The organism is Aeromicrobium phragmitis, assembly GCF_003674095.1.
GTDB lineage: Bacteria > Actinomycetota > Actinomycetes > Propionibacteriales > Nocardioidaceae > Aeromicrobium > Aeromicrobium phragmitis.
This window is the reverse complement of sequence record NZ_RDBF01000006.1, coordinates 1-111,592: the sequence shown is the minus strand read 5'-3', so window position 1 is coordinate 111,592 and position 111,592 is coordinate 1. Positions and strand designations below refer to the sequence as shown.

Genomic DNA, 111,592 nt, shown 5'->3' with positions numbered 1-111,592 from the left:
GGCCGCCCGTGCCCGGCGCCGCACCACCGGCCACGAACTCGTGGTCCGCGATTCGACGGGAGCCCCGCGTTCATGACCCACCGCCGACCGGCCGTCCTGCTCGCGCCCGACAAGTTCAAAGGGTCCCTCGACGCCGAGGGCGTCGCGGCGGCGCTGGAACGCGGGCTGCGTGAGGTCCGTCCCGGGGTCGACGTGGTCCGCCAGCCGATCGCCGACGGCGGGGACGGCACCGTCGACGCGCTCGTCGCCGCCGGATACGAGCGGCGCACGGTCAGCGCCACCGGGCCGACTGGCGAGGCCGTCACGGCGTCGTGGGCGCACCGCGACGGCACCGCCGTGGTCGAACTCGCTGACGCTTGCGGACTCAACCGCCTCAGCGGGCCGCTCGCCCCGCTCGACGCGTCCAGCCGAGGCCTCGGCGACGTCGTGCGCGACGCGCTGGACGCGAAAGCCGACCGGATCGTCATGGGGCTCGGCGGCAGCGCGAGCACCGACGGCGGGGCCGGCCTCCTCGTCGCGCTCGGCGCCGTCCTGCGGGACGCCGATGGGCATCCGCTCGAACCGAGCGGCAGGCACCTCGCCGACGTCGCCGCGGCCGACCTCACGGGCCTGCACCCGCGCTGCCGTGAGGTGGAGTTCGTGGTGGCGAGCGACGTCGACAACCCGCTCGTCGGCCCACGCGGAGCCGCGGCCGTGTTCGCACCGCAGAAGGGAGCTTCCCCCAGCGACGTGGCGTTCCTCGAGCGCGGACTCCGGCACTGGGCGGACGTCCTCGCCGTCACCGCCGGCAACGACGCCCGCGACGTGCCCGGGGCCGGTGCCGCCGGCGGCGTCGGTTTCGCCGCGCTCACGGTGCTCGGCGCCGTCGCTCGTTCGGGCATCGACCTCGTCCTGGAGATCGTCGATCTGGATCAGCATCTCGAACACGTCGACCTCGTGGTCACGGGCGAGGGCTCGCTCGACGAGCAGACGCTGGGCGGCAAGGCCCCCGCCGGGGTGGCAGCCGCCGCCCGCCGGTTCGGCGTCCCCACCGTCGCGGTGTGCGGGCGCTGCGAGGTCGACGAGACGCAGTGGGTCGCGGCCGGTTTCCACGACGTGCTGGCGCTCAGTTCGCTCGAGCCCGACCCGGCCCGCAGTATGCGCGACGCGGCCGCGCTGCTCGAACGCCTCGGCCAGCGGCTCGCCGCCCGCCTGTCCTGACACCCGCGCATTGTCAGTGGGCCGCGCGACAGTGAAGTCATGGACGCTCTGACCTTGCTGCTCGTCGCCGTTCTCGCCCTGCTGGCCGGCTTCGCGCTCGGCCACGTCGCCGGGGCACGCCGTCGTCCGGCCGCCACCGCGCAGGAGTTCGACGCGGCTCATCGCGCCGTCGAACCGGTCGCGGCCAGCTTGGACCGCTTCGACGCGCGCCTTCGTGACCTGGAGTCGCAGCGGGTGGCCTGGCAGGCGCAGCTGCGAGAGCAGGTGGAGTCCGTCCGGCTCACCAGCGACCAACTCCGGCGCGAGACGGCTTCACTTGCGTCGGCCCTGCGCCGACCGCAGGTCCGCGGTCGCTGGGGAGAGTTGCACCTCAAGCGCACGGCCGAACTCGCCGGCATGCTCGAGCACTGCGACTTCGACCTCCAGGTCTCCACCCGCCACGACGACACCGTCCTGCGTCCGGACATGGTCGTACGGCTCGCCGGCGGCAAGTCCGTGGTCGTCGACGCCAAGGTGCCCCTCGACGCGTACCTCGACGTCGCCCAGGCCGAGGACGACGACGAGGCTGCCGCGCACCTGCGGCGGCACACCCGGCAACTGCGCACCCATGTCGATCAGCTCGCCGCCAAGACCTATTGGCGGCAGTTCGACTCCGCACCGGAGTTCGTCGTGCTCTTCGTGCCCGGCGAGTCGTTCCTGTCCGCGGCATTGGAGACCGATCCGGCATTGCTGGAGTACGCGGCCGCCAAGCAGGTCGTACTGGCCACGCCCACCACGCTCATCGCCCTGCTGCGTACCGTCGCCTTCGCCTGGACCCAGGAGAAGCTCGCCGAGAACGCGCGCGAGATCCACCGAGCGGCGCGGGAGTTGTACGAGCGCATCGGTACCGTCTCGGGGCACGTCGACCGGCTCGGCGCTGCGCTGGAGCGGGCGGTAGGCGCCTACAACGACACCGTCGCGTCCGTCGAGTCCCGCGTCCTCGTCAGCGCTCGACGGCTCCAGGACCTGCAGGTCAGCGACCAGCCACTCGAGATGCCGCGGCTGGTCGACACGACACCCCGGGCGATGACGGCTCCCGAGCTCACGGATCGACTAACGTCATGATCATGTCCTCGGCGCTGTGGCGCGCACCACGCAACCTGGCGAGTCACGATCTGACCGCCCGGCAGGCCGTCGTGCTGGCCGTGGCCGCCATGCTCGTCGTCACGGCGCTCGATCTGGCCGACGGGCGGCTCGGCCTCGCCTTCAGCGTGGGCTTCGTCCTCGTCGTCGCCACGGTGCCCGTCGCGGTGCGGTCCGATGCCTTCTTCACCGCCGGCGTGTTCCCGCCGCTGTTGTTCGTCGCGGTCATGCTCGCGGTGTCGGCGTTCTTCGATTCGGCCCTGGTGATCGAGGGCCTGCCGGCCTCCGCCGGTGTCCTCGGTCGGACCCTCTCGGGAACGATCGAGTTCGGGGTCCCGCTGCTGATCGGCCACGCGCTCGCCCTCGGCGCGATCGTCGTGCGCGTGTTGAGGGAGCCGGCCTCGTCCCCACGGCGCTGACCGACGCAACACCCCGTCCCGTGACGGGGAGACCCGCGGTTACTGGCCGGCGGACTTGAGGTCGCGGCGAAGCTCCGGCGGCAGCGCGAACATCAGCGACTCCTCGGCGGTGCGGATGGCGCGGGCGTCGCCGATACCGCGCTCGGCGAGGTAGGCGAGGACGTCCTGCACGAGGTCGTCGGGAACCGAGGCGCCGGACGTGACGCCGACGACCGAGACGCCTTCGAGCCACGCGTCGTCGATCTCGCTGACGTCGTCGATCCGGTACGAGGCGCTGGCCCCGGCTTCGAGCGCGACCTCCACGAGGCGGACCGAGTTGGAGGAATTGGCCGATCCCACGACGATCACGAGGTCGGCGTCCTTGGCGATCTCCTTGACCGCGACCTGACGGTTCTGGGTGGCGTAGCAGATGTCGTCGCTCGGCGGGTCCTCCAGCTGCGGGAACTTCTCGCGCAGGCGGCGCACCGTCTCCATCGTCTCGTCGACGCTCAGCGTGGTCTGCGACAGCCAGGACAGGCGCGTGCCCTCGGGGAACTCGAGGGCGTCGACGTCGTCGGGGTGCTCGACGAGGGTGATGTGCTCGGGAGCCTCACCGGCGGTCCCCTCGACCTCCTCGTGGCCGGCGTGCCCGATCAGCAGGATGCGGTAGTCCTCCTTGGCGAAGCGCTTCGCCTCGTGGTGGACCTTGGTGACCAGCGGGCAGGTGGCGTCGATGGTCTTGAGCTGCCGCTCGGCGGCCTGGGCGTGCACCGCGGGCGAGACACCGTGCGCCGAGAACACGACGGTGGAGCCCTCGGGGACCTCGTCGAGCTCCTCGACGAAGATGGCGCCACGGGCCGCGAGGTTCTGCACGACGTGCTTGTTGTGCACGATCTGCTTGCGGACGTACACCGGAGCGCCGTACAGGTCGAGCGCCTTCTCGACGGTGATCACCGCGCGGTCGACGCCCGCGCAGTAGCCGCGTGGATCGGCCAGCAGCACCGAGCCGCCGACCGTGGGCATGCCGAGTTCGACCGAGGACGTCATGGTGGCCATCGTAACGAATCGGGAAACCCCCGTCGGGGTCCGATGCGAGAGGGCGGCGGCGCGGAGAAGCGCGCTCCACACGGCGTCCTGCTCTCTGCGGGAACGGGGGACCCTGCGCCTAGGGTGGACGCATGCCTCTCGAGACGAGCCCGGACTCTCCCGCGCCCCTGCGGCAGATCTCCGGACTGATCGGCGGCTACGTCGCCCGGCTCGGAGCCGTGTGGGTCGAAGCCGAGATCGCCCAGCTGAATCGGCGTCGCGGCGTGTGTTTTCTGACCCTGCGCGACCTCGAGGCCTCACTGAGCATCTCCGCCACGTGCCACGCATCGGTGCTCGATGCCTCGCCCTCCCCGGTCACCGAGGGCGCGCGGGTCGTCGTGCACGCCAAACCGGACTTCTACCAGCCCAGCGGACGCCTGTCTCTCGCCATCCGCGAGATCCGCCCGGCGGGCGAAGGCGAACTCCTCGCCCAGCTCGAGCGTCGTAAGCAGCTGCTCGCCGCAGAGGGCCTCTTCGATCCTCGGCTCAAACGCCCCTTGCCCGCACTCCCCCGCGGCATCGGGCTCATCACCGGCAAGGACTCCGCGGCCGAGCGCGATGTCATCGAGAACGTCCGGCTGCGCTGGCCCGGCGCCGCCCTGCACGTGCGCCACGCGCTCATGCAGGGCGGCCAGTGCGCCGGGCAGGTCATCACCGAGCTGCGCCTCCTCGACGATGACGACGAGGTCGACGTCATCGTCATCGCGCGCGGCGGCGGGAGTATCGAGGACCTTCTCCCGTTCTCCGACGAGGCGCTCATCCGGGCGGTCCACGCCGCCACCACCCCCGTGGTCAGCGCGATCGGACACGAGCCCGACACGCCGATCCTCGACCTCGTCGCCGACCTTCGCGCCTCCACGCCCACCGACGCGGCCAAACGCATCGTTCCCGACGTCCGCGAGGAGATCGCCGCCGTGGGACAGATGCGCTCTCGGGTGCGCCACGCCCTGCGTACGGCACTCGATCGCGAGCAACACGGACTCGATGCGCTGCGCAGCCGTCCCGTCCTCGCCACCCCCACCACCGTCGTGGAGATGCAGCAGGACCTCGTCGATCACCACCGTGATCGGGCGCGGCGAGCGCTCACCGCGCGGCTCGACCGTGCCCATGACGAGATCGGACACCACCTCGCGCGCGTCCGCGCGCTCTCGCCGCTCAACACCCTGCAACGCGGTTATGCGGTCGTCCTCGGCCCCGGCGGGCATCCTGTCGTCCGCACCGAGCAGGTCCGCAGCGGCGACGACCTTCAGATTCACCTGACCGACGGGCTACTCACCGCCCGCGTCGAGCACATCGAGGAGCACCACCATGACGACTGACGCGCTACCGGGCACGGGTCCGGAACTGAGCTACGAGCAGGCGCGCGACGAGTTGATCTCGATCGTGCAACGGCTCGAAACCGGCGGAACCTCGCTCGAGGAATCGCTGGCCTTGTGGGAGCGGGGCGAGGAGCTGGCCACGATCTGCCAGACCTGGCTCGACGGCGCCCGTCAGCGACTCGCGGCGGCCTCGGGCGACAGCGTGGAGAACGGCACGAGCGACGCCAGGTAGTCCTCGGTGACCTCCGGTGAGGCGGTCGAGCGCACCACGGTCGTGATGTCGCCGTCGGTCAGCGCGTACACGAGCTCGTCGCGCGTCTCGCCGGCGTGCCACTCGCGTCCTTGCACCGTGATCCGATCCGTGCCGTCCTCGACGGCGCGCCCGAAGGCCTCCCCGTCGCCGTCGCGCAACTGCCGGATGCCGATGAACTGATCGTCGTCGGTCACGACCCCCATCTCCCACGTACCCGCGTCGATACGTGCGGAATTGGAGATCCACCCGTCGGGAAGCCGCTCGGGCACGAAGGGGTCGAAGCCGGCCGCGGACTCGACCGCCGACGCCGCCTCCCGGTAATCGACCGCCGACACCGGGTGATCCGGCTCGACCGTGAAGAAGACCCGACCGAGAAAGAAGACGGCGAGCACTCCGGCCGCGAGCACCAGGACCGTACGCAGAACGTCGCTCATCTTGGCGTTCGCGCCGCCGTAGTTGCTCATACCGCCACGATAGGGGGCCGCCCCAGAGCCTCGGCGGCCAGCTCCGGACACCGCTAGGATGCCGGATGTGGAGAGCCTGAAGCCTGCAGCCGACGCCCCTGACCGTAACCTCGCGCTCGACCTGGTCCGTGTGACCGAGGCCGGCGCCCTGGCCGCCGGCCGATGGGTGGGCCGCGGCGACAAGAACGGCGCCGACGGTGTCGCCGTCAACGCCATGCGCTCCCTGATCAGCACCGTCGCGATGGACGGCATCGTCGTGATCGGCGAAGGCGAGAAGGACGCTGCCCCGATGCTGTACAACGGCGAGCGCGTCGGCGACGGCAGCGGCCCCGAGTGCGACGTCGCCGTCGACCCGATCGACGGCACCACGCTCACCGCCAAGAGCCTGCCGAACGCCATCTCGGTCATGGCGGTCGCTCCCCGCGGCGCGATGTACGACCCGTCGGCCGTCTTCTACATGGAGAAGCTCGTCGCCGGTCCCGAGGCGGCCGACCAGGTCGACATCCGTCTGCCGGTGGCCGAGAACATCTCGATCGTCGCGAAAGCCAAGGGCGTCTCGAACGCCGACGTCACGGTCTGCGTGCTCGACCGACCCCGGCATGAGCACCTCGTCGAGGAGATCCGGGCCACCGGCGCTCGCATCAAGTTCATCCTCGACGGCGACGTGGCGGGGGCGATCACCGCCGCCCGCCCCGGCACGGGCGTCGATCTGCTCGTGGGCACCGGCGGAACGCCCGAGGGCATCATCACCGCGTGCGCGATGAAGGCGATCGGCGGCGTCATCCAGGGCCGCCTCGCGCCCAAGGACGACGAAGAGCGCCAGCAGGCGCTCGACGCCGGGCACGATCTCGACCGCATCCTGCTCACCGACGACCTGGTGAGCGCCGACGACTGTTTCTTCGTAGCCACCGGCATCACCGACGGTGAACTCATGCGGGGTGTCCGATACGGCAGTGGCCTGGCGTTCACCGAGTCGATCGTCATGCGTTCGCGGTCGGGCACGATCCGCAAGATCTACAGCGAGCACCGACTGCACAAGCTGCGGGCGTACTCCGCCGTCGACTACGACGGGTGAGATGACCGCGCAGCTGCGCCGGCGCCCCGACGGCGCGCTGGAGCTGCGGGTCAACGGCGTGTTCGTGATGGACGACGCCGAGACGGAGTCAGAACGGCTCCTCGCCCGCGTCGTGCTCGGCCTCGGTGCCCGTGAGGTGCTGGTCGGCGGGCTCGGTCTCGGCTTCACCCTGCGCGAACTGCTCGACGGGGGCGCCGAACGGGTCGTCGTGGCGGAGATCGAACCCGCCCTGGTCACGTGGCTGTCCGACGGCACGGTTCCCGGCGGCCCCGCGCTGCTGGCCGACGAGCGGTCGCACGTCGTCATCGGCGATGTGCGCGAGATCGTCGCCGCGCAGCCACCTGGCTCGCTGGATGCGATCGTGCTGGACGTCGACAACGGGCCGGACTTTCTCGTCTACGAGCAGAACGCCGGCGTCTACGAGGAGGACTTCGTGGCGACGTGCGCCGCGCGGCTGCGCCCCGAGGGACACCTGTGCGTGTGGTCGATGGCCGACTCTCCCGGTGTCCGCAACGTCCTGGCGGCGAGCTTCCACGAGGTGGAGGCCTACGAGGTGCCGGTCAGGCTGCAGGAGCGCCGGGAGTCGTACTGGGTGCTTCGAGGCTCGCGGCCACGCTGACCAGCGTCTCGCGGCAGGCGACGATGGCCGGGCTCTGGGCGATCGACGGACGCGTCGCGGTGAACACCTGCCGCCGCGGGTTGCCCTCGAGATCGTGCAGCTTCACGTCGGCGCGGCGGCCGAGCCACAGCAGGTCCGGGATGAGGGCGACCGCCAGCCCAGACTCCACGAGATCGATCTGGGCTTGCAGGTCCGGTGTCTCGTAGCGCACGTCGGGTTCGAATCCGGACTGACGGCAGGCCTGCTCCGCCCAGTGCCGGGAGGCGACGTCGTCGGGCTCCATGGTCCACGGTGCGGTGGCGGCATCGGCGATCGAGCGGATCTGCGACAGCGGGCCGCGGAGCGGCGTCGCCAACCGGATGCGATCGGCGATGAGTCCGACGCGATCCAGCTCGGCGTGCCAGGGGGCGGCATGGCCCGGATACTGCTCGGCGACCACGAGGTCGAAGTCGCCGATCGACGTGGCGCCGAGCGCCGTCTCGGGTTCGCGTTGGTGCATCTCGACCCGGATGAGCGGGTGGCTGGTCCGCAGCGAGAGCAGCGTCCGGGGCATCAGGGCGAGCGCGGCAGACTGGAAGATGCCGATCCGCACCGTGCCGATCGCGGCGTCGAGCGACTCCTCCAGCTCCGTCTCCGCCTGCTCGAGCCGGGCGAGGATCGCCGCCGTATGACCGACGAGGATCTCCGCCTGCGGAGTCAGTTGGAGGCGTCGGCCGGCTTTGCGCAGCAGGGGCACGCCGACGTCGCGCTCCAGCTGGCTCAGCTGCTGGGACACCGACGACGGGCTCTGGTGGAGCGCCGCCGCAACCCGGGCGATCGTGCCGCGGTGGTGGAGTTCGCGCAGGAGGCTGAGGCGACGCACTTCGAGCATGGGAAACCTTCAAGAACACCGAACGATAAGCGTAAGAAAACGTCACTTTACCCGAACGTTCGGCGTTTCCATACTGGTGTCATGTCCGCCCCGCTTCCGATCCCCGAATCCCTAGCCGACGACGCCGTCGCACTCGTGCGCCGCTGGCTGCGCGACGCCGAGTCCGAACCGGTCGACCGCTCCGCCGCCCAGCTCGCCGGGCTGCTCAAGGACCCCCAGGGTCTCGACTTCACGGTCGGCTTCATCGACGGCGTCATCCGTCCCGAGGATCCGCGGATCGCGGCTCGGCGCTTCGCCGAGCTCGCCCGCGACGTACCCGACTTCCTGCCCTGGTACCTCAAGGTCGCCGTCAAGCTCGGCGCTATCGGTGGACGCGTCGCCCCGCGCCTCGTCATCCCGATCGTCCGGCGCGTGCTGCGGCAGATGCTCGGCCACCTCATCATCGACGCCCGCGACGACCAGCTCGGGGCTGCGATCGCCAAGATCCGCAAGCCCGGGACGCGACTGAACATGAACCTGCTCGGCGAGGCCGTGCTCGGTGAGCAGGAGGCCGCCAAGCGACTCGAGGGCACGCACCGCCTGCTGGCCCGCGAGGATGTCGACTACGTCTCCATCAAGGTCTCCTCGACGGTCGCTCCGCACAACCGCTGGGCCTTCGACGAGGCCGTCGAGCACATCGTCGAGAGCCTGGTGCCGCTGTACCGGCGCGCCGCCCAGTCGCCGCACCCCAAGTTCATCAACCTGGACATGGAGGAGTACCACGATCTCGACCTGACGATCGCGGTCTTCACCCGCATCCTGGACCTTCCCGAGTTCGAGAACCTGGAGGCCGGCATCGTCCTCCAGGCGTATCTGCCCGACGCGCTCGGTGCCATGCAGCACCTGCAGGAGTGGTCGGCCAAGCGCGTCGCCCGCGGCGGCGCGCCGATCAAGGTGCGCGTCGTCAAGGGCGCCAACCTCCCGATGGAGCGCGTCGAGGCCACCGTGCACGGTTGGCCCCTCGCCACCTGGTCGAGCAAGGCCGAGTCCGACGCCAGCTACAAGAGCGTCATCGACTACGCCCTGCACCCGGACCGCATCGACAACGTACGCATCGGCGTGGCCGGACACAACCTGTTCGATCTGGCCTGGGCCTGGTTGCTCGCCGGCGAGCGCGACGTCCGCCGCGGCGTCGAGTTCGAGATGTTGCTCGGCATGGCTCCCGGGCAAGCCGCGGCGGTGCGCCGGGAGGTCGGCGAACTGCTGCTGTACACGCCGGTCGTGCACCCCGACGAGTTCGACGTCGCGATCGCCTACCTGATCCGCCGCCTCGAGGAGGGGGCGAGCCAGGACAACTTCATGTCGGCGGTGTTCGAGCTCTCGGCCAACGAGGACCTGTTCCGCCGTGAGGAGGAGCGGTTCCGCACCTCGCTGGGCCTCATGTTCACCGACGCTCCGCAGCCCAACCGCGGTCAGGACCGTCGTGCCGAGCCCGAGCCGTACCCCTCCGAGTTCGCCAACGCGGCCGACACCGACCCGGCACTGCCGGGCAACCGCGAGTGGGCCCGGGCCATCCTCGCCCGCGTCCCCGACTCGACGCTGGGCGACGATCTCGTCGAGCGGCACACCGTCGCGCACCCGCGCGATCTGGAGGACCAGATCGCCGGCGCGGTCGCCGCCGCCCCGTCCTGGGGCGCGTTGACGGGAGCCGACCGCGCCGAGATCCTCGTCCGCGCGGCGCACAGCCTGGAGAAGCACCGCGGTGAATTGCTCGAGGTCATGGCCTCCGAGTGCGGCAAGACGCTGGACCAGGCCGACCCCGAGGTCACCGAGGCGATCGACTTCGCCCTGCACTACGCCGAACTCGCCCGTGAGCTCGACGAGGTCGACGGCGCTCGCTTCCAGCCGGTCAAACTGACGCTCGCGGTGCCGCCGTGGAACTTCCCGGTCGCCATCCCGGCGGGCTCCACGCTCGCCGCGCTCGCCGCCGGGTCCTCGGTGATCATCAAGCCCGCCCCGCAGGCTCGCCGCTGCGGCGCGATCATGGTCAAGGCGCTGTGGGAGGCCGGGGTTCCCGAGGACGTGCTGCGCCTCGTGAACGTCGGCGAGGACCAGCTCGGCCGTCAGCTCATCGCCGACGAGCGCGTCGACCGGCTCATCTTGACCGGCGCGTTCGAGACCGCCGAGCTGTTCCGCAGCTTCCGCCCCGACCTGCCGCTGTTCGCCGAGACAAGTGGCAAGAACGCCATCATCGTCACCCCGAGCGCGGACCTCGACCTCGCCGTCAAGGACGTCGTTTACTCGGCCTTCGGCCACGCCGGGCAGAAGTGCTCCGCCGCATCACTGGTGATCCTCGTCGGTTCCGTGGCGACCTCGCCGCGCTTCCGCCGCCAGCTCCTCGACGCGGTCCGCTCGCTCAAGGTCGCCTGGCCGTCGGACCCGACGGCGCAGATGGGTCCGATCATCGAGCCCGCTCAGGGCAAGCTCCTGCGCGGCCTCACCAAGCTCGGCCCGGACGAGACGTGGCTGGTGCGTCCAGAACAGCTGGACGAGACCGGCCGGCTCTGGAGCCCCGGTGTGCGCGACGGCGTTCAGCCCGGTTCGGAGTACCACCTGACGGAGTACTTCGGCCCGATCCTGGGCATCATGACCGCCGAGACCCTCGAGGAGGCCATCGAGCTGCAGAACGCGGTCGACTACGGCCTGACGGCCGGCCTGCACTCGCTCGACCCTGCCGACATCGACCTGTGGCTGCACAAGGTCCAGGCCGGCAACGCGTACGTCAACCGCGGCATCACCGGCGCCATCGTGCGTCGTCAGCCGTTCGGCGGATGGAAGAAGTCGGCCGTGGGTGCCGGCGCGAAGGCCGGCGGCCCGAACTACCTGGTCGCCCTGGGTGACTGGGAGCGCGCCGAGGCGGCTGTCGAGGACCGCCCGGCCGCCGCCGTGACCCGGTTCGTCGACGAGGCCGCACGCATCCTCGCGCTCGACGAGGACGCCCGCGGGCGGCTCACGCGCGCCACCCAGAGCGACGCGGCGAACCTGCGGACCGAGTTCGGCGTGCGCAAGGACGTCAGCGGCCTGTGGGCGGAGCGCAACGTGTTCCGTTACGTTCCCTGCCCCGCGGTCATCCGGCTCGAGGAAGACGGCGACGTGGCCGACCTGGTGCGCGTGGCTGCCGCCGCCGTGGCCGTGGGCGCGCCCGTCACGGTTTCGCTGCCGACCAGCCGCTACAGCGCCCTCTTCGAGGGTGCGGGGCTCTCGCTCGAGGTGCTGACCGAGGACGCGTGGCGACGCGCCCTCGCCGCAGGTCCGGCCCAGCGCGTCCGCCTCGTCGGCGGCTCGGCCTCCGACGTGCTGCGCGCCGTGGACGGCCGGCCGGACATCGCGGTCTACGACCACCCGGTGACCGAGGCGGGCCGGCTCGAGCTGCTCCCGTTCGTGCTCGAGCAGGCGATCAGCATCACCGCCCACCGGTTCGGCACGCCGAACCACCTCACCGACGCGATCGTGTGACCCGCGGCCGGCGGCGGCAGCCGGTCAACCTCTCGCGACCTGTCGCCGCCACGCCGCCTCCGAGTGCGCCGCCGACCTGCTCACCGCGGGCCGGCGGCGCACTGCTGTTTCAGGGATACGCTGCGCCCCGTTGCAGCCACCACCGGAAACGATGAGACGGTCCGACAACGATAGGGTGCGAGACATGACCGAATACCGCATCGAGCACGACACCATGGGCGAGGTCCGGGTCCCGGCCGACGCCTTGTGGCGCGCGCAGACGCAGCGCGCCGTCGAGAACTTCCCGATCTCGGGAACGCCGATCGAGTCCGCCCAGATCCGTGCCCTCGCGCAGATCAAGGCGGCCTGTGCCCGCGCCAATGCCGAGCTCGGCATCCTCGAGCAGGACGAGGCCGATGCCATCGTGGCCGCCGCCGCCGAGGTCGCGGCCGGCCAGCACGACGACCAGTTCCCGATCGACGTCTTCCAGACCGGCTCGGGCACGTCGAGCAACATGAACACGAACGAGGTCATCGCCACGATCGCCTCGAAGTCGCTGGGCCGTGAGGTGCACCCGAACGACAAGGTCAACGCCTCGCAGTCGAGCAACGACGTCTTTCCGACGTCGATCCACGTCGCCGCGACGGAGTCGGCCCTGCGCCGGCTCGTCCCAGCTCTCGATCACCTGGCAGGCAGCCTGGAGCGCAAGGCCGAGGAGTTCGCGACCGTCGTGAAGTCCGGCCGGACCCACCTCATGGACGCCACCCCCGTCACCCTCGGTCAGGAGTTCGCCGGCTACGCGGCCCAGATCCGCAAGGGCATCCGCCGCGTCGAAGCCGCTCTCCCGGCCACCGCCGAGGTGCCGCTCGGCGGTACGGCCGTCGGCACCGGCATCAACACGCCGCAGGGCTTCCCGCAGCGGGTCATCGCGATCCTCGCCGAGGACACCGGCCTGCCGATCACCGAGGCCACCGACCACTTCGAGGCGCAGGGGGCCCGCGACGGCCTCGTCGAGATGAGCGGTGCGTTGAAGACCATCGCGGTGAGTCTCACCAAGGTCTGCAACGACCTGCGCTGGATGGGTTCGGGCCCGCGCACCGGCCTGGCCGAGATCAACCTGCCGGACCTTCAGCCGGGCTCGAGCATCATGCCCGGCAAGGTCAACCCGGTGCTCCCCGAGGCGACCCTCATGGTGGCCGCGCAGGTCATCGGCAACGACGCGACGATCGCCTTCGCGGGCGCATCCGGCTCGTTCGAGCTGAACGTGATGCTCCCGGTCATCGGCCGCAACCTGCTGGAGTCGATGCGCCTGCTCGCCAACTCCTCGGTCAAGTTGGCGGACCGCTGCATCGACGGCATCACCGCCAACGTCGACCGCTGCAAGGAGTACGCCGAGTCGAGCCCTTCGGTCGTCACGCCGCTCAACCGCTACATCGGATACGAGAACGCGGCCGCGATCGCCAAGAAGTCGGTCAAGGAGCGCAAGACGATCCGTCAGGTCGTGCTCGAGGAGGGATACGTCGAGCGCGGCGAGATCAGCGAGGCCGACCTCGACACCGCTCTGGACGTCATGAGCATGACGCACCCGTGAGCTGATCCGCACGCAACGTGAGGAGGGGCGCCGTCCAGCCGGGCGGCGCCCCTCCTCGCGTCTATCGCAGGATCAGCACCGATCGGCTGCTGCCGTCGCTCCGACGGGGCGGACCCGGGACGGCGTCAGCAGGGAGACCACCACCAACGTCACAATCGCCGCCGGCAGGGAGATGATCACCGAGTTCACGTCGGCCGACCGTCCGGTGGCCTCCCAGAACACGGTCACCGCGCCACCGACGAGGATGGTCGCGATGGCGCCGGCCGCGGTCGCGCGCTTCCAGAACAGCGCGGCCAGGATCACCGGCGTCAACGCGGCGCCGTACATCGTGTAGGCGTACATCTGCAGTTCCAGCACCGACGGGAAGAACTGCACCATGATGTACGCGAATACAGCGATGGCGAGCACCGACGTCCGTCCCACCATGACGCCTGCCCGCTCATTGGCGCGTTCGGGCCGGTTGACGAAGATGAGGTCGTAGACGAAGTTGCCCGAGCAGGTGAGCAAGTACGACGAGCCGGTCGTGATGATCAGCGCGAGGGCCGCCACCAGGACGACGCCACCGATCAGTTCCGGCGTCGTCTCCGCCCCAGCGAGCCCGAGGATCGCCATGTCCGCTTCGATGTCGGGCAGCAGGAAGCTCGACGACGACGCGAGCAAGATGATGGGCCCGATGATGAAGATCGCACCCACGAAGAACATGATCGTCGCCTTGGTCGCGGTGCCGCTGTCCTTCGCCGCCGCCAGCCGTTGGTGCATGTTCTGGTCACCGAGGATGAGCAGGAACAACGGCAGGAAGTAGCCCAGCATCTGCACAGGGCTCAGGCTCCCGGTGAACGTGCGCAGCGTCGGATCGAGGCGGTCGACGTAGGTGCCGATGCCGCCGACATCCTGCGTGAAGACGTAGACCAGGCACACCAGAAGACCGAGAACGATCAGCGCCGCGGAGTAGAAGTCCGTCCACGCGACGGACTTCAAGCCGCCGGCCAGCGTCAGGAGCGTGATCAGCACCGCGGCGATCACCGTCCCCTGGGCGGCGGAGACGGGCAAGATAAGCGAGAGGATGTTCCCCGCGCCGGTGAACTGGTACGCGGTGATACCGACGAACGCCAGCAGGACCATGGCCGTCCCCACCACGCGGGTCGCTCGACCGAAGCGGGCCTGAAACAGCTCGGGGACGGTGCGGAATCCGTTCGCTCGCACCTTGGGCGCGAGGGCCAGGAGGCACAGGATGCCGACGAACGTGCCGAGGAAGAAGAAGATGCCGGGGATCGGCCCGTACGAGTAGACGAAGTTGGCACCGCCGATGATCGATCCGCTGCCGACGAACGTCGCGAGCATCGTGCCGGCGAGGATGGGGGCGGGCAGGGACTTTCCGGCAAGGACGAAGTCCTCTCCGTCTTTCATGACCGCCGCGCGGGAGAACCACAGCGCGATAGCGATCATCAGGGCGCCGTAGAGCACCATGAGCGTGAGGTAGGTCGCAGACATGACCCCCACCCTAAACGCAATGAACGTTGCAGTGGGTCACAATTGTGTTACGCCTTACTCGTCGTCGACGATGCCGAGCCGCTCCCACAGGTCATCCAGCTCACGTAGGCGGGACCGGGTCGCGGCTCGGTCCGCATCGGCGAGCAGGCGCAGAATCGACTGACTGACGCTCACCGCGCAGGTGATTGAGGGAACGAAGCTACGGCCCTCACTCGGCACGGCGATGAACACATCGGCCAGTTCCGCGACGGCCGAGCGGCGATCCGCGATGGCAACCACGGTGGCGCCGCGCTGCTTGGCCACTTCCGCCAACTCCCGCACCAAGGACGTCGTCTTCCAGATGCTGTAGGTGAAGAAGCAGTCGCCCTCCCCCAGCAGCCGCGCGCTGTTGAGCATTGCGGTGGACGCGCCCGATTGGAGCATCACGTCGTATCCCAGCATCTGGCCGACGTGAGCCAGCTGTTGTGCCGGCGCGGCATACGTACCCGTCGTGAAAACGACGGTTCGCCGGGAGGTGCGGATGACATCACTGGCCGCTCGCACGGCCGCGGTGTCCAGGCTCGTCACCATCGTCTCCAGCAACCGCAGATCCTGACCGATGGTCTGCCCGACAGGGTCCGCGTCGTCAGCGGAGTACAGGTCATAGACCCGCTCGACGGTGAGCGACGACAGGTACCGGTTGCGGACTTCGGTCGACAGGTCGGGCCAACCGGTGAAGCCCAGGAGCTGCGCCGCGCGCACCACGGTCGCAGCGTTCACTCCGGCTCGTCTGGCGAGTTCCTGGGCGGACGCGTACGCGCTGTCCTCCGGGTCGGCGATGATCGCGGCGATCACCGCTTGGGTGCCGCGGCTGACCCTGCGTTCGCCGACCAGATCGGCCAACCATTGCCTGATGTCGCCCATCGCGAGCCCTCCCACCTTCTTGCAATAAACGTTGCACCAGCGCTACGGTGACCGCAACCCATCCCACATCGCCAGGAGGCCCTGTGTACCTGTCCCGCGAGTTCCGTGCTGTCACCCAGGCGAGGATCCTCGACCCCGAGGACGGGACACTGAGCGATCCTCGCGACATCATCCTCCATGAGGGGCGCATCGCGGCCATCGCCGCGCCCGGCGAGGTGGACGCCCGCGATGACGAGGTACTCGACGCCGGCGGCCGGGTCGTGATGCCCGGCCTCATCGACGCCCACGTGCACGTCACCGCATCGACGGCCGATCTCGCTCGCCTCGGCGAGACGTCTCCCTTCCTCGTCGCGGCTCAGGCTCAGCAGTTGATGGGCCAGATGCTGCTGCGCGGCTTCACCTCGGTCCGCGACGCGGCCGGGGCGGACTACGGTCTCGCCGAAGCCGTCGAGCGTGACCTGTTCGTGGCGCCGCGGCTCTTCTTCGGCGGTAAGGCGCTCTCGCAGACCGGCGGTCACGGCGACGTCCGCGGGCCCGGCTCCCAGGTGATCGACGACCATGCGTGCTGCCCGCACATCGGCATCGTGTGCGACGGCGTGAGCGAAGTGCGCCGCGCGGCCCGGGCGCAGTTGCGCACTGGCGCGCACCACGTGAAGGTCATGCTGTCCGGCGGGGTGGCGTCCCCGACCGACCGCGTGGACTCCACGCAGTTCTCCGACGAGGAGATCCTCGCCATCGTCGAGGAGGCGACCGGCGCCAACCGGTACGTGCTCGGCCACGCGTACACGGCCCGCGCGGTCAACCGCGGACTGCGGCTGGGCGTGCGCTCGATCGAGCACGGCAACCTCATCGACGAGACGAGCATCCCGCTGTTCCGCGAGTACGACGCCTTCCTCGTGCCCACGCTGGTGACCTACGACCGGCTCAAGGCCGAGGGCTCCGAGCACGGTCTCCCGCCAGCCAGCCAGCGCAAGGTCGACGACGTGCTGTCCTACGGCCTGGGCGCCCTGAAACTCGCTACCGACGGCGGCGTGAACGTCGTCTTCGGCACGGACCTGCTCGGCGGGATGCAGCAGCACCAGTCGCGCGAGTTCCTCATCCGCGCCGAGGTCGCTTCCCCGCAGCAGATCGTCCGCTCCGCCACGACCACGGCTGCCCGGCTCCTGCAGGCTGAGGGCGAGCTCGGTGTCGTGGCCCCCGGGGCGCACGCTGATCTCCTGGTCGTCGAGGGCAACCCGCTCGAGGACATCACGCTTCTCGCGGACCCCGCCACCACCCTCGCCGCCGTGCTCAAGGGTGGCCGCCAGGCGGTCGCCCCTGCCGCTTAGCCCGCACCGCCGCGCCGCGCCACGACATAGCCGCCCTCGTCGAAGATGACGGTGTAGGTCGTGCCGTGGGTGCGTCGGCCGTACTCGACGACGTCGTCCTCGGAGTACATCGCGTCGAACACGATGTAGTCCGGGACAGCGTCGCCGACCGTACCCCGCCAGTACACATGGTGGTCGGTGACCAGGTGCGTGAGCAGGCCCAGGTCGGATTCCACGTAGGCACCGTCCGGTACGTGCTCCATCGCCCCCTCGGCCGCCCCCGCGCGAGGCGATTCCTGCCAAGTCTCGGCCTTCGCGAGCGTGGTCAGCGGGGAATCCACGAAGGTCACCGCGGTGACCACCACCGCGGCCACGGTGGCCGGCCAGATGAGTCGGCGGCGGCGAGCCAACACGTCGATCATCGCGACGAAGGCGATGGGCATGAGCACGAGCGAGTAGTGCCACTCGGTGCCCCAGTAGTACGGGTTGTCCCCGACGAAGCGCCAGGCGAAGGTCGGCACCGTCACGACTGCCCACGGTGAGAGCAGCGCCGCGACCCCGGTGATGGCGAAGGTGAGGGCGAGCGTCAGCAGCTTGCGCTGCGGCTCGGCGGCGAGCGTCGCGAGCACGCCGGACTCGCCGCCCAGAGCGCCGGTGTAGTCGTAGGTGTCGCCGGAGTTGAAGTGGGGGATGACGAGTCCCACGACGACGCCGACGGCCACCACGCCGGCGATCGCAAGCGCGAGGCCGCGGCGCCGCTCCCCTGCCAGCCACAGGGCGACACCGATCGCCGCGACGGTGAACCCCATGTCCTCCTTGACCAGCAGCAGCGGCAGGGACCACAGGAGCACCCGGGAGTAGCGCGCCTCCACAAACGCGGCTCCCGCCAGCGCGAGGAAGGGCAAAGCGAAGGCCACCTCGTGGAAATCGGCCACGACGGCCGATTGCACGCCGAAGGACCCGGCGTAGAGCAGGCCCACGATCGACCCCACCACGCCTCCGAGATAACGCGTGCCGAGCGCCGTGATGAGGCCCGCGGAGATCGCGATGAGTACGGCCTGGGCGACCAGCAGCGTCTGCGCGTAGGGAAATACGCGGTACACCGGGCCGAGCACCGCATAGATGGGCGAGAAGTGGTCGCCCAGGATGTGGTACCCCGGGCCCTTGACCGGGACGATCGGTGCCTCGAAGCGCGAGTAGGCGGCGACCGCCTGCTCGAAGATCGCGTTGTCCCAGGAGGTGACGGTGAACCGGCGGAAACGCAGGATCGACAACGCCGCGTACACGACGGCGGTGAGGATCCCGACGACCCAGGGCATCCGGCGTTCCATAGCGCCCCAACCGTAGCGGCCGAGAACGACAAGACCGGTGGGTGGTCGCACGAGTCCGCCTGGACCCGGAATCGGCCCCAAAGGCTGTGCGATGCCCCCAGTCGTTCGCCATCGAGCGCCGTACCGACAGGAGACGACCACTAGGTAGCCACGCTATCTAGATCACGGTACGATGCAGTGGTGGACAGTGCGAGAGCGTGGCCGGCGGAATGGTTGCGGGCCGTTCTCTCGATCGCTGTGCTACGTGCCATCGACGCAGGCGCCAGCTACGGCTACGCGATCGCCGTCCGCCTCGAGGAGGCTGGACTCGGGGCGGTCAAGGGCGGCACGCTGTACCCGCTCCTGGGTCGCCTGGAGGACGGCGGTCTCGTCGAGGCCGAGTGGCGCGCGGGCGAGGGCGGCCCGGGCCGCAAGCACTACGAGCTGACCGCAGAGGGCCGTCGGTCCCTGCACGATCAGGCCGAGCGGTGGGAGCGGTTCGCCTCGCTGATGCGGTCGCATCTGCTCGAGACGACGACGGAGGAACGCGATGACTGACGGACTTGAAGCCCGACTGGCACCTGACATGGAGCCCGCCTGGGTGGAGCAGTTCATCCTCGAGGCACGGCTTCGCGATGTGCCGGGCGACCGGATCGGCGACGCCCTGACCGAGGCCAACGCCCACTGCCGCGACGCCCGCGAGACGGCCAGACAAGCGTTCGGAGACCCCATCGCGTACGCGCGCGCGTTCGCGGCTGATCGCCCAGCGGAGAAAACGTCCTGGGTGCGTCTTCTGGGACCGAGCGCGGTGCAGCTCGTCGGCGTCGTGCTCACTTTGAATGGTGTGGGTGCGTGGGCAGCCGGCGACGCCGTGACCGTAACGTGGGGCATGGCCGGGATGCTCGTGCTGCTCTGCCTCAACCTTGTGGCACTGGCGCTGGTGCTCGATCGTGCCATCGGTGTGGTCGTGCGGCGGCCCGTCCTCTCGGCGGTCGTGGCCGGCGGTGCCGCCGCGATGGCTGCAGGTGCGGTCGCCGCGGTGCTCCTCATCGAGATTCCGCTCGTCGTGCTTCCGTTCGGTGCTGTGCTCGGCGTTGGTTTGCTGGTGCTTGCTGCCGGCATCGCCGCGGAGCAGGCCAGCACGCGGTCGGCCGTCTCGTACGACCCCATCACGGCGCCCGAAATGCCCGAGGGACGAGCGATGCCACGCCGCCGTATTCCCTGGACGTCGCTCTCCTCGGTCGCCTGGCTCGCTATCGGCGCGGTCGTGATCGCCGTGCTCAATTGGCGTTGAACCGGACGCGGGCCCACCAGCACGCCGCGGCTCGACGCGCCACGGACGTCGCTAGGGTGGCAGCGTGACCCGCTCGCGCAGCCTGCTCGTCGCGCTCGCGGCCGTGGTTGCCGTCCTGATCCGCATCCCGCGCCTTCGCTATCCGCTCTCCCCCGACGAAGCCGGCTTCCTCACTGTCGGTGGTGGCTGGAACTCCGCGGGCCCCTACCTGTACGGCGAGCACTGGGTGGACCGGCCCCCACTCCTCATCACCATCTTCCGGATCGCGGAGTTGGCGGGCGGGATGGTGCCGCTGCGCATCATCGGTCTCCTGGTGACCGCCCTGTCGGTATGGCTCGCGAGCCGCGCCGCCCGCTCCCTCGCCGGGCCCGCCGCGGCTGTGCCGACCGCATGGATCGCGGCGCTGTTGCTCAGCACCCCGATCGTCTCGTTCGGTCGGGTGGACGGCGAACTGCTCGCGACGCCTTTCGTCCTCGCCGGCATCTGGGCCTCGATCAGCGCGTTGTCGCCCGGCCTGAGCGCACGGGCATCAGCCCTCCGGGCCGCGCTCTCCGGTGCGGCGGCGGTGAGCGCGATCCTCGTCAAGCAGAACTTCGTCGACGTGGTGCTCTTCGTGGGAGTGGCCGGACTAGCCGCGCTGGTGCTAGGCAGGCTGAGCTGGGCACGTGCCGGAGCGCTGATCGGCAGCTTTCTGGTCGGGGCGCTGGGCCTCGGCGTCGTCATGCTGCTCTGGTCCTGGAATCGCGGCACCTCGCCGCTGGAACTCTACGAGGCCCTGTACCCGTTCCGGATCGAAGCCGCACAAGCCATCAACGACGACAGCCCGACTGTGAGCGAGCGGCGGGTGACCTTGCGCTGGGCGGCTCTGCTCGGTGGGGCGATCCCGCTGACCGCGGTGGCGCTGCCGCTGCTGTGGCGACGCCCGCGACCGACGACCTGGGCGTTGTTCGCCGTCATCGCCTACGGGGGCGTCTCCGTGGTGGCCGGGGGCAGCGCCTGGCTCCACTACCTCATCCAGTGGTGCGGCCCGGTCGCGGTGGCTGCCGGTGTCGCCTTCGCCCAGTACGGCAAGGTCGGCCGGCACATCGAACGGCTGGTGCTGGCCGCCGTCCTCGCCGTCGCGATCGGCAGTTACTCCGTCGACCGCGACGAGGCGCATCCGAACACGCGGGCCCGCACCGGCGAAGCGATCGCGGCGGTGGCCGGGCCCGGCGACCGGATCACGGTGTTTCCCTTCGGGGTCAACATCTCCTACGCCACCGGCCTCGAGACGCCGTACCCGTACTTGTGGCTGCTGCCCGCACTCGTCCGGGACACCGACCTCGACCTGTTCGCCGAGATGATCGAGTCCGAGCACGCGCCCACCTGGATCGTGCTCAGTGCCCGGCCCTCGAGCTGGCCCGGCTACGGTTTCACCGGTCCGACCGACCTGCTCGACGAGCGCTACGCCGAAGTCGCCGAGCTGTGCGGCCGGCCGACCTATCTGCTGCGCGACGCCGACCGCGACATCCCGGTCGATCCGTGCGGTACCCGTTGAGTGTGACGTTCGGCAGGAGATCACGGCCGTTTCACTGGCCGAACGTCACACTCAGCGAGTTCAGAGGGTGACGTCCTCCAGCATCTCGGTCACGAGCGCCGCGACCGGTGAGCGCTCGGACCGCGTGAGGGTGACGTGCGCGAACAGCGGGTGCCCCTTGAGCTTCTCCACCACCGCGACGACGCCGTCGTGCCGCCCGACCCGGAGGTTGTCGCGCTGAGCGACGTCGTGCGTGAGGACGACCTTGGAGTTGGCGCCGACGCGCGAGAGCACCGTCAGCAGGACGTTGCGCTCCAGCGACTGCGCCTCGTCCACGATGACGAAGGAGTCGTGCAAGGACCGTCCGCGGATGTGGGTCAACGGCAGCACCTCGAGCATGTCGCGATCGAGGATCTCCTCGACCACGGCCGGGGAGGTGACGGCGCTGAGCGTGTCGAACACCGCCTGCGCCCACGGCCCCATCTTCTCGGACTCGCTGCCCGGCAGGTACCCGAGTTCCTGGCCCCCGACCGCGTACAGCGGCCGGAACACCACGACCTTCTGGTGCTGGCCGCGCTCCAGCACGGCCTCCAGGCCTGCGCAGATCGCCATCGCCGACTTACCGGTGCCCGCCCGGCCGCCCAGCGAGACGATGCCGACACTCGGGTCGAGGAGGAGATCGAGCGCGACCCGCTGCTCGGCGGAACGGCCGTGGATACCGAAGGCGTCGCGGTCACCGCGCACCAGCTGGACCCGCTTGTCCGCCGTGACCCGGCCCAGGCCACTGCCGGTGGCCGACAACAGCACCAGCCCGGTGTGACACGGCAGTTCGCGCGCCTCATCCAGATCGACGACGCCGTGCTCATAGAGGGCGTCGAGGTCGGTGGTCTGCACCTCGAGCTCCCGCATGCCGGTCCATCCGGTCTCCAGCGCCCACTCCGCGCGGTACTCCTCGGCCTTGAGACCGACCGCGGACGCCTTGACCCGCATCGGCAGGTCCTTGGACACGAGCGTGACCGCGCGACCCTCGTTGGCGAGGTTGCGCGCCACCGCGAGGATGCGGGTGTCGTTGTCACCGAGCCGGAAGCCGGCCGGGAGAGACTCCGGATCGGTGTGGTTCAGCTCGACCCGCAGCGACCCGCCCTCGGTGCCGATCGGCAGGGGCTCGGCCAAGGTGCCGTGCGCGAGGCGCAGGTCGTCGAGGAAACGCAGCGCGTTGCGGGCGAAGTAGCCGAGCTCGGGATGGTGTCGCTTGGCTTCGAGTTCGCTGATCACGACGACCGGAATGACGACCTCGTGCTCGTGGAAGCGCTGCATGGCTGCCGGGTCCGCGAGCAGGACGCTCGTGTCCAGGACGTACGTGCGGCGCGGGGCATCGGCAGGGGCGTTGCTCTGTGTCACAGCCACGGCTGTCTCCTCGAGAGCCTCGTGCGCACCCTGCACCCGGCCCTCAGCTAGTGATCGAGTCTGACCAAGGGCACCGTTGTCTCAGGGGCGAGCGTCGGCACATTCCGAACGTACGACCGGCGAGCTCCCCGGGCGCGGCGACACGCGGTGACCCACATGACGACGAGGTCAATTTCCGGTGACGCGGCGACGACTCACGCGCCGAAGCGACGCTCGCGCGAAGCGTACGAGCGCATCGCCCGCAGGAAATCGACGCGCCGGAACGCGGGCCACAGCGCATCGGAGAAGTAGAACTCCGAGTGCACGCTCTGCCACAACAGGAAACCGCTCAGCCGCTGCTCGCCGGACGTGCGGATGACGAGGTCCGGGTCGGGCTGCCCTTTGGTGTAGAGGTGCTCGGCGATGTCGTCCACGTCGAGCGTGCGGGCCACCTCCTCGAGCGACTTGCCCTTGGCGGCTTGGTCGAGCAGCAGGGAGCGCATGGCGTCGGTCAACTCCTGGCGGCCGCCGTAACCGACGCAGATGTTGACGTTGAGTCCGGCGATGCCTTCGGTGCTCTCAGCAGCTCGCTTGAGCCGGGCGGCGGACTCCGGCGGCAGCATGTCGAGGTTGCCGATGAGCTGAAGCCGCCAGCGCCCGAGTGCCGCGAGCGATTCGACCATCTGCTCGATGACCGACAGCAGGGCGGCGAGCTCGTCGGGCGGGCGCCGCAGATTGTCGGTGCTCAGCACCCACAGGGTGACGATCTTGACGTCGAGCTCATCGCACCAGCCGAGGAACTCGGTGATCTTCTCTGCGCCCGCCTGGTATCCGAAATCGACGCCCGCGCCGGCGCCTCGCGCCCAGCGGCGGTTGCCGTCGACGATGGCGCCGACGTGGTGCGGCAGCCGGTCGGGGTCGAGCATCTTGGACAGCCGGCGTTCGTACACGCCGTACAGCAGGTCGCTCATCCCCATGCGGCTCAGCCTACGCGCTGCCGACTCCTCCATCAGCCACTATCCTCGACACGTGACACGCCGGCCCTCCGAACGACTCTTCGATGACGTCTCTGACCGTCTTCAGGCGAGGGCCGCTGACATGAAGCCCAGACTTCGCGGTTGGCTGCATCTGGCCACGGCGCCGCTCGCGTTCTTCTCGTTCATCGTCATGCTGGTGCTCGCCGACAAGCCCGAGGCGCGCGCGGGGGCAGCGGTTTTCATGGTGAGCTCACTCGCACTGTTCGTCGTCTCGGCGGTCTATCACACCGGAACGTGGCGCGGCAGCGTCATGCTCACGCTCAAACGCGTCGACCACTCGAACATCTTCATCATGATCGCGGGCTCGTACACGCCCTTCTCGTTGCTGCTGCTCAACGGACGGCACGCGGCGATCATGCTGACGCTCGTGTGGGGCGGCGCGCTGTTGGGCGTGGTCTTCAAGGTCTTCTGGCTGCACGCGCCGCGGTGGGTCTATGTCCCGCTGTACTTGATGCTGGGCTGGGCCGCGGTGCTCTACTGGCCGGAGTTCGCCGAGACCGGGCCTCCCAGCGTGCTCGCGCTGATGGTGGTCGGGGGCGTCCTCTACACCCTGGGCGCGCTCGTCTACGCCTTCAAATGGCCCGACCCGTTCCCCCGCTGGTTCGGCTTCCACGAGGTCTTCCACGCCTTCACGATCGCCGCGTTCGTCGTTCACTACATCGGCGTCAGCCTCCTCGTCTACGGCTGACGGAGGATTACCAGGTTACGTAGGTTTTCTTCACGCCTCCGCGTGAGTTCACCGGGAGAAGTGACAGGAAATCTACTGAACCTGGTCATCCGCGACCAACTCGGCCGGGTCGGTGATCGGCCGCTGGCAGGTGTGGTTGCGGCAGACGTAGACGGCCGTGCGTCCGTCGATACGGGTCTTGGCCTCGAACAGCGGAATGGCCGCCCCCTCGTCGCCGCGCACCACGATCGCGCCCGGCGTCGTCAGCCCGAGCGCGGCGCGGTGAAGCGTCGCATCGTCGCCCACGACCGCCACCTCGGCAGGTCCGGCCAGGACCGCTTCGGCCGCAGCGAGTGTCCATCCGGCGTACCGCGGCACCTGCTGCGCCAGCGGGGCCGCCGCGGCGATCGAGTCCTCGGCCGCTTCGCGGTAGCGCGGTTCCCCCGTCACCGCGGCCATCGCGAGCATGGCGTGCGCGACCGACGAAGTGCCCGAGGGCGTGACGTTGTCCGACGGGTCCTGCGGGCGGACGAGCAATTGCTCGGCATCGTCGGCGGTGTCGAACCAGCCGCCGTCGGGGTCGGCGAAATGCTCCAGCACGCGATCCAGCAGACCGCGGGCCCGGTCCAGCCACGCCGGATCACCGGTGACGCCGAGAACGGCGATGAACGCCTCCGCCATCGTGCCGTGATCTTCGAGGACCCCGGCGTTGCGCGACGCCTCCCCGTCACGCGACGTGCGGACCACGCCGTCGCGCACGTGAACGCGCCACAGTAGCTGTGCCGCTTCGACGCCGGCCTCGAGGAACGCCGGCTCCTCCAGGAGAACACCGGCCTCGACGAGTGCCGAGACGGCCAGGGCGTTCCACGCCGCGACGACCTTGTCGTCGCGCGCCGGCCGCGTGCGGGTTTCGCGGGCGTCGAGCAGCGCTGCGCGCACGCGCTCCCAGCGCTCCGGATCGTCCGGCTCCTCGAGCAGTTGCAGCGTGGACAAGCCGCGCTCGAAAGTCCCGGCCGCCGTGACCCCGAGTAACGAGGCCGCCCAGGCTCCGTCATCGGCACCCAGCGCGCGCATCAGCTGATTGGGGTTCCAGACGTAGAACGTCCCCTCGTGTCCGTCGCTGTCGGCGTCGAGCGCCGAGGCGAAACCGCCCTCGGCGGTGCGCAGCTCCCGCAACAGGAACCACGCCGTCTCCCGCGCGATGCGTTCGCCGAGCGGCGACCCGGTCTGCCGCCACCAGTGCAGGTAAACCCGCAGCAGCAACGCGTTGTCGTAGAGCATCTTCTCGAAGTGCGGCACGCGCCAGGACCGGTCGACGCTGTACCGGGCGAAGCCTCCGCCGAGCTGGTCGTACATCCCGCCGCGCGCCATCGCCTCGCACGTGCGGTCGACCATGGACAGCGAGGCCTCGTCGCCGGTGCGCGCCTGGTGACGCAGGAGGAACTCCAGCACCATCGACGGTGGGAACTTCGGGGCACTGCCGAATCCCCCGGCGTCGCTGTCGAACTCGCCGACGAGCGCCTCGACGGCGCCGGCGAGGTGGTCCGGCGACAGCGCTCCCCCGCCGCCGGCTCCGCGCTCGGCGAGGAAGGCGCGCACCTGCGCTCCGACCTGGACGATCTCCTCGCGGCGATCCTGCCACGCCTCGGCGAGGGCTTGGAGGACCTGGGTGAACGCCGGGTGCTGCCCGGCCGGTTCGGGCGGGAAGTACGTCCCGCCGAAGAACGGTTCGCCCTCAGGAGTCAGCACGCAGGTCATCGGCCAGCCGCCCTGCCCGGTCATCGCCTGGGTGGCTTGCATGTAGATCGCGTCGACGTCCGGGCGTTCCTCGCGATCGACCTTGATGTTGACGAAGTGCTCGTTCATGAACGCCGCCGTGGCGGGGTCCTCGAACGACTCGTGCGCCATCACGTGGCACCAGTGGCACGCCGCGTAGCCGACGCTCAGGAGGATCGGCCGGTCGGTGCGCCGGGCCTCCTCCATCGCCTCGGGTCCCCACTCCCACCAGTCGACCGGGTTGTCGGCGTGCTGCCGCAGATAGGGCGACTGGGCCTGGGCGAGGCGGTTCGTCATACCTCCACGCTGGCACACCCGGCCCGAGGACGCATGTAGCCGGTGCGGCGGTGGCGCTCCCTCAAGAAGCGCCACCGCTCGCTCAATGTGCCTCGTGCTCGGCGTCGCGCGGCGGCTGGGCCGCGGCCGGATCGCTCTCCCAGAAGTCGGCACCCGTGATGCCGAGCTCGGACGGCCGGAAGACCGGATCCAGGCCGGCCCGACGCTGCCGATCGTAATCGCGGGTCACCTTGATGACCGTGCCGGACAACGCCAGGACGCAGAGCATGTTCACCCAGCCGAGCGTGCCGTAGCCGATATCGCCGATGCCCCACATCGCGTCCGCGCTGATGATCGCGCCGATGAACGTGATGACGAGCATGCCGGCCTTCAGCGCCGGATCGCCGACCCGGCTCGATTCCGTCCCGGTGAGGTACACGAGGTTCGTCTTGGCGATGTAGAAGAACGCCACCAGCGTCGTGAAGGCGAAGAAGAACAGCGCGATCGCGACGAAGGCCGGACCGAAGCCGGGCATGACCGTACTGATCGCCTCCTGCGTGTACGCCGGCCCCGCCTGGAGGCCGGGGACGTGCTCGACGAGGGGCTCACCGTCGGCGGCGAACACGTTGTACGAGCCGGTCATGACGATCATGAGGCCGGTCGCGAAGCAGACGACCACGGTGTCGATGAAGATCGAGAACGACTGCACGAGCCCCTGCTTGACCGGGTGCGAGACCGAGGCCGCGGCCGACCCGTACGTGCCCTCGCCGACACCCGCGACGTTGGAGAACACGGCGCGACGCACGCCCCACGCCACGGCGGCACCGACGATGCCACCGAACACCTGATCGGTGCCGAAGGCCGAGCCGAAGATCAACTGCAGGGTGGGAACGAGTTGGTCGACGTTCACCAGCGTGATCACCAGGGCCGCGAGTACATAGCCGAGCGCCATGACCGGCACCATGATCTGCGCGACCGCCACGATGCGCTTGGTGCCGCCGACGATGACGAACGCCATGAGCCCGGTGATCAGCACGGCCGTGAGCCACGTGGGGATGCTGAAGGCGCCCTCCATGCTCGCGGCGATGTTGTTGGACTGGACGCCCGGGAACACGAAGCCGTACCCGAGCATCGCGAGGGTGGAGACCACGACGGCCAGCCACTTCAGTTTGAGTCCGTGCTCGATGTAGAACGGCATACCGCCGCGGTGCTCGTCGTTGACCTTGCGCTTGAAGACCTGCGCGAGCGTCGACTCCGCGAACGAACTGGCCGCCCCGAGCAGTGCGCAGATGACCATCCAGACGAGTGCTCCCGGCCCGCCTGCGGCGATCGCCGTCGCAACGCCGGCGATGTTGCCGACGCCGACCCGGCTTGCCAACGTCAGCAGGAGCGCCTGCAACGAGGAGATGCCGTCAGCGGATTCACGCTTGTTCGTGATGAGCCGCACGGTGTCGGGAATGCGGCGAAACTGCACGAAGCCGGTGATGAGCGTGAAGACCAAGCCCGTCGCCAGCGCGAAGTACGCCATGGGATTCCAGATGGAATCGTTGATGAAGGTGATCGTGTCCATGCCTTCCCTCACGATGAGATCGGAAGACGGGGGGGTGCCCGCCTCGGATGCACGACTCGTCGCCAGCGAGAACACGCTGTGGTTGCCGTCACACCGAGGTAGCATATTACACAGCACACATCACACCGCGCTAGAGCTGCTCGTGCTTTTTCGCGATGGGACGGGGCCGGCGCGCGCTGCTCGCGGTCGAGCCGGAAGGGGTCGCTACCGGTCGGTCGGCGGCCAGACCAGCTCGAAGCGCTCGAACACGACGGAGACCGCGTCGAGGTCGTCGTCGCTCATCGCCGGATCGATGACCCGACGGAAATATCGACGATGGGATGCGAGCCAATCGTCGCGGCTGCGGTCACCTTCGCCCTCGTCCCACGCGAACTGGTCGTCGACGCTGTCCAGCCGGCCGACGCGGACCTCGGTGGTGCGAAGGACGGCGCGTTCGCGCCCCGCGCCATCGGTCATCACCCAATGCGTCCCGACCGCAGGGACCCCGTCGGTCGCCAGCCCGGCGGTCGCGCGCTTCGGGCCGGTGAGGACGAGTTCGAGCAACGCATCGGCGAGTTCGGGCGAGTCACCGAACTGGTCGACCACGGGCGATTCGCTCGCGTAGTCGGGATGGGCCGCGAGGTAATCGCGCCAGAGGCTCACGGGGTGGTGTCGTCGCTGTCGTCGCTGTCGTCGCTGTCGTCGGACGAGTTCGGGCCCTGTTCCTCCTCGCCCTGCCACGGCTGACGAGCGCGGCGCGCCATGCGCACGAACGACCACAGCAACAGCGCGACCACGATGAACAGGAGCAGGGTGAAACCACCGGCGAGCCAGCCGATCGACTGGTTGCCGTCGGGGTCGATCTCCTCCGCGGCGATCATCACCGACGGCAGATAGCTGAAGTCCACGCCTTCAGCCTAGGCCGTGATCCGTCCCAGGGCCCGCGTGACCCCGGGCGTCAACGCAAGCCGGCGAACAGATCGTCCTCGGGCAGGGTCGTCTCGACGACGCTCTTGACGAGCTCGTAATCCTCCGTCGGCCATGCTTCCTTCTCGATCTCGCGCGGGACGGCGAACCAGAAGCCGTTCGGATCGATCTGCGTCGCGTGGGCGATAAGCGCCTCGTCGCGCACGTGGAAGAAGTCGGCGCATGGCACGTGCGTGGTGACGCGCTTCTCCCGCTCGGGATCGAACGGGCGGTTCCTCCACCCGGTGTAGGGCGACTCCAGGCCGTGGCGGCGCATGGCCTCCTCGATCGCGTCCATCCGACGTCGCGACCAGCCGAAGTGGTAGTAGAGCTTGCTGACCTGCCACGGCTCGCCGAGGTCGGGGTAACGCTCGGGATCGGCCGCCGCCTCGAAGGCGTAGACGCTGATCTCGTGGCATTTGATGTGATCCGGGTGCGGGTAGCCTCCGTTCTCGTCATAGGTCGTCATGACGTGCGGGCGGAACGATCGGATGAGCCGGACGAGCGGAGCCGCCGCCTCCTCCAACGGCACGAGCGCGAAGCAGCCCTCCGGCAGCGGGGGCTTGGGGTCGCCCTCGGGCCAGCCGGAGTCGACGAATCCCAGCCAGTCCTGCGTGATGCCCAGGATGTCGCGCGCCCGCTCCATCTCCTCGCGCCGGATCTCGCTGATCAGGTCGGGATTCTCGAGGATGCCGGGATGTTCGAAGCCGGGGTTGAGGATCGATCCACGCTCGCCGCCGGTACACGTAGCGACGTGCACGTCCACTCCCTCGGCCACGTACTTGGCCGTCGTGGCCGCTCCCTTGCTGGACTCGTCGTCCGGGTGGGCATGCACGTGCATCAATCGAAGTCGTTCGTCCACGGGCTCCATCTTTTCACGGCGATGGTGCAGACCCGACGTCACGACCGGTTTGAGACACTGAAGTCATGACCGATCTGTCCCAGCGCTACGGGCGCCGCACGACCCCGCGCTGGGTGTGGCCGCTCGTGGCCGTGCTCGGCGTCTCCGTCGGAGTCGCGTGGGCCGCGTGGATCGCCTGGGACGACGTTCCGCCGTACCAGGCCGAAGTGTTCGGGTACGAGGTCCAGTCCGAAGAACTCACCTCGATCACCGTGAACGTGTACCGCAACGAGGACAACCTTCCGCTCGAATGCGAGGTCTACGCGCAGGCGGAGAACAAGGCCATCGTCGGCGAAACCGTGATCGAGGTGCCGGCGAGCCCGCGCCACACGCGCGTGCGCGCCGAGATCGTGACCGAGCAGCGTGCCACCACGGCCACGCTTCGGGCCTGTGAGCCGGCCTGATCCCTGGTAGGCTTGGAGTTTCAACCCCGGGTGGTGACCCGGGGTTCCGTACGTGGAGGAGGCATCATGACGTCTACCGGATCTGACACCATCTGGGTCACTCAGGAGGCTTACGACCGCTTGGCGGCTGAGCTCGAGCACCTCAAGGGCGAGGTGCGTGCCGACATCACGGCCAAGATCGCCGCAGCCCGCGAGGAGGGCGACCTCCGCGAAAACGGCGGCTACCACGCGGCTCGTGAGGAGCAGGGCAAGACCGAGGCCCGCATCCGCCAGCTCGAGGACATGCTGCGTCGCGCTGAGGTCGGCGAAGCTCCTGCCGACGACGGACTCGTGGAGCCGGGCATGAAGGTCACCATCCGCTTCGCCGGCGACAGCGACACCGAGACGTTCCTCCTCGGCTCGCGCGAGCTGCTGAGCATGGACTCCAGCGTCGACCTCGACGTCTACTCGCCCACTTCGCCGCTCGGCGCAGCGATCTCGGGCAAGAAGGTCGGCGACGAGGCGACCTATGAGGCCCCCAACGGCAAGAGCATCACCGTCGAGATCCTCGACGCGACCCCGTTCTGATCTGCCAGATCACGAAACGCCCCCGGCACGATGCCGGGGGCGTCTCGCTTTGCGCCACCGGCCGTTCCGAGCCCGAACCCGGCGGTCAGAGCAGGTCGTAGCCGAGATGGGTGAGATGGTCGCGCAGTTCCTCGCGATGCTCCGGCCCACGGGTCGCGACCTGCAGCGCCACCTCCACCTGCCGCACGCCCAGCGCCTCGGAGGCGCGGTCGTGATTGACGTTGAGGACGTTGACGTCGGTGCGCGCCAGCTCGGTCAAGAGGCGCATGAGTTCGCCAGGACGGTCTGAGATCCGCACACGGAACATCATGAAACGCCCCGCGGAGGCCAGGCCGTGGCGGATGACCTCCAGCAGCAGAAGGGCGTCGATGTTGCCGCCGGACAGCACGGAGACGACAGGGCCCTCGAAGGCCTCAGGACGTTCCAGCAGCGCCGCGACGCCGGCCGCGCCCGCGGGCTCGACCAGCAGTTTCGCGCGCTCCAGCAGCCCGATGAGCGCGGTGCTCAAGGTGTCCTCGCCGACCGTGACGACGTCGTCGAGGTAATCGCGGATCACGCGGAACGGAACGTCGCCGGGCCGAGCGACCGCGATGCCGTCAGCCATCGTCGGCTCCATGGTCGCCAGCCGCGGCGCGCCCTCGGCCAGCGACGTCGGGTACGCCGCAGCGGCCTCGGCCTGGACGCCGATGACACGCACGTGCGGGTGCTCCTGCTTGAGCAGCGCGATGCCGGCAGCGAGCCCGCCCCCGCCGAGCGGGACGAGGATCGTGCGGACGTCAGGAGCCTGCTCGATGATCTCCAGACCGACCGTGCCTTGTCCGACGAGGATGTCCTCGTGGTCGAACGGGTGGATGAGCACTGCTCCGGTGCGTTCGCTGAACTCCTGCGCGGCCTCCAACGCCTCGGTGACGCCGGTGCCGTGGAAGCGGACGTCCGCGCCGTAGCCGAGCGTCGCCTGCACCTTGGGCAGCGCCGCTCCCTCGGGCATGAAGATCGTGGCGGTGGTTCCGAGCTGGCGCGCGGCGAGGGCGACGCCCTGGGCGTGGTTGCCGGCGCTCGCCGCCACGACGCCGCGGGCGCGCTCCTCCTCCGCGAGCCGCGCGATGCGGACATAGGCACCGCGCACCTTGAACGAGCCGGCTCGCTGCAGGTTCTCGCACTTCAGATAGACCGGCGTGCCGACGTGCTCGGCCAGCCAGCGCGAGTGAGCCACCGGGGTCAGTTCGGTGACGCCGTCGAGCAGGGCACGGGCAGCGCGTACGTCGTCGAGATCCACCGGCCCAGAATAGGACGTCGATGGCCGCGGACATGCCGACGCCCGGCCACCCCTGCCGCAGCAGGTGATGACCGGGCGTCGCGATGACCGCGCGATCAGCCCTTGAGGCTGTCGATGAAGTCCGGGTTCTCCTCGAGCCAGGCCTCGATGGCCTCCTCTTCCTGACCCTCGCCGTACTCGTTGACGACCATGTCCTCGAGCTGGCCGTACTCCTCGTCGCTGAGCTTGAAGTTGGCGAACATGTCGGCAACCTCCGGGAACTCCTCGGAGAAGTCCATATTGGCGATGGCGTTCAGCGTCTCGGGCTCACCGAACGCGCCCTCGGGATCCTCCAGGTCCTTGATCGGGAACTCCGAGTTGGCCCAGAACGGACGCCACAGCGTGACGACGATGTCCTCCTCGGCCTCGACGGCATCCTGGAGCGCGGTCAGCATCGACGTCGTGGACGACTCGACCAGCGTGTACTCGTCCTCGAGCTCGTACGCCGGCATGACGCTGTTCTTGGTCGCATCGGTGAGACCGGCGCCCGGCTCGATGCCGATGATCTGGCCGCCGAACCGGTCGGCGTTGCCCTTGAGGTCGGCGATCGAGTCGATGTCGGTGTACTCGGGAACGGCCATGGTCAGCACGGCGCCCTCGTAGTACGCGCCGAGGTCCTCGAGGTCGTCCCCGTACTCCTCCATGTAGGCGGCGTGGGTGACCTCGGGCCAGGCGGAGGGGTAGACGTCGATGTCGCCGTTGGCGACGCCGGTGTAGAGCGGGGCCGCGTCCGGGATCTCCTCGATCTCGACCTCGTAGCCTTCCGACTCCAGGACGTTCTTCCACAGGTAGCCGACGCTCAGGCCGTCAGTCCACGAGGGGATGATGCCCAGGGTGATGGTCTCACCGCCGCCCTCGCCGTTGCCCGAGTCGTTGTCCTCGCCTGAGCCGCAGGCGGCGGTGGCACCCAGGGCGAGTGCGGTGACGGCGACGCCGACACCCTTCAGGAATCCATGACGCTTCATACAGTTGCTCTCCTCATCGGTTGATGTCTGGTCTTCGTTCTCATTCGGGAGTTCTTGCGATCAGGCGCGGGTGCCTGAGGTGACCGCGGCGCCGGCCTGCTGGTCGCCGGCCTCCGGCGACGACTGCGGAGTCGCGTCACGGCGTGTCACCCGCCGGCGCAACCGGCCGAGGCTGCCCGAGCCCACGGCCGCGGTGATGCGGTCCAGGAAGATCGCCAGAGCGACGACCGACAGGCCCGCCTCGAAGCCGAGTCCCACGTCGAGACGCGAGATCGACGTCACGACCGCGTTGCCGAGGCCGCCGGCCCCCACGAAGCCGGCGATGACGGCCATGGACAACGCGAGCATGATCACCTGATTGACGCCGGCCATGATCGTCGGCATCGCGAGTGGCAGCTGGATGCCGCCCAGGATCTGCCGCGGATTGCCGCCGAAGGCCTGACCGGCCTCGACGACTTCCGCGTCGACTTGCCGAATACCCAACTCGGTCAGCCGCACGCCCGGCGGCAGCGCGAAGATCACCGTCGCGACGAGCGCCGCGGGCATTCCGAGGCTGAACAGTGTCACCGTCGGAACCAGCCAGACGAAGGCCGGCATGGTCTGCATGAGATCCATCAGTGGACGCACGACGCGACTCACCTTGTCCGACCGTGCCGCGAGGATCCCGAGGGGAACCGCGATCAGCAACGCCACGATGGTCGCGACGAGCACCAGCGAGAGCGTCGCCATCGCGTTGTCCCACTGGTCCACGCTCACGACGAAGAGCAGCCCGAGCAGGGAGCCGAGGGCCAGCTTCCAGTCGCGCACCAGCCACGCGAGCAGTGCAAGGACGACGACCAGCACCAGGGCTGGCGGCCACTGCAGCAGATCGGTCAAGCCGTCGGTGACCGCACGGATCGCCGAGGAGACTGCGTCGAAGAACCCCTCCAGATGCTCCTTGACCCAGTCGAAGCCGGTCTTGACCCAGTCCCCGACGGGAATTCGGGGAATACCCGAGTCGACCGTCTCGATGGCCTGCAACGTGCTCATGAGGTCACCTCCTCGAGGGGACTGGTGGTACCGATGCCGTTCGATCCGTCGCCGTTGTCCTGCGGACCACCCACGGCACCGAGCGCGCTGAGCAGCGTGACACGCGGGATCACTCCCACCAACCGCTGGCCGTCGACGACCGCGAGCGCCGTCGGGCTCTCAGCGGAAGCGCCGAACAGATCCGCGACCGCGACGTCCGGGTCCACCGTCACCACGGGAAGGATCAGGCCGTCCAGGGTGTCCCGGCCACGTTCGACGGCAGCGGCGACATCCTTCTCGGCGACCGCTCCGCGCACGTTGCGCTGGCGGTCGACCACCATGAGCGAGGAGACCTGGTGCTCGCGCATGAGCTTGTGCGCCGTGCGCGGGCCCTGATCGGGACCGATCACCGCGACCGGCCGCTCCATCACCGACGACGCGGTGAGCACCCGCGTGCGGTCGACGTCCTGGATGAACTGCGCCACGTAGTCGTTGGCGGGGTCGTTGAGGATCTGTTCGGAGGAGCCGATCTGCTCGATCTGACCGTCGCGCATCATCGCGATCCGGTCCCCGAGGCGCATGGACTCGTTGAGATCGTGCGTGATGAAGACGATCGTCTTGTCCAGCTTGGTCTGCAGCTCCAGCAGCTGGTCCTGCATCTCGCGTCGGATCAGCGGATCGAGCGCGCTGAAGGCCTCGTCCATCAGCAGGATCTCGGTGCCGGCAGCCAGCGCGCGGGCCAGTCCCACACGCTGGCGCATGCCTCCGGAGAGCTCACCGGGCATCGAACCGCCCCAGCCGCCGAGCCCGACCATGCTCAGCGCCTCTTCGGCACGCCGTTCGCGTTCCGCACGGTTCATGCCGCGCAATTTGAGCCCGTAGGCGGCATTCTCACCGACCGTCCGGTGCGGCAGCAGGGCGAAGTGCTGGAAGACCATGCTGACCTTGTCGCGCCGCACGCGCCGCAGTCCTTGACCATCGAGGTCATTGATGTCTTCACCGTCGATCCGGATGCTGCCGCTCGTCGGCGTCAGCAAGCCGTTGATCATCCGGATCAGGGTGGACTTGCCCGAGCCCGACAGGCCCATCGCGACGAAGATCTCTCCGCGCTCGACCGCGAAGCTGGCATCGATCACGGCGGCGGTGAGTCCTTCGGCCCGGAGATCGTTGCGGGACTCGCCACGTTGCAGTCGTCCGACCGCGCGCTTAGCGCCACGGCCGAACACTTTGTAGAGGTGTTCGGCTTCGATCAGTGCCACGTCAGTTGCCTCGTCTTCCGGCCCGCGGTGTTGAACCCCCCGGTACTACAGGCCTCTGCCGTTCTTCACGTTGTTGTCTCGTCTCGGTCAGCGGCAGGTGACTTTACCAGCGTTTCTCAGCAGGTGTTCAGGGGGGCTTCAGGAACGCTGAAAGCGGAGGCGTGGCGGCGCTAGGTGTCGCGCGACTCGTCGCCCACCATCCCGTCGGTCACCGGAGGGTCGCCCTCGGCCAGATGGCGCACGATGCTGTTAACGCAGGCGGCGAAGGGGACGGCGAGCAGCGCCCCGACGATGCCGGCGATGACGATGCCGGCAGCGATCGCGACGATGATGGCGAGCGGGTGGATCGCGACGATGTGCCCCATGAGAAACGGCTGCAGGACGTGCGACTCGATCTGCTGCACCGCGACGACCCCGGCGAGCATCAACAGTGCGGTGATCGGTCCGTGAGCCACCAACGCCACCAGCACCGCGACGAGGCCCGAAATCAGCGCTCCCACGATCGGGACGAAAGCGCCGAGGAACACCAGCACCCCGATGGCCAGGGCGAGGGGTACCTGTAAGATCACGGCTACGAGCGCGATGCCGACCGCATCGGCGAGGGCGACCAGTACGGTGGCCCGCACGAACGCGGTGAGTGAGCCCCAGGCAGCGCGTCCCGACGACCGCACCTTGTCTCGCGAGGCACGGGGAAAGAACTGCACGATCCAGTTCCAGATCCTGGCACCGTCGTAGAGGAAGAAGAACGCTGCGAAGATCGCGATGAAGAAGCCCGCGACGAAGTGGGTGACCCGGGTGCCCACCTCGGTGGCCTGACTGACGACGGAGCTGTCGCTCGAGGCGATCGCGGCTTGGACCCGGTCGATCCATTGGGCCAGCTGGGCGTCGCTGAGGTTGAGCGGACCCTGCTTGGCCCAGTCCTGCAGCTGGCTGATGCCCTCGACGACGGCGTCGCGGAGGTCGTTGAACTGGGTCGACAGCTGTGCGCCGACGACCGTCACCAGCCCGCCGACCGCCACCAGCATCCCGATGACCACGATAAAGGTGGCGAGCACGCGAGGGACCCGCCGCCGGTGCATCCCATCGACGGCACCGGCGGTCAACGCGGTGAGCAGGAGCCCGACCGCGAGCGGCACTGTGACCTCGGAGAGGAACCCGAGCAACCAGGCCAGGGCGTATCCGGCCACTGCGATGACGATGAGACGCCAGGACCACGCCGCAGCGATCTCGATGCCGATCGGAACCTCGTAACGTCGACCGTCCGGACGCGGACTTCCACTGCTCACTCTTCGAGACTAAGGGAACACTCCGACGCCGCCGCGCGTTGTGCGAGTTGTCCCCGCATTCTCCAGTAGTGATGAGGCGAACCATGATCTTCGGTCGCGACAAGACCCAGCTTCCCACCCGCGAGACGGCGCTGCCGGGCCGAGCGACGCGCCCGTTCGCGGTGGGCGATCGGCACCTGGTGACCGGGAACCCGATCGAGACCGATGGCCCCGAGGGCTTCGAGGTCGCCGTTTTCGGTCTCGGTTGCTTCTGGGGCGAAGAGAAGACGTTCTGGGAGCAGCCCGGCGTGTGGTCGACCTCGGTCGGTTACGCCGGCGGCGTGACCCCCCATCCCACCTATGACGAGGTGTGCACCGGGATGACCGGGCATGCCGAAGTCGTGCGCGTGATCTTCGATCCCGCCGTGACCAGCTACGACCAGCTGCTCAAGGTGTTCTGGGAGAACCACGACCCGACGCAGGGCATGCGCCAGGGCAACGACCGCGGCAGCCAGTACCGCTCGATCCTGCTCACCACGAGTGAGGAGCAGCAGCGCAAGGCCGAGGCGTCGCGCGAGGCGTACCAGCGGCAGATGACCGCGCACGGCTACGGACAGATCACCACCGAGATCCGCCCGCTGGACGCGTACTTCTATGCCGAGGAGTTCCACCAGCAGTACCTGGTGAAGAACCCGTTCGGCTACTGCCCCCTCCACGCGACCGGCGTGCAGTACGCCGACGCCTGAGCACGCCCGAGCAGCGGTGCCTCAGCAACTCGACCCGTCGAACAGCGGTGCCCTGTCAACGCATCAAGCACTCGATCAGGTTGACCACGCACCGCCCACCGCGGGGGCGAGCGGCTTAGGCTGACCGGGTGAGTACGCGGGGCCGGTGGACGCGCGCGGAGTTGGAGTCGTTTGCCGGGCGCACGATCCCCGACTTGCTTCCCGATGGCGAGTTGCGACTGCTGTTCGTCGGCATCAATCCCGGGCTCATCAGCGCGGCCACCGGGCTGCACTTCGCGCGGCGCGGCAACCGCTTCTACCCCGCGCTGCGTGACGCCGGCCTGATCGACACGATCGATCCCAAGGAGGCGCGCCCGCAGCTCGCGGCCCGCGGCATCGGCATCACCAACCTCGTCGCCCGCGCCTCGGCCCGCGCCGACGAACTCGATCGCGTCGAGCTGGTGGACGGGCGGCGACGGCTCGCTGGCCTTGTCGAGGAACGCCAGCCCCGCGTCGTCGCCGTGCTCGGTGTCACGGCGTATCGCACCGCCTTCGCAGAGCCTCGCGCCGCCACGGGACGGCAGCCCCAGAATCTGGGCGGAGCACAGCTGTGGGTCGCGCCCAACCCCAGCGGGTTGAACGCGCACGCCACGCCGGCGACGCTGGCCGCCGACTACGCGGAGATCGCCCGCGCCGCAAATCTGCTGGACGCCTAGGCGCCGGCACTCCGGGGCGCCAACAGCGTCGGCATCACCTCGTAGAGCGCGTCGATGAGATGGCGCGTCGCGTCGGCGATCCGCTCCCCCTCGGGCGTCAGTGCGTACTCGACCCGCTGCCCGCCGGGCTGCTCATCGCGGACGACCAGCCCGTCGCCCTCCAGCGTCTTCAAGGTCTGCGAGAGCATCCGGTCACTGATACCCCCGATGGCGCGCGCGACGTCGTTGAAGCGGCGGGGTCCTGGCCGCAGCGCAGCGAGCGTCAACGCTCCCCAGCGGCTCGTCACGTGATCGAGTACCGAGCGCGACGGGCAGTCGGTCGCGAACACGTCGAAGGGTCGTGGATCGACCATGGCCACCTCCCGGCTCTTGAACTTACTCGAGTATAGTGCTTACGAAACGTAAGTATCTCGACAGGAGAATGTCATGACCATCGCCGTGACCGGATCGACGGGCGCCCTCGGCACCCTCGTCGTCGATGCGCTCGCCGAGCACGTCAGCCTCGACCAGGTCGTCGCCCTCGCGCGCGACCCCCAGCGCGCCGCCCACCTCGGCGAGCGCGGAGCTCAGGTGCGCACCTTCGACTACGACCGGCCCGAGGACTTGGCGGCAGCCCTTCACGACGTCACCGACCTGCTGTTGATCTCGAGCAACGCCGTCGGCCAGCGGGTCGAGCAGCACCGCGCTGTCATCGAGGCCGCCCGCGCCACCGGCGTCGGGCGAATCGTGTACACCAGCGCGCTCGGAGCCAGCGACACCTCCCTCAACCCCGTCGCTCCCGATCACGTCGAGACCGAACGCCTCCTCGCGGACTCGGGTCTCGATCACGTCATCCTTCGCAACGGCTGGTACAGCGAGAACTACCTGAGCGAGCTCGAGAACGCCCGCCAGTACGGTGCCGTGGTGACCAGCGCCGGTGACGGCACCGTCGCCTCGGCCGATCGCGCTGACTACGCCGCGGCTGCCGCTGCCGTGCTCACCACACCTCACGCGAAGCCGGTCTACGAGCTGTCGGGCGACACCGCCTGGACCTTCGAGGAGTTGGCGAAGACGCTGAGCGCCGTCACCGGAGCCGACGCGGAGGTGCGTCACGTGTCCCCGGACGAGCATCGCGAGGCACTCCGCCAGGCGGGCCTGCCCGAAGCGGCGATCGAGTTCGTCGTCGGCATCGACGCGGCCATCGCCAGGGGTGAACTGGGCGCGACCACAGGCGAGCTCAGCGCGCTGATCGGGCGACCCACCACACCGCTGCACGACACCCTTGCGGCGGCGGAGCAGGGCTGAAAACGCAGGGATTTCGCCCTCAGCGAAATTTGGGATGCGCGGCCTTGAAGCACGAAAGTTGAGCGCGTTAGACTCAACTTACCGGTCGACGGGACCGGGAACGTGAAAGAAGGAGGACTGCCACCATGTCGACCACTCTTTCCCTGTTCACTCGCCGCGACCCCTTCGACGCCCTCATGCGCTCCGCGTTCGGTCCCGGCACGTGGCCCGAACCGATGCGCACGGACTTCATGCCCGCCGCGGAGGCGGTGCGTGACGGCGACGACGTCATCGTCCGGCTCGAGGTTCCCGGCATCGACATCGAGTCCGACGTGACCGTCGAGGTCGTCCAGGATCGTCTCGTCGTCCGCGGCGAGCGCCGTGACGAGCGCGCGGAGGATCACGAGGGGCGCAGCATCCGCGAGATCCGCTACGGCCAGTTCGAGCGCACGTTCACGCTGCCGTCGCACATCGGCGCTGAGGCCGTCAGTGCCTCGTACGACAAGGGAGTGCTGAACATCCGGGTCAGCGGCGTGTACGCCGGCACCGAGCCGACCCGCATCTCGATCAGCGAGGGCGGCACCACCAAGGCGATCACCGCCGAGGACGACTCCGAGCAGCGGTGATCGTCAGCGGTCGGCACTAGCGTGACGAGCATGGACCAACGTCTCAGTCTCATCACGCTCGGAGTCGCCGATCTTGCCCGTGCGCGGGCCTTCTACGAGAACGGCCTCGGGTTCGTCAAGGCCAACGACGAACCCGAGGTCGCCTTCTATCAACTCCCCGGGATCGTCCTCGCCCTGTGGTCTCGCGCCGAGCTCGCCGCCGACGCCGGCGTCACCGATACCGGTGCCCGGTTCTGCGGCATCGCCCTCGCGCACAACGCGCGGACCCGCGAGGAGGTCGATGCCATCCTCGCCCGCGCGGTGGGCGCCGGCGCCGTCCTCACCCGGGCCGGGGAGTCGACGCCGTGGGGCGGGTACTCCGGCTATTTCGCCGATCCGGACGGGCACCTCTGGGAGGTCGCTCATAACCCGTTCTGGACGATCCACGCCGACGGCCGCACCAGCATCCGCTGAACGTCAGTGCGTGACGGGGCATCGGCCGGCGAGGTCGTCTCCCCCGCCGGAGCGCTTTGGACCGTCGTTGTCCGACGGGGTACGCGGGCGCAGTTCGAGCGTGAAGCCCTTGGGAACAATGGTCAGACGCTCGTCGATCCGCAACTCGTAACCCGGGTCGCCGGTGATCTCGTACCGGTGCAGGATACGGGCGAGCACGAGGATCGCCTCGTGAAGAGCGAACTGCCGACCGATGCAGGCGCGCTCGCCCGTGCCGAAGGGCTTGTAGATGTTCTTGGCCCGCCCCCGACTGTTCTGCGCGAGGAAGCGGTCGGGGTTGAACTGATCGGCGTCCTCACCCCAGACCCGCGCGTCCCGGTGAGTCAGCGGCAGGATGATCAGCGCCCAGTCGTCCGGTGTCATGCGGTACTTCCCCGCGAGCAACGTCTCCTCGCGCGGGCTGCGCGAGAATGCCGGAGCGGTCGGCCACAGGCGCAGCGCCTCGTCGAGGATACGCCGCAGATACCGGAACTTCGGCACCTGCTCGAAGGTCGGCTCCGCCTCGGGGTCAGCACCTAGGATCGCGTCGGTCTCCGCATGCGCCTGCGCCAGCACCTCCGGATGCCGCGACAGGTAGTAGAGCGAGAAGCTCAGCGCCCCCGACGTGGTCTCGTGCCCGGCGACGAGAAACGTCAGGATCTGGTGCCGGATGTTGACGTCGTCGAGCCGCTCGCCCGTCTGCGGATGCGCGGTCTTGAGCATGAGGTCGAGCAGATCGCCGCGATCCTCTCCCCCGGCCCGTCGCTGCGTGATCAGGTCGTCGACGAGCTGGTCCACGTAGGCGAGGTGGTCGGCGTTCTCCGCGTCGATCTTGCGGGCGATCCGCTTGCCGCCGGGGATCGTGTCGAGCGACGACTTGCGCATTCCCGTGGTGAGGGCGGCGATCATGGCCGGCACGAACGGATGCACTTCTCGGGAGGTGAAGGAACCGAAGTCGCGACTGAAGGCCGTGCGGCTGATCGTCTCCATCGTCAGTTTGGTCATGTCCGCAGTGACGTCGATCGGCCCGCGCACCGCGTCCCACACGTCGAACATCTCGCGCGCGGTCTCCAACATCGTGGCGTGGTAGCCGCGCATGGACTCTTTGGTGAAGGCCGGCATGAGGAGGTCGTGCGCCCGCTGCCAGTTCGGCTCCCCGTCGTAGGCGGTGAACAGCGCATCGCCGACGAACTCTCGCAGCGCCTCCAACGCCGGCGACAGCGCCTTGCGGAACCGGCTCTCGTCGCACAGCTCGGCCGCGAGCTCCGCGCTCTGCACGAACACGAACTTCTGTCCGAACACCCGGACCTCGAAGATGTCGCCCATCGTCGGAGCGAGGCGCATCACGTTCGACAGCGGGGTGCCGGTGCGCAGGTGCAGCGCATCACCGGCGATCGGGACGCGTCCAGGCGGATGCTCGAAGCTGTGGCCCGACCAGTCGTTGCGCACCGCCATCAGAGCTTCGTCCTCGAGGCGACCAGGGCGAGCATCCGCTGGTATCCCGGACCCACCACGCGGATGAGGAGGTCGAGCGCCACGGCGTCCGGGCCGATGAGCACGCGGGGCTTCCGCTTCTCCACGCCTCGCAGGATGATCTCGGCCGCGCGCTCGGGCGAGGTGCGAGCGATCCGGTCGAAGACTCCCTCGATCGTCTCGCGATCGCGCCCCTCGGTCTTTCCCGCGTTGCGTGCGATGTCCGTGCGGATGCCGCCGGGATGGACCGAGGTGACGGCGACGGGCCGCTTGCGGAGCAGCATCTCGATGCGCAGCGTCTCGGTGAAGCCGCGCACCGCGAACTTGGCGGCGTTATAGGCCCCTTGCGTCGGCGAGGCCATGATGCCGAAGACGCTCGAGATGTTGACGACGTGGCCGTCGCGCGAGGCGATGAGATGGGGCAGGAAGGCCTTCGTGCCGTTCACCACCCCCCAGTAGTCCACATCGGTGACGCGCTCGAGGTCGGCGAAGTCGAGCTCCTCGATGTCGCCGACGAACGTGATGCCGGCGTTGTTGATCACCAGGTGCACGACGCCGAACTGCTCGACGACCTGTGCGGCGTAGGCGAACATGGCTTCTCGGTCGGCGACGTCGAAGTGGTCTGCCCGCACCTCGGTGCCGTACTGCGCGGCCAGCGCCTCGGTTTCTTTCAGCCCCTCTGCATCGATATCGCAGACGGCGATCCGGGCTCCCCGCTTGGCCAGTTCGAGAGCCAGTGCGCGACCGATTCCCGAGGCCGCCCCCGTGACGACCGCGACGCGGCCGGTGAAGTACGTCATCCCTGCTCACCCCTTCTACTTCAGATACCGACAGTATCTGCTTTCGCCGGGATGTGCGACGGCTCACATGAGACGGCGGCGGGGCCGGAGCCGCACATCAGGCATCGGCGGTGCCGGAATGACGGCGCCGTCATGCCCGTCCACGTGACCGAAGCGCGCGGCCTGGGCCTGCCAGTCCTCACGTGCTCGGGCGACCTCCTCATGTGTACGGCCGATGAAGTTCCACCACATGACGAGCTCTTCCTCGAACGGTTCACCGCCGAGGAGCATGACGATGGCCGCTTGCTCGACCTCGATCCGGATCGTGTCCCTGCCCGGCGCGAGGTACCGCAGATCACGATGCGCGAGCGTCTCCCCCGCCACGATGAGCTCGGCATCCACGGCGAGCACCCCGTGCTCGAACGCGGGAGCCACCGGCAGGTCATGAGTGCCGGGCTGGAGCCGCAGTTCCACCCCCAGCGCCGGGGAGTGGACGGTGGCGCCCGACCGGACTCCCCCGAAGTCTCCGACGAGCACCGTGGCTCGCCACCCCTGCCCTTCGGCGCGGGGCAGGTCGGGGTGATGCTCGAACGCCGCCGGTCCGTGTCGGGCGGCGTCCGGCAGCGCCACCCAGAGCTGAATGCCGTGCATGTCGGCCGGGAGGTCGTCGTCGACCACGGAGAACTCCGAATGGGACACGCCGTCTCCGGAGGTCATGAGGTTGAGTTCGCCCGGTTCGAGGATCACGTCGCTGCCGAGATTGTCGCGGTGTCGGATACGACCGGTGATCGGCCACGTCACCGTCTGCAGTCCGGTATGTGGGTGCGGCAGGACCGTCATCGTCGACGAGGTAGGCCCGAAGTGATCGACGAAGCACCACGGCCCGATGGTGGGCAGTCCCCGGCTCGGCAGCGTGCGGTGCACCGTGAGCTGGCGGATGCCACCGAGCGGTACCTCGCGCGCCGGGATGGTGTGGTCGCCGATCATGCGAGGAGCTGCTCGTGGAGGCGCTTGACCGTCTCGGCGTCGCCGCCGGCGGCACGGAACCAGCCGTGGACGCCGTCCTCGTGCTGGTCCCAGACGTCGAGAACGGCGACGATCGCGTCGACCGGGGTCGTGAAGTAGGCCGTGGGAAGCTCGGCGCGGCGTGGACCGAAGACCCGGCGGAACCGCGCCTCGATCTCCTCCTTGTTCTTCGCGGTGACGAGATAGTCGTCGACGATGTCGTCACGGCCGACGCCGAGCAGCGACAGCGTGAGCGCGACCGACACCCCGGTGCGGTCCTTGCCCGCCGCGCAGTGCACCAGCGTGGGCCCCTCGGCGCGGGCGATCTCGTCGACGACGTCGACTAGGTAAGGCGCCGATGTCTGCAACATGAGCAGGTACAGGTCGCCGAGGCTCTCCGGCGGCGCCACCCCCGGTCGCAACGCGCTCAGCAGCGGGAAGTTGCGGATACGAGCGCCGGTGGCCGAGAGCGGGTGCTCCGGCTCGACCTCGTGATGGGACCGCAGATCGAGCACGACACGGGGCGGCCAGACGATGTGCTCGGGGGCGCGATCGTCCGACAGGGGTAACGCACTGCGCAGCAGTCGGCCCGGCTGGACCGCGCCATCGCCGGCCTGAAGACCGCCGACGTCACGCAGATTGGGCACGAACTCGCTCACAGCACCCATCGTAGGTGAGCGAACCCACAGTCTCGCGAATCCGTTCCGGCCTCGGCCGGTGCCCGGATGTCGCACGACGGAACTAGAATCGCGGTATGCCCCCTCTCCCCAAGAGCACCGCGAAAGCCGCCGCCGGCGCAGTCGCCGCGATCTCGGGGACCTACGGGCTACTCATGGGCGAGGTCCTGCTGGCCCGCCGGCGCATCGGAACCACGGACGAGGTTCCGCCCGTGGCCGACGGCGTCTACGGAGTCGATTTCCCCGGTACTCCGGTCAAGGTGCTGGTGCTGGGCGACTCGACCGCCGTGGGCTACGGCATGAAGCGCGCCGATCAGACGCCGCCGGCGCTCATCGGGCTCGGGCTGTCACACCTGTTCGATGCACCGGTCGACGTCCGCTCCGTCGCCAAGGTGGGGGCGCGCTCGTCCCACCTCGCCGAGCAGATCGAGTCGGCCATCGATCACGCGCCCGATCTGGTGTTCATCCTCGTCGGCGCCAATGACGTGACGCATCAGGTCTCACCCGGTCGGGCGTCGCGCTTCCTGAGCGAGGCGATCGGCCGGCTGCGCGCCGAGGGTGCCGAGGTCGTCGTCGGAACGTGCCCGGATCTGGGCACAGTCAAGCAACTGCCGCAGCCCCTGCGCGCGGTCGCCCGCCTGCTCAGCCGTCAGATGGCCCGCGCGCAGACGGTCGCCAGCGTCAAGGCCGGGGCGCGCGTCGTCTCGCTGGCCGACCTGCTCGGGCCGCTGTTCGTGTCCAAGGGCGAGGCGCTGTTCGGCGAGGACCGCTTCCACCCGTCCGCGATGGGCTACGCGACGATGGTGTCGTTCCTCAACGCGGCGGCGGCCGCGGCGTGGCGTGAGCGGGCGCATCAGGCGTACGCGGGCGCTCCGCGCGACTACATGACGGTCGGTGAGGCGGCGCTGGAAGCTGCCGAGCACGGCGGCACCCAGGTCGTGCCGGACGGCCGGTGGGCGAGCGTCCTACGCCGTCGCCGCTGACCGCCGCGAGCGGTGCGTCATCACGCACGCTTCCGATCGGCGGTGCGCCATCACGCACGCTTCCGATCCGCGGTGCGTCATCACGCACGCAGAGCGCTCCAGCGCGTGAGAGGTCACCGCTCGGAGCACGGAGGATGCACGAAGGGCCGGTACCCGCGGGTACCGGCCCTTCGTCGCGCTGCGGCGATCAGTCGTTGTTGGCGAAGATCGCGAGAATGCGCAGGATCTCGATGTACAGCCAGATCAGCGTCACGGTCAGGCCGAACGCGGCGCGCCAGGACTCACGCTGCGGCAGACCCGCGGCGACTCCCTGCTCGACGTAGTCGAAGTCGAGGATCAGCATGAACACCGCGAGCACCACGGCGATCGCCGAGACGATCAGGCCGAGCGTGTTGAAGCCGCGCAGGCCGCCGGACTCGAAGACGCCGAACATGCTGAGCACGAAGTTGACGAGCACGACGCCGACGAAGGCGAACACCGAGATCGTCACGACACGGCGGAACTTGTCCGTGACCTGGATGTTGAAGAACTTGTACGCCGCGAGGGTTCCGGCGAACGCGATGATCGTGCCGAGGACGGCCTGGAAGACGATCGACGGCTGCCCGACCCAGGTCGAGATGATCTTGGAGAAGGCACCGACGAAGACGCCCTCGACCAGCGCGTACGCCATGACGAACGCGGGGTTGACGACCTTCTTGAACGAGTTGACGAGCGACAGGCCGAGGCCGATGATCGCACCGCCCATCGCGAAGGCGTAGGCGCGCGCGACCGCGCCCTCGTCGACCGCGAGGTCGCCGAGCAGGAACCAGGTGACGGCCGCGGCCGCCGCCACGAGACCGAGCGTGATGCCGGTCTTCTCGACGACGGTGTCGATCGTCATCCGGTCGGTACGGGTGGGGGTTTCGCTCGTGGTCGAGCCGGCGTCGCCACTCAGATCGATCGTCCACTGGGACGGATCGGAGTACGGCGTCGTGGCGCGGTTGAACTCCTCGCTTCGGGCGAAGACGGGGTTGTTGCTGCGCATCGTTCCTCCGGTGGAATGTGGCCTCTGTAGTCCCATCGTAGTAGAACGGTCCAACGACGTCTGCACCTCTCCCAGATGGGGCGGCGATAGGGTTCGGGGGTGTCCGAGAGCCCCGTCGACCCGCGCCACCACCGCGACGTCGTGTCGTTCATCCGCCGCGGTGGACGGTTGACCGAGCGTCAGCAGCACGCGTGGGACGACCTCGCCGCCAGCTACGTCCTCGACGTGCCCCGAGCGGTGTCGAGCACCTCGGTGGATCCGGACTTCCGGGTGGATCTCGCGGCGGTCTTCGGCCGTCAGGCGCCGGTGGTCATGGAGATCGGCAGCGGGCGCGGCGAGTCGCTCGTGCACGCGGCGGCTGAGCATCCCGACATCGACTTCCTCGGCCTCGAGGTCTACGTGCCGGGCGTGGCGCAGACACTGGTCACGATGCGGCACGAGAACGTCACGAACGTGCGACTCGCGGTGGTGGACGCCGTGCCCGCGCTCTCGACCATGCTGCCGGCTGCCGGCCTCGAGGAGCTGCGCGTGTGGTTCCCCGATCCGTGGCACAAGAAGCGGCACCACAAGCGGCGGCTGGTCACCGACCACTTCGTGCCGCTCGCGGCCCGGGTCCTGCGTCCGGGCGGAGTGTGGCGCCTCGCGACGGACTGGGAGGACTACGCCGAGCAGATGCGTGAGGTCCTCGACCGCGCCGAGCCCTTCGAGTTCTCCGGCACGTGGTCCGAGCGCTTCTCCGGGCGTCCGATCACGAAGTTCGAGGCGAAGGGCCTCGCCAAGGGTCGCACCATCCGCGACCTCTCAGCGGTCCGCCGCTGATCCGGCGGCGACCAGAGTCGTCTCCCACGGGACGTCAGATCATCGCCTGGGTCGCGGCCCAATCCGCCACCCGGCGACGACTCTCCTCAGGTGACAGATCCTCGACACGCGTCATGATCGACCAGCGCACGCCGAACGGGTCGAGCACCGAGCCGAACCGGTCGCCGGACACGAAGGACTCGACGGACTCGCGCAACGTCGCCCCGCACTGCAGCGCCCGCGCGACCACGTCGTCGACATCGGGGACGTACAGCGCCAGGGAGTAGCTGGCCCCGCGCTCGGGATCGCCCGGCACGAGCCCGTACTCCTCGAGCGGATCGCTGAGCGTCAGCCGGCCGTGCCCGAAGTCGAGTTCGGCGTGGGCGACGTCATCGCCGAGATGGGTCACGTCGTTGATCATCGCGGCGAAGACCTCGCGGTAGAAATGCAACGCCTTCGTTGCGGGCGAGACGACGATGTGCGGAGTCAACGAGGTGCTGCCGTGCGGTACTCCATGGGTCGTGTGAGCACCCGTGACAGCCGTAGTCTTTTCGGTCATGGGCCCATCGTCGTCGGAGCCGACGGCGCGATCTTGAAGAAACCGGACAGGGGGCGCGGTGGTCACCTCGCGAGGGCATCTCAATCCCGGCGATGCCGAAATCCGGTTCGACCGCTTCGACCCGGCCCTTCACCCGCTCGTTCGCCATGTCTGGCTCGCCCGATGGGACGTCCCGGAGGGCCAGAGCAGACCGCAACGCGTCCTCACCTATCCCGCCGGCAACGTCGTCGTCGGTCCCGACGAGGCGTCGCTCCACGGCACCAACCCCCGCGTCCAGGTCCGCGAACTGACCGGGCGTTCGTGGGTGGTCGGCATCCTGTTGCGCCCGGCCGCGATACGCATGCTGACCGCGACACCACCGGTGTCCCTGGTCGCTTCCAGCGAGCCGCTGCCGTCGGCGCCGAGCGAGGAGATGGTCGCTGCGATGTCCGCGGACGATCCTCGCGCCACCATCACGACGATCCTCCAGCGCTGGCTGCGTCCGCTCGCGCGACGCGTCGACGATGCGGGACTCCTCGCCAACGAAGCATGCCGCATCGCCGAAGAGGATGCCGAGCTCCTGCGGGTCGTCGATCTCGCGGCCCGGCTGGGTGTCGGCGAGCGGCACCTTCGGCGGATCGTGCACGATCACGTCGGCCTCACGCCGAAATGGCTCATCGAGTGCCGGCGGCTCCAAGCCGCCGCGACGACACTGTTCGGTACCCCCGCCACTGACCTCGCCGCGCTAGCCGCGGACCTCGGGTACGCCGATCAGGCCCATTTCACCCGGTCGTACCGCGCCGTGCTCGGAGAGACGCCGGACCAGACGCGCCGCGCCGGTGCGAAAGCGGCATGAAGCGAGCACTCGTGTCGAGCTCGAGCCTGCGGTCGGTGGGCTACGACGACACCACGCACACCCTCGAGGTCGAGTTCCACAAGGGTGCGATCTACCGTTTCGACGCGGTTCCTCGCGAGGTGCACGATGAGCTCGTCTCCGCCGAGAGCATCGGCCGCTACTTCAACGAGAACGTCCGCGACGCCTACCCCTACCGACGATTGAAAGGGCACCGATGAGCGACAGTTGCACGGAGTGCGGCGCTGTCCTGCCGCCGTCCGGCGACTGCTGGACCCGCGTCCACGAGCTGCTGGAAATCGAGAACCGCGTCCTGCCTCGGATCGACGCCGAGACCGCCAAACGCGCCCACTACTTCGCCATCGCGAGCTACCAGCTGCAGCATCCGTCGCGGCTCACACCGTCGGCAGCCGACGGGCTGCTCAACGGGCTTCGTGACATGCTCAGCGCCGGCGCTCCCCCCATCGACGCGTTCCGCCGCGCTGTCGGACGTCAGATGGCGGGCACCAAGGTCGGCCGGGACGCCGCGGTCGGCGATCGTCACCACGTCCACCCGGACTGGCCGCGACGCTGGGGGGTCACGGCCGTCGACGTCCTGGCACGGCCTGACGACGCGTATCCGCAGGCCGTGACCGAATGGGCATCCGCATGCCTACGCGAACTCGACGTGGCGCTCGGCTAGGTCGTAGGGATTCGGGGGCACCGCGCAGCCCTCACTGACGCGTCGTTCGCCTCGTCATGACGAAGTCCGCGTGGTACAGCACGTCGCCGGATCGTTCCCCGAAGGCCCAGAAGCCGCTGTCGTCGAGATAGACGATATGCGCGCCGCACGTCCAGTAGCTGCCCGTGTAGGCGTCGGCCCGACCGTGCCGCGTCTCGCTGTATCTGCCGCCGGGCAAGAGGTGCTGCTCGAGGGCATGGGAGTCGTCGGCCCATGTGCCGCACCAGGACGGCGCCTCGGGACCGCTAGCGGCCGTCGGCTCGCCGCGCCATGCCATCACGTGCCCGGCCACCACGACCATGACGAGGTCCGCGGGCCGGATGATCATCCACGTCTCGAAGGCGCGGGGGCCGACCCGAGATGTCGTGACCGCAAACGTTCCTGGGGCACCCGGCACGAGTTCGTTAGTGGTCGGAGGCACTTCCCGCCCGCGCCGATCCGCACTGCCGACGACGAGCGGGACGATGGATGCACCCTGCGCATCCACCAGGCACGACCCGGCCGGCCGGACCTCCCGGTCCCGGCCGACGTATGTGATGACGCCGTCCTGCACCCACAACTCCGCACGTGCGGGGCGCGACGAGGAGACGGGGATCGTGGCCCCGGCGACGACGAGAGGCGACGCCTGCTCGGGCTCGTTCCTCGGCAGCATCGGGGTTTCCTCCCTTGGCTGGGTCGACGCGTCGGACGCTGCTCTCCGAACCACGGCTGGAGAGATCCCATGAGTGCTCCCGGTGGGATTCGAACCCACACTGCGACGGGTTTAAGCCGTCTGCCTCTGCCGTTGGGCTACGGGAGCGATCGCGGTCAGGTGCGGACGGCGACGTTGATCGGGTCCTGACCTGCCCGCAGTGCGTCGATCTGCCGGCGCACGACTCGCTCGATGCGCGGTCGCATCGCCGACGTCATCCCGCCGACGTGCGGCGTGATGATGACGTTGGGTGCCGACCAGAGCGGGTGCTCGTCCGACAGCGGCTCCGGATCGAAGACGTCGCTGGCGAACCGGATGCGGGGCACCGCACGCAGCACCGCTTCGGTGTCGGCGACCTTACCCCGGGCGACGTTGACGACGATGGCGTCGTCGGGCAGCGCTGACAGGAAATCGTCGTCGATCAGGCCCGTGGTCTCCTCGGTCAGCGGCACCGCGACGATGACGACCTCGGCCTGCGGGAGCAGCTGAGGCAGCTCGTCGGTGCCGTGCACGTAGCCGTGCTCGTCGTCGCGCGCCGTGGTGCCGACGCGGATGAGCTCGCACCCGAAACCGCTCAACCGCGCGGCCACCTCCCGGCCGATGCCCCCGACGCCGAGCAGCATGACGCGCTTGTCGACCAGGCTCGACGTCCACACCTTCGACCACGTCGACGCCGCCTGCTGCCGCCCGAACTGATCGAGGCGTCGCGCCGCGGCGAGCGCCAGCGTGACCGCGAGCTCGGCGGTCGACTCCTCGTGGACGCCGACGGCGTTGCAGAAGACGCCGCCGGGCGGAAGATGATCGGCGACGCCGTCGTACCCGAGGGACTGGCCCTGGATCACGCCGACGCGGTTCGTGTCGACGTTCGCCATGGCGCTCGGCTCGAGCGTGTACGGCCACACCACGAGGTCGAGGTGCCCGTCGGGTTGGGCACCTTGGGTGTCCCACACGAGCAGATCCAGGCCGAGGTCGCTGAGGCTGTCGAGCCAATCGGCGTCGGGCACGCTCACGCGCATGCGGGTCACACTCCCTTCGTCGCGGCGGCACCCCATGCGATGCCGTCCAGGATGTCGTGCTCGCTGACCACCATCGTGTCGGTCTCCAGCGGCAGATGTTCGATGAGCCGGTCGAGGATCAGCGCGCCGCCGCCGATGACGTCGGCGCGACCCGGATGCATGAACGGCAGCGCCCGGCGGTCCGCCACGGCCATCGACGCGAGCGACAGGCAGGCCTCCCGCACGTCGTCGAGGTGCAGTCGCGCCTGATGGATCGCCTCCGAGTCGTAGGACGGCAACCCGAGCGAGTGCGCGGCGATCGTGGTGATCGTGCCAGCGACGCCGACGAACGCGTCGGCACCGTCGAGCCCGGCCACCGCAGGAACGATCGCCTGGTCGACGTACTCCATGCAGGCGGTCATCTCGGCGACCGACGGCGGGTCGCCCGGGAGGAACCGCTCGGTCAGGCGGACGCTGCCGATGTCGAGGGAGGTCGCGGCATCGACTCCGCCCTGGTCGCCGACGACGATCTCGGTCGAGCCGCCGCCGAGGTCGACGAGCAGAGTACGCCCGCCCGCCAGCTCGCGCGTGGCGCCGTCGAAGGAGGCACGCGCCTCCTCGTCACCGCTGAGGACTTCGGGACGGACTCCGAGGATCTGCTCGACCCCGTCGGCGAATCGGCCGGCGTTCGCAGCGTCACGGACGGCCGAGGTCGCGCAGAACCGGACGGTCGCGGCATCGAGTCCCCGGATGAACTCGGCATACTCGGCGGTCGCCGACAGAGTGCGCTCGATCGCCTCGTCGGCCAGGCGCCCGGTCTCATCGACTCCCTGCCCCAGGCGCACGATGCGCATCTCGCGCAGCAGGTCGGTCTTGGCATCCCCCGCGACGTCGGTGACGAGCAGGCGGATGGAGTTGGTCCCACAGTCGATGGCAGCGACGCGCTCGGGCATGCACCTCACCCTAGCGAGCGCCTGGGCCGACCGACGCTCCGCCGACCTTAGAGTGTGCTCGTGACCTCACCTCAGCGCCGCATCGTGACCGTCTTGTCACTCGTCCAGGTGATCGGCGGCATCGGCAACGGAGCGGGGCTGGCGATCGGCGCCTTGCTGATCGAGGACATCAGCGGATCCGAGGGCTGGGCGGGTCTCGCCACCGTCGCGCTGACGCTCGGCGCCGCCCTGTTCACGGTTCCGTTGTCGACGCTGGCGGCACGGTGCGGACGCCGACCCGCACTCACCGCCGGCTGGTGGCTAGGTTCCCTCGGGGCCGGATTCGCCGTGGCGGCCGCGAGCCTCGAGTCCCTCCCCTTGGCACTCGGCGGACTGCTGCTGTTCGGCGCGAGTACCGCGGCCAACCTCCAGTCACGGTTCGCCGCGGCGGACCGTGCCGAACCGGCCCGGATCGGCCGCGCGATCTCGATCGTCGTCTGGTCCACGACCGTCGGCGCGGTCATCGGCCCGAATCTGACCGGCCCGGGTGCCGCCGTCGCCGATCGCGTCGGGGTGCCTCAGCTCGCCGGACCGATGCTGTTCTCCGTTCTCGCCTTCGCCGGCGCCGGACTCGTGACGTGGCTGTTCCTGCGACCGGACCCGCTGAGGTTGATCGGGCGCGCCGCCGACGGTTCCTCCCGCGGCGCGATCCGTCGTGCTCTCCCGCACATCCGCGGACGCGCCGCGGTCGCCGTCTTCGCGGTCGCCTCCTCGCACGCGGTGATGGTGGCGGTCATGGCGTTGACGCCGGTCCACATGCAGGGGCACGGTTCGGCGCTTCACGTCATCGGTCTCACCATCAGCCTGCACATCGCCGGCATGTACGCCCTGTCGCCGGTGCTCGGATGGCTCGCCGACCGGGTCGGGCCGGAGAGCACCATCCTGCTCGGCCAAGCGATCCTGGTGGCGGCCACGGTCCTGGCCGGGACTGCCGGCCACTCCGAGACCCGCATCACCGCGGGCCTGATCCTCCTCGGCCTCGGGTGGTCCGCCTCGGTGATCGCCGGCGCCGCGCTGCTCACTCGCACCGTAGAACCCGAGGTCCGCCCGTTGGTCCAGGGGTTCAGCGATCTGGCGATGAATCTGGCGGGCGCGGCCGGCGGACTGATCGCCGGGCTCGTGGTAGCGGCCTTCGGGTTCGGCGCGCTCAACGCAGCGGCGGCGCTGCTCACCATTCCCGTGGCCGTGGCCGTCCTCAGTGCGCGGCGGTCCCTGCGCCCGGTGGGGTGACGACGAGCAGGTCGCCGACCTCGCACTGGAGCACGTCGCAGATCGCCGTCAGCGTCGAGAAGCGGATCGCCTTCGCCCGGTCGTTCTTGAGCACCGACAGGTTGACCACCGTGACGCCGACCAGCTCGCTCAATCGGGTGAGCGTCATCTGTCGCGCGGCGAGCAGTTCGTCCAACCGGCAGTGCACGCGGCCGAGATCGTCCTCGGGAGGCATCAGACCAGGCCTTCGGTGTCGCGCTGCATCCGCTCGCCCGCATGAAAGGCCGATGCGAGCGCGCCGACGCCCATCGCGGCGAGCACCGCGACCCAATCGACCCGGAACTGCACGGACTCCAGCAGCTCACGGTCGGCGACCAAGGCGAGGGCGCCGTTGCTGGCCATCGTGGAGAACAGGAAGGAGATCAGCCAACCGAGCGCGATGAGCACGGACACCGCGCTCACCAGCCGGGTGTTGGCGCGGCTGAAGAACCGTCCGGCCATGAGGTTGCGGCACAGCACCATGACGCACACGACCACCCCGATCGTGGCGAGGGCGGGAACGATCGCCGCGCCGAGGGCGGAGACGTACGTGGCGACCGGCATGTCCGAGACCTGGATCGTGGCGGTGGAGACCTCGCCGGACAACGGCTCGCCGTTCGGCCCCAGTGGAAGGGCGAGGCGCTCCCCCATCAGCTGCACCGTGACCGGCACGTCCCGGTTGGGCACGATCTCGACCAACCGCACCACGAGACCGACCAGCGTCGAGACGACGATCACCCCGCCGACGATGAGCACCGCCCACAGGTCCGACCGCGACGCACCGAATGGGGACTTCTCCGACATGACACCCTCCTGCTATATCGACTTTCGATATTATCGAAACACGATATGGCCGGTCGGTCAAATCCCGCCCGCTCCCCTCACCCTCGAGGCGTGCGGGTGACCAGCCGCGGCACGACCCCGATCGCGAGCGCGACCAGCACCGCGGCCACCAGCGCCACCGTCGTGCTGGGGACCACGGCGCCGCCGAGCAGGCCGATGCCGACGTACAGCACCGCCCAGGCGCCCGCGGAGGCGACGGCCGTGAGCGCGAAGCGGTGCCACGGGTATCCGCTGACCGCAGCGGCAGCCAGCACCGGCAGGCGACCAGCGGGAATCAGGCGCGACGTCGTCATCGTGGCCAGGTCGTTGGCCTCGATCCGCCGCCCCATGGCCGCCATCGCGGGGCGATCGGCGTGCAACCACGGAACGCGCTGCGCGATCCGTCCGCCGGTGAAGGAGAACAACGCGAAGACCACGAGATCCCCCAGGTAGGCGCCGAGCCACCCCACCGCCAGCACCAGCACGATCTCCCACGGCGCCTCGTCATGGGCCAGGACCGCCGCAGCCGCCAGCGCGGGACCGGTCGGGACCACCGGCACGACCGCCCCGAACGCGACCGCAGCCAGGAGGACAGCCAGATGCACCCAGCCGAGATCCTCAGCCACCGAGCTCCTCCCAGCGCAGCCGGGCGCCGTGCGGCGCGAGCGAGACGTCGGCGCCGGCGTCCACGGCCTCGACGAACCGGCGGCCGGGCATGCGGAACAACCGGTGATACGTCGACGCCCAGCGGCGCATCCCGATCGGCCAGAAGGTCCCCCAATGCACCGGCACGGCCCAGCGAGCTCCGACGCGCCTCACCGCCTCGGCGGCCGCGGCCGGGTCCATGTGCCCCTTCCCCAGCGTCGGCCCCCACCCACCGACGGGCACGAGCGCGAGGTCGATGTCGCGCACGTCGTCGATGTGATCGGCGAGCGCCGTATCTCCCGGATACCAGACGGAACTGCGGCGCCCTCGCACCACGAAACCGAGCGGCTCGCCGCGCAACCGCGAGCCGTGGTGCCGTTGATCCGAGTGCGCCGCGGGCGTGACCTCGATCCGCAACCCGGTGGACGTAGCGACCGTCCCCGAGGTGACCTCGTCGACGTCGAGGCCCGCCCCGCGGAGCAGACGCCCGCCGTTGCGGGGGACGAGCACCGTGGTCCCCCGCCGGAGCCGCCGCAGCGACGGCACGTGGAAGTGGTCCGGGTGGAGGTGGGATACGACCACGAGGTCCGCTTCCAGAGCCTCGGGCGCGGGGGTCGGAGTGCGCCGGCGCAGGTGCATCAGCCGGTCGGCGAACACCGGGTCGGTGAGCACCCGCCGACCGTCCAGCTCGACCGTACTCGTCGCGTGGCCCCACCACACGGCTGCTACGTCACTCACGGCGATCCTCCGTTCGGAGCCCGAGTTGGTGCAGCCGCCCGACGAGCACCTCGTGGACCGCCCTGCCGTCGAGTGCGGTCTCGGGGACGTCCCAGTCGGCGGGATGCACCAGCATCGCCTCCGTCTGGCCACCGCCCAACCCTCCGTGTGACCCGACGAGTTCCTCGAACGCGACGACCTCGTCGAGGCGCGCGTCGTACCGCCCCATGACGATGAGGTCACCGGCGTGAGCACGTCCGGCCGCGTCCAGCACATCGCCGGCGGCGAAGGGTCCGTAGTCCAGCAGCGGGTCCGTGCCTTCGCCGTCGACCACGCCGCCCGCGGCGTCCAGGCTCCGCCAGCCGTCCGCACCGTCGACGCGCAACCGCCCCTCGGCGGTCCGGGTGAGAACGAGACCGATGTGCGGGTGTCGCACCAACCCCGTCACCAGCATGGGGTATCGCTCGTCGATGAGCTCGCGAGAGGCGACACCCGGCACGTCGCGGAGATACACCTGGGCCAAACTGCCCGATGCCATCACGACCAGGGGGTCGCTCTCGTCCGGTTCGGGCTCCTCGGGCGACCCGGACCCTCCGCTGCCCACCGCGACGGTGCGGGTGGCCGCGCCGATCAACCGGCTCGCACCGGGAGCGGCCTCGGTCAGCACGTTGGCCGGCCCCCACGTCTCCGCCGGCCGGTCGTCGTGGTGCGCGGCGCGGGCCGGAAGCGCGGCGAGCGCATCGACGACCTCAGCCAGGGTCGCGCCGCTGAGCTGGCGGAAGGTCGGGCCCTGCGACTGTCCGTGATCGGAGACGACGGCGATCTCGTAGTCCCGGCCCGTGTCCTCGGCCACCTCGGCGAAGAACTCGAGAACGCGGTCGAGGCCCTCGATCGCCCGCAGCGATTCCGGGCGCGCCGGGCCCGCATGGTGAGCGACCTCGTCGAAATCGACGAAGTCGACGAAGATGACCGGCGCTCCGATCGCCATGTGCTCGGCGACCAGGGCGACGTTGAGGTCGCGCAACACCACGGTGGTGAGACCGCGCAGCAACACGAAGTTTCCGCCTCGGGCCACCCGCGGAACGACGTCGCGGCGACGCTGCCGACGAGCCTGGTGCACCTCGGTGATCATCTGCCCGACCATCAGCACAAGCGAGCGGGCGAACCCGGCCGAGGTGGCCATGAACGCCGCGGCCCCACGGTCGCGTGGCACGCGGGCAGCGCTCATCGTCAGCAGTCGTACGGGCGCATCGCCGGAGTACTGATTGGAGATGCTCACGCCGCCGTCGGCCAGCAGTCCCCGGCCATCGGAGATCCGCTGCTGGACGAGGGCGACGTCATCGGGGCGGCTGCTCACGACGGTGCGGCCACGTTCCTTGTCGAACCAGCGGAACGCCGGAACGTGGTGCGTGTCGCCGTGCAGGAGCGCCGCCTGGCCCGCGGGGGTGGTGGCGGGAACGCCGGTGTGCCACGTGCGGAGCCGATGGCCACCCGAGCGCAACCAGCGTCCGATCGTCGGCGCGGACCCCGCCGTGACCGCATGCCGGAGCGTGTCGACGCCGACTCCGTCCAGTTGGACGATGACCAGACCCGGACCGCGTACGTCGCTGCCCCGGCCCCGGCGCAGCGCGCGTCCGAGCACCTGATTGAAGAAGGCTTCGTCGGAGGACGAGTCGAAGAACCAGTTGAGCACCGCCGCCACGACCACCGCGCCCCAGGCGGCCAGCACGATCTCGCTCACGCCGAAGGGGTCGACGCCGGGCAGCACCGCGAGGGCGATGCCGAGGATCACCGAGTCGGCCAGCAGACCGACGAGCAGGAGGCCGAGCGGACCGGTGAAGACCGCCAACTGCGTCAGGAACGGCCGCAACAACGCCCCCACGGCGAGCACGAGGGCGGCCACCGACAGCACCGCCAGCGCGTCGTTACCGATCTGCTCACCGGGCAGGAGCCACAGGCTGACGGCGAGGGCGGCGGCCGAGGTCATGAAGAGCCGCACCACGCCGACGAACCACCGGCCACTCGGGGTCCACCGGCGCAGCCGCCGAACCACCACGGCACCGTAGCGCCGTCTCATCCTCGCCACGTCGTCGACTCTAGGCCCCGGGTCGCCGCGGGGAGCCCGGGGCATCGCTGGGCAAATGTGACGCTGATCTCATAGGGTGAGCGCTGTCCGGTATCGTCCCACCGGTTCATCGAACGAAAGGGAGCAGAGCAGTGGCAGAGGTGAAGCGCGAGGCCTGGGGTGGCCGAACGGCGTTCATCGTGGCGGCAGTGAGCTCGGCGATCGGACTCGGCAACATCTGGCGCTTCCCCGGCGTCGCCTACGAGAACGGCGGAGGCGCGTTCCTCATCCCCTATCTGGTCGCCTTCCTCACGGCGGGTGTCCCGATCCTGTATCTCGACTACGCGCTCGGCCATCGTTACAAGGCCGCCCCGCCGCTGGCGTTCCGCCGCGCCGACAAGCGTCTCGAGCCGCTCGGCTGGTGGCAGGTCGCGGTCTGCTACGTTATCGCGATCTACTACGCGGTCGTCGTCGCGTGGGCGCTGGCGTACACGGTGTACTCCGCCACGCTCGCGTGGGGCGACGACGCCAACGCTTTCTTCTTCGGCGACTACCTCTCGGCAGCGGATCCGGGCTTCTCGCTCGACTTCGTGTCCACCGTCCTCGTGCCGCTGCTCGTCGTGTGGGTGCTGACGATCCTCGTGATGAGCCTGGGCATCCGCCGTGGCCTCGAACGCGTCAACCGCGTGACGCTGCCGCTCCTCGTGGTGCTGTTCGTCGCCATCGTCCTCTACGCGCTCACGCTCGACGGCGCCGCCGAGGGCGTCAACGCGTTCTTCACGCCGAGCTGGTCCGCGTTGGCTGATCCGACCGTGTGGATCGCCGCGTACGGGCACATCTTCTTCTCGTTCTCGATCGCCTTCGGCATCATGCTCACGTACTCGTCGTACCTCAGCCGCAAGGCCGACCTGACCGGGTCGGGCACCGTGGTCGCCTTCGGCAACTGCAGCTTCGAGATCCTCGCCGGCATCGGCGTCTTCGCGACGCTGGGCTTCCTCGCCGCGCAGCAGGCGACGACGGTGGGTGAACTCGAGGGCATCACCGGAGTCGGCCTGGCATTCGTCACGTTCCCGACGCTGCTGTCCCAGATGCCTGGCGGCGCCGTGATCGGTGTCCTCTTCTTCCTGAGCCTCGTGTTCGCCGGCTTCACGTCCCTGCTCTCGATTCTGCAGGTCGTCTCGGGCGCGGTTCAGGACAAGACGGGATGGAGCCCGGCCAAGACGGGCTTGATCGTCGGCATCGCCGCCGCCGTCCCGTCGGTCGTCCTGTTCTCGACCACGACCGGCATCAACACGCTCGACGTCGTCGACGCCTTCATCAACAACATCGGCGTCGTCACCTCGGCGGTCCTCACCCTGGTCCTCGTCGCCTGGGTGGCACGGGCCGTCCCCCGCCTCGCCGAGCACCTCAACGCCGGCGCGAGCTTGCGGGTGGGTCCGCTGTGGAAGGCGATGGTGATGTACGTCAGCCCGCTGATCCTCGTGGCGGTCCTGGTGACCGGCACCTGGGCCTACATCGCCGACGGCTACGGCGGATTCCCGCAGTGGTTCCTGCTCGTGGCGGGCTGGGGGGTCATCGCCCTGGTCGCGGTCGTGTCCGTGGGGCTCAGCTTCCAGCGGTATCGACGGCCCGACGCGGAGAACTTCACCCCCGACGACGTGGACGTCCTCGCCCGTGACGTCTCCACCGCACGCGACCGCGCCACGGGCAGCGGCAACGGAAGGAGCAGCTGATGACCCCCACCGCCATCGCCGTGATGATCCTCGCGATGTTGATCTTCTGGGGCGGGCTCGCGTGGAGCATCGCCCGCCTGCGTCATCATCCCGAACTCGACGACTGAACGGCGTCGGGGTCGGTACGGTCGGCGGCGATAGGCGCCCTGTACCGACCCACGCCGCTCATCGCCTCCGCGCCCATCAGCGCCGCCCCGGCTGTGAGATCGAGCTGAAACTCGAGGCCTTGCAACCGAGCGGTTCGTTCGAGAACCGAAACGTCGGTGCGGCTTGTGCCGCCCGCGTCGCCGGCGGCGCGCAGAGTCATGCAGCGTCGCCCGAAGCGGCTCGCAGCTGTCAGGCCCGATCTGCTTCGATCAGCCACCTGGCGTCTGTCGCTCCACCTCGGCCCGGTAGGCCTCGTCGAGGCGCTCCAGCACGGAAGGGCCAGCAGGCTGCTTCGCTCCCAGGTGGATCGCGCGCAGCTCCTCCATGAAGGCCTCCCACAACGCGGGTCCCCCCTCCTCGAGCACCTGGGCGCGGATGCTGAGTTCAGCGCTGACCGGCAGGAACCGCCGCCCCCAGGAGCCCAGGTGCGCCAGCACCGGAACCAACTGGATCGACTGCTCGGTGAGGCTGTAGATCTGCTTCTGCCGGTGCTGGGGGTCGGCGGCTCGCGTCACGAGACCCGCCTCGGTGAGCCGCTTCAAGCGATCACTGAGGATGTTGGATGCGATGCCCTCCTCGGACTCCGTGAGCAGCTCCCGGAAATGGCGGCGACCGCCGAACATGATGTCGCGGATGACCAGGAGCGACCAGTGATCTCCGATCACCTCCAGCGAGAGATTGATCGGGCACCCCGACCGCAGCGTTGCGGATCTCGCCATACGACCTCCTCGAGACTGGTTGCAGTTTACCACCGGGTGTGGTGGAGTAGCACCAGATGCATACTGCAACCAGTTTGGAAGGAGTGCCATGAGCCGCGTCGTCTGCGATGTCGCCGTGTCGCTCGACGGATTCGTCGCGGGGCCGGACCAGAGCCGCGAGCATCCGTTGGGTCGAGGCGGGGAGCAGCTGCACCGCTGGCAGTTCGAGACACCCGAGGAGAACGCGGACGAACGCGCCGCCATCGTCGCCGCCGGAGCTTTCATCATGGGCCGCAACATGTTCGGCCCGGTCCGGGGACCGTGGCCCGACGAGAGCTGGAACGGCTGGTGGGGTCCGGAGCCTCCCTATCACGCACCGGTGTTCGTCCTCACCCACCATCGGCGGCCGCCCGTCACGATGGACGGCGGCACGACCTTCACCTTCGTCACCGGGGGCCCTGATCACGCGCTCCAGCTAGCCCGGGAGGCTGCCGGTGATGCCGACGTGGCGATCGCCGGCGGCGCATCCACCATCGGGCAGTACCTCGATGCCGGACGCATCGACGAGCTACGCCTCCACGTTGCGCCCGTGACCCTCGGCGCCGGCGAGCGCCTCTTCGACGGCACGAAGCCGCTCTCCCTTCTCCCCGTGACGAGTCGGACCGAGCGCCTCGTCACACACCTGACCTATCGCCGCGACACCGCAGAGGAGAACTGACATGCCCACCCCCACTCACGTACTGCTCCACCGGTACACCCCGGGTTCAGGCCCGGCGGAGGGAACGGCGGAACACGACGCCGAGATGCGTCAGTGGGCGCAGGTCGATGAGGACCTGCTCACGAAGGGAGCGCTCGTCGCCGGGTTCGCTCTCGACGGGCCGGGAAAGCAGCTGGGCGCCACGCAGACCCCCGGCGACGACATGGTGTTCGCCGTCCACGTGATCGCCGCCGCCTCTGACGCCGAGGCTGAGCAGATCGCGAGCCGGATGCCGCACGTAGGCTACGGCTCAGTCGAGGTGCGACCGCTGATGGCACGATGACGACCTTCCTGTACTCGGCCACGATGTCGGTCGACGGATACATCGCGGGCGCGGCCGGCGACATGAGCTGGCTGAAGCCTCACCTGGCACCGGACCCGCTCGTCGACGAACTCGTGCCCCAGGTCAGCGTCATCCTGTCGGGCCGCCGCACCTACGACGGCGACGATCCGAACGCCGGGGACCCCAAGCGCGAAGGAGCATTCGAAGGCCGGTGGCACGGCACGCAAGTCGTGCTCACCCACCGCCCCCTGGCGGACCCGCCCGCGGACGTCGTCGTCGCCGGCGACCTCTCCGACGCCGTCGCGGCCGCGCGGGCGGCCGCCGGATCGAACGGCCTCGTGAACATCCTCGGCGCCGACGTCGCCCGGCAGTGTCTCGACCACGGAATCCTCGACGAGGTCCTCGTGTTCATCGCGCCCGTACTGCTCGGCGGCGGGACGCGATTGCTCGAGGGGACGCAGCGCACCTACTCCTTGCGACGCATCCGCGAAGCGGTGAGTTCGGACGCGGCGGCGCTCTGGTTCCGCGTCACGTCCTGACCCGGCCGCAGGGGCGCCGAGGGTAGGGTGCGCACGTGCCCTCGCTGAGCCAGCTCCCGTCCGCGACGGTGCCGTCGCCGAACGAGACGGGCCGCCGCCGATGAGGGCGTGGCTTCTGCTCGGCGGTGCGATCGCGGCCGAGGTCGCGGGCACCATGGCGCTGCGCGCCAGCATCGACCACCAGGCGTGGATCGCGCTCGTCGTCGCCGGCTATGTCACGGCGTTCGCCCTGCTGGCCCTCGTTCTGCGCGAGAAGTTGCCGATCGGCGTCGCGTACGGGATCTGGGGCGCGTCCGGCGTCGCACTCACCGCTCTGCTCGGCGCGGTGATCTTCGACGAACTCCTCAGCCCGCTCGCCGTCGCCGGCATCGTGCTGATCATCGTCGGAGTGGTCCTGGTGGAGACCGGCTCCCGGCGCCCCGAGGACGTGACGACGTGAGCTGGGTGTGGCTGACCCTCGCGATCGTCGCCGAGATCGCCGCGACCTTGAGCCTGCGGGCGAGCGACGGCCTGCGCCGCCGCCGCTGGGTGGTCGTGATCGTCGCCGGATACGGCATCGCGTTCACCTTCCTGGCCCGCGCGCTCGACGAAGGCATGAAGGTCGGCGTGGCCTACGGGGTCTGGACCGCGACCGGCATCGCCGCGGTCGCGGTGCTCGCCCGCGCCTTCTGGGACGATCCTCTGACCCGGCGGATGCTGCTCGGCATCGCGGTGATCGCCACCGGCGTCCTGCTCGTCGAACTGGGCTGATCCGAGCGCAAGACGCCGCAACGGCCCGTTCGAATGGTCTCGGCGCTGGCCCCTAAACAGGGCACGTGGTCCGTTCGGATGATTCACGACGTTTCCGTTCGCCCCGACGCCAGACCGCTGATATTACCGGGATGAGGGGGTAGATCCTAAGGGGCCCGAATGCTGCAGCGGAGCATGCTGAGGGGGGACACGCCGGGGCACGATGTGCCGCGACTCAGCGCCGCTGCCGCGCTGCCCTATCTGTCGCGCTACCTCGGGTCCGGGGCGGACACGACCCTTCTCGTCGTCGGCGCATCGGGATTGGGCAAGACCCACGTCCTCGAACAACTCGCCCGCCGGGAGGACGCCCCGATCCTTCGAGGCCAGGAGGACGAGCAGCAGTTCGACCTCTCCGGGCTCTCGTCCTTTCTCGGCCTGCTCCATCCGGCGATGATGCACGAGCTGGGCCGTCATCTGCAGGTGTGCCGGGACGACGACGCGGGACTCTACGCCGCCGCCCACGACCTGCGCGAACTGATCGGCGGGTTGGGTCTTCCACCGACCTTGGTCCTGATCGACGACATCGACCTCTTCGACCGTCAGAGCGCCGCCATTCTCGCGACGCTGCTCCCGCGGCTGTCCGGCACGAACGTCCGGGTCGTCGCGACCGCGACCACGCCGCCACGCGGATTCGGCTCGCTTCGCCAACTGCACTTGGCCGAGTTCAGCGGAGCCGAGGCCGAGCGGTTGGCCAAGGAGCGGTTCCCCGGCGCCGATTCCACGACCCTTCGCCTCCTCCTCGAGTACGCCGGCCGTGAGCCGGCGACATGGCTGCGCGCCGTGGGCGAGCTGTGCGAACAGCAGCGCAGCGGCGCCACTCCCCTCGCCCTTCCCTTGACCACCACCGGATCGCATCCGGGCATGCCCGCAGCAGAGCCCGAACAGTCGCTGCTGCTCGACGTCGCGTTGAGCCCGCTCACCCATGGCGAGACCCTGGCCGCGCTCCACGACGATGCGGACGCGTCGATCGCCGAGCTGCTCGACACGGGGACTCTGCGCGCGCACGGGCCCTACGTCTACCTGCACGATCAGCGATTGCGGTCCGCGATCCTCCGTCAGGCCACCAAACGGCGCTGGCGCGAGCGGCGTGCCGCACTCGCGGACGCCGTGAGCGAGGAGTTTTCCGAGCTCGGCGCCTGGTACCGCAGTTTCCTCACCGCCGACACCGCCGTGGCCGAGGAACTGTTCCGCGCCGCGAAGCGTGCGGCGGCGGAGGGGCACCTGCAGGCAGCGGCGGAGATGGCCGAGCGAGCCTTCGCGCGATGGCCGTCGACCGTCCCGCATCCCCCGGCCGTGGTCGACGTGTGCTGGGCGTTCCAGTGGGCAGGTGAGACCGCCCTCGCCACGCGGTACGGCAGGTGGGCGCTCACCGTCCGCAACGGCGCCGAGAATCAACTCCGCCTCGCGGCGGTGCAGTCTGTCGGCGCACTCAGCACGGGTGAGCGGCTCTTCGATGCCGCGGACGAGGCCCTGGTGACCCTGCATGGGGCGCGCCACCGGAACGAGGTCAAGAAGCTGGAAGGGATCGTCGCCGCGGCACATCTGGAGCGGTGGGAACCGGTCGCCGCTCGCGAGGCCCTCGATCGCGCCCGCTCCTTCGGGCGGTCCACCGGAGGCCTCGGCGACCGACTGCTCGCCGAACTCGCCCGGATCGCGGATGCGATCGAAGGCAAGCCCGGGCCGTCTCCGCTCCCGTTGACCACCTCAGACTGCGCGGTCGAGGAACTCATCGTGCGCGCACGCTTGCTCTCGCTTCGCGAGAACCACGCCGATGCACGCCGGCTCTTCGAAGTGGCGCTGCACCATCCGTCGATGCAGGACCGAGCATGGATCGCCTTCGCGCACTATGCGGCACTGCTGAACGAGATCGCCGGCGGAGATTTCCATGCGGCCCGCCGCACGTTGGACCTCTGGTCGGGTGACGCCCCCTGGATCTCGCGAGAGACGGCGACGAGCACCTGGGCCGACGCGTGGCGGCACTACTCGCTCGGGGAGATCGAGGAGGCGGTCGCCATGGCCGACCGCTCGATCGACATCGCGTCGCGCGGCGGCGCACCGGCCCATCACGCGCGCGCACTGGCACTTCGCGGTGTCGTGCAGCTGATGACCGACGACGTCGACGCGGCCCTCTCGGATCTTCGAGCGGTCTCGGTGCTCACTCGCGATTTCCCGTATCCCGGGCTGTTGCGCCAGTGGGGGGACTACGTCGAGGCATGTGTCCGGGCCGACTGCCCGGCAGAGGCGCGCCGCGCCGTGGAGAACTTCGCCGCACGGATGCGCGGGCGGTCGAGCCGCTGGGCGGCACTCGTCCTCTCGCGTAGTCGCGCCCTGGTCGCGCCCGTCCCCGAGTCGGTACGACAGCTGACCACGCTCGTGCGTTCACTCGACGAAGGTGAGCTCATCAGTTACGAGGGTGCCCGGACCCTCCGGTGTCTCTCCGCCCGGCAGGACGCGGCAGGCCAGCCCGCCGAGGCGCACCGGACGGCCACGACCGCCGCCACCATCTTCGACACTCTCGGTGCCGTGGGCTGGGCCGCTCAGACCAGGCTGGACTCGGGCCGGCTTCCGACTCGCGCTTCGCCGCCGAACGCTCTCGAGAAGCTGAGCCCGCGCGAACAGGAGATCGCCCGGATGGTCCAGTCCGGCCTGCGGAACCGGGAGATCGCCGAACGCCTGTACCTCTCGCTGCGGACGGTCGAACTCCGGCTGACGCAGATCTACCGCCGATTGGACATCGCGTCGCGGGCTCAGCTGATCGCGTTGTTGGGCGAGGACGCCGCCTGACCGACGGTCTCGGCGCGCCGGGTGGGGCTGCTCCAGACTCCCGAGGAGTGACGGGTGACGGCGTGCGCGAGGGCACGCAGGCAGAGCACCGCGTCGAGGACGCGGACGAGCGTGAACGCCGGAGCCAGGATCAGCATGCCCGGGCGACGGACGAGGACGGCGACGTAGATCGTGGCCACGAGATCGACCACCACGACCCCGATCAGGGCCGCCGCGACGGGCAGCCCGCCCGGCGACATCTCCCAGGACCACGGCTCCCCGGCAGCGATGCGCACCGTCGTGACGACCGCCAGTGCCGCCGTGGACGCGGCGAGGACGACCACGAGCAGACTGCTGAGGACGACCTCCGCAGCGAACAGCGACACGGCCGCCCAGAAGAGACTCCGGCGAGGCCGGTGCCGACGCAGGGTCTGCCAGAACCCCAGGTTCCACCGCCCCACCTGACGCACGTAATCCCCGAGCGTGTCGGGGTCCTGTGTCATGGCGCGTGCGGCCGTCGGGTCGAAGGCGACTCGACCGAGCCCCTTGGCGTGGATCTCGAACGTCATGTTGTAGTCCTCGATCGCCAGGCCGGGCGCTGCGATGTCCAATCGCTCGAGCACGTCCGTCCGGTACATGCTGGCGAAGCCGGGAACGATCGCCACGGCGTTCGCTCGTGCCGCGGCTTGGCCGTACTTCAGCAGGGTTTGGAAGAGGACGTAGACCCGCTCGCGATGGGCGATCAGGACGCGGCTCACCCACCCGCGCGACGACGTGGACCAGCGCGTGCTCGCCCGGCCGGCGACGGCCGCGACCTCGGGATCGTCGAACAACGGCAAGCCGGTCGTGAGGTAGTCCGCTGCCGGCAAGGTGTCGGCGTCGAGGATCATGACGACCTCGAAACGCCGGGTCAGGGCGAACTCCTCGAGCCCCGCTACGAGGGCACCCGCTTTCCCGCGGCCGACCTGAAGGTCGAGCACTCGGGCTCCGCGCGCGCGGACGAGGTCGACCGTGCGATCCGACGAGGCATCCGACACGACGAAGACCTGCTCGGGCGGCACCAACTGCTCGACCGCCGCCAACGTCGTGTCGATCACGGCTTCCTCGTTGTGCGCGGCCATCAGAACCGCGACATCGCGCTCACTGACGCGGTGAGGCGACGAGGGCGGGGGTCGCAGGATCCGTAGCAGGCGACGGCCGCCCCCGACGCCGGCCCAACACGCCGTGCTGAGGCCGAGCAGGAGCAACGCCGCCGCCAGCGTGGTGACCAGGTCGCTCATCTGTCGTCCGTCCGTCGAGGAACCGGGCCGTGCCACCCCGGGCGCCCGTCAGGTTACGCACGTCCCGGCGACGAGCGGACCGTAGCGCACCGCACCACGAATACGCCGTCATTGCGGGGTTTTGCGGTCGCGATGCGGAGCTCCGCAGTGTTGTGCCGATCCCGTTGACCGGGCCCTGCAGCGCGCCCGATGGTGACGAACAGGCGGCGTCCGGTTCCCTCCCTCACGGTCACCGGCGCACCGCCACTCCACCTCGAACGACCCGACGATGGGAGTCCCCCATGAGCACCCTCGACCTACCCGATCCCCGTCCCGAACGGAGCGTGCCGTCCCCGGTCGGCCGCATCGAACACCCGCGCGCCACCGAGCCGGCGGTGACCGCCGACGTCGCGATCGCCGGCTTGGGATACGTCGGGCTGCCGACCGCGCTGGCTTACCACCATGCGGGCCAGCGCGTCGTGGCCTTCGACATCTCGCCGCACCGGCGGGCCGCGATCGAACGCAACGACGTCGACCTGCTTCCCAGCGATCGCCAGCGCTTGCACCGCGCGCTGGACGATGCGCAGTTCCGGCTCGTCGACGACCCCGCTCAACTGCGCTGTGCTCGGGCGGTCATCGTGTGCGTCCCGACTCCCGTCGACCGTCACCTCGTTCCCGACCTCACCGCCTTGCGCGCCGCCTGCGAGACCCTCGTCGAGTACGCCGTGCCGGGCCAACTGCTCATGCTCACGTCGACCACCTACGTCGGCTGCACCGAGGACCTGCTCGTCCGGCCGTTGCGCCGTCGCGGGCTCGTCGCCGGCGAGGACATCCACGTCGCCTTCAGCGCCGAACGGATCGACCCCGGCAGCGCCGCCGTCCGGACCGAACAGGTGCCCCGGGTCGTCGCCGGCGCGACCTCGGCGTGCACGGGCGTCGCCCGGCGGGTGCTCGCCGCCTACGCCGAGCGGGTGCACCCGGTGCCGTCGCTTGCGGTCGCCGAGATGACCAAGCTGCTGGAGAACACCTTTCGTGCCGTCAACATCGCCCTGGTCAACGAGTTCGCCGACATCTGTGGCTCCCTCGGACTCGAGGTCACCGACGTGATCGACGCCGCCGCCACGAAGCCCTACGGGTTCATGCCGTTCCGGCCCGGACCGGGCGTCGGCGGGCACTGCATTCCGTGCGACCCGCACTATCTGCTGTGGCAGTTGCGCAAGGACCGTGTGGACGCCCCGATGATCAGCACGGCGATGCAGCAGATCGCCGCTCGGCCCACGCGCGTCGTCGAACGACTCCGCGACGTCTTGTCGCGCCACGGCCTGGGAATGCCCGGCGCCCGGGTGCTGGTCTCCGGCGTCACCTACAAGCCGGACGTCGCCGACCTTCGGGAGTCACCCGCCCTGGAGATCCTCCAGCGGCTGATCGAGGCGGGAGCCGTGGTCGGCTTCACCGATCCCTACGTGTCGACCGCCACGCTTCCCAACGGGATCGACCTGCTGCGCGTCGACGACCCCGCGGCCTTCGCGCCCGATCTCGTGCTCCTGCACACGGCACACTCGGGCACCGACGCGACGTGGATCCCCGACGCGACACTCGTCGTCGACGGGACCTACGGGGCGCAGGCCCTCCCGAATCGGGTGACACTGTGAACGCGGCGATCCCGACCGGACGGCGCAGCGTCGTCACGGGCGGAGCCGGCTTCATCGGCAGTCACCTCGTCGAAGCACTCCTGGCAAACGGCGACACCGTCGTCGCCCTGGACGACCTGTCCACCGGCGATCGCGGCAATCTCGCCGCCGCGTCGTCGCACCCGGCCTTCGAGTTCGTGGAGGGTTCGGTCTTGGACCGCGACGTGCTCCGCCAGGTGATGTCCGGCGCCGACCGGGTCTTCCACCTCGCGGCCGCCGTCGGGGTGCACGTGATCATCGACGAGCCGCTGCAGAGCCTGCGGACGAACATTCACGGCACCGAGAACGTCGTGGACCTCGCCCATGAACTCGGGTTGACGATGCTCTTGGTCTCCACGAGCGAGGTGTACGGCAAGAACACCGCCGACCGCCTGGGCGAGGACGCCGATCGCGTGCTCGGCTCACCGCTGCTGTCGCGATGGACGTATGCCGCGGCGAAGGGGATCGACGAGGCCTACGCGCATGCGTACTGGTCCGCGTACGGATTCCCGGTCGCCATCGTGCGGCTGTTCAACACCGTCGGGCCTCGCCAGAAGGGCCGCTACGGCATGGTCCTCCCCCGCCTCGTGCGCCAGGCGCTCGCGGGAGAACCGATGACCGTCTACGGCGACGGCCGGCAGACCCGCTGCTTCTCGTACGTCGGCGACGTCGTCCCCGCGTTGATCGAGCTGTCGCAGTCGCCGGCCGCGCTCGGCCGCGCGGTCAACCTGGGCGGTGCCGAAGAGGTGTCCATCCTCGATCTCGCGCTGCGCATCGCGACGACGGTGGGCTCGGACAGCCCGGTCACGCTGGTCGACTACACCGAGGCCTATGCGCCCGGGTACGAGGACATGCGCCGCCGAGTCCCCGACAACACCCTCGCCGGTGACCTGGTCGGCTACCACCCGACGACGAGCATCGAGACCATGATCATGCGGGTGGCCGACGATCTCGCCGGTCGCCCCCTCACCCCCGCCGGTCGGCTCTGATGTGCGGGATCGTCGCGTGCACCGGGGCGCCCGAGGTCGGGCGGGTCCTGCTCGACGCCTTGAGCCGGCTCGAGTACCGCGGCTACGACTCCGCCGGAATCGCCGTCACCGGGGCGGCTGACGGTCGTTCCGCGGTGCTGCGGACGACGTTCCGGGTGGACGACCTGCAGCGCCGCCTCGACCATTGGCAGCCGGGACTGCCGGCCACGACCGGCGTCGCTCACACGCGCTGGGCGACGCACGGGGAGGTGAGCGTCGACAACGCCCACCCCCACACTGACTGCTCCGGCCGACTGGCCGTCGTGCACAACGGCGTGCTCGACAACGTCCTCGAGTTGCGGGCCGAACTCGGACGCGCGGGGCACGTCCTGACCTCTCAGACCGACACCGAACTCATCGCGCATCTCATCGAGGGCCGTCTCGGCGGGTTCCCGTTGCGGCGAGCGGTCGAGGAGACGATCGGGTGCCTGCGGGGCTCCTGGGCCCTTGCCGTGCTGGACGGGGCGACCGGCGAGCTGGTCGTGACCTGCCACGGCTCCCCGCTCGTCGTCGCGGAGTCCGAACGAGGCGTCTTCGCCGCCAGCGACCTCGCGGCGATCGCTCCGTGGGTCGAGCGCTACCGTATCGTCGAGGACGGTGACGTCCTCGACCTCGCGCCAGGGTTGCCGTGGTGGCGGCACGGTATGGCGGTCCGCCCGCCGGCGTCGATCGCGTCCACGCTGCGCGGGACGGACCTCACGCGCGGCGTGCACCCGGATTTCATGGCGAAGGAGATCGAGCAGCAGCCCGAGGTCGTCGCCGAGGTGATGACGACGTGGGGCCCTTCCGTCGCCGGCGACCTGTGGCCGTCCTTCGGCCTTCAGGTCCCTCGGCACCTCACCATCGTCGGATGCGGCACGTCGTTGCACGCCGGCCGCGCGGTGGCCCAGGTGACGGCCCGCCTCGGCGGCATCCCCTACTCGGCCATCGAGGCGAGCGAGGTGGCGACAACCACGACGGTGCCGGGCAGCCTCGCCGTCGTGCTCAGTCAGTCGGGGGAGACGGCCGACGTGTTGCGGGCCGTCGACGTCCTGCACCAACGCGGTCATCCGATCCTCGCACTCACCAACAACCCCCATTCGGCGCTGGCGCGGCAGGCTCAGGCGGTCATGCTGTGCCAGGCCGGTCCCGAGATCGGCGTCGCCGCAACCAAGACCTTCACCGCCCAGGTGATCGGGGGCACCGCGATGGGCCTGTCGCTGCTCGCAGCCGCCCGGCTCGTCGATCGCTCGGCGGTCCGCCGACGGGTCGCCGAACTCAGCGGCGTCCCGGACCTGCTCGCGTACGCCATCGGCGCGGCCCGCCGGAGCGTGCCCGATCTCGTTCCGGCACTCCTCGACTCGCCCGGGTTCGTCTTCCTCGGCCGCGGCTCCTCGCGCGTCTTCGCCGACGAGGGCGCGCTGAAACTCAAGGAGCTGACCTACCGCTGGGCCGAGAGTCATGCGGCGGGCGAGCTGAAGCACGGCCCGCTCGCGCTCATCGAGACAGGAACTCCCGTCGTCGTGCTCGACGACGGGTCCGAACGTCTCGCCGCGAACATCGCGGAGGTCCGAGCTCGCGGTGCCCGCGTCATCAGCGTCGGCCCCGAACAAGCCACGATCCCGGCCCGCACCTCGACCACCGCGCTCGCCCGCGGACTGGACTGGCTCGGGCCCCTGGAGACCGTGGTCGGGCTTCAGGTGCTCGCCCGCGAACTCGCGGTCGCACTGGGCCGGGACGTCGACAAACCTCGCAACCTCGCGAAATCCGTCACCGTCGAATAGGAGCACTGAGGACCATGGTCACGAGAACACGACAACGGACGGCGGCGGCGGTCGCCGCCGCGATCGCCGCCATCGGAGTCGGTGCAGCCCTCATCGGCCTGGGCCCCGAGACCTCCCCGGCCGACGCCGCACCGCGCACGATCGTCAGTCTCACCTTCGACGATGCCAACGCGAACCAGGCCGCGGCCGTCGAACTCCTGGACCAGTACGACATGGACGGCACGTTCTTCGTGCCCTCCGGTTACGTCGGGGCGCCCGGTCACCTGACGCTCCAGGAACTCGAGGCCATGGCGGCGAGCGGGCACGAGATCGGCGGGCACACGGTCTCGCATGCCGACCTGACCGCCATCTCGGCCGACGAAGCGGCGCGTCAGGTCTGTTACGACCGCGCGCAACTCACGACGTGGGGCTTCACGGTGCGCAGCTTCGCGTACCCCTTCGCCCGGGTGAACGGAACGGCGAAGGACGCGGTGGCCGGATGCGGCTACTCCAGTGCGCGGGGCCTCGGTGATATCGATCTGGAACGGTGCCGTTCGTGCCGCAACGCCGAGTCGCTACCGCCCGCAGACCCGTTCGAGACGAAGGCTCCGCCCCAGGTGGAGACGGGCTGGACACTCGGCGATCTCCAAGGCGTCGTCAGGAGGGCCGAGCACAAGGGCGGCTGGGCACAGTTGACCTTCCACAACGTGTGCGTGTCCGGCTGCGATATCGCCGTGTCGCCGCAGGTCTTCGAGCAGTTCCTCGCCTGGCTGCAATCGCGACGCGACATCGGCACCGTCGTCCGGACGGTCGGCGACGCCATCGGCGGTCCGGCGAAGCCCATCGTCGACGCACCCGCACCGGCGATGACCGGGCCGGGAGAGAACGCGATCGCCAACGCCGGCTATGAGGACATCGGCCCCGACGGAGCGCCGCGATGCTGGATGCGGGGCGGCTACGGAACCAACGCGCCGCAGCTCGACGCCACGGCGGAGGGCCGCGGTGGATCGATGGCCGCGCGGGTGCACATGGGCGGCTACGTCGACGGTGATGCCAAGTGGCTGTCGACGTTCGACCTCGGTGAATGCGCACCCACGGTGGGAGAGGGACGGCAGTACTCCCTCCGCAGCTGGTACACGGCGACGACGGTGACCCAGTTCGCGGTGTACCTGCGCGACACCGCGGGTCGCTGGCACTACTGGACGTCGAGCCCGTGGTTCGGTGCGTCGGCGACGTTCCAGCAGGCGGTCTGGACCACCCCGCAGATCCCCGAGGGCATGACCGGCATCAGTTTCGGCCTGAACCTCTTCGGCGACGGCACCCTGGTGACCGACGACGTGGAGATGTTCGACGCGGAGGCGGCTCCGGAGCCGGCGGCCCGGGCAGCTGCCACTCCCGCCGTCGCGCCCGCGGTGGCCCCGGCGGTCGAGCCGCAGGGGCACCCTGCTGCGGGCGATTGACCATGTCCCGGGCGCGAGCGCTCGTTCTCGCGCTCGCGCTCGGGATCCTGCCCCTGAGTTGCTCGGCGATCCCCGGAGGAGATGAGACGATGCGACCTCCCGGAACCTTCGCGTCCCCGTCGCCGTTGCCTCGCACCTACCCCTGGCACACCGACATCCTCGCCGCGACCTTCTGGGTCGGCGAGGTGCTCGACCCCGACGCGCCGGACGGGTCGCAACGGGTCTCGACCTACGACTCGCGGTGGATGGAACGCTACGGCGGCTGCGACGGGGTGTGGATCGACCAGCAGTGCCAGACCGAGCAGCGGTACGAGGAGGACGGGTGGTGGCCCCGCCACGTGGAGCCGCGGATGAACCCGTTCTACCTCGACCTGCCGTTCGACGACGTCAACGACGACAGCGCGTTCGCGATGCGCGGGGACGTGATCCCCTGGGCCGTCGACCCGGGATACGCCGAGCACGTCGGCGACCGCTCGTTCAGCCTGATGAAGAACCGCTGGGTGCAGCTGCGCCACTCCGGGCGTACCTGCTACGGCCAGATCGCCGATGCCGGCCCGGGGGTCTACGACGACGCCGGCTACGTCTTCGGCATCGACGACCGCCGGCCGGTTAGCCGGGCATTTCGAGGAGCCGGACTGGACGTCTCACCAGCGCTCAATGGTTGCCTCGATCTGGCCGGGCTCGACCAGCTGATCTCCCGCGTCGACTGGCGGTTCGTGGAGGCCGAGGACGTGCCCGACGGACCCTGGACGCGCATCGTCGACGACGACCCCTGGGTGCGATGACGAGGCCACCGCCGCGCTCGGCGCGCCGACGAGGGCAGGCGGTCCTAGGCTGCAAGGGCACTCTCGGGAAGGACATCATGCCCGCACACGACACCATCGCCCGCGCCCGCGAGCTGGCCGCCGAGGCGTTCGGCTGGGAGGAGCTTCGCGGTGGGCAAGAGGACGCCATCGAGGCGCTCGCGGACGGAACAGACGTCCTGTGCGTGATGCCGACCGCCTACGGGAAATCGGCGATCTACCAAGTGGCCGGCATGCTCGTCGACGGGGCGACCGTCGTCGTGTCGCCGCTGCTCGCGTTGCAAGCCGATCAGATGGCGGGGCTCGAGGACGCCCCGAACGCGCCGGAGGCGGTCGCAATCAACTCGGCACAGAGCGAGGGCCGCAACGAGGACGCGTGGCGCTCCCTGGCGGTCGGCGAGTCCGAATTCATTTTCCTCTCGCCCGAGCAGTTGGCCAAGCAGGACGTGGTGGACCGGCTGCGGGAGCAGAACGTCTCGTTGTTCGTCGTCGACGAGGCGCACTGCGTGTCTGCCTGGGGGCACGACTTCCGCCCCGATTATCTACGGCTCGGTGCCGTCATCGAGCGGCTCGGCCATCCGGTCACGCTCGCCCTCACCGCGACCGGCGCAGCGCCGGTGCGGGAGGAGATCGTCGAGCGGCTCGCCATGCGGGACGCCCGGATCATGACCCGCGGCTTCGACCGCCCGAACCTCTGGTTCGGCGTCACCCGCCACGAGTCGGAGGACCGGAAGCGTGAGGCCGTGCTCCACCACGTCGTCGAGCTGAGGAAGCCGGGGCTGGTCTATGTCGCCACCCGGCGAGCGGCCGAGGAGTACACGGAGGCGTTGACCGGACGCGGGATACGAGCCGCGACGTACCACGCCGGACTTCGTGCCGGCGAACGCCGGCGAGTCCACAAAGCCTTTCTCGACGACGACATCGACGTCGTGGCGGCGACGAGCGCCTTCGGCATGGGCATCGACAAGCCGAATGTGCGGTTCGTCATCCACGCGGCCATCACCGAATCGCTCGACAGCTACTACCAGGAGGCCGGCCGAGCGGGCCGGGACGGCGAGCCGGCGCACGTGGAGCTGCACTACCGGCAGGAGGACTTGGGTCTTCGGCGTTTCTTCGCCGCCCGGCATCCCGACGCTGAGCTCGTCCAGAACATCGTCGGCGTGCTGACCACGACCGGCTCATCCCTCTCGAACGCCGAGCTCGCCCGGCGCCTCGACGTCAGCCCCCGCAAGGTGAGTGGCCACATCGCGCTGTTGCACGACGCCGTCGTCGTCGAGCGCGTACGCACCCGAATCCGGTTGTCGCCGCAGTTCGACGGCACGCCGGACGACGCCGCCGCGAGGGCCGAGGAGCAAGCTGCGATGCGAGAGCGCATTGACGAATCGCGGCTGGAGATGATGCGGGGTTACGCCGACACGACCGGTTGCCGGCGGCAGTACCTGCTGCGGTACTTCGGCGAGAGCCTCGACGAAGCGTGCGGCAACTGCGACAGCTGCGATGCCGGCACCTCCGAGTCCGTCGAACCGATCGCGGACGACCCGTTTCCCGTGCAGACGCGCGTTCAGCACGTGGAGTGGGGCGACGGCGTGGTGATGAGTACGGAGGACGATCGCATCACGGTCTTCTTCGAGAGCGAGGGTTACAAGGTGCTGTCCCGCGAAGCGATCGACGAGAACGACCTGCTCGAGCAGCACTGAACCTCCGCGGAAGTGTTCACTCCCGGCCGTTCGGGGTACGTCCTCGTCACGCACATGACATCGCGAGGAAGGGGCACACCATGGCACACCACACGAGGGTTCCTCGGCTGGTGCGATGGACGCAGAAGCTGGAGGAGGACGCCGGGCTCGACCCGTACGTCGCGCGGCTCGGCGCGGTGGCTGATCGCCTCGTGGCCTCCCCGAGGCGGCGCGAGCTGCTGCACGGGACCCGGATCGGCCACGGCATCCACCCACTCATGACGGATCTGCCCCTGGGCCTGTGGACGTCCGCGATCGTCCTTGACTTCCTGGGCGGCCCGCCTGCGCGTCCGGCCGCGCGGCGTCTCATCGGGCTCGGCGTGCTCGCTGCCGTCCCGACCGCCACCACCGGGCTCGCCGAATGGGCAGTCACCGGAAAGCGGGAGCAGCGTGTCGGCGTGGTCCACGCGGCCGCCAACAGCGCCTCCCTCACGTGCTTCGCCGGCTCGTTCCTCGCCCGGCGCCGCGGCCACCACGCACGCGGCGTCGTCTACGCGGTGGCCGGCGGACTCGCGGCCGGCGTCGGCGGCTACCTCGGTGGGCACCTCACCGAGGTCCGCAAAGTTTCCACCTGGCATCCCGCATTCGGGGACGAGGACCCGGCCCAGCAGTAGTGCCCACTCCCGAAAGCCCCTCGCGAAGGAGCGTTTCATGCACGTCATTCCCAGCAGGATTCACACCTACATCGGACTCGTCGTCGGCGTCGTCCTCGTCGCGGCGCCGTGGATCTTCGGATTCAGTGACGAGTCGGCACCGACCTGGACCGCGGTCGTCATCGGCCTGTTCCTCCTCGCGAACGAGCTGACCACCACCAGTCCCGCCAGTCCCGCCAAGGTCGTCCCGATGCGCTTCCACATCATCGTCGAGATCATCACGGGCTTCATCCTCGCGATCTCGCCGTGGGCGTTCGGGTTTGCCGACCTGGACGCCAACGCCTGGGTCCCGCATCTCGTCGTCGGCATCCTGGTGGCCGGTTACGCCTTCCTCACCGACCCGTCCGACGATCCGACGGCCGCGAAGCGGACGTCGACCGGACGCCGGCCCGGCTCGGCGGCGTGACGACGATGCGCGCCATGGTCTACCGCGGTCCGTACAAGGTCCGCGTCGAGGAGAAGGACAAGCCGCGCATCGAGCATCCCAACGACGCCATCGTCAGGGTGACCCGCGCGGCGATCTGCGGCTCGGATCTGCACCTGTACCACGGGATGATGCCGGACACGCGAGTCGGCATGACCTTCGGACACGAGTTCATCGGCGTCGTGGACGAGGTCGGATCGTCCGTGCAGAACCTGAAGCCCGGCGATCGCGTCATGGTCCCGTTCAACGTCTACTGCGGCTCCTGCTATTTCTGCGCACGGGGCCTGTACTCCAACTGTCACAACGTCAATCCGAACGCCACCGCGGTCGGCGGGATTTACGGCTACTCCCATACCTGCGGTGGTTACGACGGCGGGCAGGCCGAGTACGTTCGAGTACCGTTCGCCGACGTGGGCCCGAGCGTCATCCCCGACTGGCTCGACGAAGACGACGCGCTGCTGATGACCGACGCCCTCGCAACGGGATACTTCGGAGCCCAGTTGGGCGAGATCACCGAGGGCGACACGGTCGTGGTGCTCGGTGCCGGGCCGGTCGGGCTGTTCGCGGCCGCCTCATCGTGGCTGATGGGAGCGGCGCGCGTCATTGTCATCGACCACCTGGACTACCGACTCGAAAAGGCGCGAACGTTCGCGCACGCGGAGGTCATCAACTTCGCCGAGCAGGACGACATCGTCGTCACCGTGAAGAAGACGACCGACTATCTGGGCGCCGACGTGGTCATCGACGCCGTGGGTGCCGAGGCGGACGGCAACTTCCTCCAGCACGTGACGTCGGCGAAGCTGAAGCTGCAGGGCGGATCGCCGATCGCGCTCAACTGGGCGATCGACGCCGCCCGCAAGGGCGGCACGATCTCGGTAATGGGCGCGTACGGGCCGATGTTCAGCGCGGTGAAGTTCGGCGACGCGATGAACAAGGGGCTGACGCTGCGGATGAATCAGTGCCCCGTCAAGCGTCAGTGGCCGCGGCTGCTCGAACACATTCGCGACGGATACCTGCGGCCCCGCGAGATCATCACTCACCGCATTCCGCTCGAGCACATCGCGGAGGGGTATCACCTGTTCTCCGCGAAACTGGACGGCTGCATCAAACCAGTCATCGTGCCGAGCGCCTGAGGAGACACGCCATGCCGTACACCCCCGACCAGCCTCCTACCGCGAGTCCGGAGGAGTTGCGCGCCCGCATCCCAGGGTGGGGAGTCGACCTCGATCCTGCCGATCGTCCGGCCGTGCCCAAGGAACGCTTCGCCCCCGACGAGGCGGGTGCCCACTGGCACTTCCCCGAACGCCAGGAGGAGAGGTGGCCGCGAGAGCGCTCGATCGAGCACGCCCAGCTGACCCCGGTCTTCGGCACCAGCTGCCCGCCGAAGGGGCTGTCAGGCGTCATCCGCAAGCACGCGTACCGGACGTACAGCGAGGGCCGAGCGGCACACTGGCTCCTGCTGCTGGGAGCCGACCGCGTCGATGCCTGGGAGAGCCACCTGCGGTCCTTTTTCACCACGCGCCCCGACAATCCGATCACGCAGACCGGTCTGCGTGCGGAGTTCACCGGCCACGGCCTGGCCTCACGGCTCGGCCGCAACCGCGCGGACCTGAACCACCAGTGGCTGGACCCGATCATCGTCGGCGGACCGTGGATCGCGGCTGGGGGCGTCGTCGTGTCGGTGGTTCGCCGCGCCCGACGCCGACGCGCTCGTCGAGCCGCTACCGTCGAAGGTTGAGTTCGTCCTGCCGAGCTGCGATCACTGTCCGGCGGCAGCGCGGAGATCAGCGACGAGCGCCTGAAAGGCCTCGTCGTACCCGTCGCGCCCGCGCAGGCGGATCACCGAGGACGGGTGGGCGGTCACCAGCACTGCGGGGTCCTCGGACAGCACGTGACCGCGCTCCTCGCCGATGCGCACATCGCGCCCCAGCACGGCCCGGCCAGCCGTCGCACCCATCGCCACCACGACCGGCGGCTGCACGGTCTCCATCTCGGCCTGGAGCCAGGGCCAGCAGGCTTTGATATGAGCGATGGCCGGCTTCTTGTGCAGGCGCCGATTGCCCCGCTCCTGGAATCGGAAGTGCTTGACGGCGTTCGTGACGTATACCCGGTCCCGATCGATACCCGCCGCTTCGAGGGCTTCGTCGAGCAGTCGCCCGGCCGGCCCGACGAACGGCTCACCCTCGCGGTCCTCCTGGTCACCGGGCTTCTCCCCCACCAGCATCACCGTGGCATCGGGCGGGCCGGCCGACACCACCACCTGGGTCGCGTCGGCCCAGAGCTCGCAGCCTCGACAGTCCGCAGCTGCGGCGCGGATGCTGTCCAGATCGCGATCCTCGGGCACCCACTGCTCCGCACCGGGACGTTCCACGCTCACAGGCGCCTCCTCGTCGCTCCGTCTGCTCCGCGACGATACGACGATTCACCGGCCCTCGCTCGGCGCTGGGCGTTCGCGCGCCTCGAGCGCCAGGTAGCGTCCGGAACAATGGGCGCATGACGTCACGAGTCACCTCTCGCACGGCCCGCACGCTGCTCACCGGCGTGGCGACCTCCGCCTATTACGCGACGCCGGACTTCATCGCCTCCCGGCGGCGCCGAGGCCTCGCGAAGGCCGCGCTCGCGGCCGTCATCACCACCGCCGCCCTTCCCGACGCGTTCGCTGCGAAGTCGGAGGAGACCACCGCCGAGACGTCTCTTGCAGCCGACGTCGCGTCGTTACCCACCTCCCGCAAGCTGGCGCTCGTCGGTGGAGCGGCGGCGTTCCTGGCCGGATCGATCGCCCTCACCGTCGGCGCGGAACGCTGGATCTTCCGTCGTGGCGAGGCGCGCGCAGCCGCTGGCGTCCGCCTCCCCCATACCCGCACGGCCGTCATGTACGGCGCGCTGAGCACTGTGCTCTCGCTGATCCCGACTCCGGACGAACGCCGCTAACCGACCCGCTCGTCGGCGCTGCGGACGAGGTCGGCGATGAGCGGGAACAGCAATACCGTGACCGCCCCCGCCGCGACGAGCACCGACGCGGTGGTCTCGTCGATGAGATCGGTGCGGCGGGCGACCTCGGTGACCGCGACGATCATCGGCAGGCCGGTGGCGGAGTACAGCCCGAGGGCGATCTGATCGCGGTGGGTCTCGAACGCCGATCCGCGGCGGTCGAATCGTTCGCGCAACCACACCGGTACGCCCCGAACGACGACGATAACCGCGACGATGCCGGCCAGCAGGCCGAGATGCTCACCGACGGCCGAGATGTCGAGGGCCATGCCGCTGGTCACGAAGAAGACCGGGATGAGCAGGCTGAAGCCGGCCACCTCGACCTTGTCGAGCAGGGTGCGGTCGTCGCGCGGCAGGAGCCGGCGTAGCAACATGCCGGCGATGAAGGCGCCGAGCACGACGTCCAGCTCGAACAGGGCCGAGACCGCCATCAACGCGATCAGCACGAGCATCGCGAAGCGCAGCAGGGTCTGGCTCGTCGAGTGCACCCCGGCGATCATCGCGCGGTGGGCGCCGGGAATGCGCCGGACCAGGCGCGCGGGGATCACCACGACAGCGAGCGCGACGACCGCGAACGCGATGAGGATCAGTCCGGCACCGAGCGGGCTGCGTGTCGACAGCAGCAGGGACATCGCGATCACCGGGCCCAGCTCACCGATCGCACCGTGCGTCAGGACGGCGCGGCCGAGCGGGCTCGCCGTGCCGACCGACTCCTTGACGATCGGCAGTAACGTGCCGAGCGCGGTCGAGGTGACGGCGATCGCGAAGACCGCCGCCAGGCGCAGGTCTTCGCCGCTGGCGAGCAGGTAACCGCCGGCGAGCGCGAGGGCGAAGCAGATGAGCCACGTGACGATCGCGCGCCTCCCGCGTCGATCACGCAAAGAATCGGTATCGAGTTCCAGTCCGGCCAGCAAGAACAGCAGTCCCAGTCCGATCTCGCGGACCAGCGCGACACCGTCGCTCGCCTCCGCGATGCCGAGCACCTGCGGGCCGATGAGGATGCCCAGCACCAGCAGCCACACGACATCCGGCACTTTCTTGCGCGTGAGCGAGGCCAGCAACGGTGACAGGACGGCGGCGGCCGCGATCCACGTCAGAGAGACGAGGTCGGTGGCGAGGTGCCCGTCATCCATGGTCGAGTCCCTCTCGCTCGTTTCCGCCGCGTGCGCGGCCCGATCCTACCGTCGTGCGATTCGCTACCCCAGAGATGGACGTTCGGCCAGGCGTGGACCACAGGAGGTTCAGACCAGATCGAGGCCACCGGTAGGCGTCGTGGGCAGTTGATTCCGGGGATGCCGTGGATGTCGGACGGTTCTCTGCCGGTCGGGGAACACGGAGCAGGGCTCTCCGGTGGGCAATGCGCCCGCGTCGCCATCGCACGTGCACTCCTCGCTGATCCCCGCGTGCTCGTGCTCGACGAGCCCACTGCCGCGCTCGACCCCGAAGCCGACGCCGCGATCATGGTCTTCCTGAGCCGATCACGAGAGCGCACCATCCTCTTGATCGCGCACCGGCCCGAAACGATCGCCGCCGCGGACCGCATCGTCCGACTCGACCCGAGAAGCGCCGACGCTGACGAACCAATCGATCACAGCGAGTAGGCTCACCAGCGCACGACGACGTGGATCGAGAAGCTCGTACGACCGAGCGCCGCGCCAGCGTCAGCGGGCCTCGTTGCGGCGCCGCGTCTGCCAACCCTTCCGCGCAGCGCGCGATCGTCGTCGCCGTTGCCGCTCACGCTCCTCGACGCGGCGTTCCAGCGCCCGACGGGCACGCCTCTCCTGGTTCTCCGCCCGACGCCGCTCCGCCTCCAGCACGGCGGGCGAGCGCACCGGCCAGACGTACGGCAGGTCCGCCGGCACGTCGGGAAAGAGCGGACCGTAGTGCTCGGGGTCCTTTCGCACGAGCGCCGAGCGATGGCTGCGGTGCAGCTCTTCGTCTCCGAGCCACGGCGGCAGCTCGCCAGCGGTGGCGAGTTCGGCCTGGGTACGGATGGCCGTCATACCGGCCGTTTGGGCGTCGGTCAGCATCGTGGTGGCGCAGGTGTCAGCGAACCCGGCCTCCACCCAGACCTCGCAGCACGTGAGCCCGTACCTGACGAGCGCCTCCTCGAACCCTCTCCACATCAGCGTCGCCGGGTGATTCGCCCAGCCGTAGCCGGGCACCGTCAGCGCCCGGACCACCTGCAGCGTCTCGACCCGCTGCTTGCCCAGACGCTTGGAGTCGAGGGCGCGGGCGGAGCGTTCGAAGTCCGCGTACGGCAGGAAGGTCTGCATCCCTCCAGCATGCCGGGGCAACCGGATCTCCGCCGCCGGCCGAGACTGCTCCAGCATGTTCGCGGAGCCGACCGAGGATCCGAGACTGCGGTGACGAGGAGCGGGCGCGCCTGCGCCCACCGCCACGACGACGTCGCGACCGCATGCCGGTGCATTCATGCTGCGTTGCCCGGCTCGCTCGCGTGGAAGGGACCGACGACGCGTGCGAAGGTGACATGAGAACAGCTGATGCCCGAGGAAAGGCCAACGCATGTGGTTCGACTCCTGGTCCGATATCGGCCGGATCGTCGCGGTCGGCATCGCGGCGTACGTGGGCTTGATGCTCGTCCTGCGCGGCTCCGGCAAGCGAACGCTGAGCCAACTCAATGCCTTCGACTTCATCGTCACCGTCGCGCTCGGCTCGACGCTCGCCACGATCTTGTTGAACTCGACGGTGAGCTGGGCCGAGGGCGTGGTCGCGCTCGGGCTGCTGACCGGTCTCCAGCTGGTCGTGGCATGGATTTCCTCCCACTGGCCGAAAGTGCGTTCGCTGGTCACGGCGGCACCGACGCTGCTCGTGCGCGACGGCATGATCGTGCCGGAGGCGCTACGTCGTCACCGGCTCACCGAGTCGGAGGTGCACCAGGCCATCCGCAGCAGCGGCTCCGGCAGCCTGTCGAACATGGCCGCAGTGGTGCTGGAGACGAACGGCACCATCAGCGTCATCACGAGCACTCAGCTCGGCGACGGCTCTGCCATGGGCTCGCTCCTCGACGGTCCCTCACGCGCTCGAGACCGTCGCCGACGGCCCGAGGGGCAACGATTCAGTCGTCGACGAGCCGCGCCATGACCGCAGAGAACTGCTGTCGTTGGTCGGCGGTCAATGGAGCCAGGAGTTCCTCCTGAATGCCGTCGAGCACCGAGTCGAGCTTGCGCAGTGTCGCCGCTCCCGATGGCGTGATCGACACGATCTTGCGCCGGCGGTGAGCCGGATCGATCTCGCGTTCGACGAGACGGCGGGCTTCGAGTTCGGTGAGAGCCGCGGTGACGTCACTGCGATCGATCCCCGTGTCGCGACCGAGGTCGGCCTGGCTCGACGGCCCCCATTGTTCCAGGGAGGCGAGGAGCCGGTAGTGGTACCCGCGTAGCCCGTCACCGTGTTCGGCGAATCCGGCGACCAGCAGCCGCGACGCCCGCGCCGCCGCCTGGCCGAGAAGCCAGGTGGGACGGTCTTTGAGCCGATCCGGCGTGCGTCGGGGGTCGGGGTGCTCGCGCATGCACCGAGTCTACTGTTTGTTGGATCACCCAACATTATGCTATGTTGGCAGCACCAATATTGGTATACCCAACATAGGAGCATGGTCATGACCGAGGAAACTCACCGCATACTCATCGTCGGGCGGAGCCAGGGGGTGCTCGTCGACTCCGTGCGCATGCTGCGAGATCGCGGGTACGCAGCCAACGCGAGCAACCAGTTCGACACATTGCTCGATGATTACGATCTGCGCGAGGTGGATCTCGTCATCTTCGGCGGCATGGTGCCGCCGACGACGAAGGACCACCTGGCGACACGAATCCGGCAGATCAACTCGCAGGCACATTTCCTCCAGGGCTTGGCCGGCATTGCACCCCTCCTCGTCGCCCAGGTCGAGGAGCATTTCTCAGGAGCGGTGTCCGGCGTCACCTACGACCCCAACGCTCGGTCCTTCCGCCTGGCGCTGGCCGATGCCGCTTCCGTGACACTCCACGGCCTCTGGGCGACCTTCGTTCCGCCCGACCCGGTCGCACAGACGGCGGTGGCCTACGACGGCGAGCTCGCCGCCGGCACGCACGAGATCGCGGTGCCCGAGGACGTGCCCCGGCAGGGCTCGTTCGCCGCCATGCGCATCGGAGGACGCACGTCCACCTTCCAGCTCGGCGAGATGCCGCAGTCCGTCACGCGTGCCGCGGCCACCGGTTCGCTGCCTCCACCCGAGCCGCTGACGACCCGTTTCCCCTGGGAGTGATCGCCGCGGGCAGTACGAGGCCCTTCGACAGAGAAAGCAGAAGCGTGGATGAGGTTTGAGCCCGATCGAACAGCCGGTGCTCCCTGGGACGGCCGAGCCGCGCCGAGGAGCAGGTCAACATCAGCCTCGCTACGAATTCAGCACAGCACTCGCCGCACGGCGTAAGCCAACTACGCCGCCCGGGCCTTCCTCGGTCTCTGCTGTCCGGCAGGCCAGCAGCACGACATCGGCGATGTGCTCAGGCCGCCCCAAGCGACTCAGCGGCGTCATCACCGCCACCTGGGCCAGGGCCTCGGTGGAATTGGCGTGTCGCGACAGCTCGGTGTCCGTCGCGCCGAGGCATACCGCGCTCACCGTGATTCTCCGAGGCTTGAGCTCCGGCGCCGCGGCCTTGATGAGCTGCTCGATCGCATCCTCACTGGCCGCATGTCGAGTCAGCAGCCACGCGGTGGTCTTCGGCGACCGGCAACGGGCCGCTGGGCGAGACGCCCACCGCGGCCGGGGTCGAGCCGAACCGCACACTGCCTGGCGCATCCGGTCCTTGCCCCCACCGAAGGAGCGCTCGCCCGGGCTGCCGTCAGTATCGAGCCGCTCGATGAGGTTACTGACAAGCTGTACGCCCTGCTAGCTCGGGCGCTCGAAGCAACGAAGGGGCGCCATCATCGACGCGTGGGCGGTCGATCGTGCGCCGCCGAATTTAACCGAGACCCGGTGGTGTCTCGACTGCTGGCGATACGTCCGCGAAGCGGACGAGTCTCAGTGTCTGGGTCCGGTGTCAGCTGGTCGACCGGCATCCTGAGCTAGCCGATACCTGTGCCCATTGATCGGAGTCCTCACTGGGCTTGCAGGTTGGTGAGGGGCGAGAGTTCTCGTTCCCGCTGGGCCGCTTGCTGGCTGTCGCTGGCGACGGCCTACCGATCGCTGCGCTCAGGGCCTTCCCCTCATTTGGAATGACCTCGGGGCCTGTGGCAACGTTCCTCCCCAGCCCATTCTTCTGGTCGACGCATCCAAGACCGAACACCCAGCAGTACGACCTTGTGCGATACTTCACCCACGGGGTGCGAAGAACATGCAGGGGTCGAGCGCAGACCCAGACTGAAGTCGAAGCCCCAGAATTGCGCCGATCGCGGTTGCAGCCTTCCTCGGTTCTGGCTCTTCGCCGGTGATCAGGTCGGAGTAGACGAAGGACTCGGCGATACGACAGACGACGTAGGCAAGATCATGCACCTCCATCGGTGGAGTCCACGGGGTGCCGGCTTCCTCCGACTCCTCCAAGTCGGTGACGAGAAGTCGCTCAATGTCGTCGACAACGCGGGCCTGGTGCAAACCGTCGGACGTCGTCAGGAGCCGTAGCGCGCGGGTGCCCTCGCGGCGCAGGTAGGAACGGAAGAACTCGGCCGTAGCGACGTCCTCGATCCAGACCGAGAGGACGCCAGCCACACGAGCCGGCCCCGCCCCTGGGACGAGGCTCAGGGCTCTTCGCCAGGAGGCGACATTCAGTGAGCGGATGACTTCTTCGAGAAGTTGATCCCGGTTACCGACCCACCGAAACAGTGTAGTGCGATCGACCGCCAGCTCTGTTGCTAGTGCACCGACGTCGACTTTCTCTCCTGCCAGAAATATGCGGCGAGCCAACTGGAATGCCTCGAGGCCAACTCGTCCGATCGACGGAGTCGCGCCGTGGAGGTATTGCGAGAGCCGGGACGTTCCGACTCGGGGAGTATCAGTACTTTCGACGGCGCGGCGAGGGGAGGGCACTGCAGTCACGGCGCCACCGTGACCCGTCGTTGCGGCGAGAAGCCGTCGACTGAGCAACCAACGAGCCGTAGGACGATGCGTTCGTATCGCGCGGCGAGGTGCTCCGGCGCCCGACCACCGGCCGAACTGAACCAGCTCGACGTCGGCTGTTCCTTCAAGCCGAGACGGACGTAGATCGCTCCCGAGGAGGCGCCGTCGAGTGCGGCATCGTCCTCGATGGTCCTGCTGTGGAAGTCCTTGACTTCAACCACCTTCAGGGCGGCAGCGAGGACCCTTGCTCGCGTCGCGGCAGCAATCGACTGTGCGACACGTTGCATGATGCTCCCCTTCTAGCGGTTGACGACGAACTCTCGTCTAAAGGTCTGGAATCCGGGCCGGAGCACCCCATCTCCTGGCTTCCCCCATTTACCCTCCGAGGGTGTTGCGCGTGTCTGTCGGCCCAGGGCCCTGACGGTGCACCATTGTGCCCCAGAATCTGTGACCGAACTGCACCCGGAGCGCTTCACGACATCATCGTCAGACGTCGCACTACCCGGTTGGGGCCGGTCACGACAACTCCTCCCCCTTGTATTTCGTCATGGATTCGGGTCGTTGATGAGGCCGATTGTGACGAAGAAGTCGTCGATTCTACTGAGTGATGTCGGTGGCGTCGCGCCAGCGAACGCATTCCGACCACGTCGGGAGCACTCAGTCTGGCGGATTACCTGGAACGCGTCGCGCCCCGCCAAGGCTGACAGAGCGCCACCCCGGGGATCACCGCGGAGGAGCGGAGTTGCCCGGGGTGGCGGCAGCCCACGTGAGCGGGCCAGCCGCAATCGGGGGCCACGCTGCGTGTTCGGAGTGCAGCTCAAGCACGTCGCCACCGACAGCGCCCCCTCGGTGAGGGTGCGGGTCAGCGACCGCGGGCTACACGCGAGCGGTCCGCTGCGAAGCCCACGATGTCCCTGATTGCTGATTCGTGTGCCGGCCCGAGGGCGTGACGGAAGATCATCTCGCTGCCGTGCACGATGCCGAGGTTCATCCGCGCGGAGACCTCGACGCCGGCTCGTGCGAGGGTGCGCGCGAACGCGATTCCCTCGTCACGGAGCGGGTCCAGCTCATTGACGGAGACGACGAAGGGAGGTAACCCCCGCACGTCGTCTTCTGAGGCGAAGTACGGCCATGCGATGGGATCTTCACGGTGCGCACCGTCCGGGTCGTAAGCACGAACGAGAAGATCCATCATCGAAGTCTCGACGAAGTATCCGTCGTTCTCTACCAAGGACGGCAGCTCGGCGATGCGGCGCTCGCGAGGCCACCCGTAGGCGCCACTAATGTAGGGAACACTGGCATACACGCCATCCACGACGTCAGGGTGTCCACGCTTCTTTGCGAGCATCGCTGTCGCGATGGCGAGATTCCCACCTCCAGACTCGCCCTGGAGCACAACGGAGGACAGCCCCAACTCGTTTCGGTGCTCATGGGCCCAGATCGCGCCAGCAAAGCAGTCTTCGAGCCCAGCGGGGAACGGGTGATGCGCCTCCGCGGTCCAGGCGTTTCGGAAGTCGACCATGATGACAACAGAACCGGCCGCAGCGAGATCAGTACACCACTGACGGTGCACCGGGTTGTCGGCCGTCAGGATGGTCATGCCTCCGCCATGGCTATACACGACGCCCGGTAGCGGCGCGTCGACGTCGGAAGGGCGAAAGATATGCAGCTTGATCGCGTTGCCGTCGGTTCCGACGATGGTCTCGTTCGAGTGCTCGACTGGTCGACCGGCGGGTTCGGCGATTCGGTCGAGCGGGATGGCGTCGTAGAGGGCTTGGAATCCCGCATGCGCGGCACCCACGGCTGCCAACACCGTGTCCAGGGCATCGGTCGCCGCCACCGGCGGGGGCGTTGACACGCCATCCAGGCCGACCGCGCGAAGACCCGCGAGCATCTCCGGAAAGAATCGAGGGTCAGTACTCGGAGTTCGGTCCGGACTGCTCACGCGGCCAGGCTGGACCGGCAGGCTCGGGTTGTGGGTAGTGGTCATTCGTCATCACCTCAGGCGGTGTGTGCTGGGTCACAGAGCTGTCATCGTATGCGCATGACCTGCAACTTTTCAAGATTTGTTGCATGGGCTACACCCAGGGCAGCGCGAGGAATCGCCTCTGGCCGACATGGCCCCCGGCCGGCCCAGCGCGATTGGTCGTCAGGGCATCAACGCCTGCTTGCACCTGGCGTTACCGTCCGCGCACGGCCGCCGGGCGTCACCGGCACCAGCAGTGCTCGCGGCGTGGCAGACCGCTGCACCAACCGTCACCGCATGGTCGGATCAATCGACCACGCCGGCGCTGCCAGAGACAACGCCGCGACGGAGAACTTCTTCGCCACATGCGGCACCCATCAGAGTGGTCGGCCGGCCGAGGGCCCGCGCCGGCTCACCGAACGTCGGAACCGACGCTCCCTGGCGTCGGCTCCGACGATCCGGTGCCTCCGATGCCCAGATTGAACTTCCGTCGAAGGGTCAGCCCTTCCCGACGATGCCCTTCAAGTCCATGGCCCCGTGATCCTGCCGATGGACCATGGTCGCCCACATCTCATGCCCAAAGTGCATCTCGAAGTCGTCCGTGAGCAGCCGACGCCACCTCCGCTTGACGATCCGGCTTGTGATCCGTCGCACGACCGGGTCGGGCTGGCTGTCTAAGACAGTATTGGCCAGTGCCACGGCGCGGCCCAAAAGTTCATCCTTGGCGACAACTTCATTGACCAGTCCCCATGTCAAGGCTTCCTCCGCGGTGATGCTCTGAGCCGTGTACATCGCGTAGTTTGCCCGCTTGTAGCCCAACTGCTCCTGGAGGACGAGGAAGAGGGCATCGCCCGGCGCGAGGCCGACGGCATAGTGAGCCTCCACGAACTTCGTGTTCTCGCTACAGATGGTCATGTCGCACAGCAGTGCGAACTCCTGGTGATGACCCGGTCCGTTGATCGCGGCGATCGTAGGGATGTCGACGTCCCAGATCAGATTCTCCTGCAGTTTCATTCCGTCGCGATACCACTTGAAGTAGCTCTCCCGGCGAAAGGTCTCGTCATCTCGTTCGACGGCACGGAAACTCTCGGCGTCGATGCCATCGATCCAGTAGTCACCCGTGCCCGTGAGAATCAGCACCTCGTTGTCATCATCGGCCGCCACCACCTTGAACAGTTGGCCTAGCGCACGGTGCAACTCCATGCCCCAAACGGCGGGCCCGCCGTTGGTGTGCATCCGCGCAGTGAGGACTCCCCGCGCATCTCGATCGATGACGAAGTGCTCGGCGAAACGTTCTCGATACTCCTCATATGGCGCTTCTTCGATGAAGCTGGTCAACGACATAGTCTTCTCCTCAGCGGCAGCTTGATAGGCGGCAGAAACGGCAGGTCGTGTAGGTCGGGAACGAGGCGAGGCTCACCGGCGGTGCCACGACAGCTGACTCGCCACCCGCGGCGCCAGCCCTGGGGGCAGCTGGACCCCTCTTTCTGCGGCGCCTCAACCTTCGTTGAGAGCGGCGCGCGTGTCCATCTCGCCGTGATCTTGGCGGTGAACCATTGTCCCCCACATCTCATGTCCAAAATGCATCTCGAAGTCGTCGGTGAGCAGTCGGCGCCAGCGGCGCTTGACGATACGGCTCGTGAGGCGCCGAACGATCGGGTTCGGCTGGGTCCGAATGATCATCTCTGCCAGCGACCTGGCGCGATCGACCAGATCCTCTCGGGCGACGACTTCGTTGACAAGCCCCCATTCGAGGGCCTGCTCGGCCGTAATGTTCTGGGCTGTGTACATCGCATAGTTCGCCCGCTTATAGCCGATCAGCTCCTGCAGCACGAGATACAGCGCATCACCTGGCGCCAAGCCAACGTGGTAGTGGGGTTCCACAAGCCTCGTATCGTCGGTGCAGATCGTGATGTCGTGCAGGAGCGCGAATTCGCTATGAAATCCTGGCCCATTGATTGCCGAGATCGTGGGGATATCGACGTCCCAAATAATATTCTCTTGCAGCTTCATGCCGTCCCGATACCACTGAAAGTAGCCTTCACGCCGGAAAGTCGACTCATCTTTCTCTACGGCGTTGAAGCTCTCACTGTCAATGTCCCTGAGCCAGTAGTCACCCGTTCCCGTGAGGATGAGCACCTCATTTTCCGGATCAGCCGCGACGGTCTTGAACAGCTGCCCCAGCGCGCGATGTAGTTCCAAACCCCACACCGCCACATCGCCGCCAGTGTGCATGCGAGCCACGAGAATCCCGTCTTCTCGCTCCAGGATAAAATGCTCAGCGAAGCGCTCCCGGTAGACGTCAAATTTCGGCTCTTCGATGAAACTCGTGAGTGCCATGGGAAATCTGATCCTTTCGTTCCTGTCTCAGAATGAAACTTCGTATCGCCAGATTCAAATTTTCAGGACCGCCGTCACGACCACTCCTACGCCTGGTTCGGCAGCCACGTAGCCAGTTCGGGGAAGATCACCACGAGAACCAGCAGCAACAAGTTGCAAAAGACGAAGGGGCTGGCTCCGATGAAAATCTTCCCGACGCTCACCCGCGGCTTCAGTACCGCGCTCATGACGTAGGGGACCATGCCGAACGGGGGTGTCAGCACTCCGATTTCGATCGCGATGATCATCACAATTCCGAACCAGATCGGGTCCAGCTCGAGCATCAAGGCCACCGGAACCATCACCGGAACCATAATGAGCACGATCGAACTGGAATCGAGAATCGATCCCATGAGTAAGAGGACGACGACGAACAACGCGATGACCACGTACGGGCCGAGGTTGATCGACTGGAGCCAACCGCCGAGCTCAAAGATGAGACCGCTGCGACTGAGCATTTTCGAGTACATCTGCGCAGCGATCAGTAGCAGCATTATCGCGCCGATACTTGCCGCTGTCTCGCGGAAGCTCTCGATCATTCGGTCCTTGCGCATGCCATAGCCGACGGCGATGATCAATGCGCCCAGCGCACCAATCGCGGATGCTTCGGTGGGGGTGTACCAACCCAGCCAGATTCCACCGATCACGGCTGCGAATAGGAAGAGCACAGGAACGGTCGCCATGATTCTGGCCGCCGGATTTCGTGAAACGGCCGACACCTCAGCCACGAAGTGGGAGTTGGGGCCGTCGCCGATCGCAAGCTCGCTTGACCTGCTTCCGCCTACACTCGCGGACACCTCTGCTCGCCGGCGCCGCGACTCTCGGGCAACTTTTCCCACCCACTCCGGGCGGGTGTAGCCGAGCACAACGATCAGAACTACGTAGAAGACGGCGAGCAACAACCCGGGGATGATCCCCGCCAAGAACAGTCTCCCGATCGATACCTGACCGATGACGCCATACAGGATGAGAAGAAGGCTGGGCGGGATCAGGATTCCGAGAACGGAACTCCCAGCAACCGCTCCCACAGCGAGCCTGAGATCGTAACCGCGTTTGAGCATCTCCGGCACAGCGATCCTTGAGAAGATTGCAGCCGATGCTGCGCTCACCCCAGTCACTGCGGCGAAGAGTGCGTTGGCGAATACGGTGGCGATCCCCAGTCCCCCGATCATCCGTCGCAGTCCGATCTGGGCCGCAGCGAACAAATGGTGGGCTGCGGCGGAGTTACTCATGAACGCGCCCATGAGGATGAACAAAGGGATGACCACGAACACGTACTGCCGGACGCCGCCGAACGCCGCGTTGGAAGCAAGCAGTGCCGTGAGTTCGAGATTCTCACTCAGCAGGTACATGCCGATCAGGGCGATGGCCATCAAGGAGAAGGCAATGTGGACGCCACCCAGGACCAGCACGAACAGCGCGATGATGGCGAAGGCACCGATTAGCGGATCACTCATCGGTTCTCCTCGGACGCAGCTCCGCCCCCACGACGACCAAGCGATCTGGCCGCGGCGAGCGCGCTCTCAATGGTCATGGCCGCCGCGCATGTGACGACGATGAGCTTGAACGGCCACAAGGTCACGTTGAGCCCTCCCTCGCCCGAGAACTCACCAGTCCGCCAGGCATTGAGGAAAGGCTCCCAGGAGGCATGGGTCAGGAACAGGAAGAGAACCGTCGCAGCGATGTACGAGAACGTCAGGCTGGTTTGGGTGACCCGCGGACCTGCCCGGCCCACGAGCAGTGTGGCGCGGATGTGCACGTCGTGCCGCGTCGCGTAGGGCATGCAGAGGAAGCTGATCGCGACGACTGACTCGGTCGCAATGGTGACGGTGCCGACGAAGGAGTAGATTCCTAACGCCCGCCCCAGTGCATCAGCCGTGATCCACAAGCCCAGGACCGCGATCCAGATGGATGCTACGGCCATGGCGGTGCGACTGATGACACCCATCGCGCCGTCGACCGTGGAGTACAGTCGTCCACCGGCAGTCCGGGCGCCCGGGTGCGTTCCCGACGCGCTCACGCCAGACCCGGGGCCCTCCTGCATCGGGATGCTCGCTCGACCGCTCGTCGTCATTCGGCCACCGCGTACTCAAGCGGAAAGTTGTGCCCTCCGGCGACCTGGGCGTCGATGTACGCCTGGATGATCTCGGCGCCGGACATGCCCTGGTCGGCTAGGCTCACAGCGCTGGCGGACGGGAGCCCCTTCAGTTGCTCGGCCCAGGCTCGCCGACCAGACTCTGAGGGTTCGGCGACCTCGACTCCTTCGTTGCCGAGTTCGCTCAGAGCTGTTTGACCGACGGAGTTCACCCGCTGTGCAGCCTCTTTTTCCCACTCGAGACAGACCTCGCGCACAGTCGCTTGAACCTCCTCGGGCAGCGAATCCCACACGTCTGCGTTGATGTTCACTGAGCCAATGGGTAGCGACCCGAATTTCAAAGTGGCGAAATGGCCGGCCACTTCATTCAGACTGAGGGTCTGAATACCGCCGGGGTCGGTAATGGCACCATCAACGAGCCCGGTTTGGAACGACGTGTACCACTCAGCCCCGGGGAGCGACACTTCCGAAACGCCGAGACCGCTTAGCCATTCCAAGTTGCTTCCTGCACCGACGATGCTGCGCCCCCTCAGGTCGGAGGGCTCGGCCCACGCTTCGGTTGTCACAAGCCCGTAGTCACCCAGAGCGAAGAAGGCCAGCGGCTCCTGATTGTGGTCCTCGAAAAGGGCGCGAAGATCGGCGTTGCCCTCGTATACCGAACGGAATGCACCCAAGGCCACCTCAGCGTCAGGTGTGGAGAAGGGGACAAAGTATGGATAGTTCATCGCGCCCAGAGCGGTGGGCTCGTAGGGAAAAACTGTAGTGCCGAAATCGACTAGACCCGATTCAATGCCGGTCAACTCCTCGCCAACACCGACAAGAGTTCCGAACTGTTCGGTGATCTCAATCTCGTAGTCTGTCTCAGCGGCCACCCTGTCAATGAGCTGCGGAATGAGCTCGTCCTCGATTGCCTTCACGGCAACCAAGTTCGCCGACGGCACCGAGCTGCCAAAGGTCAGCTTGAGGGTCGCATCCTCGCTCGATGACCCTGACCCGCAAGCAGCCAACGTGCCGGTCAGCAGTGTCGCCGCGGCGACTCCGAAACTGAACTTCTTCATGTGCTTGCCCTTCTTTCTCGGCCGCGGGGTTCGCTGCGTGCTGACGCGTCAGGTCCGACTACCGCTGTCGATCAGGGCAACTCGCACTGTTGCACTTGGCGATTCTGTGACTACACACCCCACAAGATGTTGCAGTAAGTGTGTTGTGTCGTGCGCCACATGTCAAGGGGTCGCCCGCCAGCGCTATGCGCTCGGCAGCAACGCGACGCTCCGCTCACGCGCGCGGTCTCGCTATAGGCGAGCGCGAACCGCAGTCGACGGTGCGCGTGCGCCGGTCATGAAGGACGAGGCATCTGACGTGAGCCACGCAGCGGTAGGGCCAGCCCAGGCAAGACCCCGTCCGGCACATCAGGATCCGAGGTTGATGCGACGCGAGAAGCCCTCCGGGAAACCGTCGGGAACTCGGTCTCGAAGCATCCCGGGGCCGGAGCCGATTAGCGAGGCGGTCGAGCATCGCGGCAGCCCCGCAGGTCCGCCCATACGGTCACATCGGTCTCGACACGCACCACCCCCAGGCCGGCCCTCGGTAGCGGCTTAGCGCCGACCACTGCGCCGCGAGCCGCCAGGACCGAGTCAGCGGGGGCTTCAGCGAGACCCATCACCATCACAACACCGAGCCCGGCGACGCCCCTTTGCCGCGGCGACTCGGCGCCCACGTGGCGATTTACGCACCGTTCCAGCGACAATTATACAATGCAGCATAATGTGCTTGCTGTTGCTACATTATGGACTTACTGTTGCACGGAGCCACAGCGCTTCCTCGCGCTAGTTCGGCCAGCACCGCAGAAGGACTCCTCCATGACCAACCTCGCGCACCTGCTCGATGACACAGCACAGTTGCACCCCGACCGGCCGGCCGTGGTGGCCGAGGATCGGGTCGTCTCCTACCGGGAACTACTGCGGGCAGCTGAGACCGTCACCGCGACCCTGCGACAGCGCGGCGTGCAGCCCGGGGACCGCGTGCTGCTCGTGTGCCCGAACACCCCTGAGTTCACTGCGGCGTACTTCGGCATCCTCAAGTGCGGCGCGATCGTCGTGCCGCTGAACGTTTCGTTACGCCCGCGTGAGATCGCCTACCACATGCGCGACTGTCAAGCGGCGGCTGTCGTGGTGCATCACGGTGACGACTCGCCCGAGGGCGCCGCGTCAGCGAGGTCAGCGTTCGAGGCCGTCGAGTCCTGCGCCATCTGGCTCGACCTCGCCGACATCGACGCGGACCCTCCCCGAAAGCCCACAACCGACCCGCGAGAGGACGACGATACCGCCGTCATTCTCTACACTTCCGGCACGACTGTACAGCCCAAGGGAGCCGAACTTCGGCACCGAAACCTGCGCGACAACGCTCTTGTGACTCGCGAGCTCTACGGGATCGATCCCGCTCATCCCGACACCTACCTGTGTGTCCTGCCGCTGTTTCACTCCTTCGGCCAGTCGTGCCTGCAGAACAGCGCAATCGCCTTCGGAGGCACCCTCGTGCTGATGCGCAAGTTCGACGCACAGCGGGTGATCGACCTGCTGGCATCGGCGCAGGTGACCATCTTCGCAGGAGTCCCGACGATGTACTGGGCGATGCTCGGCGCCACCGGAGACCTCACGCAGCTCGAATCGATTCGCCACCACCTTCGAATCGCGTGCTCCGGAGGAGCAGCGCTGCCGGTGGAGGTCCACCGTCGATTCCGGAAGGTCTTCGGGGTCACGATCCTCGAAGGATACGGGCTGTCGGAGACCTCCCCGTCGGTCTCGTTCAATGTGCTCGGTCGACCACCTCGGGTCGGTTCTATCGGCGTGCCGATCCCGGGCGTACAGATGAAACTCATCGACCCGGATGGGAATGAGCTCACGGGCGATGACGGGATCTCCGCGGTCGGTGAGATCGCCGTCCGCGGACACAACGTGATGAAGGGGTATTACAGGCGCCCCGAAGCCACTCAGAAAGCACTCAGTGACGGATGGTTCCTTACCGGCGACTTGGCCCGCAGGGACGCCGACGGCTACTACTACATCGTCGACCGAGCCAAAGACCTCATTATCCGAGGTGGCTACAACGTCTACCCGCGCGAGATCGAGGAGGTCCTGTTGACCCATCCAGCCGTTTCATTGGCTGCTGTCGTTGGGATCCCGCACGAATCCTTGGGCGAGGAGATCAAGGCCTACCTTGTCCCCCGACCCGGCCACGATATCTCGGTTGACGACCTTGCTCGGTGGGCCCGCGATCAGTTCGCGGCCTACAAGTGCCCCCGGGTCTTTGAGGTTGTGGATCAACTGCCGATGACTAGCACCGGCAAAGTCCTCAAACGCCAGCTCGCCCAGAAGACACCGACGGAGAACCATGACTGACCAGTACGTCTCACGCCAGGACCTCGACTTCCTGATCGAGGACTGGCTCGAGACCTCAGCTCTGACCCTCAGGCCACGGTTCGCGGAGCATTCGGTCGAGACTTTCCGGGGCGCTCTGGACCTTGCCGCTGAACTCGCCGTTGCCAAGTTCGCACCTCACAACAGGACAGCGGACACCCAGGAGCCTTGCCTGCGCGACGACGGCACGGTCAGGCTGATTCCAGAGGTTCAGGTGGCGCTCGAGGCGTACTTCGCGTCCGGCCTCCACAGTGCCCCGTTCCCGGAGGCAGTCGGTGGTGCCGACCTGCCGATGACGATCCGCACCGGGGTCGGGCTGTGGTTCGCAGCCACCAACTGTTCGACAAGCGGCTACGCGAACCTCACTGCGGCAGCAGCAAACCTGCTGCTCGCCCATGGTTCGACCGACGTCATCAATCGGTTCGCACGCCCGCTGATCGCCGGGCGGTTCTTCGGAACGATGTGCCTGTCAGAGACACAAGCCGGCTCATCGCTGGCGGACATCACCACACGAGCCACTCGCCAGTCCGACGGTACGTACCGGATTCACGGCGACAAGATGTGGATCTCCGCCGGCGACCACCAGATGGGCGAGAACATCGTGCATCTGGTTCTCGCGCGAACCGACCGCATCGAGAGCGGCATCCGGGGAACATCGCTGTTCGCCGTCCCGAAGTACCTGGTGGGTGAAGACGGAGCGGTCGGTGAACGAAACGACGTGACACTGGTCGGGCTCAACCACAAGATGGGCAACCGTGGCACGACCAACACCGTCCTTTCGTTCGGCAGCGGTGACCACGAGCCCGGAGGTCGTCCTGGTGCGGTCGGCCACCTGGTCGGCGAGGAGAATCGCGGCATCTTCCACATGTTCCACATGATGAATGAGATGAGGATCGCCGTCGGTTTAAGCGCTGTCGGTCTCGGCTCTGCTGGTTATCTCGCTTCGCTGGAGTACGCCCGGACCCGGCGCCAGGGCCGTCGAGCACCCAGCTCAGAGCCGGTACCCATCATCGAACACCCAGATGTGCGCCGGATGTTGCTGGCCCAGAAGTCCTATGTTGAAGGGGGGCTCGCTCTTGTTCTCTATTGCGGGCGTCTCATGGACGACGCCGCCACGGAGCAGACAGCAGCTCGGCGGGAGGATGCGGCGGCCCTCCTCGATCTCCTCACCCCCGTCGCCAAGTCGTTCCCAGCCCAGTGGTGCCTCGTGGCCAATGATCTGGCCATACAGGTTCACGGCGGCTACGGCTACACGCGCGACTATCCGGTCGAACAGCACTACCGCGACAACCGGCTCAACCTGATTCACGAGGGAACGCACGGCATCCAAGCGGCCGACCTCCTCGGGCGCAAGGTTCGCGCTCGCGACGGAGCAACCCTTGCCCGCCTTACTGAACTCATGCGATCCACCATCGGCCGTGCTCGCAATTCGAGCAGCGAGCGCAAACAGCTTGGCGCCGAGCTGCTGCGGAGGGTCGAGCGGCTGGAGACGACTACTGCCGCCATCTGGCAGGACGATGATGTGGCGGATCCCCTCGCCAACGCCACGATCTACCTGGAAGCGTTCGGCCATGTTGTCGTAGCTTGGTTGTGGCTAGAGCAGCACATCGCCACTCAGAACCGAGACACCGACTTTCACAGCGGCAAACGCTTGGCTGCTCGCTACTTTTTCGAGTACGAACTACCACGCACCGATTCTCAGTGGGATGTACTCGCCCAGCGCAACACCCTGCTGCAGGATGTGGAGCCGACTTGGCTATGAAGTCGGCTGGCCGACGCTTACGGTCCGCTGGAGCGAGTTCGCGCCACCGGAACGGACCGCGCAACCGGCGCGTGCCCATCGGTTGGGCCACGCATCGCGGTGGTCGAACGGTGAACGACCGCGTCCCCGGGTTCGTACGGCACGTGTCAACCGTCATGAGAATGGCTCCGTGACGACCCAGGCGCTCCGGGCTGAGGAACCTCCCAGGAAAGCCAGCCGCGATGACGCGCTTCGTCTAGCCCGTCGTAAGTATCTGGCTGGCGAGAGGATCCGCGTCAGCTCCATGGCGCAGGAACTGGGAGTCAACCGGGTCACCCTGCACCGTTGGGTCGGTACGAAGGACTCACTGCTGGTCGAGGTCATCTGGAAACTCACAGAGGACAGCCTGGTCGCGGCATGGGACCAATTGCGCGACTCCCCCGGCCCGCGTGTCCCGGCGATCCTGGGACGATGGCTGCGAGACACCCTGGAACAACCTGGCGCGCGCAAAATCGCCTTGACGCACGATGAGCATTTCATGCGGCTCATGACCTTGGGTAGCCACAACTATCAGCCGCGACTTGTCCGTACCGTCCGATCCTATATTGCCGAGGACGTCGCGGAGAACCGCATCCGCAGCACACTCTCGCTCGACGAGCTTGCCTACGCCTCCGTCCGTATCGCCGAGTCTTACCACTATCTTCCGACAATCACCGGACAACCACCAGATCCAGACAGTGCGGAAAGAGTGCTGCGGGAACTTCTTCGACCGTGAGGGCAGCAGTGCCGCCCGTCAACGAACCCCTTGACGATACGGCAGTGCCACGAAGTACTCTTCAGGGCCCGCCGACCCGTTTGAGAGGTGTCGACGACGAGGAGCCCGGACTACACCAGGACCCTCCATCAGCTCCGAGGCGTTTCGGATCCGTCGTATTCTGTGGGCATGACGACCACAGACCTAGAGGTCGAGAGGAACTCGCGGCGACCGGGACGGGCAGACGCCATTCGTTTGGCTCGTCGCCGCTACCTCGCCGGGGAGAAGGTCGACATCAGCGCGATCGCCCAGGAGCTGGGGGTCAATCGCGTCACCCTTCATCGATGGGTTGGTACGAGAGACTCCCTCCTGGTGGAGGTCGTGTGGTCGTTGACCGAACGTAGTCTCACACAGGCGTGGGCGGAGGTTCGCGATCGTCCCGGCCCGCGTGTACCCGCGGCACTCGGACGTCATCTTCGCGCAATCCTGGAACAGCCCGGCGCACGTCAGATCGCCCTGCAACATGACGAGCATTTCATGCGGCTCATGACCCTCGGTACTTTCGCCTACCACCCGCGACTCGTCAACCTCATCAAGGGTTTCCTCGCTGAGGACCTCGCCGAACACCGCGTGCGGAGTTCGCTGTCCTTGGACGACTTGGCCTATGCGACCGTCCGGATCTCCGACTCCTACCACTATCTCCCGACCATCACCGGTCAACTTCCTGATCCTGAGGGAGCAGAGCGGGTACTCGGGGAACTTCTCCGTCCCTGAGCCTGCCAGCCCGCGTACGATCACCGCCGAATGACCGGCAACACCAGCCTGCTGGGGTGGTTCGCGCCGCGCAGGATCCGGTTGATGGCTCTGATCCCGTCCCGCCCGGCCGACTCGCTCGCTACGTCGCGGCCGGTGTTGGGGTTGCAGTCGTAGCGCGGGAAGTTGCTGCTCGACACCTCCACCCGGATCCGGTGTCCGCGACCGAACACGTTCGAGGTGACACCGAGGTTCAGCGTGATCTCGTACACGCGCCCAGGCTCCATGCTCGCAGGGCGATCGAGTCCATCGCGGTAGCGCATCCGCAGGATGCCGTCCGTGAGGTAGATCGCTCGACCGTCAGGATGTACGTCGACCAGCTTGCCGGTGAAATCGGTATCCCGCGCTGAGGACGTCGCATGGAGGACGAGGGCGACGTGACCTGTGACCTCGATGGGGTCCTGCAGGATGGGCGAGGTGAAGCACAGGACGTCAGGTCGAGCTTCGACCGCTCGTTGATCGACCGGACCGATGGCGTTCAGAGCGATACCTCGCCAGCCCATCCGTCCGCCCATCGTCGGCGTGGGATCGGCCGGATCGAACACATAGGTATCGACCGCTGACGCGGAGGGTAGGTCCGTCGACAGACCACCCTCATTTCCGATGCGGTTCACTCCAGGAGCTCCCTCGAGGTAGTGATCGACATACTGCGTGTCCGGCAGCGGCCAGTCGGCTTCGTCGCGCCACTGGTCGATGCCCATGACGAAGATGCGAACGGGAGCATCCTCGTCGTTCGGCGCCGTGCCGTGGATGGAGCGGTCGAAATGGTCGAGGTGTGCACGGGTCAAGCCCACTGTCGCTGCCCCGGCCGCTGGTCCAAAGTGGCGGTCGAGGTAGACGCCTGTCTGATTTACGTGGTCCCACGGACCGATGATCAGCCTCTGTCCGGAGCGGGCTTCCTCCGTTCCAGCTCCGGAACGCAGGCGCATGTACGACCTCACCGTGTCCTCGATGAAGATGTCGAACCACCCGCCGAGGTGCAGGGCGGGCACCAGAACGTCGGCTGGGCGTTCCGCCGGATTGAGAGTCCGCCAGTGTTCGTCCAACTCGGGATGTGTCGTCAGGTCCGACCACCACGGCAGCTGTTGTGAAAGCAGGAACTGCTGATTAGGCGGCACCGACAGATGTGGAACTGGATCGTCGGCCATGGCTTGTAGGCGAGCCACCACCTCCACGTCACCTTCGCCCGCAGCAAGAGAGCGCCGAGCATCGACCAGCGCCAGACCGACCGACCACATGAGCACGCTGTGCCACGACATCGCCCCTCCGCTGGAGTACCACGCGGCGTGGAAGTCGGTCGCGCTGAACCCGGAGGCCAAGGCGCGCAGACCCTCCGGCGACCGACTGGCAGCCATCCACTCAGCCATCGCGAGATAGGAGAGCCCGTACATGCCGACGGACCCACTGCACCACTCCTGGCGGCGGATCCAGTTCAAGGTGTCGAGCCCGTCGTCAGTCTCGTTGACCCACGGCGCGAACTCACCCTCCGAGTCGTAGGTACCCCGACAGTCCTGCCACACGACGGCGTAACCGGCCATCACCAGATCGAACGGATTGGGAAGCATCGCGTGAGTGACGACGCCCGGGTAAAGCTGTTTGCCATACGGCAGCCTCATCAGCAGCGCGGGGGCCGGCAGCTCATGCGGAATCAGCAGCGTAGTCGCAAGGCGCACTCCATCGCGCATCGGAACCATGACGTTGGGCACCCACCGCGCAGACGTACCCGCGGCTCCTATACCGAGAGAGATACCGTCGGGACAAGGTTCTTCTCTCGGCTCAGTCATGCGATCTCCCGTGCTAGAAGCTTCGTTGGTCATCTAGTAACCGCATGAGTGCTCGCATGCGGCCAGTGCAAGCGGGCGCGTTACCGAAAGTTCCTCGGTTGGCCCTGCCCGTGGGTGTCCGGACTGTCGACATGATCGCCGCCGCGTACGATCAGCCCTCCTCATCAACGAAACAATATTCGATAGTGTAGTTACAGGAAAGCCTTTGTGTTTCCTCCACCTTAGAAGGTCTGCGTTTTCGACGGCTGTGACGTTTGCGGACGCTTTCCCAGCTCGGTGTGGTTCGGGCCTGGCACGTGGGCCGGGGCAGGTAGTAAGAGTCAAGCTGCAAGATCAGCAGCAACGCGAGCCGAGCGCAATCACGCGCACAGCACAACTCACGACGAGGGCCGTCGCCACCTCGCCGCGGAGAACAGCACAAACCCCCACCCGCGGTGACCCGGGCAGGGGTTTGAACATGCAACGTGTGGTGGAGCTAAGGGGATTCGAACCCCTGACCTCTTCCATGCCATGGAAGCGCGCTACCAACTGCGCCATAGCCCCGTTGAACCTCGTCAACCTTACCCGATGAAGATCAGACGGCCCAACCCGGGGTCCGTTTCCGGTCAGCGGACCATCGTGGTCTCGATACGCCGCTCGTTCCTCGCGACTACTCGACCACCGACGAGAGCGACCCCGCTCGTTCCTCGCGGCTACTCGACCACCTATGACGTTCCAGTTACTGAGGAGCGGCCGAGGTCAACTCAGCGCCCTGCGAGTTCGTCTTGCTGAACACCAGCAGGGCCTACGCGAGAACTTCGCGGGCTAACCAGTCAAGGTGCGCGGTGATCTGCGCGGGAGTCAGGCGTGTCCGTTGGTGGCGGTAGAGCTCGGGGTCGACGGCCCCCAAGAGCAGGTCGGCGCGAGGGCCGGCCCCGTCGACGCCGGCCTCCCTGAGCAAAGCGGCGACGTGCACGCGCCAGAAATCATAGGCGCCGGCGGCGTAGCGTGCCGGGCCGGTCTCGCGGGCCAGGAGGAGGAATCCGAAACATTCAAGCAGGTCGACCATCGCCGCGAAGAAGGCCGCGAGCCGCTCCGCTGGTGGCGCGCCAGGGCCGAGCGGCGGGCGACCGCAGAGCAGTCGCTGTTGCAGGTCGCGTTCGTGATCGTCCAACAGCGCCGTGGCGATGGAAGCCACGTCCGGGTAGCGCCGATACAGGGTCGCGCGACCCACGCCGGCGGCGCGGGCGATCTGCTCCATCGTGACCGCCCGCGGGTCGCCGGATGCGAACAGCTCCGTCGCGGCATCGAGCACCCGCTGCCGGTTGCGGGCAGCGTCGGCTCGCTCGCGCCCGGGGGCGGAGCCGGAGCCCAGCAGGTCGTCCCGATCGGCTCGGACCGGTCGGCGAGCAGTGTCGTCGGAGTCGGGGGCGTTCATCACTTCGCATTGTCCTCGCATCCGCCCGCGGCGACAACAGGTGGACGCAGTGACCGCTTAGCCGTAGGGTCCTAAGTGGACATCATGACCACTTGATCGAGGAGCGCAGCGATGGAGGCACTGTTGTTGCCGGCGGGGGCAGTGGCGATCGGGGTTCTCCTGGCGGTTCAGGCGTCGGTCAACCCGCGCTTGGCCAGGGCCGTCGGAACGCCCTACGGCGGAGCGACGGTTCAGTTGTGGGTCGCTGTGGCGCTGCTGGTCCTGACGGCTGTGGCGGCCGGTGCTTTCGATGCGTTCGGCAGGCTCGGCGCTGCGCCGGGTTGGTATCTGCTGGGCGGGCTGGCCTCCCCGCTGTACATCACGTGCGGCATCCTGCTGTTTCCCCGAATCGGTGCGCTGGCCGCGGGTGGAATGTTCGTCGCCGGGCAAGTGCTGGGCTCAGTGGCACTCGACGTGTTCGGCCTGCTCGGCCTGGAGCGTCAACCCGCCACACCGCACCTGGTCGCGGGCGCGGTACTGGTGCTTGCCGGCATCGGGGTCGTCGTCCGCGGGCAGGCCACGGCGACACCGACGGCCGCGCTCGCATCCAGCGCGCCGCGTGGCGACCGACGAACCCCATCGCTCGCCGGTGTCGCTGACGGCCGGGCGGGTGCGGGTTGGATCGCGCTGGGCCTGGTCGCCGGGGCAGCGCTGCCCTTCCAAGGTGCGGTCAACGCGCGCCTTCGCACCGTGCTGGTCGATCCGATCACGGTCGCGCTGACCAGTTTCGTCGTCGCCGCCGTCACGATCACCCTGGTCCTCGCGGTGCTCCGCATGACCGGGGCGGCCTCGCCGCTGCACCTGGCCGGGGTGCGGACCATGCCCTGGTGGGGATGGTTGGGCGCGCTGTGTGCGGTGCTGTACGTCACCGGCACCTTCTTGCTGATCCCCCGTATCAGCGCCGCCGTCACCATCGTGCTGACCGTCACCGGACAACAGCTCGCCGGCGCGGTGATCGACGCCCGTGGCGCATTCGGCCTCCCGCGCCGCCCGGTCACGATGCTGCGCGCTCTCGGGCTGGCCTTGCTGCTCGGCGGGTGCCTTCTCGTCGAACTCGCCTGAGCCGTCGAGCTCAGCCGGGTTCGTCGACGGGGCGCTCGGTCTGCTCGTCGTCGGACAGCACCGGCTCGGGCAGGCTGCCGGTATTCCATTCCGTGAGCCGCCACTCGGCCCAGTCGCCGTGACGGCTCTCCTCGAGAATCGACCAGTTGCAATTGGCGAGACCGCCGAAGAGCCGCCAGGAGGCCACCTCGAAACCGAGGAACGCGCACAGGCCCGTGCGCAGCAGTGCGCCGTGGGCGACCACCACCAGAGTGTCGCCGAGCGGCAGGTCCTCGAGGTGGTCCTCGAGTGCCGCCGCGAAGCGACGCCCGGCCTGCTCGTGCGTCTCACTGCCGGGGATCTTGGTCTCATCCCCGCTCACCCAGGCCTGCATCCCCTCGGGAAATGCCTCCCATGCCTGGGGCCAGGTCAGGCCCTCACGGGCGCCGAAGTCCATCTCCCGGAAGCGCTTGTCGAGCTCGACCGGAATACCGGTCACCGCACTGAGCGCGGCGGCGGTCGACGCCGCACGCTTGAGATCGGACGACAGGATGCGGCTGGGCTCGAGCGCCGCGAGGTATCCAGCGGCATCACGTGCCTGAGCAAGGCCGACGTCGTCGAGCGGCACGTCACTCTGGCCCTGCACGCGGCCGGCGAGGTTCCACGCCGTGCGTCCGTGGCGCCAGACGATGACGCGACGCGATCGGGTCATTGCGACAGTCCGAGCTCGATCGTCGGGCAGTCACTCCAGAGCCGCTCGAGGGCGTAGAACGCGCGCTCCTCGACGTGCTGGATGTGGACGACGATGTCGGCGTAGTCGAGCAGCACCCATCGGCCCTCGCGTTCCCCTTCGCGGCGGATGGGTTTGGCGCCGAGCCCGAAGAGCTTCTCCTCGACGGCGTCGCGGATCGCCGACATCTGCGGCGGATTGGCACCCGAACACAGCACGAAGGCGTCGGTGATGACCAGTTGGTCGGACACGTCGAAGGCGATGATGTCGGTGGCTTGCTTGTCGTCGGCGGCCGCGGCGGCGGCACGCGCGAGTTCGAGGGCGCGGTCGGTGGCGGTCATGGTGAGTCCTCACGGTGGTAGAGGCGGTGCTTACCGATGTACTGGACGACCCCGTCGGGAACGAGGTACCAGACCGGTTCGCCTTTCTGGACGCGCTGGCGGCAGTCGGTCGAGGAGATCGCCAGCGCCGGAATCTCGACCAACGTCACGCGGTCGGCCGGCAAGCCCTCGAGCGTCTTCTCGTCCAGCTCGTGTCCGGGCCGCGTGCAGCCGACGAAGTGCGCGAGCTCGAACAGCTCGTCGTGGTCGCGCCATGTCAGGATCGCGGCCATCGCGTCGGCACCGGTGATGAAGTACAGGTCGGCGTCGCGATGCTGGCGGGACAGATCCCGCAGCGTGTCGATGGTGTACGTCGGACCGCGCCGCTCGATGTCGACCCGGCTGACTTGGAAGCGCGGGTTCGCCGCGGTCGCGATGACCGTCATGAGGTAGCGATCCTCCGGCGGCGAGACTGCGCGGTCGGCCTTCTGCCAGGGCTGCCCGGTCGGAACGAAGATGACCTCATCGAGGTCGAACCACGACTGCACCTCGCTCGCGGCGACGAGGTGCCCGTGATGGATGGGATCGAACGTCCCGCCCATCACCCCGATGCGGCGGCGTTCGCTGGCGGCCATGCGGCTCAGGTGTGCTCGCGGCCCTTGCCGAAGGCGAGGAGGATGAACAGCAACACCAGGAGGATGCCCAGCGCGGCCACCCCGACGAGAGCCGGGTGAACGGCCGGTTCATGAGCGGCTTCCTCGGCGAACTTCAGCAGATCGAGCATGCGCTTAATCTACCAGCGCGGCCAGCGGGGCCGACCGATGGCGTGATCTGACCTTCCCGCGCCATCCCAAGGCGCGCGAAATCGCCGTGGCGCTCGTGCGCAGCGCGGGCACCACCCGTTGAGGTATCGACCGATCATTAGGGACGATCAACGAGAGCGCGGCGCAGACCGTGCCGAGCGCGTCGCGAATCGGCGCGGAGATTCCGGCGGTGTCGGGCGACAGCCACGCGTCGAGCCGGCAGAAGTCGTCACGTCGCGCCCGAGCCAGCACCCCTTCGACCTCCTCACGCGTCGGCACGTGTACCGCGGCGAACGGGGGCGGTCCCGCGACCAGCCAGTAGTCGGAGATGTCCTCCTCGATGATCTGCTCGACGCGCTCACGGTCGTCGAGGAACGCGGCCAGCAGCAGACCCGAGGAGTTGATCTTGGCCGGCATCCGCTCGCCGGTCTGCGTGATGTTGGTGATCGCACCACGCGCTCGCAACCGTTCGACGTACAGCACCTCCGTGCCGTCGAGCACGGCCAGCTGGGTGTTGTGGCCGACGGTCGCGTGGAGATCCTGCATGAACGGCAGGGCGACCGTTCGGACCGCGGTGGCGTTGGACGCGCGATACCCGAGCTCCCACAGCCGGACGGAGGCCCGAAGCCGGTCGCCCTCCCCCACGCGTTCGAGCAGCCCGACACGGACCAGCTCGCCGACGTACCGGTAGACGGTCGGTAACGGGATGCCCGTCCGCTCGGCGAGCTGCGCCACGGAGAGGGCGGGGCACGACGGCGTGAACGACTCCAGGATGCGCAGCACCCGGCCCAAGTACGAGTTGTCGCTGCTGTGATCCTTCACGCCGCCGCCTCTCTCACCGCACGCCGGTGAAGTCGAAGTCCTCCTCCACGACCCGGTGCGTCAACTCCCAGTAGTCCGCCAACTCCAGCGGCCAGTTCTGAGAGACACGACCGTACTGGTTCTGATACCACGTCGATACGCCGGGAACGCCCCAGGCCCGACGTCGGTTCGCCGCATCGACACGCTCCGCGAAGCGCTCGTAGGCTTCCACGGTCGGCGCCATCGCCTCCGCTTGGCGCCGCACGAGGGTTTCCAGGCATCGCACGACATACTCCGCCGCGCACTCGGACATGAACACGATGCTGCCGTTCGCGGCCAGCCCCGAATTGGGTCCCAGCAGCATGAACAGGTTCGGAAACCCGGGAACGCTCGTCGTGGCGTACGCTCGTGCGTCACCCTTCCAGTGCTCGCTCAACGTCCGTCCCTCGCGTCCCACGATCCGCATCGGAGCGAGGAACTCCTCGGCCCGGAACCCGGTGGCGAAGACGATGACGTCGGCTTCGACCGAGCTGCCGTCTGCGGCGATGAGCCGGCGGCCCTCCACCCGGACGACGCCGCTGCGGACGACATCGACATGATCGCGACGCAGAGCACGTCCCCAGGAGCCGTCGTCGCGCAGCATCCGCTTCGCGCCCGGCGGATAGCTGGGGGTGCACACGGCGAGCAGGTCCGGACGGTCGGCGAACTGGCCGCGCAGCGCGTCGAGCAACTCCTCGCGGAATTCGGCGTTCAGTCGCGACACCGTGCCCGGCTCCGACCAGCCGGGGTCGACCTCGACCAGTGGGAGCCACGCCTCCATCGAGGCCACGAACTGCCAGAACCGGTACCACCGTCCGTAGCCGGGGACCTGCTCGAAAAGCCTCCGCTGCGCCCCGTCGATGGGCTGCGTGTAGTGCGGCGTGGGCAGCATCCACGGGGCGTTGCGCTGGAAGACGGTGAGCCGGGCGACGTCGTCCACCACCGCCGGGACGATCTGGAAGGCGCTGGCCCCCGTCCCCACGACCGCGACCTCGCGCCCGGCCAGCTCCACGCCGTGGTCCCACGTCGCCGAGTGCATGACGTCCCCAGGGAACTCGTCCAACCCGGGAATGTCGGGGATGCGAGGTCGATTGAGCTGCCCCACGGCCGTCACCAGCACGTCGCAGCGGTACACCTCCCTGCCCTGTGGCGCATGGACGGTCACGACCCATTCGGCGGTCGACTCCTCCCACACGGCCTCCTCGACCTCGCGGCCGAAGCGCACGGCGTCGCGCAGCCGGAACTGCGAGGAGACCTCGATGAGGTAGTCACGCAGATCCGGCTGCTGCGAGAAGTGATCCGGCCACACCGGACGCTGGGCGAAGCTGTAGCTGTAGGTGAAGTTCGGGGTGTCGAGCCGGCACCCCGGATAGGTGTTCTCCCACCAGGTACCGCCGACCTCCTCGTTCTTGTCGAGCACAGTGACGTCGACGCCCGCTGCCCGCAGATTGACCGCAGCCGCCAGTCCGGAGACTCCCGCGCCGACCACGACGGCGCGCAGTCCCGACGCCGTCAAGTCCACCGGTGTCGGCGGGCCGACGAGCTCATGACGCAGGAGATCGTCGGCGCCGTCGCGCAGCCGGCCGGCGAGGAAGGACAGGCTCGGCTCGATGAGTTCCTCACGCAACGCCGGTTCGCGCCCGAGAACGTCGGGCAACGCCGCCGCGATGAGCTTCTTCGCCCGCTCGACTGCCGGCTCGTCCATGCCGCCGTGTTTGACGAGGTGGGCGCCGCGCTGACGGTGCGGCGGAGCGAGCCCGGGGTCGAGGAAGGCGCGGTCGCCCGTGGCGTGCGCCATGGCCGCCAGCAGGGGCGGGATCTCCGCCCCTGCCAGCAGTTCCTCGATCTGATCGACACTCACGAGGGGAAGCGTCACCGATCCTCACCCCGGTCGGCGAACATCGCAAGCACCTTCGCGAGCTCGGCGGGCAGCTCGACGTTGGGCGCGTGGCCGCAGTCCATCGTGAGCGCCTCGCCGTGCGGCGCGAGGTCCGCCAGCTGCTTCGCCCAGCCCTGGTCGAGCAGTCGGTCGCGGGCGCCCTCGACGAACAACACCGGAAGCCGCAACTCGGCGAGCCGGTCGAGGAACGGGTCCTTCACGTCCGGGCGCTCGGCCCGGGGGTTGCGCAGGCGGGGGGCGTTCATCGCCTCCCAGTGCCCCGGCACGAGGCTGTTCTCGAGCCGCTGGCGCGCATGCTCCTCGAAGGCGTCCGCGTCGGCGACGAGCCACGACGTGAGTCGACGGGCATCCTCGATGGTGGGATCGAAGCTCCCGATCGCCTCGACCCCTTCCGGAACGCGATAGAGCCCACCGGCCCCGGTGATGCTCACGACTCCCCGAGCGCGCCACGGATTCTCCGGCTCGAGGGCGGCTCGCAGGGCCAGGGAACCGCCGAAGGAGGTGCCGACCGAGACCACCTCGTCGAGATCGAGAGTCTCCACGAGGCGTGCGACCTGGCGGATCTTCGACGGATAGGGCGCCTCGCCGAAGTGCACCACTTTGTCGGAGCCGCCCCATCCCAGCAGGTCGGGGGCGACGAGATGGAAGTGGGCTTCCAGCTCCTCGATCACCTCGGACCAGCAGAGCTCGGCGCTGGCGCCGAAACCGCCGTCGTGGATCAACAGCAGCGTCTCTCGGGAACGGTGCCCTGCCTCGATGTACCGGGTGCGGAGCCCGTCGATGACGGTGGTGTGGATACGAGCCATGGGTCAGCCTCTCGTCGTGGTGGGGGTGGCGGCGGCCGCCGCGGAGATGTCTTGGCCGGTGCGGTCCTTGACCTTCCAGACCACCGCGAGCGCGATGAGCGCCCAGAGCGCGAGGTAGGCCGCGACCGGCATCGTGGAGCCCGTCGAGGTCTGCAGGGCCGAGGCGATAGTGGGCGCGAAGCCGCCGCCGATGATCGAGCCCAAGGCGTAACCGAGCGAGGCGCCGGTGAAACGGACCTGGGCGGGGAACATCTCGGCGTACATCGCCGACTGCTGTCCGTACGAGAAGCTCAGGCCCACCGCGAGACCCGCCAGCGCCACGACGAGCGCGAGGTAGGAACCGGTGTCGATGAGCAGGAACATCGGGAACACCCAGACCGCGAGGCTGATGAACCCGATCTTGTAGGTGTTGACGCGACCGATCCGGTCCGAGAGCGCGCCGGCCCAGATGGTCAACGCGATCCACAGCACGTTGACGACCGCGATGATCGTCAGCACACCGGTGCGATCGAGCCCGAGGGAGTTCGTCGAGTAGCTCAGCACGTAGCCGCCGAGCACCATGTAAGCGGCGGCGTTGACACCGGCGTACGCCCAAGTGGCTTGAAACAACTCGGTCTTGTGACGCTTCAGCACCTGCGCGATCGGGGCGGAGGCGCGCTTGCTCGTCTGTTCCAATTCCTCGAACACCGGGCTCTCACCCACGCGGCGGCGGATGTACAGACCGACCACCAGGAGCACGATGCTGCCGAGGAACGGCAGGCGCCAGCCCCACGCCATGAATTGCTCGGCCGTGGTCGTGGCGCTGACGATCGCGAGCGCTCCCGTGGCCAGCAACATGCCCGCAGCGGCACCGATTTGCGGGAAGGAACCGAAGTACCCGCGGCGATGATCCGGCGCGTGCTCCACGGCCATCAAGGCCGCCGCACCCCACTCACCGCCGGTAGAGAGCCCCTGCACGATACGCAGCAGTACCAGAAGCAGCGGGGCGAGGACTCCGATCTGCGCGGCCGTCGGCGTCAGGCCCATGAGGACCGTCGCGGTGCCCATCATCGTCAAGGTGACGACAAGCAGCCTCTTACGTCCGATGCGGTCGCCCAGGTGGCCCGCGATGGCCGCGCCGAGTGGCCGGAAGAAGAACGAGATACCGACTGACATGAAAGCGACGATCTGCGCCATGGCGCCCGACGTCGCGTGCGAGAAGTACAGCGGCGCGAACACCAGCGCCGCCGCGTTGGCGTAGATGAAGAAGTCGTACCACTCGATGGTGGTGCCGATCATGGTGCCGGCGAGCACCTTGCGTTGCTCGGCCGCGGTCGATCGCGGACCGCGGGTGCCGATGGGTGAGGTCACGGGATACTCCTGTCTGCTTCACGCCACCGATGGCGGCGTGGGCCACGTCACATGGCCAGACGAGGATGGCGTTCCCGGGGCCTACCCTCCAACCAGGATTATCGGGATCCGAGAACCGCGGTCAGCGCAGCTGCCCGTCGCCGGTCACGATGTAGGTCGTGGTGGTCATCTCCTGCAGCCCCATCGGCCCACGCGCGTGCAGTTTCTGGGTCGAGATGCCGATCTCGGCACCGAAGCCGAATTCGCCGCCGTCGGTGAACCGGGTGGACGCGTTGACCATCACGGCAGCAGAGTCGACCCCACGCGAGAACCGGTGCGCAGCCTCGAGCGAACGCGTGACGATCGCCTCGGTGTGGCCCGAGGAGTACTGGCGGATGTGCGCGATCGCCTCGTCGAGAGAGTCGACGACGCGCGCGGAGATCTCCGAGGCGAGGAACTCGGTGGCGTACGCCTCCTCGGTGGCCCGCTGCACCGTGGGATCCACCGCCATGAACGCGGGATCACCGTGGATGACGACCCCGTGCTCACGCAGCGTCGCGACGACCCGCGGCACGAACTCGTCCGCCACCGCCTTGTGGACGAGCAGCGACTCGGCAGCGTTGCAGACGCTCGTGCGGTGGGTCTTGGAATTGAGGACGATGTCCAGAGCCATGTCCAGGTCGGCGTCGTGGTCGACGTAGACGTGGACGTTCCCCGTACCCGTCTCGATGACCGGCACCGTCGACTCCTCCACCACGGTACGGATGAGTCCCGCTCCTCCGCGCGGGATGACGAGATCGACGAGACCGCGCGCCTGCATCAGGTGCGCGGCCGACGACCGGTCCTCGGCGGAGATCGCCTGGATGACGTCGGCCGGAAGCCCCGCCGACACCACGGCGCTGCGCATGACGTCGACGATCACGGCGTTGGAGCGCGCTGCGCTCTTGGAGCCTCGCAGCAGCGAGGCGCTCCCGGACTTGAGACAGATCGCCGCGGCATCGGCGGTGACGTTGGGTCGTCCTTCGTAGATCATGCCGATCACGCCCATGGGAACACGGATCTGACGCAACTCCAACCCGTTCGGCAGGATCGAGCCGCGGACGACCTCGCCGACCGGGTCGGGAAGCGCAGCGACGTCGCGCACACCTTGGGCGAAGCTCGCCACACGTGCTGCGTCGAGCGCGAGTCGGTCGATGACGTTCTCCGGCGTTCCGTCCTCGCGTGCGGCGGCCACATCGGCCTCGTTCGCGTCGAGGATGCGGGCAGTGGACTCCACCAGCGCGTCGGCCATGGCGGTCAACGCCGCGTCCTTCTCGGCCCGGGTCGCGAGCGCCAGCACAGCGGCGGCCTGACGGGCCCGGCGGGCTGCGTCGTGAACGTGCTCCTTCATGCCCGCATTCTAGGCGCTCTGCTCCGAGCAGCGGGACCGGCGCTCATGACGGGCCGGCGCACCTCAGCCCTCGAGATCGGCCAGCCGCTCCTCGGCGTCGGTGAGCTTGTTCCCGTCGACGGCGACGACCCGGTGGAACCAGGTGATCGCCTCGTCACGACGACCCGCGGCGAGCAGCGTGTCTGCGTACGCATAGCGCAGCCGGGCCACCCAGTCAGCGCGGTTCTTGCTCAGCAGGTTCTCGGTCTCGAGCAACTGCAGCGCCGCCTCGAGCTGCCCCATATCGCGACGAGCCCCGGCCATGACGATGGTGAGTTCGGCGTTGCCAGCTTCGTCCAGCTGAGCGCGGATCTCCGGCGTGTCGTATTCGAGCGCCTTCTCCGGGCGCTTCAGCGCCCGCTCGCAGTCGGCCATCATGGCCGCGTAGATCAGCCGCCCGGTGATGCGGCGAGCAGCGCGAAACTCCGACAGCGCTTCGGACCAGTTGCCCAGCGCGTACGCGGTCTCCCCGGTGGCCTCACGGACGAGCCCGTTACGCATCGCGCGCGCACGCGCCGCGAGCGCATGCTGGTGAGCGAGCGCTGGATCCTCGTGCAGGAGCGAGCCGGCCATCACCAGGTGACGAGCCACCTTCTCGGCGAGTTTCGGTGGGAGCCCCTGCAGTTCCTGCCGCGCGAAACGGTCGAGATCTTTGGCGCTGACATCGTCAGGGATCGGCGGCCCGTCGTACGTCTTCTGAGCGTCGGTACGATCCTTGGGCTCGGGACGGCGGGGAGCGCGTGCAGGTCCTCCACGTTTACCGCCGGCCGCCGGCGCGCCCCGACCGCCGCGGCGCTCGGGAGCGCCAGGACGTCCCGTTCTCTTCTGCGGGCCCTTGCCCGCGCCTCCACGACCCTGGTTCGGGCGGGGCCTCTTCGATTCAGCCATGACTCTTCCTTGATACCAGGATGCGCATCGTTGCGGCGATCCTGGGGGTAAATGCAGCGAGGCCGCCCCAGGGTTGGGGCGGCCTCGCGCTGTGTGGTTGTCCGGCGACGTCCTACTCTC

116 protein-coding genes and 2 tRNA genes (1 of these 118 cut by a window edge) are annotated in these 111,592 nt (G+C 68.4%); 55 read left to right on the top strand and 63 right to left on the bottom strand.

Annotation, left to right across the window (positions count from 1 at the left end; all coding sequences use genetic code 11):
- The 4 genes in view from D9V41_RS09825 to D9V41_RS09810 are tightly spaced (at most 39 nt apart) and all read left to right on the top strand, a layout consistent with a single transcriptional unit that may run on beyond the window.
- A protein-coding gene (locus D9V41_RS09825) for a LacI family DNA-binding transcriptional regulator (protein WP_121794390.1) crosses the window boundary here: on the top strand, positions 1-76 show its 3' portion. It extends 953 nt beyond the left edge of the window; the window shows 76 of its 1,029 coding nt (coding positions 954-1,029); its start codon lies beyond the left edge, outside the window; the stop codon is at positions 74-76.
- Complete coding sequence (locus tag D9V41_RS09820) at positions 73-1,200, top strand: glycerate kinase (RefSeq protein WP_121794389.1); 1,128 nt, start codon at positions 73-75, stop codon at positions 1,198-1,200. The genes D9V41_RS09825 and D9V41_RS09820 overlap by 4 nt, the downstream gene beginning before the upstream one ends.
- A gap of 39 nt (positions 1,201-1,239) precedes the next feature.
- Entirely contained in the window at positions 1,240-2,304 is a 1,065-nt protein-coding gene (locus D9V41_RS09815) for a DNA recombination protein RmuC (RefSeq protein WP_121794388.1), read from the top strand.
- Between the two features lie 2 nt (positions 2,305-2,306).
- Positions 2,307-2,741 carry a DUF6542 domain-containing protein gene (locus tag D9V41_RS09810; RefSeq protein WP_166375986.1) on the top strand — a complete coding sequence of 145 codons (435 nt, stop codon included), beginning with the start codon at positions 2,307-2,309 and terminating at the stop codon, positions 2,739-2,741.
- 39 nt (positions 2,742-2,780) lie between these two features.
- Here the strand turns inward: D9V41_RS09810 and D9V41_RS09805 are convergent, their stop codons facing one another.
- Positions 2,781-3,767 carry a 4-hydroxy-3-methylbut-2-enyl diphosphate reductase gene (locus tag D9V41_RS09805; protein WP_121794386.1) on the bottom strand — a complete coding sequence of 329 codons (987 nt, stop codon included), beginning with the start codon at positions 3,765-3,767 and terminating at the stop codon, positions 2,781-2,783.
- 131 nt (positions 3,768-3,898) lie between these two features.
- Here D9V41_RS09805 and xseA point away from each other — a divergent pair, with 131 nt between their 5' ends.
- Complete coding sequence (gene xseA, locus D9V41_RS09800; RefSeq protein ID WP_121794385.1) at positions 3,899-5,125, top strand: exodeoxyribonuclease VII large subunit; 1,227 nt, start codon at positions 3,899-3,901, stop codon at positions 5,123-5,125.
- Positions 5,115-5,357, top strand: a complete 243-nt coding sequence (locus D9V41_RS09795; RefSeq protein WP_121794384.1) for an exodeoxyribonuclease VII small subunit — start codon at positions 5,115-5,117, stop codon at positions 5,355-5,357. The genes xseA and D9V41_RS09795 overlap by 11 nt, the downstream gene beginning before the upstream one ends.
- Here D9V41_RS09795 and D9V41_RS09790 read toward each other — a convergent pair.
- Positions 5,297-5,842: a DUF4245 family protein gene (locus D9V41_RS09790; protein ID WP_121794383.1), complete on the bottom strand. Its 546-nt coding sequence runs from the start codon at positions 5,840-5,842 to the stop codon at positions 5,297-5,299. The two genes, D9V41_RS09795 and D9V41_RS09790, sit on opposite strands and share 61 nt — an antisense overlap.
- Before the next feature lie 67 nt (positions 5,843-5,909).
- Between D9V41_RS09790 and glpX the strand changes: the two genes are divergently transcribed.
- Positions 5,910-6,917 carry a class II fructose-bisphosphatase gene (gene glpX, locus D9V41_RS09785; RefSeq protein WP_424922798.1) on the top strand — a complete coding sequence of 336 codons (1,008 nt, stop codon included), beginning with the start codon at positions 5,910-5,912 and terminating at the stop codon, positions 6,915-6,917.
- A 1-nt stretch (position 6,918) separates the two neighbouring features.
- Positions 6,919-7,536 (top strand): spermidine synthase, encoded by a 618-nt coding sequence (locus D9V41_RS09780; protein WP_121794381.1) that lies wholly within the window; start codon positions 6,919-6,921, stop codon positions 7,534-7,536.
- On the opposite strand, the gene D9V41_RS09775 is transcribed toward D9V41_RS09780, so the two are convergent.
- On the bottom strand, positions 7,478-8,407 hold the full coding sequence (locus tag D9V41_RS09775) for a LysR substrate-binding domain-containing protein (RefSeq protein WP_121794380.1): 930 nt from the start codon (positions 8,405-8,407) through the stop codon (positions 7,478-7,480). The genes D9V41_RS09780 and D9V41_RS09775 overlap by 59 nt on opposite strands.
- Positions 8,408-8,488: 81 nt before the next feature.
- Between D9V41_RS09775 and D9V41_RS09770 the strand changes: the two genes are divergently transcribed.
- Both D9V41_RS09770 and D9V41_RS09765 read left to right on the top strand, forming a co-directional pair.
- Entirely contained in the window at positions 8,489-11,902 is a 3,414-nt protein-coding gene (locus D9V41_RS09770; protein WP_121794379.1) for a bifunctional proline dehydrogenase/L-glutamate gamma-semialdehyde dehydrogenase, read from the top strand.
- Positions 11,903-12,086: 184 nt separating this feature from the next.
- Positions 12,087-13,472, top strand: coding sequence for a class II fumarate hydratase (locus D9V41_RS09765; protein WP_121794378.1), 1,386 nt, complete (start codon positions 12,087-12,089; stop codon positions 13,470-13,472).
- Between the two features lie 72 nt (positions 13,473-13,544).
- Here the strand turns inward: D9V41_RS09765 and D9V41_RS09760 are convergent, their stop codons facing one another.
- Positions 13,545-14,963: a sodium:solute symporter family protein gene (locus tag D9V41_RS09760; RefSeq protein WP_121794377.1), complete on the bottom strand. Its 1,419-nt coding sequence runs from the start codon at positions 14,961-14,963 to the stop codon at positions 13,545-13,547.
- Between the two features lie 54 nt (positions 14,964-15,017).
- Positions 15,018-15,866, bottom strand: coding sequence for a MurR/RpiR family transcriptional regulator (locus D9V41_RS09755; RefSeq protein WP_121794376.1), 849 nt, complete (start codon positions 15,864-15,866; stop codon positions 15,018-15,020).
- Between the two features lie 83 nt (positions 15,867-15,949).
- On the opposite strand from D9V41_RS09755, the gene D9V41_RS09750 reads away from it, so the two are divergent.
- Positions 15,950-17,194: a metal-dependent hydrolase family protein gene (locus tag D9V41_RS09750; protein ID WP_166375985.1), complete on the top strand. Its 1,245-nt coding sequence runs from the start codon at positions 15,950-15,952 to the stop codon at positions 17,192-17,194.
- Here D9V41_RS09750 and D9V41_RS09745 read toward each other — a convergent pair.
- Complete coding sequence (locus D9V41_RS09745; RefSeq protein WP_166375984.1) at positions 17,191-18,492, bottom strand: DUF2079 domain-containing protein; 1,302 nt, start codon at positions 18,490-18,492, stop codon at positions 17,191-17,193. The genes D9V41_RS09750 and D9V41_RS09745 overlap by 4 nt on opposite strands.
- A gap of 192 nt (positions 18,493-18,684) precedes the next feature.
- On the opposite strand from D9V41_RS09745, the gene D9V41_RS09740 reads away from it, so the two are divergent.
- The 3 genes from D9V41_RS09740 to D9V41_RS09730 all read left to right on the top strand — a co-directional run bounded on the left by D9V41_RS09740 (position 18,685) and on the right by D9V41_RS09730 (position 21,314).
- Complete coding sequence (locus D9V41_RS09740) at positions 18,685-19,041, top strand: PadR family transcriptional regulator (protein WP_208006812.1); 357 nt, start codon at positions 18,685-18,687, stop codon at positions 19,039-19,041.
- Positions 19,034-19,777, top strand: a complete 744-nt coding sequence (locus tag D9V41_RS09735; protein WP_133434164.1) for a hypothetical protein — start codon at positions 19,034-19,036, stop codon at positions 19,775-19,777. Before D9V41_RS09740 ends, D9V41_RS09735 begins: the two co-directional genes overlap by 8 nt.
- A 64-nt stretch (positions 19,778-19,841) precedes the next feature.
- On the top strand, positions 19,842-21,314 hold the full coding sequence (locus D9V41_RS09730) for an ArnT family glycosyltransferase (protein ID WP_121794372.1): 1,473 nt from the start codon (positions 19,842-19,844) through the stop codon (positions 21,312-21,314).
- 60 nt (positions 21,315-21,374) lie between these two features.
- On the opposite strand, the gene D9V41_RS09725 is transcribed toward D9V41_RS09730, so the two are convergent.
- Entirely contained in the window at positions 21,375-22,700 is a 1,326-nt protein-coding gene (locus tag D9V41_RS09725) for an RNA 5'-3' helicase PhoH2 (RefSeq protein ID WP_279432341.1), read from the bottom strand.
- Positions 22,701-22,894: 194 nt separating this feature from the next.
- Positions 22,895-23,689: an isoprenyl transferase gene (locus D9V41_RS09720; protein WP_243697221.1), complete on the bottom strand. Its 795-nt coding sequence runs from the start codon at positions 23,687-23,689 to the stop codon at positions 22,895-22,897.
- A gap of 88 nt (positions 23,690-23,777) precedes the next feature.
- On the opposite strand from D9V41_RS09720, the gene trhA reads away from it, so the two are divergent.
- The gene (trhA, locus tag D9V41_RS09715; RefSeq protein WP_121794369.1) at positions 23,778-24,404 is read left to right on the top strand and encodes a PAQR family membrane homeostasis protein TrhA; all 627 of its coding nucleotides are present in this window, start codon (positions 23,778-23,780) and stop codon (positions 24,402-24,404) included.
- Positions 24,405-24,476: 72 nt separating this feature from the next.
- Here the strand turns inward: trhA and D9V41_RS09710 are convergent, their stop codons facing one another.
- The 5 genes from D9V41_RS09710 to mca form a co-directional block, all read right to left on the bottom strand.
- On the bottom strand, positions 24,477-26,456 hold the full coding sequence (locus D9V41_RS09710; protein ID WP_121794368.1) for a thioredoxin domain-containing protein: 1,980 nt from the start codon (positions 26,454-26,456) through the stop codon (positions 24,477-24,479).
- An 82-nt stretch (positions 26,457-26,538) separates the two neighbouring features.
- Positions 26,539-28,005 carry an alanine/glycine:cation symporter family protein gene (locus D9V41_RS09705; protein WP_121794367.1) on the bottom strand — a complete coding sequence of 489 codons (1,467 nt, stop codon included), beginning with the start codon at positions 28,003-28,005 and terminating at the stop codon, positions 26,539-26,541.
- A gap of 204 nt (positions 28,006-28,209) precedes the next feature.
- On the bottom strand, positions 28,210-28,647 hold the full coding sequence (locus D9V41_RS09700; protein WP_121794366.1) for an ASCH domain-containing protein: 438 nt from the start codon (positions 28,645-28,647) through the stop codon (positions 28,210-28,212).
- Positions 28,644-28,892 carry a hypothetical protein gene (locus D9V41_RS09695; protein WP_121794365.1) on the bottom strand — a complete coding sequence of 83 codons (249 nt, stop codon included), beginning with the start codon at positions 28,890-28,892 and terminating at the stop codon, positions 28,644-28,646. The genes D9V41_RS09700 and D9V41_RS09695 overlap by 4 nt, the downstream gene beginning before the upstream one ends.
- 50 nt (positions 28,893-28,942) lie before the next feature.
- Entirely contained in the window at positions 28,943-29,821 is an 879-nt protein-coding gene (gene mca, locus D9V41_RS09690) for a mycothiol conjugate amidase Mca (RefSeq protein ID WP_121794364.1), read from the bottom strand.
- Between the two features lie 56 nt (positions 29,822-29,877).
- Here mca and D9V41_RS09685 point away from each other — a divergent pair, with 56 nt between their 5' ends.
- Together D9V41_RS09685 and greA are read left to right on the top strand one after the other, a co-directional pair.
- The gene (locus D9V41_RS09685; protein WP_121794363.1) at positions 29,878-30,255 is read left to right on the top strand and encodes a DUF4307 domain-containing protein; all 378 of its coding nucleotides are present in this window, start codon (positions 29,878-29,880) and stop codon (positions 30,253-30,255) included.
- 66 nt (positions 30,256-30,321) lie between these two features.
- Positions 30,322-30,822, top strand: coding sequence for a transcription elongation factor GreA (gene greA / locus D9V41_RS09680; protein ID WP_121794362.1), 501 nt, complete (start codon positions 30,322-30,324; stop codon positions 30,820-30,822).
- 85 nt (positions 30,823-30,907) lie between these two features.
- Here the strand turns inward: greA and ilvA are convergent, their stop codons facing one another.
- The 5 genes from ilvA to D9V41_RS09655 form a co-directional block, all read right to left on the bottom strand.
- On the bottom strand, positions 30,908-32,098 hold the full coding sequence (gene ilvA / locus D9V41_RS09675) for a threonine ammonia-lyase (RefSeq protein ID WP_121794361.1): 1,191 nt from the start codon (positions 32,096-32,098) through the stop codon (positions 30,908-30,910).
- 95 nt (positions 32,099-32,193) lie between these two features.
- On the bottom strand, positions 32,194-33,102 hold the full coding sequence (locus D9V41_RS09670) for a glycine betaine ABC transporter substrate-binding protein (RefSeq protein ID WP_121794360.1): 909 nt from the start codon (positions 33,100-33,102) through the stop codon (positions 32,194-32,196).
- Between the two features lie 60 nt (positions 33,103-33,162).
- Complete coding sequence (locus D9V41_RS09665) at positions 33,163-34,131, bottom strand: ABC transporter permease (RefSeq protein ID WP_121794359.1); 969 nt, start codon at positions 34,129-34,131, stop codon at positions 33,163-33,165.
- Positions 34,128-35,369, bottom strand: a complete 1,242-nt coding sequence (locus D9V41_RS09660) for a quaternary amine ABC transporter ATP-binding protein (RefSeq protein ID WP_121794358.1) — start codon at positions 35,367-35,369, stop codon at positions 34,128-34,130. The genes D9V41_RS09665 and D9V41_RS09660 overlap by 4 nt, the downstream gene beginning before the upstream one ends.
- Positions 35,370-35,539: 170 nt before the next feature.
- Entirely contained in the window at positions 35,540-36,655 is a 1,116-nt protein-coding gene (locus tag D9V41_RS09655; protein ID WP_121794357.1) for an AI-2E family transporter, read from the bottom strand.
- A gap of 83 nt (positions 36,656-36,738) precedes the next feature.
- On the opposite strand from D9V41_RS09655, the gene msrA reads away from it, so the two are divergent.
- Together msrA and D9V41_RS09645 are read left to right on the top strand one after the other, a co-directional pair.
- Entirely contained in the window at positions 36,739-37,380 is a 642-nt protein-coding gene (gene msrA, locus D9V41_RS09650; RefSeq protein ID WP_121794356.1) for a peptide-methionine (S)-S-oxide reductase MsrA, read from the top strand.
- 128 nt (positions 37,381-37,508) lie between these two features.
- A complete protein-coding gene (locus tag D9V41_RS09645) occupies positions 37,509-38,075 on the top strand; it encodes a mismatch-specific DNA-glycosylase (RefSeq protein WP_121794355.1) in 567 nt (188 codons plus the stop codon).
- On the opposite strand, the gene D9V41_RS09640 is transcribed toward D9V41_RS09645, so the two are convergent.
- Positions 38,072-38,428, bottom strand: a complete 357-nt coding sequence (locus D9V41_RS09640) for a winged helix-turn-helix transcriptional regulator (RefSeq protein WP_121794354.1) — start codon at positions 38,426-38,428, stop codon at positions 38,072-38,074. The genes D9V41_RS09645 and D9V41_RS09640 overlap by 4 nt on opposite strands.
- Before the next feature lie 73 nt (positions 38,429-38,501).
- Here D9V41_RS09640 and D9V41_RS09635 point away from each other — a divergent pair, with 73 nt between their 5' ends.
- From D9V41_RS09635 to D9V41_RS09625, 3 genes are all read left to right on the top strand, one after another.
- Positions 38,502-39,359, top strand: a complete 858-nt coding sequence (locus D9V41_RS09635; protein ID WP_121794353.1) for an SDR family oxidoreductase — start codon at positions 38,502-38,504, stop codon at positions 39,357-39,359.
- Positions 39,360-39,484: 125 nt separating this feature from the next.
- The gene (locus D9V41_RS09630; RefSeq protein WP_121794352.1) at positions 39,485-39,964 is read left to right on the top strand and encodes an Hsp20/alpha crystallin family protein; all 480 of its coding nucleotides are present in this window, start codon (positions 39,485-39,487) and stop codon (positions 39,962-39,964) included.
- A 30-nt stretch (positions 39,965-39,994) separates the two neighbouring features.
- The gene (locus D9V41_RS09625; protein WP_121794351.1) at positions 39,995-40,417 is read left to right on the top strand and encodes a VOC family protein; all 423 of its coding nucleotides are present in this window, start codon (positions 39,995-39,997) and stop codon (positions 40,415-40,417) included.
- A 3-nt stretch (positions 40,418-40,420) separates the two neighbouring features.
- On the opposite strand, the gene D9V41_RS09620 is transcribed toward D9V41_RS09625, so the two are convergent.
- The 4 genes from D9V41_RS09620 to D9V41_RS09605 all read right to left on the bottom strand — a co-directional run bounded on the left by D9V41_RS09620 (position 40,421) and on the right by D9V41_RS09605 (position 44,351).
- Positions 40,421-41,890 (bottom strand): cytochrome P450, encoded by a 1,470-nt coding sequence (locus tag D9V41_RS09620; protein ID WP_121794350.1) that lies wholly within the window; start codon positions 41,888-41,890, stop codon positions 40,421-40,423.
- The gene (locus tag D9V41_RS09615; RefSeq protein ID WP_121794349.1) at positions 41,890-42,708 is read right to left on the bottom strand and encodes an SDR family NAD(P)-dependent oxidoreductase; all 819 of its coding nucleotides are present in this window, start codon (positions 42,706-42,708) and stop codon (positions 41,890-41,892) included. The genes D9V41_RS09620 and D9V41_RS09615 overlap by 1 nt, the downstream gene beginning before the upstream one ends.
- A gap of 63 nt (positions 42,709-42,771) precedes the next feature.
- Positions 42,772-43,674, bottom strand: a complete 903-nt coding sequence (locus D9V41_RS09610) for a pirin family protein (protein WP_121794348.1) — start codon at positions 43,672-43,674, stop codon at positions 42,772-42,774.
- Positions 43,671-44,351 (bottom strand): tyrosine-protein phosphatase, encoded by a 681-nt coding sequence (locus D9V41_RS09605; protein ID WP_166375982.1) that lies wholly within the window; start codon positions 44,349-44,351, stop codon positions 43,671-43,673. Before D9V41_RS09605 ends, D9V41_RS09610 begins: the two co-directional genes overlap by 4 nt.
- Before the next feature lie 95 nt (positions 44,352-44,446).
- Here D9V41_RS09605 and D9V41_RS09600 point away from each other — a divergent pair, with 95 nt between their 5' ends.
- Positions 44,447-45,352, top strand: a complete 906-nt coding sequence (locus D9V41_RS09600) for an SGNH/GDSL hydrolase family protein (RefSeq protein WP_121794346.1) — start codon at positions 44,447-44,449, stop codon at positions 45,350-45,352.
- Positions 45,353-45,539: 187 nt separating this feature from the next.
- On the opposite strand, the gene D9V41_RS09595 is transcribed toward D9V41_RS09600, so the two are convergent.
- Positions 45,540-46,376, bottom strand: a complete 837-nt coding sequence (locus D9V41_RS09595) for a Bax inhibitor-1/YccA family protein (protein ID WP_121794345.1) — start codon at positions 46,374-46,376, stop codon at positions 45,540-45,542.
- A 99-nt stretch (positions 46,377-46,475) separates the two neighbouring features.
- Here D9V41_RS09595 and trmB point away from each other — a divergent pair, with 99 nt between their 5' ends.
- Complete coding sequence (gene trmB / locus D9V41_RS09590; protein ID WP_121794344.1) at positions 46,476-47,195, top strand: tRNA (guanosine(46)-N7)-methyltransferase TrmB; 720 nt, start codon at positions 46,476-46,478, stop codon at positions 47,193-47,195.
- A gap of 34 nt (positions 47,196-47,229) precedes the next feature.
- Here the strand turns inward: trmB and D9V41_RS09585 are convergent, their stop codons facing one another.
- A complete protein-coding gene (locus tag D9V41_RS09585; RefSeq protein ID WP_121794343.1) occupies positions 47,230-47,733 on the bottom strand; it encodes a VOC family protein in 504 nt (167 codons plus the stop codon).
- 58 nt (positions 47,734-47,791) lie between these two features.
- On the opposite strand from D9V41_RS09585, the gene D9V41_RS09580 reads away from it, so the two are divergent.
- From D9V41_RS09580 to D9V41_RS09570, 3 genes are read left to right on the top strand one after another with little or no spacing between them, the layout of a single operon-like run.
- Complete coding sequence (locus tag D9V41_RS09580) at positions 47,792-48,568, top strand: AraC family transcriptional regulator (RefSeq protein WP_121794342.1); 777 nt, start codon at positions 47,792-47,794, stop codon at positions 48,566-48,568.
- Positions 48,565-48,786 carry a KTSC domain-containing protein gene (locus D9V41_RS09575; protein ID WP_121794341.1) on the top strand — a complete coding sequence of 74 codons (222 nt, stop codon included), beginning with the start codon at positions 48,565-48,567 and terminating at the stop codon, positions 48,784-48,786. Before D9V41_RS09580 ends, D9V41_RS09575 begins: the two co-directional genes overlap by 4 nt.
- The gene (locus D9V41_RS09570) at positions 48,783-49,247 is read left to right on the top strand and encodes a DUF5946 family protein (protein ID WP_121794340.1); all 465 of its coding nucleotides are present in this window, start codon (positions 48,783-48,785) and stop codon (positions 49,245-49,247) included. The genes D9V41_RS09575 and D9V41_RS09570 overlap by 4 nt, the downstream gene beginning before the upstream one ends.
- A 31-nt stretch (positions 49,248-49,278) precedes the next feature.
- Here D9V41_RS09570 and D9V41_RS09565 read toward each other — a convergent pair whose 3' ends face one another.
- The 4 genes from D9V41_RS09565 to D9V41_RS09550 form a co-directional block, all read right to left on the bottom strand.
- Entirely contained in the window at positions 49,279-49,938 is a 660-nt protein-coding gene (locus D9V41_RS09565; RefSeq protein WP_121794339.1) for an Atu4866 domain-containing protein, read from the bottom strand.
- 74 nt (positions 49,939-50,012) lie between these two features.
- Positions 50,013-50,085, bottom strand: a tRNA-Leu gene (locus tag D9V41_RS09560).
- Between the two features lie 8 nt (positions 50,086-50,093).
- Entirely contained in the window at positions 50,094-50,993 is a 900-nt protein-coding gene (locus D9V41_RS09555) for an NAD(P)-dependent oxidoreductase (protein WP_243697228.1), read from the bottom strand.
- A gap of 5 nt (positions 50,994-50,998) precedes the next feature.
- Positions 50,999-51,925, bottom strand: coding sequence for a Ppx/GppA phosphatase family protein (locus D9V41_RS09550; RefSeq protein ID WP_121794337.1), 927 nt, complete (start codon positions 51,923-51,925; stop codon positions 50,999-51,001).
- Positions 51,926-51,985: 60 nt separating this feature from the next.
- On the opposite strand from D9V41_RS09550, the gene D9V41_RS09545 reads away from it, so the two are divergent.
- Positions 51,986-53,194: an MFS transporter gene (locus tag D9V41_RS09545; protein ID WP_243697220.1), complete on the top strand. Its 1,209-nt coding sequence runs from the start codon at positions 51,986-51,988 to the stop codon at positions 53,192-53,194.
- Here D9V41_RS09545 and D9V41_RS09540 read toward each other — a convergent pair.
- From D9V41_RS09540 to D9V41_RS09520, 5 genes are all read right to left on the bottom strand, one after another.
- Complete coding sequence (locus D9V41_RS09540; RefSeq protein WP_121794335.1) at positions 53,160-53,408, bottom strand: helix-turn-helix domain-containing protein; 249 nt, start codon at positions 53,406-53,408, stop codon at positions 53,160-53,162. The two genes, D9V41_RS09545 and D9V41_RS09540, sit on opposite strands and share 35 nt — an antisense overlap.
- Positions 53,408-54,016, bottom strand: coding sequence for a DUF2975 domain-containing protein (locus D9V41_RS09535; protein WP_121794334.1), 609 nt, complete (start codon positions 54,014-54,016; stop codon positions 53,408-53,410). Before D9V41_RS09535 ends, D9V41_RS09540 begins: the two co-directional genes overlap by 1 nt.
- A gap of 77 nt (positions 54,017-54,093) precedes the next feature.
- On the bottom strand, positions 54,094-54,660 hold the full coding sequence (locus tag D9V41_RS09530) for a DedA family protein (RefSeq protein ID WP_166375981.1): 567 nt from the start codon (positions 54,658-54,660) through the stop codon (positions 54,094-54,096).
- A complete protein-coding gene (locus D9V41_RS09525) occupies positions 54,653-55,417 on the bottom strand; it encodes an MBL fold metallo-hydrolase (protein WP_166375980.1) in 765 nt (254 codons plus the stop codon). The genes D9V41_RS09530 and D9V41_RS09525 overlap by 8 nt, the downstream gene beginning before the upstream one ends.
- Positions 55,410-57,473, bottom strand: coding sequence for an alkaline phosphatase family protein (locus D9V41_RS09520; protein ID WP_166375979.1), 2,064 nt, complete (start codon positions 57,471-57,473; stop codon positions 55,410-55,412). Before D9V41_RS09520 ends, D9V41_RS09525 begins: the two co-directional genes overlap by 8 nt.
- A gap of 140 nt (positions 57,474-57,613) precedes the next feature.
- Between D9V41_RS09520 and D9V41_RS09515 the strand changes: the two genes are divergently transcribed.
- Positions 57,614-59,194, top strand: a complete 1,581-nt coding sequence (locus tag D9V41_RS09515) for a sodium-dependent transporter (protein ID WP_121794331.1) — start codon at positions 57,614-57,616, stop codon at positions 59,192-59,194.
- Entirely contained in the window at positions 59,194-59,301 is a 108-nt protein-coding gene (locus tag D9V41_RS09510; RefSeq protein ID WP_121794330.1) for a methionine/alanine import family NSS transporter small subunit, read from the top strand. Before D9V41_RS09515 ends, D9V41_RS09510 begins: the two co-directional genes overlap by 1 nt.
- Here the strand turns inward: D9V41_RS09510 and D9V41_RS17585 are convergent.
- Together D9V41_RS17585 and D9V41_RS09505 are read right to left on the bottom strand one after the other, a co-directional pair.
- Positions 59,280-59,501, bottom strand: coding sequence for a hypothetical protein (locus D9V41_RS17585; RefSeq protein ID WP_133434163.1), 222 nt, complete (start codon positions 59,499-59,501; stop codon positions 59,280-59,282). The genes D9V41_RS09510 and D9V41_RS17585 overlap by 22 nt on opposite strands.
- A 49-nt stretch (positions 59,502-59,550) precedes the next feature.
- A complete protein-coding gene (locus D9V41_RS09505; protein ID WP_121794329.1) occupies positions 59,551-60,060 on the bottom strand; it encodes a winged helix-turn-helix transcriptional regulator in 510 nt (169 codons plus the stop codon).
- Between the two features lie 88 nt (positions 60,061-60,148).
- Here D9V41_RS09505 and D9V41_RS09500 point away from each other — a divergent pair, with 88 nt between their 5' ends.
- From D9V41_RS09500 to D9V41_RS09475, 6 genes are all read left to right on the top strand, one after another.
- The gene (locus D9V41_RS09500; RefSeq protein WP_121794328.1) at positions 60,149-60,757 is read left to right on the top strand and encodes a dihydrofolate reductase family protein; all 609 of its coding nucleotides are present in this window, start codon (positions 60,149-60,151) and stop codon (positions 60,755-60,757) included.
- Between the two features lies 1 nt (position 60,758).
- Complete coding sequence (locus D9V41_RS09495) at positions 60,759-61,079, top strand: YciI family protein (protein ID WP_121794327.1); 321 nt, start codon at positions 60,759-60,761, stop codon at positions 61,077-61,079.
- Positions 61,076-61,618, top strand: coding sequence for a dihydrofolate reductase family protein (locus tag D9V41_RS09490; protein WP_121794326.1), 543 nt, complete (start codon positions 61,076-61,078; stop codon positions 61,616-61,618). Before D9V41_RS09495 ends, D9V41_RS09490 begins: the two co-directional genes overlap by 4 nt.
- A gap of 100 nt (positions 61,619-61,718) precedes the next feature.
- Positions 61,719-62,057: a DMT family transporter gene (locus D9V41_RS09485; protein WP_121794325.1), complete on the top strand. Its 339-nt coding sequence runs from the start codon at positions 61,719-61,721 to the stop codon at positions 62,055-62,057.
- Positions 62,054-62,368 (top strand): DMT family transporter, encoded by a 315-nt coding sequence (locus tag D9V41_RS09480; RefSeq protein WP_121794324.1) that lies wholly within the window; start codon positions 62,054-62,056, stop codon positions 62,366-62,368. Before D9V41_RS09485 ends, D9V41_RS09480 begins: the two co-directional genes overlap by 4 nt.
- A gap of 159 nt (positions 62,369-62,527) precedes the next feature.
- Positions 62,528-65,191 (top strand): helix-turn-helix transcriptional regulator, encoded by a 2,664-nt coding sequence (locus D9V41_RS09475; RefSeq protein WP_121794323.1) that lies wholly within the window; start codon positions 62,528-62,530, stop codon positions 65,189-65,191.
- Here D9V41_RS09475 and D9V41_RS09470 read toward each other — a convergent pair.
- Positions 65,155-66,450, bottom strand: a complete 1,296-nt coding sequence (locus tag D9V41_RS09470) for a glycosyltransferase family 2 protein (protein WP_121794322.1) — start codon at positions 66,448-66,450, stop codon at positions 65,155-65,157. The two genes, D9V41_RS09475 and D9V41_RS09470, sit on opposite strands and share 37 nt — an antisense overlap.
- A gap of 281 nt (positions 66,451-66,731) precedes the next feature.
- Between D9V41_RS09470 and D9V41_RS09465 the strand changes: the two genes are divergently transcribed.
- From D9V41_RS09465 to D9V41_RS09420, 10 genes are all read left to right on the top strand, one after another.
- Positions 66,732-68,081 (top strand): nucleotide sugar dehydrogenase, encoded by a 1,350-nt coding sequence (locus tag D9V41_RS09465; RefSeq protein ID WP_121794321.1) that lies wholly within the window; start codon positions 66,732-66,734, stop codon positions 68,079-68,081.
- Positions 68,078-69,088, top strand: coding sequence for an NAD-dependent epimerase/dehydratase family protein (locus D9V41_RS09460; protein WP_208006810.1), 1,011 nt, complete (start codon positions 68,078-68,080; stop codon positions 69,086-69,088). The genes D9V41_RS09465 and D9V41_RS09460 overlap by 4 nt, the downstream gene beginning before the upstream one ends.
- Positions 69,088-70,890, top strand: coding sequence for a glutamine--fructose-6-phosphate transaminase (isomerizing) (glmS, locus tag D9V41_RS09455; protein ID WP_121794320.1), 1,803 nt, complete (start codon positions 69,088-69,090; stop codon positions 70,888-70,890). Before D9V41_RS09460 ends, glmS begins: the two co-directional genes overlap by 1 nt.
- Before the next feature lie 14 nt (positions 70,891-70,904).
- The gene (locus D9V41_RS09450; RefSeq protein WP_121794319.1) at positions 70,905-72,329 is read left to right on the top strand and encodes a polysaccharide deacetylase family protein; all 1,425 of its coding nucleotides are present in this window, start codon (positions 70,905-70,907) and stop codon (positions 72,327-72,329) included.
- Between the two features lie 89 nt (positions 72,330-72,418).
- Positions 72,419-73,114, top strand: coding sequence for a hypothetical protein (locus D9V41_RS09445; RefSeq protein ID WP_133434162.1), 696 nt, complete (start codon positions 72,419-72,421; stop codon positions 73,112-73,114).
- 77 nt (positions 73,115-73,191) lie between these two features.
- Complete coding sequence (locus D9V41_RS09440; protein WP_121794317.1) at positions 73,192-74,829, top strand: RecQ family ATP-dependent DNA helicase; 1,638 nt, start codon at positions 73,192-73,194, stop codon at positions 74,827-74,829.
- An 80-nt stretch (positions 74,830-74,909) separates the two neighbouring features.
- Complete coding sequence (locus tag D9V41_RS09435; RefSeq protein ID WP_133434161.1) at positions 74,910-75,482, top strand: DUF2231 domain-containing protein; 573 nt, start codon at positions 74,910-74,912, stop codon at positions 75,480-75,482.
- 37 nt (positions 75,483-75,519) lie between these two features.
- A complete protein-coding gene (locus D9V41_RS09430) occupies positions 75,520-75,927 on the top strand; it encodes an SPW repeat domain-containing protein (protein WP_121794315.1) in 408 nt (135 codons plus the stop codon).
- A 5-nt stretch (positions 75,928-75,932) separates the two neighbouring features.
- Positions 75,933-77,078, top strand: a complete 1,146-nt coding sequence (locus D9V41_RS09425; protein ID WP_121794462.1) for a zinc-dependent alcohol dehydrogenase — start codon at positions 75,933-75,935, stop codon at positions 77,076-77,078.
- An 11-nt stretch (positions 77,079-77,089) separates the two neighbouring features.
- Positions 77,090-77,683 (top strand): hypothetical protein, encoded by a 594-nt coding sequence (locus D9V41_RS09420; protein WP_121794314.1) that lies wholly within the window; start codon positions 77,090-77,092, stop codon positions 77,681-77,683.
- A gap of 21 nt (positions 77,684-77,704) precedes the next feature.
- On the opposite strand, the gene D9V41_RS09415 is transcribed toward D9V41_RS09420, so the two are convergent.
- Positions 77,705-78,322, bottom strand: a complete 618-nt coding sequence (locus tag D9V41_RS09415) for a UdgX family uracil-DNA binding protein (protein ID WP_121794313.1) — start codon at positions 78,320-78,322, stop codon at positions 77,705-77,707.
- A 116-nt stretch (positions 78,323-78,438) separates the two neighbouring features.
- Here D9V41_RS09415 and D9V41_RS09410 point away from each other — a divergent pair, with 116 nt between their 5' ends.
- Positions 78,439-78,876 carry a peptidase S9 gene (locus tag D9V41_RS09410; RefSeq protein ID WP_121794312.1) on the top strand — a complete coding sequence of 146 codons (438 nt, stop codon included), beginning with the start codon at positions 78,439-78,441 and terminating at the stop codon, positions 78,874-78,876.
- Here D9V41_RS09410 and D9V41_RS09405 read toward each other — a convergent pair.
- A complete protein-coding gene (locus D9V41_RS09405; protein ID WP_121794311.1) occupies positions 78,873-80,069 on the bottom strand; it encodes a cation:proton antiporter in 1,197 nt (398 codons plus the stop codon). The two genes, D9V41_RS09410 and D9V41_RS09405, sit on opposite strands and share 4 nt — an antisense overlap.
- A 168-nt stretch (positions 80,070-80,237) precedes the next feature.
- Here D9V41_RS09405 and D9V41_RS18595 point away from each other — a divergent pair, with 168 nt between their 5' ends.
- Complete coding sequence (locus D9V41_RS18595) at positions 80,238-80,537, top strand: ATP-binding cassette domain-containing protein (protein ID WP_279432340.1); 300 nt, start codon at positions 80,238-80,240, stop codon at positions 80,535-80,537.
- Positions 80,538-80,597: 60 nt separating this feature from the next.
- On the opposite strand, the gene D9V41_RS09395 is transcribed toward D9V41_RS18595, so the two are convergent.
- A complete protein-coding gene (locus tag D9V41_RS09395; RefSeq protein ID WP_208006809.1) occupies positions 80,598-81,212 on the bottom strand; it encodes an MSMEG_6728 family protein in 615 nt (204 codons plus the stop codon).
- Positions 81,213-81,462: 250 nt separating this feature from the next.
- On the opposite strand from D9V41_RS09395, the gene D9V41_RS09390 reads away from it, so the two are divergent.
- Positions 81,463-82,041 carry a DUF421 domain-containing protein gene (locus D9V41_RS09390; protein WP_121794309.1) on the top strand — a complete coding sequence of 193 codons (579 nt, stop codon included), beginning with the start codon at positions 81,463-81,465 and terminating at the stop codon, positions 82,039-82,041.
- Here the strand turns inward: D9V41_RS09390 and D9V41_RS09385 are convergent.
- On the bottom strand, positions 82,016-82,468 hold the full coding sequence (locus D9V41_RS09385) for a MarR family winged helix-turn-helix transcriptional regulator (RefSeq protein WP_121794308.1): 453 nt from the start codon (positions 82,466-82,468) through the stop codon (positions 82,016-82,018). The genes D9V41_RS09390 and D9V41_RS09385 overlap by 26 nt on opposite strands.
- An 87-nt stretch (positions 82,469-82,555) precedes the next feature.
- Here D9V41_RS09385 and D9V41_RS09380 point away from each other — a divergent pair, with 87 nt between their 5' ends.
- On the top strand, positions 82,556-83,197 hold the full coding sequence (locus D9V41_RS09380) for a hypothetical protein (protein ID WP_133434160.1): 642 nt from the start codon (positions 82,556-82,558) through the stop codon (positions 83,195-83,197).
- 129 nt (positions 83,198-83,326) lie between these two features.
- On the opposite strand, the gene D9V41_RS09375 is transcribed toward D9V41_RS09380, so the two are convergent.
- The 9 genes from D9V41_RS09375 to dctP form a co-directional block, all read right to left on the bottom strand.
- Positions 83,327-83,731 carry an SDR family oxidoreductase gene (locus tag D9V41_RS09375; protein ID WP_121794306.1) on the bottom strand — a complete coding sequence of 135 codons (405 nt, stop codon included), beginning with the start codon at positions 83,729-83,731 and terminating at the stop codon, positions 83,327-83,329.
- 513 nt (positions 83,732-84,244) lie between these two features.
- Complete coding sequence (locus tag D9V41_RS09370; RefSeq protein WP_208006808.1) at positions 84,245-84,964, bottom strand: QsdR family transcriptional regulator; 720 nt, start codon at positions 84,962-84,964, stop codon at positions 84,245-84,247.
- A complete protein-coding gene (locus D9V41_RS09365) occupies positions 84,961-85,272 on the bottom strand; it encodes a hypothetical protein (RefSeq protein WP_121794305.1) in 312 nt (103 codons plus the stop codon). Before D9V41_RS09365 ends, D9V41_RS09370 begins: the two co-directional genes overlap by 4 nt.
- Before the next feature lie 575 nt (positions 85,273-85,847).
- Positions 85,848-86,879 carry an alpha/beta hydrolase fold domain-containing protein gene (locus D9V41_RS09360; RefSeq protein ID WP_208006807.1) on the bottom strand — a complete coding sequence of 344 codons (1,032 nt, stop codon included), beginning with the start codon at positions 86,877-86,879 and terminating at the stop codon, positions 85,848-85,850.
- A 570-nt stretch (positions 86,880-87,449) separates the two neighbouring features.
- A complete protein-coding gene (locus D9V41_RS09355) occupies positions 87,450-88,295 on the bottom strand; it encodes an enoyl-CoA hydratase/isomerase family protein (protein ID WP_121794303.1) in 846 nt (281 codons plus the stop codon).
- A gap of 153 nt (positions 88,296-88,448) precedes the next feature.
- Positions 88,449-89,291, bottom strand: a complete 843-nt coding sequence (locus D9V41_RS09350; RefSeq protein ID WP_121794302.1) for an enoyl-CoA hydratase/isomerase family protein — start codon at positions 89,289-89,291, stop codon at positions 88,449-88,451.
- Between the two features lie 86 nt (positions 89,292-89,377).
- Positions 89,378-90,787, bottom strand: coding sequence for a TRAP transporter large permease (locus D9V41_RS09345; RefSeq protein WP_121794301.1), 1,410 nt, complete (start codon positions 90,785-90,787; stop codon positions 89,378-89,380).
- Entirely contained in the window at positions 90,784-91,278 is a 495-nt protein-coding gene (locus D9V41_RS09340) for a TRAP transporter small permease (protein ID WP_166375977.1), read from the bottom strand. Before D9V41_RS09340 ends, D9V41_RS09345 begins: the two co-directional genes overlap by 4 nt.
- Before the next feature lie 122 nt (positions 91,279-91,400).
- Positions 91,401-92,483, bottom strand: a complete 1,083-nt coding sequence (gene dctP, locus D9V41_RS09335; protein ID WP_121794299.1) for a TRAP transporter substrate-binding protein DctP — start codon at positions 92,481-92,483, stop codon at positions 91,401-91,403.
- 798 nt (positions 92,484-93,281) lie between these two features.
- On the opposite strand from dctP, the gene D9V41_RS09330 reads away from it, so the two are divergent.
- The 4 genes from D9V41_RS09330 (at position 93,282) to D9V41_RS17580 (ending at position 98,107) form a co-directional block, all read left to right on the top strand.
- Complete coding sequence (locus D9V41_RS09330; RefSeq protein ID WP_121794298.1) at positions 93,282-94,820, top strand: long-chain-fatty-acid--CoA ligase; 1,539 nt, start codon at positions 93,282-93,284, stop codon at positions 94,818-94,820.
- A complete protein-coding gene (locus D9V41_RS09325) occupies positions 94,813-96,600 on the top strand; it encodes an acyl-CoA dehydrogenase (protein ID WP_121794297.1) in 1,788 nt (595 codons plus the stop codon). Before D9V41_RS09330 ends, D9V41_RS09325 begins: the two co-directional genes overlap by 8 nt.
- A gap of 169 nt (positions 96,601-96,769) precedes the next feature.
- Positions 96,770-97,354, top strand: coding sequence for a QsdR family transcriptional regulator (locus D9V41_RS09320; RefSeq protein ID WP_133434159.1), 585 nt, complete (start codon positions 96,770-96,772; stop codon positions 97,352-97,354).
- A 168-nt stretch (positions 97,355-97,522) separates the two neighbouring features.
- Positions 97,523-98,107, top strand: a complete 585-nt coding sequence (locus D9V41_RS17580) for a QsdR family transcriptional regulator (protein WP_133434158.1) — start codon at positions 97,523-97,525, stop codon at positions 98,105-98,107.
- Positions 98,108-98,127: 20 nt separating this feature from the next.
- Here D9V41_RS17580 and D9V41_RS09305 read toward each other — a convergent pair whose 3' ends face one another.
- The 3 genes from D9V41_RS09305 to D9V41_RS09295 all read right to left on the bottom strand — a co-directional run bounded on the left by D9V41_RS09305 (position 98,128) and on the right by D9V41_RS09295 (position 101,347).
- Positions 98,128-99,831, bottom strand: a complete 1,704-nt coding sequence (locus D9V41_RS09305; RefSeq protein WP_121794460.1) for a CocE/NonD family hydrolase — start codon at positions 99,829-99,831, stop codon at positions 98,128-98,130.
- Between the two features lie 566 nt (positions 99,832-100,397).
- Positions 100,398-100,473, bottom strand: a tRNA-Ala gene (locus D9V41_RS09300).
- A gap of 241 nt (positions 100,474-100,714) precedes the next feature.
- A complete protein-coding gene (locus D9V41_RS09295) occupies positions 100,715-101,347 on the bottom strand; it encodes a TetR/AcrR family transcriptional regulator (RefSeq protein ID WP_121794293.1) in 633 nt (210 codons plus the stop codon).
- A gap of 111 nt (positions 101,348-101,458) precedes the next feature.
- Between D9V41_RS09295 and D9V41_RS09290 the strand changes: the two genes are divergently transcribed.
- Positions 101,459-102,448: a DMT family transporter gene (locus D9V41_RS09290; protein WP_121794292.1), complete on the top strand. Its 990-nt coding sequence runs from the start codon at positions 101,459-101,461 to the stop codon at positions 102,446-102,448.
- Between the two features lie 10 nt (positions 102,449-102,458).
- On the opposite strand, the gene D9V41_RS09285 is transcribed toward D9V41_RS09290, so the two are convergent.
- The 10 genes from D9V41_RS09285 to D9V41_RS09245 all read right to left on the bottom strand — a co-directional run bounded on the left by D9V41_RS09285 (position 102,459) and on the right by D9V41_RS09245 (position 111,472).
- Positions 102,459-103,139, bottom strand: a complete 681-nt coding sequence (locus tag D9V41_RS09285) for a histidine phosphatase family protein (RefSeq protein WP_121794291.1) — start codon at positions 103,137-103,139, stop codon at positions 102,459-102,461.
- A complete protein-coding gene (rsfS, locus tag D9V41_RS09280) occupies positions 103,136-103,498 on the bottom strand; it encodes a ribosome silencing factor (RefSeq protein ID WP_121794290.1) in 363 nt (120 codons plus the stop codon). The genes D9V41_RS09285 and rsfS overlap by 4 nt, the downstream gene beginning before the upstream one ends.
- A complete protein-coding gene (nadD, locus tag D9V41_RS09275; RefSeq protein ID WP_121794289.1) occupies positions 103,495-104,112 on the bottom strand; it encodes a nicotinate-nucleotide adenylyltransferase in 618 nt (205 codons plus the stop codon). The genes rsfS and nadD overlap by 4 nt, the downstream gene beginning before the upstream one ends.
- Positions 104,113-104,117: 5 nt before the next feature.
- Entirely contained in the window at positions 104,118-104,261 is a 144-nt protein-coding gene (locus tag D9V41_RS17785; protein ID WP_166375976.1) for a hypothetical protein, read from the bottom strand.
- A gap of 4 nt (positions 104,262-104,265) precedes the next feature.
- Positions 104,266-105,102, bottom strand: coding sequence for an IclR family transcriptional regulator (locus D9V41_RS09270; protein ID WP_121794288.1), 837 nt, complete (start codon positions 105,100-105,102; stop codon positions 104,266-104,268).
- Positions 105,103-105,115: 13 nt separating this feature from the next.
- The gene (locus D9V41_RS09265; RefSeq protein WP_133434157.1) at positions 105,116-106,981 is read right to left on the bottom strand and encodes a flavin-containing monooxygenase; all 1,866 of its coding nucleotides are present in this window, start codon (positions 106,979-106,981) and stop codon (positions 105,116-105,118) included.
- Positions 106,982-106,992: 11 nt separating this feature from the next.
- Positions 106,993-107,826 carry an alpha/beta fold hydrolase gene (locus D9V41_RS09260; RefSeq protein ID WP_121794286.1) on the bottom strand — a complete coding sequence of 278 codons (834 nt, stop codon included), beginning with the start codon at positions 107,824-107,826 and terminating at the stop codon, positions 106,993-106,995.
- A gap of 3 nt (positions 107,827-107,829) precedes the next feature.
- Positions 107,830-109,176 carry an MFS transporter gene (locus D9V41_RS09255; RefSeq protein ID WP_243697219.1) on the bottom strand — a complete coding sequence of 449 codons (1,347 nt, stop codon included), beginning with the start codon at positions 109,174-109,176 and terminating at the stop codon, positions 107,830-107,832.
- A gap of 121 nt (positions 109,177-109,297) precedes the next feature.
- The gene (locus tag D9V41_RS09250) at positions 109,298-110,545 is read right to left on the bottom strand and encodes a glutamate-5-semialdehyde dehydrogenase (RefSeq protein WP_121794285.1); all 1,248 of its coding nucleotides are present in this window, start codon (positions 110,543-110,545) and stop codon (positions 109,298-109,300) included.
- Positions 110,546-110,608: 63 nt separating this feature from the next.
- A complete protein-coding gene (locus D9V41_RS09245) occupies positions 110,609-111,472 on the bottom strand; it encodes a tetratricopeptide repeat protein (RefSeq protein ID WP_121794284.1) in 864 nt (287 codons plus the stop codon).
- Between the last annotated feature and the right edge of the window lie 120 nt (positions 111,473-111,592).

Bases quoted from the DNA above. Each gene is read 5' to 3' on its own strand.
- D9V41_RS09820 (WP_121794389.1), top strand. From the start codon at position 73: ATGACCCACCGCCGACCGGCCGTCCTGCTCGCGCCCGACAAGTTCAAA.
- D9V41_RS09815 (WP_121794388.1), top strand. From the start codon at position 1,240: ATGGACGCTCTGACCTTGCTGCTCGTCGCCGTTCTCGCCCTGCTGGCC.
- D9V41_RS09810 (WP_166375986.1), top strand. From the start codon at position 2,307: ATGTCCTCGGCGCTGTGGCGCGCACCACGCAACCTGGCGAGTCACGAT.
- D9V41_RS09805 (WP_121794386.1), bottom strand. From the start codon at position 3,767: ATGACGTCCTCGGTCGAACTCGGCATGCCCACGGTCGGCGGCTCGGTG.
- xseA (WP_121794385.1), top strand. From the start codon at position 3,899: ATGCCTCTCGAGACGAGCCCGGACTCTCCCGCGCCCCTGCGGCAGATC.
- D9V41_RS09795 (WP_121794384.1), top strand. From the start codon at position 5,115: ATGACGACTGACGCGCTACCGGGCACGGGTCCGGAACTGAGCTACGAG.
- D9V41_RS09790 (WP_121794383.1), bottom strand. From the start codon at position 5,842: ATGAGCAACTACGGCGGCGCGAACGCCAAGATGAGCGACGTTCTGCGT.
- D9V41_RS09780 (WP_121794381.1), top strand. From the start codon at position 6,919: ATGACCGCGCAGCTGCGCCGGCGCCCCGACGGCGCGCTGGAGCTGCGG.
- D9V41_RS09775 (WP_121794380.1), bottom strand. From the start codon at position 8,407: ATGCTCGAAGTGCGTCGCCTCAGCCTCCTGCGCGAACTCCACCACCGC.
- D9V41_RS09770 (WP_121794379.1), top strand. From the start codon at position 8,489: ATGTCCGCCCCGCTTCCGATCCCCGAATCCCTAGCCGACGACGCCGTC.
- D9V41_RS09765 (WP_121794378.1), top strand. From the start codon at position 12,087: ATGACCGAATACCGCATCGAGCACGACACCATGGGCGAGGTCCGGGTC.
- D9V41_RS09760 (WP_121794377.1), bottom strand. From the start codon at position 14,963: ATGTCTGCGACCTACCTCACGCTCATGGTGCTCTACGGCGCCCTGATG.
- D9V41_RS09755 (WP_121794376.1), bottom strand. From the start codon at position 15,866: ATGGGCGACATCAGGCAATGGTTGGCCGATCTGGTCGGCGAACGCAGG.
- D9V41_RS09745 (WP_166375984.1), bottom strand. From the start codon at position 18,492: ATGCCCTGGGTCGTCGGGATCCTCACCGCCGTCGTGTACGCGGCGTTG.
- D9V41_RS09735 (WP_133434164.1), top strand. From the start codon at position 19,034: ATGACTGACGGACTTGAAGCCCGACTGGCACCTGACATGGAGCCCGCC.
- D9V41_RS09720 (WP_243697221.1), bottom strand. From the start codon at position 23,689: ATGGAGGAGTCGGCAGCGCGTAGGCTGAGCCGCATGGGGATGAGCGAC.
- trhA (WP_121794369.1), top strand. From the start codon at position 23,778: ATGAAGCCCAGACTTCGCGGTTGGCTGCATCTGGCCACGGCGCCGCTC.
- D9V41_RS09710 (WP_121794368.1), bottom strand. From the start codon at position 26,456: ATGACGAACCGCCTCGCCCAGGCCCAGTCGCCCTATCTGCGGCAGCAC.
- D9V41_RS09705 (WP_121794367.1), bottom strand. From the start codon at position 28,005: ATGGACACGATCACCTTCATCAACGATTCCATCTGGAATCCCATGGCG.
- mca (WP_121794364.1), bottom strand. From the start codon at position 29,821: ATGGAGCCCGTGGACGAACGACTTCGATTGATGCACGTGCATGCCCAC.
- D9V41_RS09685 (WP_121794363.1), top strand. From the start codon at position 29,878: ATGACCGATCTGTCCCAGCGCTACGGGCGCCGCACGACCCCGCGCTGG.
- greA (WP_121794362.1), top strand. From the start codon at position 30,322: ATGACGTCTACCGGATCTGACACCATCTGGGTCACTCAGGAGGCTTAC.
- D9V41_RS09670 (WP_121794360.1), bottom strand. From the start codon at position 33,102: ATGAAGCGTCATGGATTCCTGAAGGGTGTCGGCGTCGCCGTCACCGCA.
- D9V41_RS09665 (WP_121794359.1), bottom strand. From the start codon at position 34,131: ATGAGCACGTTGCAGGCCATCGAGACGGTCGACTCGGGTATTCCCCGA.
- msrA (WP_121794356.1), top strand. From the start codon at position 36,739: ATGATCTTCGGTCGCGACAAGACCCAGCTTCCCACCCGCGAGACGGCG.
- D9V41_RS09640 (WP_121794354.1), bottom strand. From the start codon at position 38,428: ATGGTCGATCCACGACCCTTCGACGTGTTCGCGACCGACTGCCCGTCG.
- D9V41_RS09635 (WP_121794353.1), top strand. From the start codon at position 38,502: ATGACCATCGCCGTGACCGGATCGACGGGCGCCCTCGGCACCCTCGTC.
- D9V41_RS09630 (WP_121794352.1), top strand. From the start codon at position 39,485: ATGTCGACCACTCTTTCCCTGTTCACTCGCCGCGACCCCTTCGACGCC.
- D9V41_RS09625 (WP_121794351.1), top strand. From the start codon at position 39,995: ATGGACCAACGTCTCAGTCTCATCACGCTCGGAGTCGCCGATCTTGCC.
- D9V41_RS09620 (WP_121794350.1), bottom strand. From the start codon at position 41,890: ATGGCGGTGCGCAACGACTGGTCGGGCCACAGCTTCGAGCATCCGCCT.
- D9V41_RS09615 (WP_121794349.1), bottom strand. From the start codon at position 42,708: ATGACGTACTTCACCGGCCGCGTCGCGGTCGTCACGGGGGCGGCCTCG.
- D9V41_RS09610 (WP_121794348.1), bottom strand. From the start codon at position 43,674: ATGATCGGCGACCACACCATCCCGGCGCGCGAGGTACCGCTCGGTGGC.
- D9V41_RS09600 (WP_121794346.1), top strand. From the start codon at position 44,447: ATGCCCCCTCTCCCCAAGAGCACCGCGAAAGCCGCCGCCGGCGCAGTC.
- D9V41_RS09595 (WP_121794345.1), bottom strand. From the start codon at position 46,376: ATGCGCAGCAACAACCCCGTCTTCGCCCGAAGCGAGGAGTTCAACCGC.
- D9V41_RS09585 (WP_121794343.1), bottom strand. From the start codon at position 47,733: ATGACCGAAAAGACTACGGCTGTCACGGGTGCTCACACGACCCATGGA.
- D9V41_RS09575 (WP_121794341.1), top strand. From the start codon at position 48,565: ATGAAGCGAGCACTCGTGTCGAGCTCGAGCCTGCGGTCGGTGGGCTAC.
- D9V41_RS09570 (WP_121794340.1), top strand. From the start codon at position 48,783: ATGAGCGACAGTTGCACGGAGTGCGGCGCTGTCCTGCCGCCGTCCGGC.
- D9V41_RS09565 (WP_121794339.1), bottom strand. From the start codon at position 49,938: ATGCTGCCGAGGAACGAGCCCGAGCAGGCGTCGCCTCTCGTCGTCGCC.
- D9V41_RS09555 (WP_243697228.1), bottom strand. From the start codon at position 50,993: ATGCGCGTGAGCGTGCCCGACGCCGATTGGCTCGACAGCCTCAGCGAC.
- D9V41_RS09550 (WP_121794337.1), bottom strand. From the start codon at position 51,925: ATGCCCGAGCGCGTCGCTGCCATCGACTGTGGGACCAACTCCATCCGC.
- D9V41_RS09540 (WP_121794335.1), bottom strand. From the start codon at position 53,408: ATGCCTCCCGAGGACGATCTCGGCCGCGTGCACTGCCGGTTGGACGAA.
- D9V41_RS09535 (WP_121794334.1), bottom strand. From the start codon at position 54,016: ATGTCGGAGAAGTCCCCATTCGGTGCGTCGCGGTCGGACCTGTGGGCG.
- D9V41_RS09520 (WP_166375979.1), bottom strand. From the start codon at position 57,473: ATGAGACGGCGCTACGGTGCCGTGGTGGTTCGGCGGCTGCGCCGGTGG.
- D9V41_RS09510 (WP_121794330.1), top strand. From the start codon at position 59,194: ATGACCCCCACCGCCATCGCCGTGATGATCCTCGCGATGTTGATCTTC.
- D9V41_RS17585 (WP_133434163.1), bottom strand. From the start codon at position 59,501: ATGACTCTGCGCGCCGCCGGCGACGCGGGCGGCACAAGCCGCACCGAC.
- D9V41_RS09505 (WP_121794329.1), bottom strand. From the start codon at position 60,060: ATGGCGAGATCCGCAACGCTGCGGTCGGGGTGCCCGATCAATCTCTCG.
- D9V41_RS09500 (WP_121794328.1), top strand. From the start codon at position 60,149: ATGAGCCGCGTCGTCTGCGATGTCGCCGTGTCGCTCGACGGATTCGTC.
- D9V41_RS09495 (WP_121794327.1), top strand. From the start codon at position 60,759: ATGCCCACCCCCACTCACGTACTGCTCCACCGGTACACCCCGGGTTCA.
- D9V41_RS09490 (WP_121794326.1), top strand. From the start codon at position 61,076: ATGACGACCTTCCTGTACTCGGCCACGATGTCGGTCGACGGATACATC.
- D9V41_RS09485 (WP_121794325.1), top strand. From the start codon at position 61,719: ATGAGGGCGTGGCTTCTGCTCGGCGGTGCGATCGCGGCCGAGGTCGCG.
- D9V41_RS09475 (WP_121794323.1), top strand. From the start codon at position 62,528: ATGCTGCAGCGGAGCATGCTGAGGGGGGACACGCCGGGGCACGATGTG.
- D9V41_RS09470 (WP_121794322.1), bottom strand. From the start codon at position 66,450: ATGAGCGACCTGGTCACCACGCTGGCGGCGGCGTTGCTCCTGCTCGGC.
- D9V41_RS09465 (WP_121794321.1), top strand. From the start codon at position 66,732: ATGAGCACCCTCGACCTACCCGATCCCCGTCCCGAACGGAGCGTGCCG.
- glmS (WP_121794320.1), top strand. From the start codon at position 69,088: ATGTGCGGGATCGTCGCGTGCACCGGGGCGCCCGAGGTCGGGCGGGTC.
- D9V41_RS09450 (WP_121794319.1), top strand. From the start codon at position 70,905: ATGGTCACGAGAACACGACAACGGACGGCGGCGGCGGTCGCCGCCGCG.
- D9V41_RS09445 (WP_133434162.1), top strand. From the start codon at position 72,419: ATGCGACCTCCCGGAACCTTCGCGTCCCCGTCGCCGTTGCCTCGCACC.
- D9V41_RS09440 (WP_121794317.1), top strand. From the start codon at position 73,192: ATGCCCGCACACGACACCATCGCCCGCGCCCGCGAGCTGGCCGCCGAG.
- D9V41_RS09435 (WP_133434161.1), top strand. From the start codon at position 74,910: ATGGCACACCACACGAGGGTTCCTCGGCTGGTGCGATGGACGCAGAAG.
- D9V41_RS09430 (WP_121794315.1), top strand. From the start codon at position 75,520: ATGCACGTCATTCCCAGCAGGATTCACACCTACATCGGACTCGTCGTC.
- D9V41_RS09425 (WP_121794462.1), top strand. From the start codon at position 75,933: ATGCGCGCCATGGTCTACCGCGGTCCGTACAAGGTCCGCGTCGAGGAG.
- D9V41_RS09420 (WP_121794314.1), top strand. From the start codon at position 77,090: ATGCCGTACACCCCCGACCAGCCTCCTACCGCGAGTCCGGAGGAGTTG.
- D9V41_RS09410 (WP_121794312.1), top strand. From the start codon at position 78,439: ATGACGTCACGAGTCACCTCTCGCACGGCCCGCACGCTGCTCACCGGC.
- D9V41_RS09405 (WP_121794311.1), bottom strand. From the start codon at position 80,069: ATGGATGACGGGCACCTCGCCACCGACCTCGTCTCTCTGACGTGGATC.
- D9V41_RS18595 (WP_279432340.1), top strand. From the start codon at position 80,238: ATGTCGGACGGTTCTCTGCCGGTCGGGGAACACGGAGCAGGGCTCTCC.
- D9V41_RS09395 (WP_208006809.1), bottom strand. From the start codon at position 81,212: ATGCAGACCTTCCTGCCGTACGCGGACTTCGAACGCTCCGCCCGCGCC.
- D9V41_RS09390 (WP_121794309.1), top strand. From the start codon at position 81,463: ATGTGGTTCGACTCCTGGTCCGATATCGGCCGGATCGTCGCGGTCGGC.
- D9V41_RS09385 (WP_121794308.1), bottom strand. From the start codon at position 82,468: ATGCGCGAGCACCCCGACCCCCGACGCACGCCGGATCGGCTCAAAGAC.
- D9V41_RS09380 (WP_133434160.1), top strand. From the start codon at position 82,556: ATGACCGAGGAAACTCACCGCATACTCATCGTCGGGCGGAGCCAGGGG.
- D9V41_RS09375 (WP_121794306.1), bottom strand. From the start codon at position 83,731: ATGCGCCAGGCAGTGTGCGGTTCGGCTCGACCCCGGCCGCGGTGGGCG.
- D9V41_RS09365 (WP_121794305.1), bottom strand. From the start codon at position 85,272: ATGCAACGTGTCGCACAGTCGATTGCTGCCGCGACGCGAGCAAGGGTC.
- D9V41_RS09360 (WP_208006807.1), bottom strand. From the start codon at position 86,879: ATGCTCGCGGGTCTTCGCGCGGTCGGCCTGGATGGCGTGTCAACGCCC.
- D9V41_RS09355 (WP_121794303.1), bottom strand. From the start codon at position 88,295: ATGTCGTTGACCAGCTTCATCGAAGAAGCGCCATATGAGGAGTATCGA.
- D9V41_RS09350 (WP_121794302.1), bottom strand. From the start codon at position 89,291: ATGGCACTCACGAGTTTCATCGAAGAGCCGAAATTTGACGTCTACCGG.
- D9V41_RS09345 (WP_121794301.1), bottom strand. From the start codon at position 90,787: ATGAGTGATCCGCTAATCGGTGCCTTCGCCATCATCGCGCTGTTCGTG.
- D9V41_RS09340 (WP_166375977.1), bottom strand. From the start codon at position 91,278: ATGGGTGTCATCAGTCGCACCGCCATGGCCGTAGCATCCATCTGGATC.
- dctP (WP_121794299.1), bottom strand. From the start codon at position 92,483: ATGAAGAAGTTCAGTTTCGGAGTCGCCGCGGCGACACTGCTGACCGGC.
- D9V41_RS09330 (WP_121794298.1), top strand. From the start codon at position 93,282: ATGACCAACCTCGCGCACCTGCTCGATGACACAGCACAGTTGCACCCC.
- D9V41_RS09325 (WP_121794297.1), top strand. From the start codon at position 94,813: ATGACTGACCAGTACGTCTCACGCCAGGACCTCGACTTCCTGATCGAG.
- D9V41_RS17580 (WP_133434158.1), top strand. From the start codon at position 97,523: ATGACGACCACAGACCTAGAGGTCGAGAGGAACTCGCGGCGACCGGGA.
- D9V41_RS09305 (WP_121794460.1), bottom strand. From the start codon at position 99,831: ATGCGCGATGGAGTGCGCCTTGCGACTACGCTGCTGATTCCGCATGAG.
- D9V41_RS09295 (WP_121794293.1), bottom strand. From the start codon at position 101,347: ATGAACGCCCCCGACTCCGACGACACTGCTCGCCGACCGGTCCGAGCC.
- D9V41_RS09290 (WP_121794292.1), top strand. From the start codon at position 101,459: ATGGAGGCACTGTTGTTGCCGGCGGGGGCAGTGGCGATCGGGGTTCTC.
- D9V41_RS09285 (WP_121794291.1), bottom strand. From the start codon at position 103,139: ATGACCCGATCGCGTCGCGTCATCGTCTGGCGCCACGGACGCACGGCG.
- rsfS (WP_121794290.1), bottom strand. From the start codon at position 103,498: ATGACCGCCACCGACCGCGCCCTCGAACTCGCGCGTGCCGCCGCCGCG.
- nadD (WP_121794289.1), bottom strand. From the start codon at position 104,112: ATGGCCGCCAGCGAACGCCGCCGCATCGGGGTGATGGGCGGGACGTTC.
- D9V41_RS17785 (WP_166375976.1), bottom strand. From the start codon at position 104,261: ATGCTCGATCTGCTGAAGTTCGCCGAGGAAGCCGCTCATGAACCGGCC.
- D9V41_RS09260 (WP_121794286.1), bottom strand. From the start codon at position 107,826: ATGGCTCGTATCCACACCACCGTCATCGACGGGCTCCGCACCCGGTAC.
- D9V41_RS09250 (WP_121794285.1), bottom strand. From the start codon at position 110,545: ATGAAGGAGCACGTTCACGACGCAGCCCGCCGGGCCCGTCAGGCCGCC.
- D9V41_RS09245 (WP_121794284.1), bottom strand. From the start codon at position 111,472: ATGGCTGAATCGAAGAGGCCCCGCCCGAACCAGGGTCGTGGAGGCGCG.